Origin of the sequence: Streptomyces mobaraensis (assembly GCF_020099395.1) — a bacterium.
Lineage (GTDB): Bacteria > Actinomycetota > Actinomycetes > Streptomycetales > Streptomycetaceae > Streptomyces.
The window spans coordinates 7,191,887-7,303,906 of the sequence record NZ_CP083590.1 but is presented as its reverse complement, the minus strand read 5'-3'; the positions used below and the strand labels follow the sequence as shown (position 1 = coordinate 7,303,906).

The following is a 112,020-nucleotide window of genomic DNA, read 5'->3' as shown; positions in this document are numbered from 1 at the left end:
TTCCGGGACGGCGTCCCGGCGGCGGACCGCGACGGGGACCTGGTCGCCGCGTACGCCCGCCTGATGGAGCATCCGGACCCGGCCGTGCGCGAGCGGGCCGTACGCGACTGGTGTGCCTGGGAGGACGCGGTCGTCTCCGCGGAACCCGACACCGAACCCGACACCGAACCCAAGGCTGAACCCAACGCTGAACCCGACGCCGAATCCGGCGCCGCCCCCGCGCCCTACACCGGCCGGCCGTCGAGGGCCCGCCGCGGCTTCGTCCGGATCGCCGCCCATTACTTCGCGCACGGCGCCTGGCTGGAGGAGGGCGCCCTGCTGCGGGACGCGGGCCGGCTGGCGGGGATCCCGGGGGTACTGCTGCACGGCCGGTTCGACGTCGCCGGGCCGTTGGGCACCGCCTGGGAACTGGCCAGGGCGTGGCCGGACGCCCGGCTGGTCGTCGTCCCGGACGCGGGCCACCTGGGCAGCGAGACCTTCCGGTCCGAGGCCCGGGCGGCGCTCGACCGGTTCGCCGCCGGGGAGGGGACGGGGAGGTGATCAGAGGTAAGGGCCAGGGCGCGCCCGCGAGTTATGACCGCGCCGCCCAGTGAGCCATCACCGGGACACGGGCAGCTCCCGCGGCCCCCGCACCAACAGTCCCGGCCGGTAGGGCAGAAGCGCCGGGTCGGCGGCGAGCCGCAGCCCCGGCAGCGCCTCGAAGAGCAGTGGCAGGGCGACCGTCGCCTCCAGCCGCGCCAGCCGGGCGCCGAGGCAGAAGTGCGGGCCGTGGCCGAACGCGGCGTGGGCGCCGGCCCGTTCGGGGCCGGGCAGATACCGGCTCGGACGGAAGGCGTCCGGCTCGGGGAAGCGGGCGGGGTCGCGGCCGGCGGCGGCGAGGACGACGAGGACGGAGGCTCCGGCGGGTATGACCGCCCCTCCGCCGAGGTCCACCTCTTCGGTCGTCCGCCGCCAGGTGGTCCCCTCCAGCGGGCTGGCGTGCCGCAGGACCTCCTCGGTCACGGCGTCCCAGTACCGCCCGGCGGTGTCCCGCCGGGCGGCCGCGAGCTCGTCGGGATGGGTGAGCAGCAGCAGGGTGGCGGAGGCGAGGAGGTTCATGGTCGTCTCGTAACCCGCGAACAGCAACAGGAAGGCCATGGCGAGGAGTTCGCGGTCCGCCAGACCACCCTCCCGGGCGTCGTGCACCAGGGAGCTGAAGAGGTCGTCGCCGGGTGTGCGCCGCTTGTCGGCGATGAGTGCGGTGAAGTACGCGTGGAGGGCGGTCCAGGCGTCGTCCACCGCGCCGGGGGCGAGCGCGTCGGCGGGCGATCCGACGCGGTACGTCCATGTGCGCAGGTCGGCGCGGTCGGCCTCGGGGACGCCGAGCACCTCGCCGATGACGAGGACGGGCAGCGGGAAGGCGAACGCGTCGACGAGGTCCGCGGTGCCGTCCCGCTCCAGCCGGGCCGCGAGGTCCCCGGCCAGCCCGGTGGCCAGCCGTGCGATGCGCGGCCGGAGGGCGTCGACGCGGCGCGGGGTGAAAGCGGCGGTGGTCAGTCTGCGGAGCCTGGTGTGGTCGGGGGCGTCGGAGTTGAGCATGTGCCGGGCGAGACATGCCTGGGCGCGGCGCGCGGGCGAGTCGGGCCGGGGACGGCCGGCGGCCTTCGGGGGCACGTTGGAGAAGCGGGGGTCGGCCAGGACGGCCCGGGCCTCCCGGTAGCCGGTGACCAGCCAGGCGTGCGTGCCGTTGGCGAGTTCCACGCGCGCCGCGGGGCCGCGGGCGCGCAGCCGGGCGTAGTACGGATAGGGGTCGCGCGCGAAGGCGGGGTCCGCCGGGTTCAGGAGATCGGCCACCCGCTCATCCTCACCGACGGACGGGCCCGGGCACCGGTGCGGCAAGAGTCAGGGCGGACGAGCCAGCCCTGTGGGATCCCTACAACAAGACGGCCGTTGTCAGACCCTGCTGCCATGCTGTCGTCATGATCCTGCAAGCGTGTCTCAACGGTCCCCGCGCCCGGCGGGAGCACCCGGGTCTGCCCGTCACCCCCGCCGAACTGGCGGAGGCGGCGCGGGAAGCGGTCGCCGCCGGGGCGGTGGATCTCCATGTACATCCGAAGGACGCCACAGGCGCCGACACCCTCGACCCCGCGGCCGTCGCGGACACCGTGTCGCGGGTACGGGCCGCGGTGCCGGGGGTCCCGATCGGGGTCACCACCGGCGCGTGGGCGGTGCCCGACCCGCGGATACGCGCCGAACTGGTGCGCTCGTGGACCATCCTGCCGGACCACGCGTCCGTCAACTGGCACGAAGACGGCGCCGATCTGGTCGCCGCCGCCCTGACCGAGCGCGGCGTCGCCGTCGAGGCGGGCCTGTTCTCCGGCACGGACGCGGTGACCCGCTTCCGCACCTCCCCCTTCGCGGGCGCGGCGCTGCGCATCCTGGCCGAGGTCATGGACACCGGCCCGGACGCCGCCGAGGCGACGGCCGGTGCCCTGCTGGACGAACTCGGCACCAACCTCCCCGCCCCCGTGCTCCTCCACGGCCAGGACGGCGGCGCCTGGCCCGTCCTCCGGCTGGCCCTGCGCCGGGGCCTGTCGGCCCGCGTCGGACTGGAGGACGTCCTCCACCTCCCGGACGGCTCTCCGGCCACCGGGAACGCGGCGCTCGTACGGGCGGCAGCGGCGCTGCGGGTTCCGGCGGCGGGGCGGGGCTCAGGGAGCTCAGGGGTTGGGGAGCCCAAGGGTTAGGGAGCTCAGGGGTTAGGGAGCTCAGGGTTCGGGGGCTCGTGGGAACAGCGGAATGGGAATCACCGGTAGCGGCTAACGCAGGGCCGGTCCGGAGGAAGTCGGCGAGGCGGTCCACGCCTGGACGACGGCCGCGCCTGCGCCGGGGTGGCCGGTCGCGGCGCCGACGGTGAACGGTACGGCGAGCGCGACCCCGGCGGTGGCACCGTCCGCGTAGCGCGGCCGGCCCTCGGGCCGAAGAAGACCGGGCCGAAGAAGACCGGGCCGGAGGAGACCGGACCGCAGAACCCCGGACCAGAGGAGGCGGGACGCACCGGTGCGCCGTCCGGTCATGGAGCTGTGGCCGGGACGGCGGGCGGCGGGGGCCCGGGCGCCGCCGTGGGCAGCCGGACCTCGATCGTCGTGCCGGCGCCGGGCGCACTGTCCGCCGTGAACCGCCCGCCCGCGCTCTCGACCCGTACGTAGTGGCTGGCCAGGCCGATGTGCCCGGCGCGCAGCCGGTCCTGGACGATGCCCGGGTCGAAGCCGACGCCGTTGTCGCGGACGGTCAGCACGGTCTCGTCGCCCTCGGTGGACAGGGTCAGCCACACGTCGTCGGCCCGCGCGTGCTTGACGATGTTGCGGAGGAGTTCCCGGGCGGTGGAGTAGAGCAGGGCCTCGTGGCCGACGCGGCCGGGCAGCCGTACGTCGTAGTGGATGCGGAAGCCGCCGCGCCGTGCGAACCGCTCCCCCGCGGCCTCCAGCGCGGCGCCCAGCCCGGCGGCGGCGAGGATCTGCGGATGGAGGTTGAAGATGATCTCCCGCATCTCGCGGACGGTGCGCCGCACTTCGCCCTGGGCCCGGTCGAGGGCGGCGCGGGCCGCGGGGTCGGTGACGGCTCCCTCGGCCTCCTCCAGGTCGTGGAGGGCGGCGAGCAGCGTCTGCACCGCGCCGTCGTGCAGGGCGTCGGCGACCCGGGACCGTTCGCGGGTCTCGGCGGCGAGCGCGTCGTCGAGCAGCAGCTCGCGCGTGTCGAGGAGTTCGGCCACCCGCCGGCTGCGCCGGGCCAGCAGGACGGCGATGAGCACCGAGGCGCCGACCGTCCACAGCAGGTACGCCTCGTCGACGACGATGTCCCAGGAGTCCGCCGCCGGGTGCGTCAGGGCGTGCGGCAGGGACATCGCGGCGTAGCAGACCACGCAGACGGCGCCGAAGACGGCCGTGACCTTCGGCATCTGCCACAGGACGGTGGCGGTGGACCAGAGGAAGTAGGCGTAGCGGACCGGGGAGTCGGGGCCGCCGGAGACCGCGGCGAGGGCCGTGATCAACGCGAGGTCCACGACGAGGGCGCCGGCGGCGCCGCGCACGTCGGCCACCGGGCGGCGCCGGATCCACAGCATCCGTCCGACGGCCCAGAGCAGGTAGGCGACGAGCAGACCGTCGAACCAGTGCCGGTACGAGACGTCGGGCGGCCGGCGGCCCGCCATGAACAGGGGGACGGTCATGGCGAGCCGGATCCAGGCCACGCGGCGGGAGGCGAGCGCCGTGGTGCCGCCCAGCCGTTCCTCCCGGTGGTGGGTGGTCATCGGGGACCGCCGCCCGGGCGGTTCAGCCGGGAACACCCGGGTGATCCGCCTCCGTCCCGTCCTGTCCGGTGTCGCACGGTTCCGACCCTAGACGGGCTCCCCCGCCCGCGCCCGGCGGCGCCGGGCAGGGGCCGTCAGGACACGATCGGCCGCATGGGGGCGGCGCACGCCAGCAGCGCCGCGAACACGAGTGGTGCCGCCGCCTGGTAGCCGAGCCATATCTCGCCCCCGGCGGTGCCGCCCCGCCAGGCCACCAGCAGGGCGGCGAGCGTCGCCAGTGCCCAGCCGCCGTCGTAGGCGATCATCAGCCGCAGGTAGCCGGGCAGCGGACGGCGGCGTACGTACGCCAGCTCGGCGCCCCCGCCGGCCAGCAGCACGACGCCGGAGGCGACCGGCAGCCAGGACGGCGTGCCGAGGGGGCCGTCGAGCCATGAGGCACCGACGACGAAGGCGGCGCCGAGCACCACCTTGAACACACCGTCACCGACGACCCCTGCCCACATCCGGGTCTCACTCCGCGCCATGAGCGCTCCTCTCGTCGCCTTGCCCGTCCCACGTCAGTTTTCCATAATCTGATTATGAGGATAATGAAGTTATGAGGAAGACGAGAGCCGAGGCCAAGGAACACAACCGCCGCGCCCTGCTGGACGCCACGTTCGAGGCCGTCTCCCGGGACGGGTACCGCGCCCGGCTCGACGAGATCGCCGAGCGGGCCGGCCTGACCACCGGCGCGGTGTACTCGCTGTTCGGCAGCAAGAGCGGCCTGATGACCGCCATGCTCACCGAGCGCCTGGAGCCCCACTACGAGGAGATCGCACGCGCGGTCCCCGACGGCGCGGACCTGCTGGAAGCGGTCGACGCCTTCGCCCGGTACTACCGGCGCGGCTGCGACGCCCCCGACGCGCGGGCGGCCATGGCGCTGCAGATCACCCTGCTGGACATGGCCGTGCACGACCCCGAGCTGGGCGCCCGGTTCGCCGCGACGGTCCGGGAGCAGGAGGGCCGGCTGGTCGCGGTGTTCACCGGGCGGCCGCACCGCGGGAGCGTCGTGACGCCGCGTCAGGCCCGTCGGCTGACCACCGCGCTCCGCGGCCTGTTCATAGGCCTCAGCCAGGGCGTCGTCCTGGGCCTCGCTCCCCACGCCGACGAGCGGTACTTCGCCGACGCGGCCCGCGCGCTGGTGTCGGGCGCGACCCTCGTCGAGGACGAGGACGGAGGCGAGGACGAGGGCACGGCCGGCGGCGACGCCCCCGCGTCCCCGTGACCGCCCGACCGCCCCCACCGGCGCGCGCGACGCGGAGCGTCAACCCCCGCGCGCACGGCGCGCGTTGTGCGGACTGGGGCCCGGACCCCGGCGCGCGCCGCCGCGTCGCCCGACGGGCGGTGCGCCCGGGGGCGGCTCCCGTAGTATTCGACCATGGGCGACGAGCAGACCCCCGACTTCGAGCGGATCAGCATCACGGTCCCCCGCGAGCTGGCCGAGCAGTTGCGCGGTATGAAGGACGCGAACGTCATCGAGTCCGTGTCCGCCTTCGTGACGAGAACGCTGGCCGGCCAGATCGACCGCGACCGCCGGCACCGCGAGACCGAGGAGCGGCTGCGGCAGGACTTCGGCCTGGACGAGGAGTACATCGCCCTGGCCCGACAGTGGGCGGACGACGCGACCGGCCGCCGCACCCGGCTGCCCCTCGACCAGTACATCGCCACCCGCCGGAGCAGCGCCGCGTGACGGCCGACGCGGTGACGGGCGTCGTCCTCGACGCCGGTTTCCTCTCCGACCTGGCCACCGACCGCAGGATCGAGCACGAGGTCCTCACCGACCGGTGGAGCTGGCACGCCGTCTCGGTCAACGTGCCGCAGACGGAGCTCGTCCTCGCCGAGCGCGAGAAGCCCGGCCGCGCCCGGACGGCGCTGGAACTGCTGCTGGCCCGCTGCGGCCCCTCGGTGCTCATCCGGCCGCTGGACCTGACGGCCGTCGAGGCCGCCGGGACGATGATGCGGCGGTACGCGCTCGACGACATCGCCCTCGCGCACACGGCCGCCGTCGCGGTGCCCTCCGGGTGGACGGTCTTCACCACGGCCCCCGAGCGCTACCGGCCGCTCGGCGACGCCGTCGACGTCTTCGGCCTCACCTGACACCGCCGGTCCCGGCCCCCCTGCGGGCGGCCTTCCGCGCCCACGGCCGCGGTCCTACCCTGACGGCCATGACGGCCACCCCGCGCCACCCCGACGTCGAGACCGCCGTCCGCTACCACGCGGCGGTGGGCCGCCGGGCCACCGCCGAGGAACTGGCGCTCTTCTTCCACCCGGACGTCGTCCAGCACGAGTTCCCCAACACCCTGGCCCCCGACGGCGCTGTCCGCGACCTGCTCGGGATCCTGGAGGCGGCGGAGCGGGGCCGCGCGGTGCTGAGCGATCAGGCGTTCGACGTCGTCGAGGCGGTCGCGTCCGGTGGCACGGTCGCCCTGGAAGTCCGCTGGCGCGGCACGCTCGCCGTACCGCTGGGCCCGCTGCCCGCCGGGCACGAGCTGCGGGCACGCCTCGCCGTGTTCCTGGAGTTCCGCGACGGCAGGATCGCCGCGCAGCGCAACTACGACTGCCTCGACCGCCCCGCATAGGACGTAGGAGGGACCGGCGGCGGAGCCATCCGTGCCGCGCCGGGAGGAGACCGATTCCCTTGCGGTGCATCGTATGGCACTCTTGAGTGCATTCCAGTGAACTCAAGGAGACGCATGTCCGCCGCCGACCTCAAGAGCCTGCTCGAGACCGCCGCCGTCGACCGGGCGGTGCACGCGCTGCGGCCCGACTACCGGGCCCTCCTCGTCGCCGCCGAGGGCCTCCGGCCCGGGCCGAGTGACGCCAGGAGCGAGCGGCTGCTGGCGGCGGCCGAGGAGACCGCCCGCCGCCGCTTCGGGACCGCCCCGCCCGAGGAGCACCCGCACCTGGCCGCCTGGCGCGAGGCGTTCCGCGCGTTCGGCGCCAAGCCGCAGCGGATCAGGCCGAGCGCCGAGGCCCTGCTCCGCCGCGTCCCGGCGGGCCTGCCGCGCGTGGACCGGCTCACCGACGTCTACAACGCGGTCTCCGTCGCCCACGTCCTCCCGCTCGGCGGCGAGGACCTCGACCACTACGCCGGCGCGCCCCGGCTGGTCCGGGCCACCGGCGACGAGCCGTTCGAGACCACGGCGGGCGGGGAGCCCGTCGTCGAGCACTGCCCGCCCGGCGAGGTGGTCTGGCGGGACGACGAGGGCGTCACCTGCCGACGCTGGAACTGGCGCCAGTGCACGCGCACCCGGCTCACCGGCACCACCACCCGGGCCCTGTTCGTCCTCGACGCGCTCGGGCCGATGAGCGACGCGGAACTCACCACGGCCGGGGACGCCCTGGCCGAGGCCCTGACGGAGACCAGCCCGGGGGCGGTGCTGGAGTCCCGGCTACTGACCGGCTGAGAGCCGGAATCCCGGGCCGGGAAGGGACGGCCGGGCGCGCGCTGGGGTCGGCCGCGCCCGGCGGGCGCGGTGGCCGGTGTGCCGCGCGGCGGACGCGAGCCGTGGAGGCCAAGGCCGGCCGCGGCCGCAGAGCCGTACACCCCGCGCCCGCGCCCGCTCAGTGCCCCTCGGGCGCCCGCTCCAGGACGAAGACCGGGATCTCCCGGTCGGTCTTCTTCTGGTAGTCCGCGTAGTCGGGGTACGCCGCCACCGCGCGCTCCCACCAGCGGGCCTTCTCCTCGCCGTCGACCTCACGGGCCGTCATGTCCTGCCGCAGCGGGCCGTCCTGGAGCTCCGCCCGGGGGTCGGCCTTGAGGTTGTGGTACCAGACCGGGTGCTTGGGGGCGCCGCCCAGCGAGGCGACGACGGCGTACCGGCCCTCGTGCTCGACCCGCATCACGGGTGTCTTGCGGAGCTTCCCGCTCTTCGCCCCGCGCGTGGTGAGGATGACGACGGGCAGGTCGCGCAGCGTCGTCCCCTCGGTCCCGCCGGAGCTCTCGTACAGCTCCACCTGGTCCCTGACCCACTGCTCGGGGCTCGGTTCGTACTCGCCTTCCAGCGGCATGTCCGCTGCCTTTCTCTCGGTACTTCCGGTTCTTCCGGTTCTCTCGGTTCTTACGGTGCTTCCGTCTCGGTCCGTGCCCTCCGGCCCGTACGGGCTCAGGCATACCCGTGGCGCACGGGAGTTCACGCCCGCCCGCCACCGCCTCGGAACAAGCGCGTGGGACCGGGAAGCATTCCCGGCCCCGCGCCCGCCCGGCCTTCCGCGGCGTCAGACGGACTCGGCGGCGCGGCCCCGGCGGGCCAGGACGGTCAGTCCTCCGGCCGCGGCCGCCACCGCGAGGACCGTCGCGAAGACCGTCGCCCCGGCCGGCAGCCCGACCGCGTCGCTGAGGAAGCCGGCGGCGACCGGCAGGGTGCCCGCCGGCACGTAACCGCCCACGTTCATCGCGGCGTTCGCCTCGGCGAGCCGCCGGGCCGGGACGCCGGCGTTGAGCAGGGAGAGCCCGCCGAGCTGCCCCAGGCCCTGGCCGGCGCCGGCGAGCAGCGCGGCGGCGGCCAGGAGGACGGCCGAGGAGAGGCGCACCGCGCCGACGAGGGCCGCCATGGCGAGGACGGTGCTCACGGCGCCGGCGAGCAGGACGGTTTCGGGGCGCAGCCGGCGGACGGCGAACTGGACGCCGGTGGCGGCGAGGAACATCGCGAAGGCCATGGCGCCGGCGACCACCCGGTTGGTGGTGCCGAGGAGGCCGGAGAGCAGGGACGGGCCGAGGGAGAGGACGAACGAGGTGGCGGTGATGCCGGGGGCGAAGACGGCGATGCCCCGCAGCAGGTCGCCGCCCCGGCCGCGCGGCACGCCCGGCACCCGGATCCAGGAGCCGCCGCTGCCAGCGGCCGGGCGCGGGAGGGGCATCCGCAGGACGACGGCCAGGGCGAGGACGAGGAGGACGGCCTCGACGCCGAAGACGGTGGCGATGGGGGCGGGGAGGGTCTCGGAGAGGACGCCGGCCAGCAGCGGTCCGAGGCCCGCGCCGAGCACCATGGCGGTGGAGGCGAGCAGCGCCGCCTGCCGTGTGCGCGCGGGGCCGGCGACGTCGGAGACGGCCGCCATGCCGGCGGAGACGACCGCGCCGACGGCGATCCCGGTGAGCAGCCGGGCGGCCATCAGGGCCGCGACGGAGGAGGCGGTGGCGAAGATCCCGCAGGCGACGAGGGCGAGGAGCACCGCCGGGACGAGGACGGGCCGCCGGCCGATCCGGTCGGAGAGGACGCCCGAGACGAGGAGCGAGCCGATCAGGCCCGCGATGTAGCAGGCGAAGACGAGGGTCAGGGTGCCGCGGGAGAAGCCGATGTCCCGCTGCCACAGCGCGTAGAGCGGCGTGGCGGCGTTGGACAGAACGAACACGGCCGTCACGGGCCAGGCGGCGAGCCACAGCCACCGGCCGGGGGCGGTGCCCGGGGTGGCGGCCGTCTGGCGGGCGGGTCGTGTGGCCACGGGGGCGAGCCGGATGTCCGTCACCGGAGCTCCTTTTCGGCGGTCGGGGCGCGCCGGGGCAGGCCGGCGCGCCGTCGGCGGCGCCCGGAGGCACCGCTGTACGAGTTATTTCGAACTTAGCACGTAGTACGATCAAACTCGTACAGCAAGCGTCCGGTCGTTCGAGCCCGTGGAAACGAGGAAGCCGATGCCCACCTCCCGCCCCACCCGCGTCTTCACCCTCCCCCCGGAGCCGGCCGGCGCGCCGGCCCCGCTGCCCGAGCCCGACGTGGCGGACCTGCGACTGGAGACCGTCCTCGGCGCGCTGAGCGATCCGCTGCGGCTGCGCGTCGTCCGCAAACTGCTGCTGGAGTCCGAGGCGTTCGACCACCCGTGCGGCTGGTTCGGCCTCGACCGGCCCAAGTCCTCGCTGACCCACCACTTCAAGGCGTTGCGCGAGGCCGGTGTGACCCGGCAGCGCCAGTACGGGCTGGAGCGGCGCAGCCAGGTGCGGGTGGCGGACCTGGAGGCCCGGTTCCCCGGGCTGCTCGCACTGGTGGCCGACTGGACGCCTCCGTCCGGGTGACCCCGGCGGCCGCGCCGGGCCGGTCGTCCGGCCGGGCCGGGTTTCCCGCGCGGGCATCGGGTCACACGCCTGGCGAACGTCACCGGCCGTCCGGAGGGAACCGATGGACCACACACAGGCACCTGTCCTGGAAGCACTCGCCGCCTATCACGAGGCGGGCCGGCTGCCGTTCACCCCGCCCGGCCACAAACAGGCCAGGGGCGCCGATCCGGCCGCCCGCCGGGAGCTGGGCGACGCCGTGTTCCGCGCGGACGTCCTGGCCACCGGCGGCCTGGACGACCGGCGGACCAGCGGGCGGGTCCTGGAGCGGGCGGAAGCCCTGATGGCCGAGGCGGTCCACGCCGAGCACACGTTCTTCACCACCTGCGGCAGCTCGCTGTCGGTCAAGGCGGCGATGCTGGCCGTCGCCAGCCCGCACGAGGAGCTGCTGGTCGGCCGGGACGCGCACAAGTCGGTGGTCGCCGGGCTGATCCTGGCCGGCATCCGCCCGGTGTGGGTCGAACCGCAGTGGGACGCGCAGCGGTACCTCGCCCATCCGCCGTCCGCCGCCGCGTTCGAACGGGCCTTCGCGGCGCATCCGGACGCGCGCGGCGCGCTGGTCACCAGCCCGACCCCGTACGGGTCCTGCGCGGACCTGGAGGGCATCGCCGAGGTCTGCCACCGGCGCGGGCGCCCGCTCATCGTGGACGAGGCGTGGGGCGCCCACCTGCCGTTCCACCCCGACCTGCCGGCGTGGGCCATGGACGCCGGCGCGGACGTGTGCGTGACCAGCATCCACAAGATGGGCAGCGGCCTGGAGCAGGGGTCGGTGTTCCACCTCCAGGGCGACCTCATCGACCCGGCGGCGCTGAAGTCCCGCGCCGACCTGCTGGGCACCACGAGCCCGTCCGTCCTGATCCTGGCCGGGATCGACGGCTGGCGGCGGCAGATGATGCTGCACGGCCGCGAACTGCTCGACCACGCCCTGGAACGGGCGGCGTCGGTGCGCAAGCGGATCGAGCGGATCGACGGGCTGCACGTGAACGACCGGGCCGACTTCACCGGGTCCGGACTGGCGGCGGACCTGGACCCGCTGCCCGTGATCATCGACATGGCGGAGCTCGGCACCACCGGCTACCGGGCGGCGGACTGGCTCCGCGACAAGCACCGCATCGACCTGCACCTCGTCGACCACCGGCGGATCAGCGCCCAGCTCACCCACGCCGACGACGAGGAAACCGTCCGGACCCTGCTCGGCGCGCTGCGCGACCTGTCCGAGCGGGCGTCCGGACTGCGTCCCGCGCCCGCCGTCGCCGTACCGTCGCCGCGCGAACTGCGCATGGAACAGGTCCTGCCGCCCCGCGACGCCTACTTCGGGCCCGTCGAGGACGTCCCCCACGACCGGGCCGAGGGGCGGATCGCCGCCGAGATGCTGACCCCGTATCCGCCGGGCATCCCCGCGGCCCTGCCCGGCGAACGCCTCACCGGGCCCGTGCTGGAGTACCTGCGCACCGGGATCGAGGCGGGGATGAACCTGCCGGACGCGGCCGACCCCGAGCTGCGGACGGTCCGGGTGGCGCGGGAGACGGACGGTTCCTGACCGGCCCCGGCTCAGTCCGGCGATCGGCCCCGCCTCCCGTCCGGCGACCGGCCCCGGCTCCAGGCCGGCCCGCCGCGCGCGAAGGTCCCGGACGACGGGCGTCCGGGACCTCGGTGACGATGCTCGCCGCGGGGCGGGCGGCGGTCCGCCGCCGCCCCTTGATCACTTCTTCAGGGTGCGCCGTACGTCCTCCGCCGTCTCGCGAATGTCTCCCTTGGCCCTCTCGGTGCGGCCCTCGGCCTGCGTCCGCCGGTCGCCGGCCGCGCGTCCGGTGGCCTCCTTCACCCGGCCCTTGACCTGCTCGGCCTTGGCCTTGGCCTTGTGCTTGGCGCTCATCGCGCGCCTTCCTTTCAGAACCGTGACGCCCCCCTCACCGCCGAGTGTCGCGCGCCGTCCCACCCCGCGCACGTCCCGTACGGCCGAACGGATCGGGGCCGGCACCCCGGGTTTCCCCCGGGCCGCTCAGGGCACTCGGGGGTGCATGGTGCACATCGGCTACACAATGATGACCGAGCAGGCCGGGCCACGGGAGCTGGTCGAGCACGTGGTGGGCGCCGAGAAGGCGGGCTTCGACTTCTCCGTCACCTCCGACCACTTCTTCCCCTGGCTCGCCTCCCAGGGCCACGCCCCGAACGCCTGGGCCGTCCTGGGCGCCGCGGCGCAGGCGACCTCGCGGATTCCGCTGATGACGTACGTGACGTGTCCGACGACGCGCTACCACCCGGTCGTCGTGGCCCAGCAGGCGGCGACGGTGCAGCTGCTGTCCGAGGGCCGGTTCCGGCTGGGGCTGGGGTCGGGCGAGAACCTCAACGAACACGTGGTGGGCGGCGGCTGGCCGTCGGCGGACGTCCGGCTGGAGATGCTGGAGGAGGCCACCGGGATCATCCGGGCCCTCTTCGAGGGCCGCACCCTGACCCACCACGGCCCGCACTACGACGTCGAGCACGCCAAACTCTGGGACCTGCCGGAGACCGCCCCGCCGATCGGCATCGCGGTGTCCGGCGAGCGCTCGTGCCGGCTGGCCGGGCACCTGGCCGACCTGGTCATCGCCACCGAGCCGAAGAAGGAGCTGCTGGACGCCTTCGACCGGCACGGCGGCACCGGGAAGCCGCGCGTGGGGCAGCTGCCCGTCTGCTACGACACCGACCGGGACGCGGCGATCGAGCGGGCCCACGACCAGTTCCGCTGGTTCGGCCTCGGCTGGCAGGTCAACTCCGAGCTGCGGGACGACCGCGGGTTCACCGCCGCGACCCAGTTCGTGACCAAGGACGACATCGCGGAGAGCATCGCCTGCGGGTCGAAGGTGGAGGACTTCGTCGAGGCGGTCCGGCCGTACGCCGAGGCGGGGTTCGAGGAAATCGCGCTGGTCCAGATCGGCGGCGGCCACCAGGAGCCCTTCCTGAAGTGGTCGGCCGGCGAACTGCTGCCCGCGCTGCGGGAACTGTGACGGCCCCGGAAGGCACGTCCGTCGTGCGCGGCACCCCGGAGCCCGCCGCCGGAACGGCACGGACGCGCCGGATACGGCGGCTGGTCAGCCCGCCCGGGGTGTACGCGCCGCAGGACGACTCGTTCCTGCTGGCCGAGGCGCTCGAACGGGAGCCGCTGCCCGCCGGCGCGCGGGTACTCGACGTCGGGACCGGCACCGGCGCCCTGGCCATCACGGCGGCCCGCCGGGGGCGCGGCGTCCGGGTGACGGCCGTCGACGCCTCGCTCCGGGCCGTGCTCACGGCCCGGCTGAACGCCCTGCTCGCCGGGTGCCGCGTCGAGGTGCGGCGAGGTGACCTGCTCGCCCCGGTCGCGGACCGGCGCTTCGACCTCGTCCTCGCCAACCCCCCGTACGTCCCCTCCCCCGACGGCACGTTCCCCGGGCGCGGCCCGGCGCGCGCCTGGGAGGCGGGGGGACGACGGACGGGCGGTGCTCGACCAGCTGTGCGCGGAGGCGCCGCCGTCGCTGCGGCCGGCCGGGGTGCTGCTGCTGGTGCAGTCGGCGCTGAGCGGCGAGGACCGGACGCTGGAGCTGCTGCGGCGGGCCGGGATGGAGGCCGAGGTGGCGGACCGCAGGGCCGTGCCGTTCGGGCCGGTGCTGCGCGCCCGCGCGGGCTGGCTGCGGGAGCGCGGGCTGCTGGCGGCGGGGCAGGACAAGGAGGAGCTGGTGGTGATCCGTGGCCGGTACATCCCCTGACGCGGCGCGGCGACCGGCGGAGGAAGCGCGGGAGCGGCCCGGAACCGACGGCCCGGCGCCGAAGCCCGCCCGCCGCGTCTCCCGCGAGCCGAACGGCCCGTTCCTCGTCGAGGGGCCGGTGGAGGTGGTCATGGAGGACGGTTCGGTCGTGCGCTCGGACCGTCCGGTGGTGGCCCTCTGCACCTGCCGGCGCAGCGCGGAGTTCCCGTGGTGCGACACCAGCCACCGCCGCCGTCGCAGGCCCCCGGCGTGACGGGCCCGGCGCCGGGTAACCGTTCCACCCGCGAACCCCGCGGACCTGGGAGGCTCACGATGCACTGTCCGGCCGCGCGCGGCGAACTGTCCGGCGCGCTCCTGGAACTGTTCGGCCGCGACCCGGGCGACGGCCGGGACCCGCTGCCCGGCGCGCCCGCCGTGGCCGCGGCCGACCCCTACGGGGAGGATGTCCAACTGGCCCTCCACCTCTGCTACGAGCTGCACTACCGCGGCCTGCCGGGCGTGTCCGACGCCTGGGAGTGGGACCCGCGCGCGCTGCGGCTGCGGGCCGTGCTGGAGAGCGCCTTCCTGGCCGCGCTGCGGGCCGACGCGCCGATCGGGGAGGGCGTGGACGCCGTGCTGGAGGAGCTGGTCACGGAGCCGCCGGACGGCGAGGCGGACGGCGCCTCGTACTTCCTGCGCGACCACGGCACGCGGGAGCAGCTGCGCGAGTACGCGGTGCACCGCTCGGTCTACCAGCTCAAGGAGGCCGACCCGCACGCCTGGGCCATCCCCCGGCTCACGGGCACGGCCAAGGCCGGCCTGGTGGCGGTGGAGTACGACGAGTTCGGCGCCGGCCGGGCGGACCGGGTGCACGCGAAGCTGTACGCGGACCTGATGCGGGACCTGGGCCTGGACGACACCTACGGCCGCTACGTCGACGCCGTGCCCGCGGCCACCCTGGCGACCGGCAACCTGATGTCGCTCTTCGGCCTGCACCGGGCGCTGCGCGGCTGTCTGGTGGGCCACTTCGCGACGCTGGAGTGCACCTCGCCGCCCGGCTCGCGGCGGTTGGTCCAGGCGATGGAGCGGCTGGGGGCCGGCCCCGCCGCCGTCCGCTTCTACGCCGAGCACGTGTCGGCCGACGCGGTGCACGAGCAGCTGGTGCGGCGCGACGTGGTGGGCGGGCTGCTCCGGGAGGAACCGGCGCTGGCGGCGGACGTGGAGTTCGGCGTCACCGCCACCCAGTGGGTGGAGGGGCGGTTCGAGCGCCGGGTCCTGGAGGCGTGGCGCGCGGGCCGGTCGTCGCTGCGGCGCCCGTTGGACGATGAGGGGGAGCAGGCGGGGGCGGTCGGTGCCGGAGCGGGCCCGGGGCGGCCGGGCGACGCCGCGGGGCTCTGACGGGCCGGCGCCTCCGGAATTCGGGAATCCACTGTTCCCCTCTCTCCTGTTCATGGTCATTCGGACCCGTTTCGGAGGGGCTGTCGTCCGGATTTCACTTTTTTACCTTCCGATGGCCGGACCCGCTGTGTACGGTCGGTGCCGTCCGCCGAGGGGGGCGCCATGGCGTTTCACCCTGTGGTGATCACCCCCTGGGTCCTTTTCCCGGAGAGGTTTGGAACATTGTCCGAATTAGCTGATGAGTCCGGCGGTCCGATACCGGGACACGCGGCGGCGGCGCGGGACTGGCTGCACGACTACGTGTGCCGTCCGGACGCGCGGCTCGCCCGGGAGGGCGCGGTCTGCCCGTTCGTTCCGCCTTCGATGGAGGCCGGCACCCTGCGGTTCGAGGTCTGGCCGGTGACGGCTTCCCCGGCGGGTCTCGACGCGCTGATAGCCCGCATGCTGGAGGTGTTCGACGCCACCCGGTGGGCGCACCGCAACCGCACGCTGCACGCCCTTCTGGTGGTCCTCGACGGCCTTCCCGGCGACGCCGGGAGCCTGGCCGCGCTGGACGCGGCACAGGCCCGCGCGAAACCGGGCATCGTGGAAAAAGGGCTGATGATCAGCCAGTTCCATCCGCTCTGCGACGAGTCCGCCGCCCGGAATCCCGAATTCAAAGCGCTCCGCGCACCGGTGCCGATGCTCGCCCTCCGCCACATGGCTTTGCACGACATCGTATTCCTGAATACCGACGCCAGGTGGTTCTCCGAATACGAGAGCAGGTTCGGCGTCCGTTACGACCGCGGCTCGGTGCAGGACCCTCTTTTCCGGGAGGTGTTCGCCCGGGCCCGGGAGCGGTTCTCCCCGCCCGCGCCGGTTCCCGGGGCCCGCTGATCACTGCCGTCCGACGGGCCTCACTCCCCCGCCCGCCGCCGCACGTCCTCCACCACGTCCCGGTCCAGGGCGGCGCGGACGAGGGCGGCGGCCAGCGCCGGGGTGCGCTCCGGGTCGACCAGGCGGGCCAGGGGTCCGGGCCGGTCCGGGAGGCCGAGCCGGGCGGCGCCCTGGAGGGCCTTGTCGTCGAGGTACGGCAGGAGTTCGGGCCAGACGCCCTGAACCTCGCGGAGGAAGATGCTCGCCCCGGCGGGGCCCAGGCCGGGGATCTCCTGGAGGATCTCCGGGAGGCGGCCGGGGTCGCCGTCGGCGGCGGCGCGCATCCGGCGGACGTCGCCGCCGTACCGGTCGAGCAGCAGTTCGGCGCCGTCGCCGAGCTGGGTCGCGGTGCGCTCGTCGTAGCGGCGGTAGCCGCCCGCGCCGAGCGCGTCGACGCGCCGCTGCCAGGTCGCGCCGGCCATCCGGCGCGGGTCCTTCAGGCCCGCGTCGGCCAGGCTGCGGGCGGTGGCCACGGCGACCGACGCCCGGATGCGGGCGCTGAGCAGGCAGGCCAGGACGAGGAGGCGGTACAGCGGCTGCGGGGTGTCCCGCAGCCGGATGCCCGCCTCCTCGGCGTAGGTGCGGCCGTGCGCGTCGAGCAGGGCCCGTACCGTGCGCCGGTCGTCGGCGGCGTTCACCGTGCCTTGCCCCGCCGTCAGTTGAGCAGGCCGGGGCGGCGCGGGAAGCGGTGCAGGGCGATCGCGGCGGCGAAGGCGTCGGCGACGTCCTCCACGGAGGCGGTGCCATTGCCGGCGAACACACCGTAGGAGGGCGCCGATTCGCCGAGGACGACCTCCTCGGGCAGCCGGGCCGCCGTCAGCAGCCGCGTCCCCTCGCCGAAGACCGCGAGCGGCTTGCCGTGCCGGTACGCCTCCTCGACAAACCGTACGGCCGCGGGGTCGGCGGCCAGCACCGACACCGCCTGGGCCCCGCCGGGCACGAGGACCGCGTCGTAGAGGACGGACGCCATGGTGGGCATCGCCCGGTCCACGTCGAGGACTTCGCCCCCGGCGCCCCGCACCGAGCCGTCGCGGGCCGCCAGCACCTCGACGATCGCCCCCTGCGCGACGAGCCTGCCGCGGGCGGCGGCCACCTGCCCGGCGTCCGTCCCGTCCGCCACCAGCACGGCGACCTTGCGGGTGCGGATGCCCTCGCCCATGAGGTTCTCCTGGCTCAGGGCGGGGGACGCGGCGGTGGAGACGCCCGCGTCGGGCGCCGGCGCGGGCAGGCCCAGGCCGTCGGCCACCAGGGCGGCCAGGTCGCCGTTGACGTGGGCCAGGTTCCCCACCATGCGCTCGCGCACCTCGACGGACATGACCTTGCCCAGCTCGAAGCGGAACGCCTCGACGATGTGCCGCTTCTCCCAGTCGGCCATGCTGTTCCAGAACAGCGCCGCCTGGCTGTAGTGGTCCTGGAAGCTCTCGCTGCGGACCCGGATCTTCTCGCCGTCCACCCGTTCGGCGTAGTGCCGGAAGACGCCCGCGCCGCCGCCCGCGCCCGCGTGCGCCGGGCAGCCGCCGCCGAGGGAGTTGGGGAAGTAGTTGGTGCCGGGGTGGATGACCTGCTGGCCGAAGCCGTCGCGGTGGTTGTGGTGGACGTCGGCGATCGGCCGGTTGACGGGCAGCTGGCTGAAGTTGGGGCCGCCGAGCCGGATCAGCTGGGTGTCCAGGTAGGAGAAGTTCCGGCCCTGGAGCAGCGGGTCGTTGGTGAAATCGATGCCGGGCACGACGTTCGCCGTGTGGAAGGCGACCTGCTCGGTCTCGGCGAAGAAGTTCTGCGGGTTCCGGTTGAGCACCAAGCGCCCGATCGGGCGGACCGGCACCTGCTCCTCCGGGATGATCTTCGTGGCGTCTAGGAGGTCGAAGTCGAAGTCGAACTCGTTCTCCTCCGGAACCAGCTGGACGCCCAGCTCCCACTCCGGGTACTCACCGGCCTCGATGGACTCCCAGAGGTCCCGGCGGTTGAAGTCGGGGTCGCGGCCCGCGATGATCTGCGTCTCGTCCCACACCAGGGAGTGCACGCCCAGCTTGGGCTTCCAGTGGAACTTCACGAACGTGCCCCGCCCGTCCGCCGTGACGAAGCGGAACGTGTGCACGCCGAAGCCCTGCATCATCCGGTAGCTGCGCGGGATGGCCCGGTCCGACATCAGCCACATCAGCATGTGGGTGGACTCGGGCTGGAGCGAGCAGAAGTCCCAGAACGTGTCGTGGGCCGAGGCGCCGGTCGGGATCTCGTTGTGCGGCTCCATCTTCACCGCGTGCACGAAGTCCGGGAACTTGATGGCGTCCTGGATGAAAAAGACCGGCATGTTGTTGCCGACCAGGTCGTAATTGCCCTCGCGGGTGTAGAACTTGGTGGCGAACCCACGGACGTCCCGCACGGTGTCGGCGGACCCGCGCGGCCCCTGGACCGTGGAGAAGCGGACGAAGACGGGCGTCCGGCGGCCGGCCTCGGCGAGGAAGTCGGCGCAGGTGTACTCGCTCAGCGACTGGTACGGCTCGAAGTAGCCGTAGGCGCCGGCGCCCCGGGCGTGCACCACGCGTTCCGGGATGCGCTCGTGGTCGAAGTGGGTGATCTTCTCCCGGTTGTGGAAGTCCTCCAGCAGCGTCGGCCCGCGCCGGCCGGCCCGCAGCGCGTTGTCGGTGTCGTCGACGCGCACGCCCTGGTCGGTGGTGAGCGCGTCGTGCGCGGGAGCGGCGCGGAACCGTTCCAGCTGCTGGTCCTTGGCGTCCTGCGCGGCCGGGTCGATGCCCCGGCCGGACTCGTGAGCGGGCACGCGCGTACGTCCTTCCTGGTCGATGCCTCATCGCGGCGGCCGCCGGCCGGGCCGTCCCGCGTGCCGCGGTTCCCGGCGCCGGCGCGACCGCCCCGGAGGGCCGGCGTCCGTACGGCGCCGATCGCCTCCTCAGGCTCACCCGCCTGCCCCGGGCGGGCAAGCCGAAACGGGCGGGACGGGCGGTGCCGCCGGGCCCGGGTTGCCCCAGGTGGCCCAACCGCCGGGGCTGTGCGACGCTTCTAGCCGAGCCGCATTCGCTACGGCGGGTCACGACCGCGAGCCCCGGGTGAGACCGGGGACACGAGCCCGGGAGAACCGGGCCGGGTGACCGCCCCCGCGCCGGGCCCTCGGAGGCCGGCGAGCAGAAGCAGAACTCCATTCCGCGTCGTCCCCGGGCCCCGGCCGCCGGACGGTCCGGCGCCGCGGCAGCCCTCCCGACGGGACGACGACAGCCGGTCCCTCACCGGCGGGCCGTACCGCACCGAAGGACCGGTGCCCGTACGCGAAGGAGTGTGATCATGGACGAACGACGCTGGACCCGTGCGGTGATCACCGGAGGAGCGGGTTTCGTCGGATCCCACCTGTGCGAACGGCTGCTGGCCGAGGGCACCGAGGTGTGCTGCGTGGACAACCTCGCCACGGGATCGCGCGACAACATCGCCCATCTGGAAGGGGATCCGCGGTTCTCCTTCGTCCGTGCCGACGTCTCCGACCCGGCCGCCCTGGCCGCCGTCCCCGGCCCGGTGGACCTGGTCCTGCACCTCGCCTGCCCGGCCTCGCCCGCCGACTACCTGCGGCTGCCGATTCAGACCATGGAGGTGGGCAGCAACGGCACCCGGGCGGCCCTGGAGCTCGCCCGCCGGAACGCCGCCCGCTTCCTGCTGACCTCCACCTCCGAGGTGTACGGCGATCCGCTCGAACACCCTCAGCGCGAGGACTACTGGGGCAACGTCAACCCGATCGGCCCGCGCAGCGTCTACGACGAGTCCAAGCGCTACGCCGAGGCCCTGGTCGCCGCCTACCGGCGCACCCACGGCACGGACACCGCCATCGTCCGCCTCTTCAACACCTACGGCCCCCGGATGCGGGCCGACGACGGGCGGGCGGTGCCCACCTTCATCCGGCAGGCGCTCGACGGCGAGCCGCTGACGGTGGCCGGCGACGGCGGCCAGACGCGGTCGCTGACGTACATCGACGACACGGTGGACGGCATCCTGGCGCTCGCCGCCCGCGGCCACCCCGGCCCGGTCAACATCGGCGGGACGGACGAGACCACCGTCCTCGAACTGGCCCGCTTCATCGTGGACCTGACCGGCTCCGCCTCGGTGATCGAGTTCGTGGACCGGCCGGTCGACGACCCCGGCAAGCGCCGTCCCGACACCACGCTGGCCCGCCGCCTGCTCGGCTGGTCGCCCCGCGTGGACTGCGCGGAGGGCCTCAAGCGGACCGTGGAGTGGTTCGCGCGGACGGCCCCCGCCGCGTAACCCCCTTTCCCGGTCCCGCGGCGTCCCGGCGTCCGACCCCACCAGAGACGGAGCACGGCATGCGCATCCTCGGTATCAACGCCCTCTTCCACGACCCGGCCGCGGCGCTGGTCGCCGACGGGCGGATCGTCGCCGCCGCCGAGGAGGAGCGGTTCTCCCGGCGCAAGCACGGCAAGCGGCCGGTGCCGTTCGCGGCCTGGGAGCTGCCGGTGCTCTCCGCCCGGTGGTGCCTGGAACACGCCGGTCTGAGCCCCGGCGACCTGGACGCCGTCGCCTACTCCTACGACCCGGCGCTCGCCCTGCCCGCCGCCGAGATGGGGCTCGACGACCCGTGGGACCACCTGCGGCAGACCTACGCCCGCGAGGCGCCGGCCTTCCTCGCCGACGCCCTGCCAGGCCTGGACCCCGCGCGCGTCCGCTTCGTCGCCCACCACGTGGCGCACGCCGCGTCCGCCGGCCTCGCCGCCCCGCACGCCGACAGCGCGGTCCTCGTCCTGGACGGGCGCGGCGAGTGCGCCTCGCACCTGGCCGGCCGCTACACCGGCGGCGACCTGGAGGTGCTCGCCACCCAGCGGCTGCCGCAGTCCCTGGGCCTGGTCTACGAGGAACTCACCGCGCACCTGGGCTTCCTGCGCAGCAGCGACGAGTACAAGGTGATGGCCCTCGCGGCGTACGGGAAGCCGCGCTTCCTGACCGAGGTGCGGAAGTACCTGCACGCCACGGAGGACGGCGGGTTCCGGGCGAGCGCGGTGCCCTGGGCGGCGCTCACCGAGCCGCGCGCCCCCGGCCAGGAGTGGACGCAGGACCACGCCGACCTCGCCGCCAGCACCCAGCAGTGCCTGGAGGAGCTCCTGCTGGACCTGGCGCGCTGGCTGCACGCCCGCACCGGCGCCGAGTCGCTGGCCATGGCCGGCGGCGTCGCCCTCAACTGCGTCGCCAACTCCCGGATCGCCGTGGAGGGTCCGTTCCGCCGGGTGTGGGTGCAGCCCGCCGCCGGCGACGCGGGCACGGCGCTGGGCGCCGCGCTCCAGCTCGCCGCGGACGGCGGCGCCCCCACCGCGCCGATGGACGGCGCCGACCTGGGCCGCGGCTGGTCCGACGAGGAGCTGCGCGGGTGGCTGGAGCGGGCCCGGGTGCCGTACGAGCGGCCGCCGGACATCGCGGCGGCGGTGGCCGAGACGCTGGCCGCGGACGGGATCGTCGCCTGGTTCCAGGGCCGCAGCGAGTACGGGCCCCGGGCGCTCGGCCACCGGTCGCTGATGGCCCACCCCGGCCGGGCCGAGAACCTGGAGCGGCTCAACCACGTCAAGGGGCGCGAGGAGTTCCGGCCGGTCGCGCCGATGGTCCTCGCCGACCGGGCGGCCGAGATCTTCGAAGGGCCGCTGCCCAGCCCGTACATGCTGTTCGTGCACGGCGTGGCCCGGCCGTGGCGGGACCGCATCCCGGCGGTCGTGCACGTGGACGGCACGGCCCGGATCCAGACCGTGGAGCCGCGGCGGGAGCCGCTGGTGGCCCGGATGCTCGCCGAGTTCGAACGCCGCACCGGGCTGCCCGTCGTCGTCAACACCAGCCTGAACACGGCCGGCCGGCCGATGGTCGACGACCCGCGCGACGCGCTGGAGTGCTTCGGCTCCGCGCCCGTGGACCTGCTGGCCATCGGGCCGTACGCGGTCCGGCGCGGCGGGGCGTACGCCGGGGGGAGGGCGTCGGCATGAACGCCTCTCCCGGAACGGTGAGTTCCTTCTCCTACGCGGTGGTGATCCCCACCGTCGGGCGGCCCTGCCTCGCCGACTGCCTCGACGCGCTGGCGTCCTCGGCGGGCCCCGAGCCCCGCGAGGTGGTCGTCGTCGACGACCGCCGGGGCCCGCGGCACGCCCGGCCGCCGCTGCCGCTGGCGGCCCTGGGGACGCTGCGGCCCCGCGCGTCGGTGCTCAGCGCCGGCGGCCGGGGACCGGCCGCGGCCCGCAACACCGGCTGGCGCGCGGTGGACAGCCCCTGGGTCGTCTTCCTCGACGACGACGTCCGGGTGGGGCCCGCGTGGCGCGACGACCTGGCCGGCGACCTGCTGCGGGCGGGTCCGGACGTGGCCGGCGTCCAGGGCGTCATCGAGGTGCCGCTGCCGTCCGGGCGGCGTCCCACCGACTGGGAGCGCAACACCGCCGGACTCGCGGACGCCCGCTGGGCCACGGCCGACATGGCGTACCGCACCGCCGCCCTGGAGGCGGTGGGCGGCTTCGACGAGCGCTTCCCCCGCGCCTTCCGCGAGGACGCCGACCTGGCACTGCGCGTCCTGGCGGCCGGCCGGCGGCTGGAGCGCGGCACCCGGACGACCCTGCACCCGGTACGCCCGGCCGGCCCCTGGGTGTCGGTGCGCACCCAGGTCGGCAACGCCGACGACGCGCTGATGCTGCGGCTGCACGGCTCCGACTGGTGGGAGCGGGCCGGGGCGCCGCGCGGACGGCTGCGCGGACACGCCATGGTGACCGCGGCCGGCACGCTGGCGGCGGCCCTGGCCGTCTCCGGCCATCCGGGCGCGGGCGCGGCGGCGGCCGTCGGCTGGGCGCTGGGCACGGCCGAGTTCGCCTGGGCCCGGATCGCACCGGGTCCGCGGACCGTGCCCGAGGTGGCGGCGATGCTCGCGACCAGCGCGGTCATCCCGCCGCTGGCGGTCTGCCACCGGCTGCGCGGCACCTGGCGGCACCGCGGCGTCCGCCCGGTACGGCCGGCGGCGCGCGGCCCGCTCGTCGTCCCGGTGCCGTTGCGGACCGCCCCGCGCAAGGGGGTGCGGCCATGACCGCCGACCGGCTCCCGGCCGCCGTGCTGTTCGACCGGGACGGCACGCTGGTCCGCGACGTGCCCTACAACGGCGACCCGGCCCGGGTCGTCCCCGCCCCCGGCGCCCGGCAGGCCGTGTCCCTGCTGCGGCGGCTGGGCGTGCCCCTCGGGGTGATCAGCAACCAGTCGGGCGTGGCGCGCGGCCTGTTGACGCCGGCCCAGGTCGACCGGGTGAACGCACGCGTCGAACGGCTCCTCGGCCGGTTCGACGTCTGGGCGGTCTGCCCGCACGGCCCCCACGACGGCTGCCCCTGCCGCAAGCCCGCCCCGGGCCTGGTCCTGACGGCCGCCCGCACGCTGGGCGTCGACCCCGAGGACTGCGTCGTCATCGGCGACATCGGCAGCGACATGGACGCGGCGGTGGCGGCCGGCGCCTCGGGCGTCCTCGTCCCGACGCGGGCGACGCGGCTGGAGGAGGTGGCGCGGGCGGCGTGCTGGGCGCCGGACCTGCCGGCGGCGGTACGGCTCGCGCTCGCGCGCCGCACGGGCGGCGGCACGACTGCCGCCGAAACCCCGGCGGCCTCCCCCGTCTCCCCCGCCACCACCGGCGCCCCGGGCCCCTCCCGCACGGCCTCCGGCAGCGGCATCCCGCCCGGTACGGGGCCCCGAGCCGCGGGCGGCGGTGCCGACGGCACGGGCGGAAGCGGGACCGCCCGCGTCCGAGCCGTACGCAAAGCGCTCCCGGCCACGGTGAACCGTGAACCGCGCGGTGCCGTGAGCGTCCGTGAGCCGTCCGGGTCTCCGCTCCGCCGGGGCCTGCACCCGGCCACGCCGGGCGTAATGGGCGGCGACGCTGACGCCGGAACGCCCGGCGCCGCGCTCCGCCACGGCGACGGGACCGGGCCCGGGCGCGCGCCCGGCGAGGCTCCCGGCGCCTCGGGTCGGCACGGACACCCGTACACCCGTCCGACCACTCTCCGCCCGGAAGCGCCGACCGGTTCACCCGCCACCCCACCGACCGGCAAGAACGCCGACGACCCCGGCCCCCACGGACACCCCGCCGCCCACCCGGAGACCGGCCGCACCACGCCCGCGCCGGGTGGCGGTGACGCGGCCCGCACCGTCGCGCCCCGGCCGGCCGCGGGCGGGCCGGTCGCGGGCGGGCCGGTCGCGGGCGGGCCGGTCGCGGGCGGGTCGGCCGGCTCCGGCGGACCGGCCCAGGATCCCGGCGACGACAGCGTCCGCGCCGTCCGGCGGCCGGGCCTCGGGGCCGGAGCGACGTCGCCGGCCACGGGAGCGGGACGGCCCACCCGTGCAGGCGCCCCGGACCCGGCGGAAGGGGGCCGGCCGTGAAAGCGCTCGTAGCCCGTCTCGACAGTTTCGGGGACGTCCTGCTCGCCGGTCCCGCGGTGCGGGCCGTCGCCGCCGGGGCCGAGCGGACGACGCTGCTGTGCGGGCCGCGCGGCGCGCCCGCCGCGCGGATGCTGCCCGGCGTGGACGAGGTGGTGGTGTGGGACGCGCCGTGGGTGGGGTTCGAGCCGCCGGCGGTGGAGCGGGCGGACGTCGAGGCGTTCGTCGGGCGGATCGCCGCGGACCCGCCGGACGTCGGCCTGATCCTCACCTCGTTCCACCAGAGCCCGCTGCCCCTGGCCCTGCTGCTGCGGCTCGCCGGGGTGGAGCGTCTCGCGGCGGACTCCGTCGACTATCCGGGCGCCCTCCTGGACGTACGGCACCGGCGGGGGCCGCGCCGGCACGAGGCGGCCGCCGCGCTGGACCTCGCCGAGGCGGCCGGCTTCCGGCTGCCGGAGGGGGACGACGGGCGGCTCGCCGTCCGGGAACCGCCGGAACCGCTCCCGGAGTTGCGGGACGGGTCCGGCTACATCGTCGTGCATCCCGGCGCCGCCGTGCCCGCCCGCCGCTGGAGCGGCGACCGGTGCGCGGCGGCGGTCCGGTCGCTGACCCGGGCCGGCTACCGGGTGGTGGTCACCGGCGGCGCCGGGGAACGGGAGCTGACCGCGGCGGTCGCCGGCGGCGTCGCCCTCGACCTGGGCGGGCGGACCGGTCCGGCCGAGCTGGCCGGGGTGCTGGCGCGGGCCGCCGCCGTCGTGGTGGGCAACACCGGCCCGGCGCACCTGGCGGCGGCCGTGGGCACGCCGGTGGTGTGCCTGTTCGCCCCGGTTGTGCCGGCCGAGCGCTGGGCGCCGTACGGGGTGCCGCACGTGCTGCTCGGGGACGAGCGGGCGCCCTGCGCGGGCAGCAGGGCCCGGGAGTGTCCGGTGCCCGGCCACCCGTGCCTGAACGGGGTGTCCCCCGAGGACGTGCTGGCCGCCGTGGAGAAGCTGACCGGGCGCACGCCCGGCCTGGAGCCCCCGCGAGGGACCCATCCGACGGAACGGACGGAGCGAACGCCATGAGGATCCTGCTATGGCACGTGCACGGCTCGTGGACGACGGCGTTCGTCCAGGGCCCGCACACCTACCTGGTGCCGGTGACGCCGGACCACGGCCCGGACGGGCTGGGCCGGGCGGCCACCTTCGACTGGCCGGAGTCGGTCGTCGAGGTGCCCCCGGCGGAGCTCCGGGAAACGGACGTGGACCTGCTGGTCCTGCAACGCCCGCACGAGATCGAGCTGGCCCGGGAGTGGCTGGGCCGCCGGCCGGGCGCCGACGTCCCCACGGTCTACCTGGAGCACAACGCGCCGGGCGGGCCGGTCCCGGACACCCGGCACCCGGCCGCGGACCGCCCGGAGCTGACGGTCGTCCACGTCACGCACTTCAACCGGCTGATGTGGGACTGCGGGACGACGCCCACCGCCGTCATCGAGCACGGCATCGTCGACCCCGGCCCGCTGTGGACGGGCCGGCTGGAGCGGGCCGCCGTGGTCGTCAACGAGCCCCTGCGGCGCGGCCGGACCACCGGCACGGACCTGCTCCCGTACTTCTCCGAGGCCGCCCCGCTGGACGTGTTCGGCATGGGGACGGAGGGGATCGCCGCGGAGCTGGGCGTCCCGGAGGAGCGCTGCCGGGGCCGGGAGCTCGTCCAGAGCGCCCTGCACCACGCCCTGGCCGAGCGCCGGGTGTACCTGCACCCGGTCCGCTGGACGTCGCTGGGCCTGTCGCTGCTGGAGGCGATGCACCTCGGCATGCCGGTGGTGGCACTGGCCACCACCGAGGCGTGCGAGGCGGTGCCGCCGGGCGCGGGGGTGCTGTCCAACCGGTTGGACGTGCTGCACGACGCCGTCCGCGGCTTCGTCGCCGAACCGGAGCTGGCCCGCGAGACGGGCCGCGCGGCCCGGAAGGCGGCCCTGGCCCGGTACGGGCTGCCCCGGTTCCTGGACGACTGGGACCGGTTGATCAAGGAGGTGACGCGATGAGGATCGCCATGGTGTCCGAGCACGCGAGCCCGCTCGCCGCGCTCGGCGGCCCCGACGCGGGGGGCCAGAACGTCTACGTGGCGCGGCTGGCGGACCTGCTCGCCGAGCGCGGCCACGAGGTGACCGTCTACACGCGGCGGGAGGACGCGACATCGCCGGACCGGGTGCCGCTGCCGTCCGGCGCGGTGGTGGAACACGTCCGCGCCGGCCCCGACCGGTACGTGCCCAAGGACCGGCTGCTGGCCCACATGCCGCACTTCGGCGGGCACGTGGCCCGGGCCTGGCGGCACGACCGGCCGGACGTGGTGCACGCCCACTTCTGGATGTCCGGCCTGGTGGCACTGATGGGCACGCACGGGCTCGGGGTGCCCGTCGTCCAGACGTACCACGCGCTGGGCACGGTGAAGCGGCGGCACCAGGGCAAGGCGGACACCAGCCCGCCGGAGCGGCTGGAGGTGGAGCGGACCATCGGCGCGTCCTGCGCGCGGATCCTGGCCACCTGTTCCGACGAGGTGGACGAGCTGGAGCTGATGGGCGTCGCCCGGGACCGCTGCTCGGTGGTGCCGTGCGGCGTGGACACCGAGCACTTCTCGGCCCGCGGCCGGGTCGCGCTGACCCCGGCCCGCCGGGCCCGGCACCGGCTGCTGGTGGTCGGCCGGCTCGTCCCCCGCAAGGGCGTCGACCTGGCCCTGAAGGCACTCCAGCGCATCCCCGACGCCGAGTTGGTGGTGGCCGGCGGGCCGCCCGTCGACGGGCTGCTGAAGGATCCGGAGGCGGTACGGCTGCTGGGCCTGGCCCGCCGGCTGCGGGTCGCCGACCGGCTGGTGCTGCTGGGCTGCGTACCGCACGAGGAGATGCCCGCGCTGATCCGCAGCGCCGACATCGTGCTCTGTACCCCGGTGTACGAGCCGTTCGGCATCGTGCCGCTGGAGGCGATGGCCTGCGGCGTCCCGGTGGTGGCCACGGACGTGGGCGGGCACCGCGACACGGTGGCGCACGGCACGACCGGGCTGCTGGTCCCGCCGGGGAAGCACGTCGAACTGGCCGACGCCGTGACCGGGTTGCTCGCCGATCCCGAGCGGATCGCGGCGTACGGCCGCGAGGGGCGGGCCCGGGCGGTCGCCCGGTACGGCTGGGAGACCGTCGCGGAAGGCGTCGAACGGGTCTACGAACGGGTCGCGGACCGGGTCGCCGAACCGGCCCCCGTCGCCTCGGGATCGGGAGGTGTGCGATGACCGTCACCCGTACCGTACGGCCGCCGGACACCACAGGCGGCGACCACTGCGGCCGGCTGCTGTCGGCCCTGGAGCTGTTCCGCGCGGAGCAGGCGGCCGTCGCCGAGCGCTGGGGCCGGCGGCTGGCCGGGGTGCTGTCCGCTGGCGGCCGGCTGCTGGCCGCCGGCAACGGCGGCAGCGCCGCCCAGGCGCAGCACCTGACCGCCGAGCTGGTCGGCCGCTACCGCGACGACCGGCCGCCGTTCTCGGCCATCGCGCTGCACGCCGACACCTCCAGCTGCACGGCGATCGTCAACGACTACGGCCCGGACGAGCTGTTCGCCCGCCAGGTGCGGGCGCACGCGCGCCCCGGCGACGTGCTGGTCCTGCTGTCGACGAGCGGGGCCAGCCCCAACCTGCTGGCCGCCGCGGCGGCGGGCCGCGCCTCCGCCATGGAGGTGTGGTCGCTGACCGGCCCGGCCCCCAACCCGCTGGCGGAGGCCGGCCACGACCGGCTGTGCGTGGCGGCGGGGACGACGGCGAACGTCCAGGAACTGCACCTGGTGGCGGTGCACCTGCTGTGCGCCGCGTTCGACGCGGCGCTGGCGACGAGCCCGTAGGACACCGCTGCGGAACGACAGTTGGGAGCCCCCATGACGCCCCGGACCCCCCTGCTGGTCGTCGGCGACGCGCTGCTCGACCGCGACCTGGCCGGCACCGCGGACCGGCTCGCGCCGGACGCGCCCGTCCCGGTGCTGGACGACTGCGAGGAGCGGCTGCGGCCGGGCGGCGCCGCGCTGGCCGCCTACCTGGCGGCGCGGGCGGGCCGGCCCGTCACGCTGGTCACGCCCCTGGGCACGGACCCGGCCGCCCGCCAGGTGCGCGAACTCCTCGAACCCTGGCTCCGGTTGGTCCCCCTGCCGGCGGACGGGCCACTGCCGGAGAAGACCCGGGTGATGGCGGGCGGCCGGCCCGTCGTCCGGCTCGACCGGGGGGCCGGCCGCGCGGCCGGCGTCACCGAGCGGGCCCTGGAGGCCGTCGCGGAGGCCCACGCGATCCTCGTCGCCGACTACGCCCGGGGCACGGCCGACGTCCTCCGGGACACGCTCGCCGCCCGGGCGCCGCACACCGCCCTGGTCTGGGACCCGCACCCGCGCGGCCGGCCGCCGGTGCGCGGCGCGCGGCTGGTGACGCCGACCGGCGAGGAGGCCCGCCGGTTCGCCTCGGAAACGGCCGACACCGATGGCGACGCCCTGGGCGCGATCGCCCGCACGGCGGCCGAACTCGTCCGCCGCTGGCACGCGGTGAGCGTCGCGGTCACCCTCGGCGGGCGCGGCGCGCTGCTCTCGCAGGGCGACAGCCCGCTGCTGGTGCCGACCGCCGCCCGGCACAGCGGCGACGCGTGCGGCGCCGGGGACTGCTTCGCCGCGACGGCCGCGGGCCTGCTCGGCGACGGCGCCCTGCCCGCCGAGGCCGTCCAGGAGGCGGTGTCGGCGGCCACCCGCTATGTGGCGGAGGGCGGCCCGCGCGCGGTGTCCGGCGGCCCCAGCCCGGCCCCGCCGTTCGCCGGCGGCACGGACACCGACGCGCTGCGCCTGGCCCGCCGGGTCCGCGCGGCGGGCGGCACGGTCGTGGCGGCGGGCGGCTGCTTCGACCTGCTGCACGCCGGCCACGTCAGCCTGCTCCAGCAGGCCCGGGGCATCGGCGACTGCCTGATCGTCTGCCTCAACTCGGACGCCTCCGTCCACCGCCGCAAGGGCGACGGCCGCCCGATCAACCCCCTGCACGACCGCATCAGGGTCCTCCGCGCCCTCCAGTGCGTCGACGCGGTCGCCGTCTTCGACGAGGACACCCCCGAGGCCCTCCTCTCCGAACTCCGCCCGCACATCTGGGTCAAGGGCGGCGACTACGCCGTCGAACAGCTTCCGGAGGCCCCCCAACTCGCCTCCTGGGGCGGCCAGGCCGTCCTCCTCCCCTACCTGGACGGCCGCTCCAGCACGCTGCTGGCGACACGGGCGGCTTCGTGCGCGGAGCGCGGGGGCCCCCGGCGCCCGGCCAACGGGACGGACCGTCCGCCGGCCGCCGGTGCCGTGCGCGCGGCCACGGCCGGAGGCGCGGCACGGGCGGGGAGCCCTCCGGACGCGTCGGTGGGCGCGGGGCCGGCCACGGACGCGGTGACGGCGGAAGCCCCGGACGCCCGGCGTCCCGACGCGGCTTCGGCCCACGCCGGCCGGGGCGGAACCGCGACCGGGGGCCCGGAACCCGGCACCGGCCGGTCACCGGCAGGAGGCGCACCGAATGGGCGCACCTGTGCGGGACCGGGCACGAGCACGGCGGCGGTAGGGGGCCCGGGTGCCGGCCCGGCCACGGCTCGCGGCCGGCGGCCGGAGAGCGGCGTCGGCGCGGACGCGGCGCGCGGAGCGGGGGGCGGGCACGCTGCCGGAGGCGGCGGGATGTCCGGCCGCGCCGGCGCGGGAGACGGTGCGCGTGCGGCGGGGCGTGCCGGAGACGGCCCGGTCGTCGACCCTCCGGGGGCCCGGCACGGTGCTCGTGGCGGTGCCTCCCGCCGTACGGGACCCGCGCGGAACGAGCGACGGTGAGCGCGAGACCGGCCGGGGGCCACGGCTCGCGGGTGGTACGGCCGTCCGGCGCGGCCGCGCCGCCGGAGCGCCCCCGGCTGCTGGCGCTCCGCGCCCTGGGGCTCGGCGATCTGCTCGCGGGCGTACCCGCGCTGCGGGCGCTGCGCCGGGCGCACCCGGAGCACGAGATCGTGCTCGCCGCGCCGGCGGACCTCGCGCCCGTCGCCGCCGTCACGGGCGCCGTCGACCGGCTGCTCCCGGCGTCCGCGCCCGGACGGGCCGTGCCGGGCGCCCTCGCCTGGACCGGCCGCCCGCCGGAGGTGGCCGTCGACCTGCACGGCAACGGGCCGCCGAGCCACCGGCTGCTCTCCGCGCTGCGGCCGGGGCGGCTGCTGGCGTTCGCCCACCCGGACACCCCCGACATCGACGGGCCGCCCTGGCGGGCGGACGAACACGAGCGCGAGCGCTGGTGCCGACTGCTGCGCTCCTACGGCGTCCCGGCCGACGCCGGCGACCTGGCCCTGCCGCGTCCGGAAGCCCCGTCCCCGGCCCCCGGGGCGGTGGTCGTGCACCCCGGCGCGGCCTCGCCCGCCCGCCGCTGGCCGGCGGAGCGGTGCGCGGCGGTGGTGCGCGCCCTCGTCGCGGCGGGCCGCGACGTGGTGGTCACGGGCGGGCCCGGGGAGGAGGAGCTCGTACGGGAGGTGGCGGTGGCGGGCGCGCGTCCGCTGGCCGGCGGGCTGCCGTTCGCCGCTCTGTCGGCGCTCGTCGCGGGGGCGGAGGCGGTCGTCAGCGGGGACACGGGCATCGCCCATCTGGCCGTGGCCCACGCCACGCCGAGCGTCACCCTCTTCGGTCCCGTCTCCCCCGCGCTCTGGGGTCCGCCGCCGATCCCGCGCCACCGGGCGCTGTGGCACCCGGGCCCGCCGGGCGACCCCCACGGGCGCGCCCCGGACCCGCTGCTGCTGCGGATCGGGGTGGACGAGGTTCTGGAGGCTGTGGGGTCGGCGACGGGCCGGGAGGAAGGGGTACGGCGGATCCGGGGCACACGCCCCGCATGGCCCCCGCCCCCGCCACCCGGCACCCTGAAGACGAAGGCGACAACCACCGGCACACCACGGGGGACGACACGACAGGAAGGCGAACCGCCATGACCGGCAGCAACCCCGATCCGGACCCGGCCCGCACCCCCGGCCTGGAGCCCGGCGGCGGCGTACCGCCGGGCGAGACGCCGCCCGGCGAGGACAGCACGGGCGGCGCGGGCCCCCGCGAGACCTACAACCCGACGCGGGGCTGGGCGAAGGGGCCGCTCGTCGCGATCGGCGCCCTCGTCCTGGTCTTCGTGGTGACGGTGATCGTCTGGGCCGCGCTGGTGTGAGGCGCCCCGGGACGGAGGGGCGCTCGGCGGCCGGTCCCACGCCGGGTGCCGCCCAGCCGGTCCGGTGCCGGGTGCCGCTCAGGCCGCCGTCTGGAAGGCCGGCTCGGCGACCGGCGCCACCGCCGGGCGGACGGCGGGCGCGCCCCGCCGGCGGCGGAACAGCATGCCCGCGCCGATGACGGCCGTGATGACCACACCGCCGATCACGAGCGCGCCGCGCTCGCCCGCGCCCTGCACGAGGAGGCCCAGCAGCGGCGGCCCGGCGAGGCCCCAGGCGGTGCTGACGCTGCGCCAGACGCCGAGGACGCGGCCGCGCATGTGCGGCGGCGGGTCGGTCTGCAGGACGGTCGTGGTGGCCGTGTCGGAGACGGACTCGACGATCGCCATCGGCACCACCATCACCAGCAGCATCATCAGCATCGGGCTCACGCCCGCCGCGATCTGGAGCACCGCGCCCGCCGCGGCGAGCAGCGCGACCAGCCGCACGGTCGGCTTGCGCAGCCGGCCGGCCACCACGGCACCCACGATGCCGCCGACGGCGAGCAGCGCGGAAACCAGCCCGTAGGCGCCGGCGCCGCCGTGCAGCGGCCCGGTGACGAGGGTGGCGAGGGTCAGCTGGTAGTTGCGGCCGAGGACGGCGCTGACGGCGGCGATCACCGCGAGGGCGACCAGCGTGCGCCGGCTGAGGAAGAACGCCAGGCCACCGCGCCCGCCCGACGCCGCCGCGTCGGCCGGAGCGGCGGCCGCCGCGGCGGCGTCCGGGTGCAGCTTGAGGAACGGGATGACCGCGGTCACGAACAGGAACGACGCGCCGTTCAGCGCGTAGGCGCCCGCCGTGCCGATGGTGGCGATGCCGACGGCCGCGAGGGCGGTGCCGGCGAGCCGGCCGACGCTGTGCACGACCGAACCCAGGGCGATGGCCGAGGGCACGTCCTTCTCCGGGACGAGGTCGTTGCCCAGCAGCGAGGTCGCCGGGCCGTCGACGGTGGCGATCAGGCCGGTGACGGCGGCGAGGCCCATCAGGACGGGCACGGTGAGCATGCCGCAGCCCACCAGCACGGCGGTGGTGAAGGCCACGGCGGCCAGCAGCGCCTGGCTGACGGCGGCGGTGACCTTGCGCGGCAGCCGGTCCACGACGGCACCGCCGAGCAGCCCGAACAGCAGACCGGGCGCCGCCTGGACGGACAGCGAGAGGCCGGTCGCGGCGGCGGAGCCGGTCAGCTGGAGGACGAGCAGGTTCTGCACGGTCAGCTGCATCCAGGTGCCGAGGTTCGACACCAGGTTCGCGGCCGACCACCAGCGCATGCTGCGGCTGCGCAGACAGCGCCAGGGCGACCGGTCGCCCTGGCCACCGGCCGGACGGCGGGCGAGCAGGGCGCGGACCGGGCGCACGCGCGGGGCGGCATCGGTCGTGAGGGCGGCGGGCTGGGCTGGCGTGGGGCGCAAGGATCCGTCCGTGGGTAGGCGGGTCGGGCGGGCCGGCACGTTCGGGCCCCACGCGTCCGCGGGCCGCGATGGTCGCGTGCGGATCGTTCGTCCGGGCGTCGAAGACCCCGCCGGTCTTGAACGCGGCGGGGGCCGGGGACGCCGTGGACGGGCTCGCACGGTGGGCGGCGCTCCTGGCGTCCCGAACATCGTCACAAGCGGTTCCCCGCTGGGAGAAGTGTGGGGGGTGTGCGGTGGGTCACCACGGGTGAAGCCGCAGGTGGGGGGCGTGATCGTGGGCCAGTGGGCCCGGTCACAGGGTGGGGTGCCCCGGTCCCTCCCCCAGAGGGGGGACCCCCATTTCACCGTTTCCTGCGGGGTGGCCCTCCGCACCCCCTGAAACCGCGCTCCGCGCGGTTGTCCTCAAACGCCGGACGGGCTGGATATCGCGCCCGGGGGCACGATTCAGCCCGTCCGGCGTTTGAGGGAGCGGCGAAGCCGCGTCAGGGGGTCTGGGGGCGCAGCCCCCAGGAAACGGTGAAATGGGGGTCCCCCCTCTGGGGGAGGGACCGGGGCCCCTCACCCCAGCAGCCGCCCCGCCACCCGCAGATCCGCGACCAGCCCCCCGTACATCTCCGCCCGCCCCGCCTCGTCCGCCCGCAGAACCGTCGACGGATGAATCGTGGCGACGAGCACCCCCTCCCGGCCGTCCCCCGAGGGCAGCTCGAAAGGAAGCGGCACCCCCCGGTCCCGGTTGACCCGGAACCCCGACCCCAGCAACGACTTCCCGGCGGACGCGCCGAGCGCGACGACCACCTCCGGAGCCACCAGCCGCAGCTCCTCCGCGAGCCACGGCTTGCAGGCGCTGATCTCCCGCAGGCTCGGCGCCTTGTGGATGCGCCGCTTGCCGCGGGCCGCGGGCTCGAACTTGAAGTGCTTGACGGCGTTGGTGACGTACGTCTCGCCGGGGTCGAGGCCCGCCTCGGCGAGCGCCCGGTCCAGGACCCCGCCGGCCGGTCCGACGAAGGGATGTCCCTTGCGGTCCTCCTGGTCGCCGGGCTGCTCGCCGACGAGGAGGACGCGGGCCGAGGTGTCACCGGCACCGAAGACGGTCTGCGAGGCGTTCCGGTGGAGCGGGCAGCCGTGGCAGCCGGCCGCCGCGTCCCGCAGGGCGCCGAGGTCCGCGCCGGCGGGCACGAAGGGCGACGCGTCGTAGGCGTCCTCGCCGCCGGCCGGCCCCGCCGCGCCGCGGCTCATGGCCCGGTCCGCTGGTTGTAGCGGCGGGCGGCCCGGTCGTTGAGGACGGTGAGGCGGGCGACCGCGGCGGAGCCGAGCCGGCGGGCGGCCTGCCGGCCGGGGACGTCGTGCGCGGGGCCGGGCCCGCCGCGCGGCAGCAGCCGGGCGCCGAGGGTGAGGGCGCGGGTGGTGGTGGCGGGGGCCATGCCGTGCAGCCGGACGGCGGCCTTGGCGATGGGGGTGAGCACCAGCTCGGGGCGGCGGCGCTCGGCGGCGCGGACGATGGCGCGGGCGGCCCGCTCGGCGTCCATGGACAGCAGCGGCAGCCCGGAGGAGACCGCGAACCAGGCGTACTCGCGGGTGGGTTGGCCGCTGAAGCGGGCGGCCGTGTGCGAGCCGGTGCGCATCAGGCCGGGCAGGACGGTGGTGACGCTGATGCCGTCGGCGGCGAGTTCGGCCCGCAGGCCCTGGGAGAGGCCGGTGAGGGCGAACTTGGCGCCGGCGTAGGGCAGCAGGTGCGGGGCGGCGACCCGGCCGCCGAGGGAGGCGATGGTGACGATGCGCCCGCCGCCGCGTTCGCGCATCTCCGGCAGGGCGGTCAGGACGAGCCGCAGCGGGGCGAAGTACATGGTCTCCATGGCGTCGCGGAAGTCCGTCTCCGTCATCGCGGAGACGGGCCCCACCTGAATGTTGCCGGCGTTGTTGACGAGGATGTCGACGCCGCCGAACGCGGCGGTCGTGGCGTCGACGAGCCGCCGGGCGGCCGAGGGGCCGGTGACGTCGCAGGCGAGGGCGCGGACTTCGGCGCCTTCGGCACGCAGCATGCGTTCGGCCCGGCACAGTTCCTCGCCGTCGCGGGCGCAGATGAGCACCTTGCAGCCGCGGCGGCCGAGTTCGCGGGCGATGAGCAGGCCGAGCCCCCGGGAGGCGCCGGTCACCAGCGCGGCGCGGCCTTCCAGGCGGTCGTGGGACGGATGCGTCATGGAACCCTCCTTGACGGTCGCTTCGACCGTCACTCGCCGACGGCCTGCTGCATCCGGACCCGCGCGAACTGCAGCAGGTCGGAGCCGGTGAGCGCGGTGAGGGCGGCGGCGGCCAGCCGGGTGGGCCGGGGGGCGAAGACCAGCCCGGCCGCGAGCCCGCTGACGATCCACATGCCGGTGCAGAACGGGCAGGTGATCAGCTCGCCGACGACCTTGCGGGCGCCGTGGCCGCGCACCTCCTCCTCGACTTCGCCGGGGCCTCCGGCGCCGCGGAAGCGGGCGAACGGGACCCGCAGCGGGCTGGTCACGGAGTCCTTGGTGATCAGCCGGGACAGCCGGTGGGTGGCGCCCGCGCACAGCAGGACGTCCCACGGTCCGGGCTCGGGCACCCGGCGGCCGGCGAGCCGGGCGGCGCCGGCCAGGGCGGCGATGCCCGCGACGTACACGCCCATGGCTCCGGCGTACGCGCCGACGGGGTGGTCCTCGCCTCCGTAGGCGTCGCGTTCCTCGTCGGCGGCCCGCCGCAGGCGGTTCTCGGCGTCCTCGGGGCTCGGCATGGTGCCTCCTGCTGTGCGCGTCGTCGGTCGGTTCGGGTCCGTGCCGCGCCCCGCCCACCGTGCCACGGGGCGGCGGTGCGCGCACGTCGGCCGGGGACGGCCGTTTCCCGGGCGGTGCCGTGGGTACGCTCCCGGCCTCGTCCCGCCAGGAAGGGTTCTCCCGATGTCCTCGCGCAAACCCCCTCTCCGTCCGGTCGTCTGGCACCCGCCGCGCCGCCCCCGGGGCCCGGTCCCCGGCGCGGCGCGGGCCGGACTGCCCTCGGTGCGGCGGCTGCCGCTGGGCGCCGCCGGCCCGGAGGACGTCCGGTGGGACGCCGCCTCGGGCCGGCTGGTGACGGGGGTGGCGGACGGGCGGATCCTGTCCGTCGACCCGGCGGGCGGCCCGCCCCGGACGCTCGCCACCACCGGCGGCCGTCCGCTGGGCCTGTGGCCGCTCCCCGACGGGCGGCTGCTGGTGTGCGACGCCGCACGCGGGCTGCTGCGCCTCGACCCGGCGTCCGGGCGCACCGAGTCGCTGCTGGGGGCGGACGGCGATCCGCTGTGGGTGTGCAGCAACACGGTCGTCGCGCCGGACGGTGCCGTGTACGTCAGCGACGCCTCCGCCCGCTTTCCGCTGGAGCACTGGATGGGCGACCTGCTGGAGCACTCCGGCACCGGCCGGCTGCTGCGGTACGAGCCCGGGGCCGCGCGGCCCGAAGTGGTGCTGGACGGGCTGCAGTTCGCCAACGGCGTGGCCGTGACCGGCGACGGCTCCTCCGTCGTGGTCGCCGAGTCGGGGGCGTACCGGCTGACGCGCCTGTGGCTGACGGGCCCGCGGGCGGGCCGCCACGAGGTGTTCGCCGACGACCTCCCCGGTTTCCCCGACAACCTCTCCACCGGTCCGGACGGCCTCGTCTGGGTGGCTCTTGCGGGTCCGCGCGAGCCCGTGCTCGACCTGCTGCACCGGTCGCCGCCGGTGCTCCGGCGGGCCGTCTGGGCGCTGCCGTCCGCGCTGCTGCCGGGCCCGCGGCCGGTCGCCCGGCTGCTGGCGCTGGACGCGGCGGGCCGGGTGGTGCGGGACCTGCGGCGGCCGTCGCCCGGCTTCCGCATGGTGACCAGCGTGTGCGCCCACGCCGGGCGGCTGTATCTGGGCAGCCTGGTGGAGTCGGCGGTGGGGGTCGTGGAACTGCCGTGACCCGTCCGGGGTCTCAGCGTCCGAGGGCGCGCTTCAGCTCGTCCTTGTTCATCTGTGACCGTCCTTCGACGTTCTTCTTCTTGGCCTCTTCGTAGAGCTGGTCCCTGGTGGGGCCCTTGGCCCCGGAGTGCGACCGCTGCCCGCCCCGCTTGGAGGACGACATGTCCTGGAGGGAGGTGCGGCTGGCCGTCTTGGACTCGCCGGCGCGGGCGCGCTCCTTGTTGACCGTGCGGCTCGCGATCTCCTTGGCGCGCTTCTCGCTCGCGCCGCGCGACTCCGCGCTGTCCTTGATGTGCTCGTACTGCCGCTCGCGCTTGGGGCTGGATCCTGCGGGCATCGTGCTGCTCCTTCGCTCGCTGCGCTCGTTCCCCCCTGGGCTCGTCTGCCCTCACCGTGACACGCCATGCGGGCCGGCGCCGGGGGAACGGGACCGATCGGGGGCGGGGCGGCGGGCCCGCCGGGCGGCGGGCGTCACTTGCGGGCGCGGTAGCGGAACAGCGCCCAGCAGGGCAGGGCGAACCAGCAGAAGACGAACCACACGACGAGCCCGGCGACCACCCACGGCACCGCCGGGCCGCGCAGGGCGACCCGGAGGATGAGCAGCAGCGCCGAGGCCACGGTGGCGAGCAGGAGCACCAGGCCGACGACGGTGAGCCGGGACACCCACACCACCGTCTCGGGCTTCAGCCGCCGGCCGGTGACGATCCGGTGGAAGGAGACGGGCCCGACCAGGGCGCCGGTGGTGGCGGCCCCGAGCACCACCGTGACGACGTAGATGGTGCGGTCGGTCGGGGCGAGGGCGGTGAAGCGCGGGGTGAAGGCGACGGTCAGCAGGAAGCCGAAGAGGATCTGCACACCGGTCTGGGCGACGCGCACCTCCTGGAGGAGTTCGGTCCAGCGCCGGTCGGCGCGCTCCTCCGGCGTCTCATGGCGCCCCTTGACCTGGTGCCGCGCGGTCTCGTCCGCCCCCTTCCGCGCGCGGTCGTCGCGTTCTCCGGGCGTGGGCATGGGGCGTCCTCCTCTGGCCGGGGCGGGTACCCCCGCGCGCACCCGGCCATGCACGCCCCGGGGCGGCGCCGGGGCCCCCGCCGACGGGAGGACGGGCTCCCGGTCGCCGGAATCCGGGGGCAGACGACCAGGACAAAACGGATCAGGCGGAGGACACTGGAGGTGCACAGGCCGTCCCCATGGCGGGTGGGCGACCGACAGGAGGTGATCACTGTGGTGCCGCTGCTCCTGGTCCTGATCCTCGCGATCATTCTCTTCGGCGCGGGTTTCGCAGTGAAGATTTTGTGGTGGATCGCGCTGGCCGTGCTGGTCATCTGGCTGCTCGGCTTCCTCGTCCGCTCCGGCGGAGGCCGGTGGTACCGCTGGTAGCGCGGGCCCGCGCCCGGCGAACCGCCGGGCGCGGGTCACCGGTCGCGCGTGCTCAGGCCTTCTCCAGACGGGCGAAGGGGCTGCCGTCCAGCCCCGCCAGCAGGTCGGCGGGGTCGCGGTAGACCGCGACCGCACCGGCCTCCTCCAGTTCGGCGCGCGCGATGCCGCCGGACAGCAGGGCGACGCAGTCCACTCCGGCCTTGCGCGCCGCGTGGACGTCCCAGACGGTGTCGCCGAGGAACAGCGCGCGTCCGGGCTCCGTCCCGGCCTGTTCCAGGGCCTGCCGTACGGGGTCGGGGGCGGGCTTGCTCGCCTCGACGTCGTCGGCGCTGGTCGCGGCCAGGATCGCGTCGTCCGCCCCGATCGCCTCCCGCAGCGCGGCCAGTTCGGAGCCCTGGGCGGAGGTGGCGAGGACGACGCGCCAGCCGCGCCCGGCGAGGGTCCGCACCAGCTCCCGGGCGCCCTCGACGACCGGCAGCCGTTCGAACCAGGTGGCGTAGAGGGTCTTGTGCGCGGCGCTGACGCCTTCGTCGGCGTCGCGGTCGCGGTCCTCGCCCAGCAGCCGGTCGAGGAGCCGGCCTGAGCCCATCCCGATGGTGTGGTGGATGTCCATCATCGCGACCCGGTGCCCGGCCTGGCGGAGCGCCTCGAACCAGCAGACGGTGTGCAGGTAGTTGGTGTCGACGAGGGTGCCGTCGACGTCGAGGAGGGCCGCGAGCGGCCGGCCGGTCACGCGGCGGCCCCGGGCTTCAGCAGGGTCTTGACCATGCCGTCCTCCTTGGCCTGGAACATCCGGTAGGCGTTCGGGCCCTCCTCGAGCGGCAGCGTGTGGGTGGCGAACCCCTCGACGCCCAGCGGGTCGGCGTCGTCGAGCAGCGGCAGGATGTCGTCCACCCAGCGGCGGACGTTGGCCTGCCCCATGCGCAGCTGGATCTGCTTGTCGAACATGGTCATCATCGGCATCGGGTCGAGCATCCCGCCGTAGACGCCGGAGAGGGAGACGGTTCCGCCGCGCCGCACCGCCTCGACCGCCGTGTGCAGCGCCGACAGCCGGTCCACGCCCGCGCGTTCCATCAGCTTCCGCGCCCACGTGTCCGGCAGCATGCCGACGAGCTGGTGGGCCGTCTTCCCCGCCGGCGCGCCGTGCGCCTCCATGCCGACGGCGTCGATGACGGCGTCGGTCCCGCGCCCCTGGGTGAGGTCCCGGATGGCGGTGACGACGTCGTCGCCGGGCTCGGTGTGGGCGCGCAGGTCGAGGACGGTCACGCCGCGGGCGGCGGCCCGGGCCAGCCGCTCGGGCACGAGATCGACGCCGATGACCAGGCTCGCGCCGCGGTGCAGGGCGATCCGGGCACACATGTCGCCGATCGGCCCGAGGCCGAGCACGGTGACGGTGCCGCCGGGCGGGATCGCCGCGTACTCGACGGCCTGCCAGGCCGTGGGCAGGACGTCGGAGAGGTAGACGTACCGCTCGTCGGGCGGCCCGTCCGGAACCCTGACCGGCAGCGTGTTGCCGAACGGGACCCGCAGGAACTCGGCCTGCCCGCCGGGCACCTGGCCGTAGAGCTTGCTGTAGCCGAACAGGGCGGCGCCCATGCCGCGCTCGCGCACCTGGGTGGTCTCGCACTGCGACTGCAGGCCCTGGTCGCACATGTGGCAGGCGCCGCAGGAGACGTTGAAGGGCACCACGACCCGGTCGCCGGGCGCGACGGCGGTGACGTCCGGGCCGGTCTCCTCCACGACGCCCATCGCCTCGTGGCCGAGGATGTCGCCCGGGTCCAGGAACGGTCCGAGGACCTCGTACAGATGGAGGTCCGATCCGCAGATGCCGGTGGAGGTGACGCGGACGATGACGTCCGTGGGCTCCTCCAGCCGGGGATCGGGGACCGTCTCCACCCGGACGTCCCGCTTTCCGTGCCAGGTCAGGGCCCGCATGCCGTCTCCCTCGTGCCGCTTCTCGTCGCTCCGCGCCTGTCGCCCCGGCTCCGGGGGGCCGGATTCCGGATCCCGGGTTCCCCGGCGGCGTCCGCCGAAACCGGGGCGCGGACGGGTCGGCCGAACGGACGAACCGCGGACGCGGGCCCGGGTACGTCCGCCGCGCGGGGGAATCCGTTCCTCCATGGCGCACCCTTCCGGCCCCTCCGGCCCGCTCCTGCACGGTGAACCCGAGTCGTACTGGCTGTCCACCGCTCCCGCCTCCCCGGACTCCGCCTACCCCCCGCTCACCGGCACCGGGACCGACGTCGACGTGGCCGTGATCGGCGGCGGCGTCGCCGGGCTCAGCACCGCGTGGGAACTGGCGCGCGCCGGACGGTCCGTGGCCGTCCTGGAGGCGGACCGGATCGCCGCCGGGGTGACGGGCCACACCACCGCCAAGGTCACCGCCCTGCACGGCCTCGTCTACGCCCGGCTGCGGCGCACCCGCGGCCCGGAGGGCGCGCGGCTGTACGCGCGGTCGCAGAGCGAGGCGGTCGAGCGCGTCGCGGAGGTGGCGGCGCTGCTGGGGGCCGACTGCGAGCTGGAACGCCGGCCGGCCTTCACCTACATCACCCGCCCGGAGGGGCGCGGCGAGATCCGCGAGGAGGTCAACGCCGCGGCCCAGGCCGGGCTCGACGCGACGTACGTGGAGCGGACCGGACTGCCCTACCGGGTGGAGGCGGCCGTACGCCTCGACGACCAGCTCCAGTTCCACCCGCGCAAATACCTGCTCGCCCTCGCCCGGGACCTGGTCGCGCACGGCGGCGCCCTCCACGAGCACACCCGGGTCACCGGCCTGGACGAGGGCACGCCCTGCCGGGTGACGACCGCGGACGGCGCCGTGCTCACCGCCCGGGACGTCGTGGTCGCCACCCACTACCCGGTCTTCGACCGGGCCCTGCTCTTCGCCCGGCTCTCACCGCGCCGGGAACTGGTGGTCACCGGCACCCTGCCCGCCGACCAGGACCCGGGCGGGATGTACATCACCTCCGAGGGCGGTACGCGGTCCGTCCGCAGCGCGCCGCACGAGGACGGGCGGCGACTGCTCATCGTCACCGGGGAGAGCTTCAAGCCCGGCACCGCCGACGTCGCCGCCCGCTTCGAGCGGCTGGCCGGCTGGGCCCGCGAACGCTTCCCCGCCCTCGTGTTCGACCGGCACTGGGCGACCCAGGACAACGACTCCACCGACACCGTCCCCCTGGTCGGCGCCTTCCACCCGCGCGCCCACCACACCTGGGTCGCCACCGGTTTCGGCGGCTGGGGCATGAGCGGCGGCGTCATGGCGGGCCGGCTGCTCACCGAACTGATCGACGGCCGGCGCCCGCCATGGGCCGACCTCTACGACCCGCGCCGGCTCTGGACCCAGGTCCGCGAGGCCCCCGCCTTCCTCCGGCACCAGGCCGAGGTCGCCCGCCACTTCGTCGGCGACCGGCTCCGGCCGGGCGGCGCGGACGCCGTCGCCGGCATCGCCCCCGGAACCGGCGAGGTCGTGCGCGTCAACGGCCGGCACTGCGCGGTGTACCGCGACGAGGACGGCACCGCGCACGCGGTGTCCGCCCGCTGTACGCATCTGGGCTGCCTGGTCGCCTTCAACGCGGCGGAGCGGGCGTGGGAATGCCCCTGCCACGGCTCGCGGTTCGCGCCCGACGGGTCGGTGCTTCAGGGGCCGGCGGTGCGGGCGCTGGAGCGGCGGGAGGTCGGGGGGTGAGGTTGCCCCGGTCCCGCCCTTTCGCCGTTTCTTGCGGGGCTCCGCCCCGCACCCCGAAGCGCGCTGCGCGCGCTGTCCTCAAACTCCCCCAGAGGGGGCACCCCCAACGGGCTGATTTCAGCCCGTTGGGGGTGCCCCCTCTGGGGGAGTTTGAGGACGAGCGGCGAAGCCGCGACAAGCGGGGTCTGGGGCGCAGCCCCAGGAAGCGGTGAAGGGGCGGGTCCGGGGCAACCCCACCGTTTGCACCCCCGCGCAACGGTTACCCAGGAGCCGTGCCCCCCGCCCCCACCCCCCGCGTAGGCGTCGTCATCATCACCCGCAACCGGCGGCCCCACCTCCTACGCACCCTCCACCACCTCACCGAACTCCCCGAGCACCCCCCGATCATCGTCGTCGACAACGGTTCCCACGATGGCACCCCCGCCGCCGTGCGCGACCTGCATCCACAGGTCCGTCTCCTGGAGACGGGCCGCAACCTCGGCGCCGTGGGCCGCAACATCGGCGCGGCAGCCCTGGACACGCCCTACATCGCGTTCGCGGACGACGACTCCTGGTGGGAGCCCGGCTCCCTCGCCGCGGCGGCCGAGTTGTTCGACACCCACGCGCGCCTCGCGCTGATCGCCGCCACCATCCGGGTGGGCCCCGAAGGCCGGCCCGATCCCGTCAACCGCGTCCTCGCGGCCTCCCCTCTGGGCCGGGCGCCCGACCTGCCCGGTCCCTCCATCCTCGGTTTCCTCGCCTGCTCGGCCGTCGTACGACGGGAGCCCTTCCTCGAAGCGGGCGGCTTCGACCCGCTGCTGCACTTCGCGGGCGAGGAGAACCTGCTCGCCCTCGAACTGGCCCGGCGGGGCTGGGGGCTGGTCCACTGCCCCGCCCTCGTCGCCCGGCACGTCCCCGACCCGGCGCCGCGTGCCGGCCGGCCGGCACGGGTGCGGCGCAACGAGCTGCTGACGGCCTGGCTGGTCCGCCCCCTGCCGTACGCCCTCTCCCGCACCTGGTCGCTGGCGCGGGACTGCCCCGGCGACCGGGAGGCCCGGCGCGCGCTGGCCGGGGTCCTGCGCCGGCTCCCCGCCGCCCTGGCCCGCCGACGCCCCCTGCCGCCGGCCGTCGAACGCGGCGCGCGGCTCGTCGAGCGCGCTCCCTGTCCGGCGCCGCAAGCCACTGCGACCGGTCCGGCCGCGCCCGCCTGCCGGGGCGGCCCGCCACCGCCGACCGTCACGGCCCGCCGCGCGCACGAGGAGGAACCGTGACCGCTCCCCGCACCACCACCGTCGTCGTCATCACCCGCGCCCGCCGCTACGTCGGCTGAGCCGCCGCTAGCTCCTCTTCCCCTTGGTGGCCGCGTCCGCTATGCGGAGGGTCATCTTCATCTGGGACTGGTCGCGGTGGGTGGGGTTGAAGGAGTACACGAGCCGACGCTGCTGATCGCGGGTGGCGACCATCGCCGAGTTGTAGCCGTACCGCTCCCCGGTCTTGCCCCAGAACGTCACGCCGTTCACCGTGACCGTCTGCAGTCCGGCGCCGTAGCGGGCCGGAGTGCCGTCCACCATGCGCACGTTCCCGGACGGCAGGGTGAACATCTTCTCCAGCTGGGCCGCGGGCAGCAGCCGGCCGGAGAAGAGCGCGGAGAGGAAGCGGTCCAGGTCCCCGGTGGTGGAGATCATCTCCCCCTCGCCCCAGGCTTCCGTCTGGTCGTACACCGTGGCGTCCCGGAGAGTGCCGTCGGACATCGCCAAGTAGCCGTGCACGTGCGGCCCGTGGATCGTGAGGTCCTTGCCGGGCACGGACGTCCGGGTGAGGTGGAGGGGGCGGATGATCCGCTTGCCTATCTCGTCCCCGTAGGCGTGGCCGGTCACCTTCTCGATCACCATGGCGGCCAGCACATAATTGATTCCCCTGTATTCCTGCTTGGTACCCGGGGCGAATTTCATCGTCCCGTGGCTCACCAGTGACACCATCTGCCGCGGCGTCCACCGGTCGTAGCGGTGCTGGAGGACCTTCTCGGGGGTGGAGACGTCGGGGGTGCCCTTCTCCGCCGGCAGGCCGCTGGTGTGGTTCAGCAAGTGGGTGATCGTGATCGGCGGGAAGCCGGCGGGCAGCACACCGGGCAGGTAGCGCTGGACGGGGGCGTCGAGGTCCACCTTGTGCTCCGCGGCCAGTTGCAGCACGACGGTGGCGACGAAGACCTTGGTGATGCTGCCGATCCGGAACGCGTCGTCCTGCCGTACGGGACGCTTCGTCCGGAGGTCCGCGACGCCCGACGTGCCGTACCAGCGCCCGGCCGAGCCGTCGACTCTCACCTGCGCGGCCGTGGCCTGCGGGTCGCCGAGGTTCGCGATGGCCGCGCGGAGGGCCTGGGTGTCCAGCGGCGGCATCGCCTGCCCCCGGGCGGGGGCGGAGGCGGGGGTCGAGGCGGCGCCCGTGTCGGCCACGGCCAGCGCGGCCGGTGCTCCCACGGTCAGGAGCAGCGAACCGGCCAGCGCGGCCCCGGCGAGGGCCCGGCGGCGGCGCCGGGAAGCGGAAGGCGCGGACGCGCCCGGGGAAGAGGAAGTGTGCGTCGAAGAGGAAGTGTGCGTCGGAGAAGAGGAATTCATGTGCCCCATGCTTCTCCGCCGGCACCGCCCCCGGCATCCGGGCCTTCCCCCACATCACCCCTGACGCCACCCTGAGAAAATCCGACGCCCCCTCAGGGTCGCCCCTTCGGAGGCGACGCCGCTCAGTGCACCGAGAACCCTCCGTCCACGAACACCGACTGCCCCGTCACATACGCCGACGCCCGGCTCGCCAGGAAGACCACCGCCCCCGCGAAGTCCTCGGCGACCCCGTTCCGCCCGGTGAGGGTGCGGGCGGCGAGCGCGGCGACCTTCTCCGGGTCGGAGGAGAGGCGTGCGTTGAGCGGGGTCATGACGAAGCCGGGGACGAGGGTGTTGCAGGTGACGCCGTACGGCGACCAGGCCTCGGCCTGGGAGCGGGCGAGGGACTCCAGGGCGCCCTTGGAGACGCCGTACGCGCCGCTCTGCACGAACGCCCGGTGCGCCTGCTGCGAGGTGACGTGGATGATCCGCCCGTATCCGCGCTCGGCCATGCCGGGCCCGAACCGCTGCCCGAGCAGGAAGGGGGCCTCCAGGTTGACGGACAGGGTGGCGTCCCACACGTCGTCCCCCAGCTCGCCCATCGGCGGACGCAGGTTGACGCCCGCGCTGTTGACGAGGATGTCGGGCTCGCCGAACGCCCGGGCGGCCTCCTCGGCGGCGGCGCGGACGCCGTTCCGGGTGCCGAGGTCGGCGCTGACCCGCGCCGCCCGGCCGCCGTGTGCCGCTATCTCGCGGACGGTGTCGTCGAGTTCGGCTTCCCTGCGGGCCACTACGACGACGCTCGCCCCGGCCCGGGCGAGGGCCACCGCCATCGCCCGGCCGATGCCGGAGCTGCCGCCCGTGACGACAGCGACCCGCCCGTGCAGCGAGAACAGGTCGGAGAGGTAGTCGGTTGCGCTCATGGCCGCACCCTAGGGTGCGGCGCAATGGTCACACCACCCTCAACAACCCTACCCGCCTCACCGATATCCCGGAGCCGCCTCCGACTCGGCGTGGGCGACCGCCCGGCGCCGCGCCGGGCTGCGGCCCGCGGGCTGTTCCGGCGCGGGCCGGGCCGGCAGCTTCGGCACCTCGCGGGACTCCGACGCGGTGGGCGTCACCGTCAGCCGCTCGCCGCAGTGCCACACGTCCAGGGCCTCCCCTTCCAGGAGGGTGTACGTGGCCGTGGTGCCCGTGATCTCCACCCGCAGCCTGCGCCCCCTGACCTGGAGGGTGAAGGCGAGCCTGCCGAGCTGTTCGGGCAGCCGGGGCGCGAAGGCGAGCGCGTCGCCGTGGTCGCGCATCCCGCCGAACCCCATGACCAGGGCGAACCAGGTGCCGGCGAGGGAGGCGATGTGTATCCCGTCGCGAGTGTTCCCCTCCAGGTCGGAGAGGTCCATCATGGCCGCCTCGCCCAGGTAGTCGTAGGCGAGCCGCATGTGGCCCACCTCGGCGGCCATGACCGCCTGCCCGCAGGCGGAGAGCGAGGAGTCGCGGACGGTCAGCGCCTCGTAGTAGGCGAAGTTGCGCGCCTTCTGCTCGTCGGTGAAGGCGTCGCCGCGCAGACACATGGCGAGGACGAGGTCCGCCTGTTTGACGACCTGCTTGCGGTAGAGGTCGAAGTAGGGGAAGTGCAGCATCAGCGGGTACTGGTCCTCGCCCGTCCGCGCGAAGTCCCACATCTGGTGGCCGGTGAACCCCGCCGACTGTTCGTGGACCCCCAGTTCCTCGTTGTACGGCAGGGTCATCCGATGGGCCGCGTCGCGCCAGGCGGCGGTCTCCTCGTCGTCGACGCCGAGGGTGCCGGCCGTGTCGGGGTGGCGTTCGGCGGCGTTCGCCGCCGCGCGCAGGTTCTGCTGCGCCATCAGGTTGGTGTACAGGTTGTCGTCGCAGACGGCGCTGTACTCGTCGGGGCCGGTCACCCCGTCGATGTGGAAGTCGCCGTGGTGGTCGTGGTGGCCCAGCGACCGCCAGAGCCGGGCGGTCTCGACGAGCAGCGGCAGCCCGATCTCCCGCTCGAAGTCCTCGTCGTCGGTGGCGGAGACGTACCGCACCACCGCGTCCGCGATGTCGGCGTTGACGTGGAACGCGGCCGTGCCGGCCGGCCAGTAGGCCGAGCACTCGTCGCCGTTGATGGTCCGCCAGGGGAACGCGGCGCCGCGCAGCCCCAGTTGGCGGGCGCGTTCCTGGGCGGCGGGCATGGTGCTGTGGCGCCAGCGCAGCGCCTGTTCGACGGCCTGGGGGGCGGTGTAGGTGAGCGCCGGGAGGACGAAGGACTCGGTGTCCCAGAAGCAGTGGCCGTCGTAGCCGGGTCCGGTGAGGCCCTTGGCGGGCAGGGCGCGGGCCTCGCCGCGGGCGCCCGCCTGGAGGACGTGGAACAGGGCGAACCGGACGGCCTGCTGGATCTCGGCGTCCCCGTCCACCTCGACGTCGGCGCGGGCCCAGAAGTGGTCGAGGTAGGTGCGCTGCTCCTGGAGCAGCCCGCGCCAGCCGGTGCTGGTGGCGCCGGCGAGCGCGGCGTCCACCTGGTCGTGCAGGGCGGAGACGGAGCGGACGGCCGACCAGCCGTGGGAGACGAACTTCTCCACCCGCAGCCGCTGTCCCGAGCCGAGCCGCGCGGCCACGGTGAGCCGGCTGAGGTTCTCGCTGCTCTCCGACGACATCTCGGTCTTCTCGGGCCCGTCGACGACGTGGTCCGCCGAGACGGCGACCTTCAGGTCGCTGCGGGCGGTGCGGTGCAGCAGCCGCAGCCGGGAGCCGTGGGCGGCGGCCTGCTCCGGCACGAGCGGGTCCTTGAGCTGGGACGCCGTCCGCGGGTCGCCGCCGAGGTCAGGCATCTCCTCATTGGCCACCAGCTCCGACTGGACGACGATCCGCACGTCGCCGTCGAGGGGTTCCACCTCGAACGCCACCGCCGCCACCGCGCGCTGGGTGAAGGAGACCAGCCGGGTGGAGCGGACGCGGACGCTCCGGCCGCTGGGCGACGTCCACTCGGCGGTGCGGTGCAGCAGGCCGGTGCGGAAGTCCAGCACCCGTTCGTGCCGGTGCAGCCGGCCGTAGCGGAGGTCGAACGGCTCGTCGTCGACGAGCAGCCGGATCACCTTGCCGTTGGTGACGTTGATGACCGTCTGGCCGGATTCCGGATAGCCGTAGCCGGCCTCGGCGTAGGGCAGCGGGCGGAACTCGAAGACGCCGTTGAGGTAGCTGCCCGGCAGCCCGTGCGGCTCGCCCTCGTCCAGGTTGCCGCGCCAGCCGATGTGGCCGTTGGACAGCGCGAAGACCGACTCGCTCTGCGAGAGCACCCCCAGGTTGAGCTCGGTCTCGCGGAGGCACCAGGGCTCGACGAGAAAGGCCGGATGAGTGATCACGCTGTCTCCCCCAGATGATCCGAAAGAAGGTCCGAAAGGTCGTCCACGACGACGTCCGCGCCGTGTTGGCGCAGCGCGTCGGCCTGGTCCGCCCGGTTGACGCCCACGACGTGGCCGAACTTCCCGGAGCGCCCGGCCTCCATGCCGGCCAGGGCGTCCTCGAAGACCGCGGCCTCGGCCGGGGCCACGCCGAGCGCCTCGGCGGCGGCGAGGAAGGTGTCGGGATGCGGTTTGCCCGGCAGGTGCCGTTCGGTGGCGACCAGGCCGTCGATCCGCACCTCAAACAGGTCCTCGATGCCCGCCGCGACGAGGACGTCGCGGCAGTTGGCGCTGGACGAGACGACGGCCCGGCGCAGCCCGGCCGCCCGGACGGCCTCGACGTACCGCACCGAGCCCGGGTAGGGCTGGACGCCCTCCTTCTTGATCTTCGCCAGGACCAGGGCGTTCTTGCGGTTGCCGAGACCGTGCACGGTCTCCCGGTCCGGCGGGTCGTCGTCGCTCCCCTCGGGGAGGGTGATGTCGCGCGAGGCCAGGAAGGTCCGGACGCCGTCGGCCCTGGGCATGCCGTCGACGTACGCGTCGTAGTCGGCGACCTTGTCGAACGGCCGGAAGTCCGGCCCGTCGCGCTGGGCGAGGAAGGCGTCGAACATCTCCTTCCAGGCCGCAGCGTGGACGGTCGCCGTCCGGGTGAGGACACCGTCCAGGTCGAACAGGCAGGCGCGGACGGTGGCGGGCAGGCCGAGAGCGGTCACGGTGTTTCCCCTTTCCCTGGTCGCGGCACCGCCTGCCCACGGAGGGGGCGAATCACTCGTTCGCCCGCACGGGGCGACGGTCCCGTCGAGGCGGTCTGCCCGGCCGGGGGGCCGTTGACGCCCGGTGCGGCGGGGCCGGTCGCTCGCGCGGGCGTATCCGGGTCCGCGCACGTCCCCACGCCCTGCCGGGCGGACAACCCCACGAGCGCCGGCCCGCGCCCGGCTCCCCGCACAGCGGTACGGCGGCTCCGTTCCCGCCCGGGTCCGCACACGCCCACGAGGCGCCCCGGCCGCCGGCGGTCCGCGCGAGGCTGCCCTCACCAGTGCTCTCCCACACGGCCGTGCGCCATCCGGCCGCACCGCCCGGCACCGGCGGCCCGCCTCTCCCCGCCGCCGCGGCGGATCGGCGAGGCTGGGCGCCGGCGCCGGCCGTCGGCGGGGTGGCGACCCACGGTGCGCATCCGGGCCGCCCGGCCGGGTACGCGGAGCCGGTACCGAGAAGATCCCAGGGAAGACCCCCAGGAAAGGTCCCCAGGGAAGATCCCAGACATCCCCGCGCGCCCTCCCCGAGGGCCGAGCGCGGAGCGAGGAGGCACCATGACCCGGCCGGCACAGCAGCAGGAGGTCCCCGGCGTCGAGAAGGAGCTGCGGCCCCGGGCCGACCACGGCGAGGAGAGCTACCGGGGGTCGGGCCGGCTGAAGGGCAAGGCGGCGGTGGTCACCGGCGGGGACAGCGGCATCGGCAAGGCCGTGGCCATCGCCTACGCCCGGGAGGGCGCCGACGTCCTGATCTCCTACCTGGACGAGCACGAGGACGCCCGGGACACCGCCCGCCGGGTGGAGGAGGCCGGGCGCCGGGCCGTGCTGGTCCCGGGTGACCTCGCCCGGCCGGAGCACTGCCGGGCGGTCATCGCCAAGGCCGTCGAGGAGTTCGGCCGGATCGACGTGCTGGTCTCCAACGCCGCGTTCCAGATGACCCACGGGACGCTGGAGGAGGTCACGGACGAGGAGTGGGACCGCACCCTCGCCACCAACCTGAGCGCCATGTTCCACCTCTGCAAGGCCGCCCTGCCGCACATGGGCCCCGGAGCCTCGATCATCGGCAGCAGCTCGGTGAACTCCGACATGCCCGTGCCGACGCTCCTGCCGTACGACGTCACGAAGGCGGGCGTCGCCAACTTCTGCGCCGCCCTCGCCCAGCTCGTCGGCGAGCGCGGCATCCGCGTCAACAGCGTGGCCCCGGGCCCGATCTGGACGCCGCTGATCCCCTCCACCATGCCGCCCGAGCAGGTGGAGCACTTCGGCGAGCAGACGCCGCTGGGCCGCCCCGGCCAGCCGGCCGAGGTGGCGCCCGTCTACGTCCTGCTCGCCTCCGACGAGGGCAGCTACATCTCCGGCGCCCGCGTCGCGGTGACCGGCGGGAAGCCCATCCTGTGAGCGCGGCGCCCGGCGTCCCCTGGTACCCGCTGGAGCTGACGACGCCCGTGCGGCAGCACGTCTTCGGCGGCCGGGCCATCGCGGACCGGCTGGGCCGCGCCGGGCTGCCCGCGGGCCGGGTCGCGGAGACCTGGGAGGTCAGCGATGTGGACGGGGACATCGCCCGGGTGACCGGCGGACCGCTGACCGGGCGGACGCTGCGCGAGCTGTTCCTCGGGCACCCGGACGAGCTCGCCGGGCCGGGCCGGCGCGGCCCGCACTTCCCGCTCCTCACGAAGTTCATCGACGCCCACGGCGCGCTCCCCGTCCACCTGCACGCCGACGACCGCACCGCCCGGCGGCTGGAGAACCAGCCGAACGGCAAGACGGAGGCGTGGCACATCCTGCACGCCGCCCCGGGCGCCACCGCGTACGCCGGCACCCGGGAGGGCGTCGGCCGGGAGACGCTGCGCCGGGCACTGCTGCGGCAGGACTTCGACGCGGTGCTGCGCCGGATCCCCGTCCGCGCCGGGGAGACGGTGTACGTGCCGGGCGGCACCGTGCACAGCTTCGGGCCGGGCACGCTCGTCTACGAGATCGAGCAGACCTCGGACGTCCAGCAGCACGCCATGCGGCACCGGATGGAGGACGGCTCGCCGCTCTCCGACGACGAGTGGCACGCCAACGTCGAGCGGCTGCTGGAGCAGTGGGATCCCGCGCCGCGGCCCCGGTGCCTGCCCGGCCTGGCCCTGCCGGCCCGGGGCGGGACGCGGACGCTGCTGACGGCGGGGCCGTACTTCGCGCTCGAACGCTGGACGGTTCCCGCCGGGGAGGCGCTGCGGCACTCCTTCACCGGCGCCCTCGTCGTCACCGTCCTCGACGGACCGGCCGAACTGCGCTACCCCGGCGGCACGCTGACCGTGGGCCGGGCCCGGACGGTCCTGCTGCCGGCGGCGCTGGGCGAGGTGGAGCTCGCCGGCCCCTGTTCGGCCCTCGCCGGCCGGGTGCCGGACGATCTCGGCCGGGACGTGCGTGCGCCCCTGCGGGCGGCGGGCCACGCGCCGGAGGCGGTGGCCGCGCTGGTGGCGTCGGGTCCGGATCCCACGGCGGACTGAGGGGCGCCGGACCGGTTCCGTACGCGCGTACGGCACGCGACACGCGGGCAGGAACGTGCCTGCGCGGCGCGGGCCGCGGAACGCGGTGCCATGGCCGGGGGGGACGGGACAGGGAAAGGGGTGGTGCCGATGTCCGTGCCGTTCGCGGGGTCCGGGCCGGTGCGGGTGCTGGAGGTCGAAAGCGCCGCCTACCGGCGGGCGTTCGAGCTCTTCCTGGCAGGGACGGACGAGAAGGAGGACATCGAGGCGCGCCTGGTCGACCTCGTCGAGGGGCTCGGTCGGCGCCGGGTGTTCCTGGACGTCGGCGCCGGCGAGGGGCGGACCACCGCCCGCCTGGCGCCGTACTTCGGGCGGACGGTCGCCGTCGAGCCCAGCGCGGCGATGCGGGAGGCTCTGCGCCGGGCGTGTCCGGGTGCCACCGTGGTGGCGGAGCCCGTCGACCGGGCCGAGCCCGGCGTCCGGGCGGATCTGGTCCTCCTCTCGCACGTGCTGTACTACCTGCCCGGGGAGGAGTGGGCCGGCGCCCTCGACCGGGTCTTCGACTGGACGGCGCCCGGCGGCACGCTTCTCGTCCTGCTGCAGAATCCGGACAACGCGTGCATGCGCATGGTGCGGCACTTCACCGGGGCCCGGTTCGACGTGCGGACCGCCGCCCGGCGGCTGGTGGAGCGGCAGGCCGGGCGGGTAGCCGACTGGTCCGTGGAAACGGTGGACAACGCGTACCGGACGGCCGATCCGCGCGCGGCCCTGGACACCGCCGAGTTCATGATCAATGTGCCCGGACTGGGGGACCTGGACCCGCTTCCCTCCCGGGCCGGTCTCGCCGCCTACGTGCGGGAGCACTTCGCCCGGCCGGACGGCACGTACGTCATCGGCCACGCCCATGACGTCGTGCGGATCCGCCGCGCACCGGACCCGCCCGGCTGAGAACGGTTCCGTTTGGTCGGCGCAACCCCGCCCGACCTGGGTATACGGGCTGCGAACGACTGGCGGAACCCTGGGAAGGGGCGGATGGCGGCATGCGTAGCGTCGGAGTGGAAGAGGAGCTCCTCCTGGTGGATCCGGGCAGCGGGGAACCGCGGGCCGTGGCCGGGACGGTGCTGGCACTGGAGGACCTGGCCCGGGGGGACGATCCGGAGCTGGAGAAGGAGCTTCAGCGGGAGCAGCTGGAGACGGCCACCCGGCCGACGGCGGACATGACGGACCTGGCGGCTGAGGTTCGGCGGCGGCGTGCCACGGCGATCGAGCGGGCGGGGGCCGTCGGCGCCGCGGTGGCGGCCCTGGCCACCTCGCCGCTGCCGGTGGCCCCGTCGCTGAGCGCGGGCCGGCGCTACCGGCAGGTGGCCGAGGAGTTCGGGCTCACGGCACAGGAGCAGCTCACCTGCGGGTGCCATGTGCATGTGAGCGTCGCGTCGGACGAGGAGGGGGTGGCGGTCCTGGACCGGATCCGCCCCTGGCTGGCCCCGCTGCTCGCGCTCAGCGCCAACTCCCCCTTCTGGCAGGGCCACGACAGCGGTTACAGCAGCTACCGGAGCCAGGTGTGGGGCCGCTGGCCGTCGGCCGGGCCGGTGGAGGTGTTCGGCGGCCCGGAGCGGTACCACACCCACGTACGGCAGTTGCTCGACACACGGACGCTGCTCGACAAAGGCATGATCTATTTCGACGCGCGGCTGTCCCGGAACTACCCCACCGTGGAGATCCGGGTGTCCGACGTCTGTCTGGACCCGGACGACACGGTGCTGGTGGCGGCGCTGGCCCGGGGGCTGGTGGACACGGCGGCCCGTGACTGGCGGGCCGGGCGGCCGCCGGAGCCGGTGTCCGTGGGGCTGCTGCGGCTGGCGTCGTGGCGGGCGGCGAAGTCCGGGGTCACGGACGGGCTGGTGCACCCGCTGGAGTGGACCCCGGCCCCGGCGGAGACGGTGGTGCGCGCACTGGTGGACCACGTCCGCGACGCGCTCGCGGACTCCGGCGACCTGGCCCTGGTGGAGGAGTCGGTGGCGCGGCTGTTCGCCCGGGGCGGCGGCGCGGACCTCCAGCGCGCGGCCATGGCCCGTACGGGCGAGCTGCCGGCGGTCGTCAAGGAGGCGGTGGAGCGCACGGCATCCTGAGGGCCAACCCGCCCCGCCGCCCTTTGTTTCATTGCAAGGAAGTGAACCCTTCCTTTCATCACCAGGCCATTCCGGGTTTCGCTCCTACGATCTCCAGCAACCCGCCGGTGATCGTCTTCCGCACCGGCCCTGTATCGGCACCACCCGGAATGAGCCCTCATGAAACACGTACTCCGCCGCGCCGCGGCGACGTCCGCCGCAGCCGCCCTCGCCGCCCTGCTGTCGGCCTGCGGGATGTCCGGCTCGTCCGCCGACGGACAGGTGCGGATCGGGGTGAACGGGTCCGACCCGGAGTGGGACGTCCTCGCCGAGGAGGCCAAGAAGGAGGGCATCGACGTCAAGATCGTCAACTTCGACGACTACCAACTGCCCAACCGCGCCCTGGCGGACGGCGACATCGAGCTCAACGCCTTCCAGCACCTGGCGTTCCTCGGCAAGTTCAACCAGCAGAACGGCACCGACATCGTGCCGCTCGCCTCCACCTCCGTCGCGCCCATGGGCCTGTACTCGCTCAAGCACAAGTCGGTGGACGACATCCCGGACGGCGCCCGGATCGCGATCCCCAACGACCCGTCGAACCAGGGCCGGGCGCTGCTCGTGCTCCGCGAGGCCAAGCTGATCGGTCTCAAGGAGAAGGCCGGCATCTACGGCACTCCGGACGACGTCACCGACAACCCCAGGCACCTCGAACTCACCCCGGTCGACGCCCAGCAGACGCCGCGCGCCCTCAAGGACACCGCGGCCTCCGTCATCAACGCCGGCGTCGCCGAGCAGGCCGGTTACCGCATCGCGCAGGCCGTCTTCCGGGACGACCCGGAGAGCGCCGCCACCCGCCCGTACGTCAACGTCATCGCGGCCCGGGCGAAGGACAAGGACGACGCGACGCTGCGCGAGGTCGTCCGGCTCTACCGGTCGAACAAGGTCCAGGCGGCCGTGCGGAAGTCCGGCAAGGGCGCGCGCTACATGGTGGACATCCCGCCCGCCGCGCTGGAGAAGGAGCTCGACCGCCTCACCAAGCAGGGAAGCTGACGGCCGTGATCGAACTGCGGGACGTCCGCAAGACCTACCCCGGCAAGCACGGCACCGAGTTCACCGCGGTCGACGGGGTGTCCCTGACGGTCGCCGAGGGCACCGTCCTGGGCGTCGTCGGGCACAGCGGCGCCGGGAAGAGCACCCTGCTGCGGCTCGTCAACCACCTCGAAGTCCCCACCGCGGGACGGGTGCTGGTCGGCGGCCGGGACCTCACGGAGCTCGACGAGCGGGGGCGGCGGGCCGTCCGGCGCTCCATCGGGATGGTCTTCCAGCACGTCAACCTGTTCCGTTCGCGCACGGTCCTCGGCAACGTCGCCTACCCGCTGCGGCTGGCCGGCACCCCGCGCGCCGAGGCGCGCCGGCGGGCCCTGGAGGTGCTGCGCTTCGTCGGCCTGGAGGACCGCGCCCGGCACTGGCCGGAGCAGCTGTCGGGCGGCCAGCGGCAGCGCGTCGGCGTCGCCCGGGCCCTGGCCACGTCGCCGAAGGTGCTGCTGTGCGACGAGGCGACCTCGGCCCTGGACCCGCAGACCACCCGGGAGGTGCTGGAACTGCTGCGGCGCGTCAACGCCGAGCTGGGCATCACCATCGTCCTGATCACGCATGAGATGGACGTGGTCCGCTTCCTGTGCGACCAGGTGGCCGTGATGTCGGAGGGCCGGGTGGTGGAGAGCGGCGAGGTGTACGAGGTGTTCGCCCGGCCGCGGCACCCCGTCACCAAGGTGTTCGTCCGCTCCGCGCTCGGGGACCCGCCCGAGGGCGAGGCACTGGAACGGCTGCGCGGCCGGCACGCCGGGCGGCTGGTCACCGTCCCGGTGACGCGGGACGCGCCGGGCGCGGCGCACCTGTCGCGGCTGCTGCGCGAGCACCGGGTGGACTTCACGATCGCCCACGCGGGCGTCGGCGAGGTGCGCGACGCCGCGCTCGGCAGCGTGACGCTCGAACTGCGCGGCGAGGAAGGGGACGTGGACGCGTTCGTGGCGGCGCTGGACGCCGTCCGGACCACGACGGAGGTGGGCGCTCATGCGGGCTGACTGGAGCACGTTCTGGCCCAAGGTGGTCGACGCGACCGGCGAGACGGTCTACATGGTGCTGGTCACCCTGGCGCTGTCGGCGGTGCTCGGCATGGCCGTCGGCCTCACCCTCTACGCCACGCGCAAGGGCGGGGTGCTGCCGAACCGGCTGGTCTTCGCCGTGCTCAGCACGCTGGTGAACGTCGTCCGGCCGGTGCCGTTCGTCATCGCCATCGTCGCGCTCTCCCCCGTGACCCGCGAGGTGGTGGGCACGATGATCGGGACGGACGCGGCGGTCTTCCCGATGGTCGTCGTGGCCACCTTCGGCGTCGCCCGGATCGTCGAGACGAACCTGCTGTCCGTCGAGTCCGGGGTGATCGAGGCCGCCCGGTCGATGGGCGCGGGCCCACTGCGGATCCTCCTCACCGTGCTGGTGCCCGAGGCCCTCGGACCGCTCGTCCTCGGCTTCACGTTCATGCTCGTCGCACTGATCGACTTCTCGGCGGTGGCCGGGACGGTGGGCGGCGGCGGGGTGGGCCATCTGGCCATGTCCTACGGCTATCTGCGGTTCGACACCTCGGTGATGGTCGTGGCGGTGGCGGTGCTGATCGTGCTCGTGCAGATCGCGCAGCTGCTGGGGAACGCGCTGGCCCGCAAGGTGCTCCGGCGCTGATCCCCCGCCGCTTGCGTGGCCGCCGGGCCACGGCCGAGACTGAAGGGAGCGGCAGGCGGGAGGTAGCGCCGGTGACCGTGACCGTGGCCCTGGCCGGGGACACCATGCTGGGACGCGGCGCCGCCGAGCGGCTGGCGGCGGCGCCCGCGCCGGACACCCTGGTCTCCCCCGGAGTGCGGGAGGCCCTGGCCGGGGCCGACCTCTTCGTCCTCAACCTGGAGTGCTGCGTGTCCGCGCGCGGCGAGCCGTGGCCGGCCCCCGGCAAACCCTTCTTCTTCCGGGCGCCGCCGGTGGCCGCGCGGGTCCTCGCCCGCCTCGGCGTGGACTGCGTGAACCTGGCCAACAACCACGCCCTCGACTACGGCGCCGACGCGCTCGCGGACACGCTGGACCTGCTGGGCGAGGCCGGGATCGCGGTGGTCGGTGCCGGTGCCGACGCGGCCGGGGCCCGGGCGGCCGCCCTGCTGGAGGCACGCGGCCTGCGGCTCGCGGTACTCGGCGCCACGGACCACCCGGAGGACTTCGCCGCCGCCCCGGACCGCCCCGGCGTCGCCTGGGCCGACCTCCACCACGGCCTGCCCGGCTGGCTGCACGACGCGGTGGCGGACGCCGCGGGGCAGGCCGACGCGGTGCTCGTCACCCCGCACTGGGGCCCCAACATGACCTCCGCCCCGCCCGGCTACGTCCGCGAGGCCGCCACCCGGCTGCACACGGCGGGCGCCGCGCTCGTCGCCGGCCACTCGGCCCACGTCTTCCACGGCGCCGGCCGGCGGACCCTGTACGACATGGGCGACTTCGTCGACGACTACGCCGTGGACCCCGTCCTCCGCAACGACCTCGGCCTCCTCTTCCTCGTCACCTTCGACGGCACCACCCCGACCCGCCTGGAGGCCGTCCCCCTCCAACTCGGCTACGGTCACACGGAACTCGCCGCGGAACACGCCCGCGCCTGGATCCAACACCGCTTCTCCCGCGCGTCGGCGGACCTGGGCACGGCGGTGGCCGTCGGGAAGGACGGAAGACTGACGACGGACTGGCGGGAGCCAACCAGCCCGTCCGGCGTTTGAGGACTGGGGGCACCCCCTCTGGGGGAGCGCGCAGCGCGCTTGAGGGGGTGCGGGGGGCGCAGCCCCCGCAGGAAACGGTGAGAGGGCGGGGCTGGGGCACCCTCACCCCACCGACGGCGCCGCAGGCACAGACCGGGCCCGCCCGAACCGCTCCTCAAAGCGGCCGAAGGCCGCCTCCTGCTTCCACTCCACCGCCGCCTTCGGACTACCCCCCAGCAGCGCCGCACAGGCCGCCCGAGGCCGCCCCGCCCCCGCCCGGTCCCGGGCACAGGGCGCCGCGGGCACGAAGCCGCCCCGGTCCCGCCACAGGCTCCGCCCGGGCAGGAACCCGTACTCCAGCGACGTCCGCGCAAGATCTTTGAGCGCCCGGTACCCCAGCCGGTGCACGGTGACCGCCCGCTCGTACTCGGTCGTGATGTCGCTCCGCTCCACCCCCGCGTCGTCCGTCGCGAGAGCGACCGGCACCCCATGCTCCCGGTACAGCTCGAAAGGATGCCGACGCCCCGCCACCCCCAGGATCTGGGCATTGCTGACCAGCGGGATCTCCACCAGGACCCGCCGCTCCGCCATCACCGCCAGCAGCTCGCGGGAGGCGTCCTCCCACCCGACGTCCACCCCGTGCCCGATCCGCCGGGCGTGCCCGGTCAGCACGGCCTGGCGGATGTGCGACCGCAGGTCCTCCGGCCCGACCAGCCCGGGCGCCAGCTCGCCGGCGTGCAGGGTGACGGGAACGCGCGGGTACCAGGCGTGCAGCCGGTGCAGCATGCGCATGTGCAGCCCGTAGTCCCGCAGGGCGACGGCGCCGTCCTCGGGTGAGACCAGGTTGACGGAGACGAACCGCCGGTCGGTGCGGGCGAGTTCGAAGCCGAGGAGCAGCTCGGTGAAGACCTGCTCGGGGGTGGCGGAGCGGTCGACCTGGGTGATGAAGCGGATCTCCAGCCCGCAGCCGGGGCGGGGCCGCCGTGTCCCGCAGCGGGAGGCGGCGCGGAATTCGGCGGCGGCCCGGTCCATGGCGGCCCGGGCCCGGGCGGCCAGCCGGCCGAGCCCGTCCCCGGCGAGCAGCCGGCCGCGCAGCCGGCCGAGGTCCGGGTCGAAGCCGGCCCGCGCGGCGAGCGCGGCCACCCCGGCGGTGGCGTGGGTGACCATGGTCTCCAGGTAGAACTGGTGCTGTGCGGCGGCCCGGTCGGCGACCTCGCTCAGCAGCCGGCCCATGTGCCCGATCTCCACCGGCTCGAACTTCTCGAAGGTGGCGAAGAAGTGGTCGTGCCCGGACTCGCGGCCGGGCCGGAAGTCCTGCATGGACCAGGCACGGACGAGGTGCCGGTGGAAGGCCCGGTCGGCGTGGACGTCGGCGGCCGGTCTGCCGCCGGCCGGGCAGGGCGGCGGTACGGCGCGCAGCCGTTCCTTCTCGATGCACAAACCGTCCCGCGCGGCGAGGTCGACGAGCAGCTCGGTGCTGGCGGCGCCGCCGAGGTGGTTGTGCAGGTCGGCGCCTTTGGGCAGGGCGTGGAGGAAGGCGCGGAGGGCCCGCCGGTCGGTGCGGACGGCTTCCATGTAGGCGGCGGTGGCGGCCTCCGCGCCGGTGGGCGCGGGGTTCCGCCGGTCGCGGCCGGGGGTGCCCCAGGCGGGCAGGACGGCGGCGCAGAGGACCGCGGCCAGGGTGCCGCGCAGCAGCGTACGTCGTGGGCTCACGGAACCTCCTGGCGACGGCCGTTGTCCGGGGTGACGACACTGGTCTACCGCCCGGCCACCGCCGTTCACCACGGCAACGCGACATCACACGCACAACGGGCTTGTCCACCCTGCGCAGTTGACGCCCCGGATCCACGGCGTTCCACCCGAACGACGCGCCTCAGGGAAGGGTCACGGCCCGCCATGGAACGGTCCGCTCCGCACAGCGGTCGACTGCGGAGCGTACGCGAATAGCCACGCTCCGCACCCGGACCGGTCGTGGACGGTCACCCGGGCGCCGGCGGCGGCAGAATGGAGGCGGGGACACCCGAGCGAGGAGTGAGCCATGGAGCACACGACCGAGTGGAGGATCCGGCTGGACCTCACCGAGGACGGCGGCACCACGAAGGCCCGCGCGGTCCTCGACACCGGCGCCACCACCGTCACGGGCCAGGGCGTCGCCCGGTGCGCGCCGGGCGACCAGGACGTCCCGGTGATCGGTGACGAGTTCGCCGCGGGCCGTGCCCTGCGCGAGCTCGGGGACCGGCTGATCGGCACGGCGGAGCGGGACGTGGCGACGCGCGGGGCGGGGCCGGAGCCGCGGCGGTCGCCGATGTACGGCTGGGAGCTCTGAGCGGCGGGCAGCCCGGGCGGCCCCCCGGCCACGCCGGTCACCCACCCTCCCGCCGCAGCACGTCCAGGACCACCGCGCCGTCCACCGTCTCCTTGGCGACCAGCAGGTCCGCCAGCCGGTCGAGGGCGGTTCGGTGTTCGCGGAGCAGGCCCAGCGCGCGTTCCTCGGCCTGCCCCAGCAGCCGGGCCACTTCCTGGTCGACGATCCGCTGGGTCTGCTCCGAGTAGGGCCGCCGTTGCAGCTCCTCGGCCGTCTCGCCGAGCAGTTGCTGTCCGGGCGCGGCGTACCCGACGGGCCCCAGCACGCTCGACAGGCCGAACTCCCGGACCATCCGGGTGGCGATGAGGGTGGCGCCCGCCAGGTCGTTGGCGGCGCCGGTCGAGCCCTCGCCGAAGACGACCAGTTCGGCGGCCCGCCCGCCGAGCCGGACGGCGAGCAGGTCGGTGAGGTAGCCCTCGCTGTACAGGTGCCGCTCCGCCTCGGGGAGTTGCTCGGTGACGCCGAGGGACACCCCGGCGGGCAGGATGGTGACCTTGGCGACGGGGTCGGCGTGCTCGCACAGGGCGGCGACGAGGGCGTGGCCGGACTCGTGGACGGCCACCGAGCGGCGTTCCTCCGGGAGCAGGGCGTTGGAGGTCTCGCGGCGGCCGAGGAGCACCCGGTCGCGGGCGGTGTCGAGGTCCTGCGCGGTGAGGACGGCGCGGTCGGCGCGGACGGCGTTGATGGCGGCCTCGTTGACGAGGTTGGCGAGGTCGGCGCCGGAGAAGCCGGGGGTGGCGCGGGCGACGGTGGCGAGGTCGACCCCGGGGTCGAGGGTCTTGCCGCGGGCGTGCACGGCGAGGATGGCCGCCCGTTCGGTCTGGTTGGGCAGCGGCACGGTGACCTGCCGGTCGAAGCGGCCGGGGCGCAGCAGGGCGGGGTCGAGGGCGTCGGGCCGGTTGGTCGCGGCGACGACGACGATGCCGCTGCTCTGGTCGAAGCCGTCCATCTCGGCGAGGAGCTGGTTGAGGGTCTGCTCGCGCTCGTCGTTGCCGCCGAGCCGGGTGCCGCCGCCGCGCCGGCCGCCGACGGCGTCGATCTCGTCGATGAAGATGATCGAGGGTGCCCGTTTCCGCGCCTCCTCGAAGAGGTCCCGGACCCGGGACGCGCCGACACCGACGAACATCTCGACGAACGCGGAGCCGGTCACGGACAGGAACGGCACGTCGGCCTCGCCGGCGACGGCCCGGGCGAGCAGGGTCTTACCGGTGCCGGGCGGCCCGACCATGATCACGCCGCGGGGTCCCTTGGCGCCGGCCCGGGCGTACCGCTCGGGGCTGCGCAGGAAGTCGACGACCTCGCCGATCTCCTGTTTGACGCCTTCGTAGCCGGCGACGTCGGCGAAGCCGGTGGTGGGCCGCTCGGCCTCGATGATCTTCGCGCGGGAACGGCCGATGGCGCTGATGCCGCCGGACAGCGAGCCGGCGGCGCGGCGGGCGCCCCAGAGGAAGAAGGCGCCCAGGAACAGCAGGGGCAGGAAGGCCAGCAGGACGGAGAGCCAGGGGCTGCCCTGGCCGCTGCGGGAGGCGGTGATCTCCACGTGCTGCGCCTGGAGCCGCTGTTCGAGCTGCCCGGCGCCGAGGGCGGTCGGCAGCTGGGTGGTGAACTCGGTGCCGTCCTTGAGCCGGCCGGTCACCGTGCCCTTGTCACCGATGTCGACGCTGCGCACCTGCCCGGCGTCCACCTTGGCGACGAAGTCGCTGTACGACCGCTCGTGCGTCTCGCCGCCGGGCAGGCCGCGCGCGAGCAGGATGACGATCACGAACAGCACCAGCACCAAGGCCAGCACCCAGCGGCCCCAGCCGGGCTTGGGCTGCGGCGGGGGGCGCCGGGGCGGCTCGGGCGGGGGCCCGGGGCGTCCCGGCGGCGCCAGGTGCCGGTGCGGCAGGCGAATGCGTGTGATCACGGACCGCTCTCCCTCGCGGGGCGGCGCGGTGGCGCCGCCCCCGTTGTCCCAGTCGACCCAATCCTCCTGGTCATCCCCTTCGTCCAGGATCGGGGATCAGGGCCCCACCCGGCAGAGCCGAACGGGGTCGCACTGGGCCACTCGGGGCATGCGCCCCTGCTCAGCGGGTACGCGGCCGGACGCCGCGAATGGTCCGCCACGGACGGACCCGCCCCGGGTGCCGCCCGCCCGGCCGGCCCGTACGGTCGAGCCGGGGGACGGTCCGGCGGCAGCGGCCGACGACGGCACGACGCAAAGGAGCTCCCGGTGACCAACCCGGACAGCGCGGATCACGTCAGCGTCCATCTGACCGGCTGCGGCCGGGAGACCGCCGACGCGGTCATCGCCGCCCTGGACGCCGCCTTCCCCACCTCACCCGGCACCGTCATCGCCGAACGGAGCGAGGGCCGGGGGACGGCACCGGGCAAGCCCGTCGTCTGGTGCACGGTGGTCGACACCCGGGCCCGCCGCCCGCGCACCGGCCCCGCTCCCGTACCGCTCGACGCCCCCGTCACCGTCGACCTGTTCGGCGCCGCGCAGCCGGTGCGCCAGGTGCACGACGAGCTGGCCGGGGCCTTCGGGGTGGAGGAGCACGGCACCGTGCCGGGCGAGCACGAGCTGGAGGTCCGCCTCGTCCTGACGCCGGCCACGGGCGGCTGAGCACCGGGGCCCCGGACCCCGTACCGTACGGTCGTATGGCACAGCAGACGGTCCCCGACGCCCACCCCCCGGCCCCTCCCGCCCGGCGCCCCCGCCGGGCCCTGCCCGTTCTCCTCGTGTCGGCGGCCGCCTGCTCCCTCCTCCTGACATCCTGCGGCACCGACCCCGGCCCCCGCGACGACCACCGCCGCCCGGGCACGGCGGGCGACCCGACGCCTGGTGACGACGGCGCGTACGAGGACGAAGACGGCGGGGCCGCCGGGGACGAGGCGTACGACGACGCCGAGGACGACGAGGCGGCGGACCCGGACGGCGACGGCGCGGAGGACGAGGAGGAGGACGACGAGGAGGAGGAGACCTCCGAGTCCGCCTACGACGACGGCTTCGACACCGGCCAGGACGTCCTGGAGGCCGGCGGCAAGGGCTCGGCCGTCCGCGAGGTCGTCTGGGGCGGCTGCGAGAAACGCGCCCACAAGGCCGGCACCGCCTACCCGGACGCCTGGACCCGCGGCTGCCGCGCGGGAGTACAGACCTTCCGCGACCGGTGACCTGACGAACCGGTGCCGCGGGGACGGCTCACCGCGGCGTGATGACCGTCGCCCGCCCCAGCGCCCCCCGTGCCGCCGTCACCCGGACGGTGACGTCACGGCCCCCGATCAGCTCCGCGAGCCGCGCGCGTCCGGGCTGGAGCCGCCCCCGCTCGTAGAGGACGAAGCTGGTGCGGACCCGGGCCGGCGGCCGTGGTCGGGCCCGGTACTGGTCGAAGGTGACGGCGTCGCAGCCGGAGTACCAGCCCGTCTCGGGCTCGTAAGCGGTGACGATCAGACAGGGCCGCCGCCCGTCCGCCAGTTCGCGGGCGACGGGCACCGTGGACGCGTGCTGCGCCATCGGCTTCGGCATCGCGACGCGCGCCACGTACTGGGCGGTGGCCGGCACGGTCACGGCCGCGAGCACGGCGACGGCGGCGAGCAGCGGGCGCGCGTACCGGCCGGCCCGGCCGGCGAGGTGCCGGACGCCCAGCAGGATGAGCAGGACCACCGGCAGGTACACGAACCGCGGTTCGCCGTCCGTGGCCGTGCCGAGGACGACGGGGACGAGGACGGCCGTTAGCCCCAGGAAGGCGTGGCGCCGGTCCTCTCCTCCCGCCCGTCGGCCGCGCAGCCTCCGGACGGCCGCGGCCGCGCAGCAGAGGCCGGCCGTCATCACCACCGCCCCGAGGTCGCCGGCCAGCCGGTACGGGAAGACGGCCAGGTAGTAGACGAGCCCGTCGCCCGGGTAGGAGCGGTTGGCCCGGTCCGTCGCGTCGACGATCAGGCCCAGCGGCGACCCCGTCGTGTGCACGGCGTGGACGAGGTGCGGGACGAGGCCGGCGAGCAGGACGCCGCCGGCGACGGCCAGCCGGCGCCCTTGGGCCAGCCAGGCACGCGGACCGTACGCGAGGACGGCGGCGAGGGCCACGCCGGCCAGGCTCCCCACCACGCCGTAACGGAGGTGGAAGGCGGCCAGCGCGACCCCGGCGGCGGCCGGCAGCGACAACGGTCCCGGAGCCTCCTGTGCGCGGACGAGGAGGACGACGACGAGCAGCAACAGGCCGGTCGCCCCTATGTCGTTGAGGAACTCCGGCACCCGGCGCAGAAACCCCAGTCCACCCAGCATCAGGAGCATCACCAGGACCGCCTGCCGGGGGCCGGTCCAGCGGGCGGCGGCCCACCAGACGACGGTCAGGGTGAACAGCGCCAGGACGAGCGCGACCGCCCGCAGGGCGCCTACGTCGTCGTGGACGGCGAGCGCGAGCCGGCCCAGGGCGGGCAGGCCCGGCGGCCGGTACTCCCCCCAGCCCGCGGCGGGCGTTCCGTCCCGCCAGGAACGGGCCTTGTTCGCGTACACCGCCTCCTCGTGCCCGATCAGGGGTTCGTGGTCCTGGAGGACGGCCCAGACGGCGCCGGCCGCGGCGAGGACGGCGAGGACCCCGGCCCACGCGGGCATCCGCCGCAGGACGTCCGTCCCCCGCAGGACGGCCCCGGGCACCGGGCGTTCCGCCCACGGCCGGGCCACCAGCCAGGCGGGGACGGCGAGGAGCAGGAAGGGCCACGGCTGCCGTCCGGGCACCAGGCCACCGCCCCCGCACGCGAACAGGACCTGCTGCGCGACGGCGGTACCGGTGGCGAGCACCGCGACCACCAGCGCCGGCCGCCGGAGGGCGGGCGGGACGGTCCGCCACCGGGGATGCGGGGCGGAGACGACGGTCGGCGGGGGCACGACGGTCTGCATGACGACCTTCGGTGAGCGGCGGGCGAGGGCACCCGGATGCTCTCCCGGCACCGCTGAAGGGACGCTGAAGAAAGCTGAAGGCTTCTTCAGGCGGCCGCGAGGGGGCCGGGATACTGGCCCGATGCGCTTGTTGGTGATCGAGGACGAGGAACGGCTGGCCGCCTCCCTGCAGAGGGGGCTGTCCGCCGCCGGTTACGCCGTGGACGTGGCCCACGACGGGCTCACCGGGCTGCACTTGGCGCGGGAGCACGCGTACCGGGCGATCGTCCTCGACATCATGCTGCCCGGGCTCAACGGCTACCGGGTGTGCGCCCGGTTGCGGGCGGAGGGCGTCGCCACGCCGGTCCTGATGCTGACGGCGAAGAACGGCGAGTACGACGAGGCCGAGGCCCTCGACACGGGCGCCGACGACTTCCTCGCCAAACCGTTCTCGTACGTGGTGCTGGAGGCGCGGCTGCGCGCCCTGCTGCGGCGGGGCGGCGGCGGCCGGGCGGTCCTCAACGTCGGCGACCTCTGGCTCGATCCGGCGGACCGGTCCTGCCGGCGCGGGGAGACAGCGATCCGGCTGACGGCGAAGGAGTTCGCCGTCCTGGAGTGCCTGATGCGGCGGCCCGGTGAGGTCGTGTCCAAGACGGACGTGGCCGAGCAGGTGTGGTCGGCCGAGTACGACGGCGACCTCAACATCGTCGAGGTGTACGTCAGCGCGCTGCGCCGGAAGGTGGACGCGCCGTTCGACCGCGCGACCATCGGGACGGTACGCGGGGGCGGTTACCGGGTGAGCGCCCGGTGACCGCGGCCCTCGCGCTCGTGCGGCGGGCGGTGGGACGGCCCCGGACGCGTGCCGCGGCGGTGGCCGCGCTGACGGCGGCCGGCGTGCTGCTGCTGTTCGTCGCCCTGCTGCGCCACGCGGACGCCGTCGCCGCGGGGCATGGCGGGTACTCTCCGGCGTACCCGCCGGCGGACCGTGTGGGTCCGGTGATCACCAGGATCCGGGTGTTCGGGATTCCTGCGGGAACGCTTCTGGTCGCCGCCGCGACCTGGGCCGCCGGCGGTCCGCGCCGCGGGCCGCGGCTCCGCGCCGCCGTCGCCGCGGGGGCCCTCACGGCCTGGCAGCTGAACGCGCACACCGGCTGGCTCCGCCACCACAACCACGGTGACCCGCTCGGAACCGGCCGGTACGCCGCCCTGTGGGGACCGTTGTTCGCCGCTCCCGTCATCGCGCTGGTCGTCGCCACCGCGGCCTGGACGGCGGCGGAGCCCTCCTGGCGGTCGTTGTCCGTGCGGGGCCGGCTGGCGCTCGCGGCCGGCGGCGGGGCGGCGCTCGTCCTGCCGTGCGGCCTGTGGTGGGAGTCCCACATGGGGGAGAACGTCGCCGGGTACGAGTCGACCCTCGGCTGGGGCATGTTCGTCTGGCCGCCGGTCGCCGCCGCGCTGCTCGCCGTCGCCGCCTGGGCGACGGCCGGGCGGGCGCTGCGCCCGGTCGAGGCGATCCGCCGGGAGCTGGAGGACATCACGGCCCGTTCCCTGGACCGGCGGGTGCCGGTGCCCGCGTCGGGTGACGAGATCACCCGGTTGGCGCTGACCACCAACGCGATCCTGGACCGGCTGGAGAACGCGGCCGAGCTCCAGCGGCGGTTCGTCGCCGACGCCTCGCACGAACTCCGCAGCCCCCTCACGGCTTTGCGGACCTCCCTCGAAGCCGCCCTGGCCCACCCCGAGGAGGCCGACTGGCCCGCCGCCGTGCGCAGCGCGCTCGACGACGTCGTCCGGTTGCAGCTGCTGAGCGAGGACCTGTTGCTGCTGGCCCGGCTGGACGGGGGCGTGCCGCCCGGCGAGGCGGTCGTCGACCTGGCCGGCCTCGCCCACGATCTTGCCGAGGAGTACCGCCACCGGCGCCGGGAGCGGCCGTTGCGGATCCGCTGTTCCGCCGCGGAGGAACCCGTCACCGTGCGCGGCAGCGCCGTCCAGTTGGAACGGCTGCTCCGCAACCTCCTGGACAACGCCTGCCGTTACGCCGATACCGCCGTCGGGATCACGGTGCGTCCGGACTCCTCCGGGGCCGTCGTCGTCGAGGTCTCCGACGACGGACCCGGCATCCCGGTCCCCGCGCGCGAGCACGTCTTCGAACGCTTCGGCCGCCTGGAGGACGCCCGTACCCGCTCCGCCGGCGGCGCCGGCCTCGGCCTGGCCATCTCCCGTGAGATCGCCCTTCTGCACGGGGGGACGCTGCACTTCGCGGACGCCGAACGGGGGGGCGCGGGCGGTGGGACGGCTGCCCGTGCCGCGGGTGGGGGGCGCGGTCTGACGGGTGGTACGGCCCGTGCGGACGGGCGGAGGGAGCACCGGATAGTTCCGGCCTCGCAGTCGGCCGAACACTCTCTGTCCCACCGGCTTCCGGAGCACCATCCTCTGTCGCGAGGGTTTCCACCGGCACCACCCGAGAGAGGAAGCCAGATGATGACGAAGTCGTCCCGGTCGATGGCGCTGCTGGGCGCCGGTGTCCTGGTGGCGGGCGGTGTTCTCACGGCCGCGTCGGCGTCGGCCGGTACGTCCGCGGCGCCCGTGGCCGAGCCGAGGCTCGCGACCGGGCAGGACGTGCTGAGACAGAACTCGTCCGCGGTGCAGCTCAGCACCAAGGGCGGGGTGGCCACGACGGTGGTGTCGGACTCGGTGCCCGCCGGTTCCTGGGTGCTGTCCGGCAACGCGACGCTGGTGGGCTGGGGGCCCAGCGACTACACCCGGTGCACGCTGTACTCGGGCGATACCCCCGTCGGCGGGGCGTCCACCATGGTCGGCAGCCCCTCCGCCGGGAGCGCCGGCACGGGGGTGTACGTGGCCACGGTCAGCGTCCACGGCGCCTTCTCCAGCGCGGGCCCCGCGACGGTCTCCCTCCGGTGCGGGCACGATCAGGACCGGGCCGCCGGGGCGGCTCCCTACGTGGACCCGCAGGCCACCCTGTGGGCGCACCGGAGCGACGGGCTCAGCAGCCCTCGACGCTGACCGGGCACTCCGGAGGCCGGGCGGGCACCGCCGCCGTGGCGGCTGCCGCCCGCCCGACCCCGGCCGTCGGAGGGCCGTCGGAGCACCCGCCGTCGGAACACCCACCGTCAGAGCACCCGTCGCAGCCACCCGTGCTCGTCCTCCGCGCGGCCGAACTGGATGTCCAGGACGCGCTCGCGGAGGGCCAGGGTCTTCTTGCCGGGGGTGCCGTCGGCGATGGGGAAGGTGTGGGCGTCGCTCTTGAAGCCGGTGACCGGGGTGATGACGGCGGCCGTTCCGGCGGCGAAGACCTCGGTGACGCGGCCGTCGGCGGCGGAGGTGCGGAGTTCGTCGAGGGTGACGGTCCGTTCGACGGGGGTGAGGCCGAGGTCGGGGGCGAGGGTGAGGACGGTGTCGCGGGTGACGCCTTCCAGGATGGTGCCGAGGGACGGGGTGACGAGCTCGTCGTCGGAGGTGATCAGGCAGAGGTTCATGGTGCCGGATTCCTCCAGGGTGCCCCGGCCCGCGCTGTCCAGGTACAGCACCTGGTCGCAGCCGTGGTTCCGGGCCTCCAGCTGGGCGGCCAGGCCGCCGGCGTAGTTGCCGCCGCACTTGGCGGCGCCGGTGCCGCCCGGGGCGGCGCGGGTGTAGCGGCCGCTGATCCAGAGGGTGACGCCGGTGACGCCGGAGGGGAAGTACGGGCCGGCCGGGCTCGCGATCACCGCGTAGCGCGCCTCGGCGGCGGGCCGTACGCCGAGGAACGCCTCGGAGGCGAACATGAAGGGCCGCAGGTAGAGGCTCTCCTCGCCGGTGGGGACGGGGACCCAGGCCGCGTCGGCCCGGACCAGTTCCTCGATGCTCGCGAGGAAGTCCTCCTCGGGCAGTTCGGGCAGGGCCAGCCGCCGGGCGGAGCGGAGGAAGCGGCGGGCGTTGGCCTCCGGGCGGAACAGCCAGACGCTGCCGTCGGAGTGCCGGTACGCCTTCAGCCCCTCGAAGATCTCCTGGGCGTAGTGCAGGACGGCGGCGCTGGGGTGCAGGGTGAACGGGGCGATCGGGCCGATGCCGCGGTCGTGCCAGCCGCCGTCCGCCGTCCAGGTGGCGGTGGCCATGTGGTCCGTGAAGTACCGGCCGAAGCCCGGCGCCGCGAGCCGCGCGGCCCGCTCGGCCTCGGGGACGGGACAGGTGGTCCGGGTCAGGGGGAAGGCGGTGCTCATGGCCGGCTCCTCACGCTGGGCGGTCCCGTCATCGTAAGCGCCCGGGGCGTGCGGCTCACCGGCCGCGGGCGGTGCCGACGTCGGAGACGTCGACGGCGAAGCGGGCGGTCGCCCAGGCCATCGCGTCGCCGAACTGGCCGAGGATGGTCCGGTCGAGGTGGGAGAGCGTGTCGCAGGTCTGGTGGTAGCAGGGGTCGGTGAGTTCGCCCGCGGTGCCGCCGAACAGCCGCTGCCATTCGGGGGTCTTGAGGTGGTTGTAGCCGGCGGAGCCGCCCCCGGCGGGGATGCCGGCGGCCATGAACGGCGCGAAGTCGGACCGGCCGTCGAACTCCAGCGGGACGGTGGGCAGTCCGCGCCGGGCGAAGCGGTCGGTGAAGACCTTCTCGACGGTGTCGGTGCCGGGCGGTACGGCGCCGGTGCCGTGGTAGACCATACGGGCGTAGTTGGGCGAGGCGATGGTCTCGAAGTTGAGGACGAGCGCGGTCTCCCGGCGCTCCCGGTCGCTCAACTGCCCGACGTAGTACCCGGACCCGACCATGCCCTCCTCCTCGGCGCCCCAGAAGGCGAAGCGCACCCGGTTGCGGACCTGGTCACGGTGCGGGGCGAGCCGCAGGGCGGTCTCCAGGACCATGGCCGCGCTGCTGCCGTTGTCGTTGAGGCCGGGGCCCTCGGTGGCGCTGTCCAGGTGCGACCCCAGGACGACCGTGCGGTCGGAGCGTCCGGCTGGGGTGTCGGCGAGGAGGTTGTACGAGTCGGTGGTGACGGCCCGGCCGCGCAGGTCGAGGAAGAGGTCGACGGGTCCGCGGGCGGCGTCGGCGGCGAGCCGCTCGGCCTCGCCGCGCGACAGGTTGGCGGTGGGGACGCGGGCGACGGCGGGCGGGCGGACGGTGGAGCGGATGTTCATGTCCGCCGGCTGCTGGTCGACGTTCACCAGCAGGGCGGCGGCACCGGCCGCGGCGGCCAGTTCGGTCTTGCGGGCCAGGTCGCAGCCGCCGACGCGGGCGAGGACGGCGTGGCCGCGGACGTCCCCGGCGTAGTCGGCGGCGTCGCAGCCGTACGCCTTCTCCGGCAGGACGGCCAGGCGTCCACGCCATCCGCCGTCCGGGGTGGCGGGCGAGAACCGGGCGAGCAGCGGGTGCAGGGTGCGCGGGTCCGGCGCGGTGACCTGGGCGGTCTGGGCCATGGGCACGCTGTCGGGGAAGGAGAAGCGCTGGACGCGGACCTGGTAGCCGGCCTCGGTCAGCCGCCGGGTGACGTACCGCGCCGAGGCGTCGTACCCGGCGGTGCCGGCGGCGCGGACGCCGTCGTGGTCGTCGGCCGCGCGCTGGAACGCCTCCAGGTGGCGCCAGGCCCCGGCGGCGGTGACCTCCGACGCCAGCCGGCCGGCCAGCCGCTCGGCGTCCGCCCGGACCGCGTCCGCCCGCACGGACGGCGCGGGAGTGGCTCCGGGGGCGGGGGCGGCCGTGGCGACCAGGAGCGCGGCGCAGGCCAGCGCGCAGGCCGGCGCCGCCGTCCGGAAGGGCGCCCGGGTCAGGGCCACGCGCCACCGGGCGCGCGCCGGGCGGCCGGCGGCGGGACAGGTGGCGGCCGGTTCGGGGGAGAACGAGGGAGGCGCCCCCTGGAGAGCGCGCCGAGCCGTCCGTCGCATCATCCGTCGCAAGAGCATCTGGAGTCCCCCGAGAACTCGTCCGGCCTGAACCACGTGTGGCGGGGCAGCCTAACGTGCCCGCTGGGGCAGGCAAGAGGCCCGACGGCGGTTTCGGGCCGATGTCCGGCCCGGCCGAACTCCCTCCTTGCGCCCTCCATTTCGCCGATTGACCGCCCCCGAGAGGGCCAAGAGAATCGGAACGCCCTGTCCACCTGGCGCCCGACCGGGCATGACCGGGTCTTTCCGGGAGGGGAAGCAGGGGGGAACGATGAGGAAACCCACGGAGAGAAAAGGGAATTCCGGCCGCCGGGGTGGCGCGTTCCCTACGCTCCGGCGCGTTCGAGGGCGCATGCGACGGGTAGGCGCAGCGAGCATGACAGCACGTGAAACTCAGGGGAAGACTCAAGGAAAGGGACTGCTCGTGACACGCCTCACCGCCACACGCCTCGTGAGCGTCGCCGCCGCCGCGGGGATCGCGCTCGCCGCCGCGTCCGGGACGGCGGGCGCCGCCCAGGACGGGCCGGAGAACGCGTCGGCCACCCCGACGTGCGGCACCTCCGACCTGCGGATCTCGTTCGCCGAGCGGCTGGGCGGCGGGATGAACCACGCGGGCGGCACACTGGAGTTGAAGAACACCACCCAGCGGACGTGCGCGCTGCGCGGGTACCCGGGCCTGGGCCTGGCGGACTCCCAGCGCAAGGATCTGCCGTCGCGCACGGTGTGGGGCAGCACCTGGTACGCGGACGACCCGGGCAACAAGCTCATATACCTGAAGTCCGGTGAGGCCGCCCAGGCCAACGTGGCCTGGACACACTCCGGCACGGCGGCCCGCAAGGGCACGTACCTGCTGGTGACGCCGCCCGCCGCGCGGACGCACCAGGCGATCCCGCTCGACGACCTGGTGGACAACGGCGAGCTGCACGTCACCGCGGTGGCGCACAAGGTGCCGGTCCGCGGCTGACGTCCGGCACGACGGGGGAACCGGCCGTCCCGAGCGGTGCGCGCGCCTTTCGGCGCAAAAGCACCGCACCGCCCGGGACTTTGCCTTTCTCTGATTGCCCCATGACCAAGACTTGACTAACCTCCGGACCGGAAGTGAGGGGCGCCACTCCGCACCGGGCGGACCGGCCCCGAGCGCACACAGCACAAGCACCGGACACAGCACAGAACCCGGGGTACGCCGTTCTCCACGGCGGACACCCGGGTCCTGGTCAGCAACGCGCGGCCGGTCACGAGCTTGGCGGCAGCGGTCGGCCCGCGCATTGCCCAACTCACCCCGGAGGGTACCGTGAACCACCCGAATCGGCTACGCGCCGCGATCGCGGACACCGGCACCACCCCGCTCATCGGCGTCTTCGACATGTTCTCCGCCTCCGTGGCGGCCCGGCACTACGACGGCATGTTCGTCTCCGGCTTCGGCTTCGCCGCGTCCCACTACGGCCTGCCCGACATCGGCTTCATCGCCTGGCCCGACCTCGTCGGCTTCGTCCAGCGGCTGCGCCAGGCGTTCCCCGCGCAGCACCTGCTCGTCGACATCGACGACGGCTACGTCGACCCCGAGACGGCCTGCCACGTGGTGCGCTCGCTGGAGCAGGTCGGCGCGTCCGGCGTGATCCTGGAGGACCAGAAGCGGCCGCGGCGCTGCGGGCACGTGGACGGCAAGCTGATCCTGCCGCTGGAGGAGTACCTGGAGAAGCTCGACATGGTGCTCCAGGCGCGCCGCGACATGGTCGTCGTGGCCCGCACCGACGCCACGGACGAGCCCGAGATCCTGCGCCGGGCCAAGGCGTTGGCGGCGACGGACTGCGATGTGATCCTGGTCGACGGAGTGCGCAGTGTCGACCGGATCCGCCAGGTGCGGGACGTCATCGGCGACAAGCCGCTGCTGTTCAACCAGATCGCGGGCGGCAAGTCGCCCCGGCTGTCGCTGCCCGAGCTGTCGGAGCTGGGCGTGGACGTCGCCATCTACAGCACCCCGTGCCTGTTCGCGGCGCAGACCGCGATGGACGAGGCGCTGAGCGGGCTGAAGCGGGACGACGGGCGGCTGCCCGCGTTCACGCCGGCGTCCGTGGGGGTGGCGGACTGCCTGGCGCTGCTGGAGAGGAACATCTCCCGCCACCACGACCGGGAGTACGACCGGCGTCAGGACCGGGAGCCGGTGGCCGCGGGCTGACGGGGGGGTCGGGGGCGCCGCCGGAAGGGCGGCGCCCCGGGACCGTCAGGCGCGAGTGCTCCGGCTGCCGAACCGGCTGCGGACCACCCGCCGCCTGAGGCGGTGGAGGAGCGGCCAGCGCTCCCGGGACGCCCGGGAGTGCCGGTCCAGCTCCTCCGTCAGCCGCTCGGTGCGCTTCTCGACGTCGAGTTCGTCGAGGATGCGGTCGATCTCGGCGAGCAGCGAGCCGTGCAGCTGCCACTGTCCGGGGTGTTCGCGGACCTTGTCCAGCAGCAGGTGGGCGGCCCGGTCGCGGCTCTCCCGGCCGATGGCCAGGTCCTCGACCAGCCGGGACTCGGCCTCCTCGGCGTTGGCGCTCACCTGGCTGGTGATCAGCACGGCGAAGCTCTCGAGGGCGCGGGCGAGGTGGTGCATGACGTCGGTGAGCGCGGCGGCGACCTCTTCGGGGAAGAGGGGTTCGTCGGTGCGCTCGCGCGCCAGGTCGGTCAGGGAGCGGCACATCACCCGGACCACGACGGCGGAGATCTCCAGCGCGTCCAGCCCGGTGCGCAGCACGATCCGGGAGAGCAGGCCCTCCTTGACCCGGGGGTTGAGCCGGAGGCTGTCCTCGGCCTGCCGGAGGGAGACGTCGACCTCGGCGACGTCGTGGTCCAGCCGGCGCGCCTCGTGCAGCCGGGCGGCGGCCTCCGTGACGGGGGTGGGCCGGCCGACCTCGGAGCCGAGGTGGCGGAGGAGTCCGCTTATCCGGCGCGCCAGGTCCTGGATGGCGTCGCCGGCCGGCTCCACCCAGACGGGCGGTACGAGCAGCACGTTGAAGAGGAGCCCGACGACGGCTCCGATCAGGGTCTCCAGGACCCGGTCCCAGGCGGTCTCCGTCACCCGGGTGACGCCGAGGACGAGCATGGCACTGATCGCCACCTCGGGGACGAACTCCCCCACGTGGACGAAGCGCCCGATGACCAGTGACGCCAGGATGATCAGTCCCAGGCTCCACCAGGTGAGGCCGACCAGGACGCTGAAGCCGATGGCGATCAGGACGCCCGCGACGACGGAGTTCACCCGGCGGATGCCGGTGGTCAGGGTGGAGTACAGGGTCACCTGGACGACGAGCAGGGCGGTCAGCGGCGCGGTGAGCGGCGCCGGTTCCTTGCTGAGCGTCAGCGCCACCGCGTACGCGATGACGGCGGCGGCCGTGGACCGCACCGTCTGCGCGACCGCGGGCTCTCTGCCGCGTCGGACCAGGGTCGTCAGGGGTTCGGGAAGATCACGCACCGTAGACGCTTTCCCGATCACTCGCGCGGCAGACCCCGAGGTGAGGCACGCCACCCGGGTGGTCGCGGGGCCTGCCGCGGCCGCGCGGTGACGGCTCACCGGCGGAAGCGGGGGCCGGCCCTGGGCCGGCCGGGCGACGAACAGGGCCACCACCAGGCAGGCCGGGCGACGGCACGCCGACCGACGGGCAAGCCGGGCGCGCCCGCGCCGGACGGGACGGACCGTCCGGCGGCCCCCGAGACCGGCCACCGGGACCGGCCACCGTCGACGGTCGGCCGACGGGCCGACACCCGCCACCGCCGACGCGCGGGCCCGTTCGGCGGACGGCGTCCGGGCCCGCGGTCCGTGGACGGACGACGGCGGACGACGGCCGTAGGCGGCGGGGCAGTCGGCAACCGCGACCGTAGGCGCCGCCGCCCGCCCCGCCGTGACCTCCCCTCAGCGCACCGCGAGCGGAACCGTCGCCGCCGCCAGGGCCGAGACCGAGATCAGGAGGCCGGCCAGGAAGGCGATCAGGCGGCGCTGGGCGCGCAGCCGGGCGTCGCGGACCGCGTCCTGGACGCGGCGGGCGCGTTCGGCCGTCGCGCAGGCGGTGAGGAACTCCCGCTCCGGGTCGCCGGGCGGGTACGCCGCGTCCGGGCGGCCGGGTGCGGGGGGCGCGGACTCCGCCTCGGCCTCGGCGAGCCGGCGGCCGCGCCAGAGCGCCGCCGGGTCGCGGCCGGACTCCTCCCAGGCGCGGGCCGCCCGGGTGAGCCGCCGGCGGCGGCGCAGCGCGTCCGGGTCCTCGGCCGTCCAGGCGGCGAGCCGGGGCCAGCCGTGGGCGACGGCGTCGTGGGCGAGGACGGCCCGGTCGTGGTCGAGGATGAGCACCCGGGCGGCGGCGAGGCGTTCGAGGACGGCGGCCGTGCCGGGGTCGTCGCCGAGTTCGCGGCGGTCGAGGGCGTGCGGCGCCCCGTCGTCGCCGGTCTCGGTCAGGCGGAGCAGGATGTCGCGGGCGCGCTGCCGCGGGCCGTCGGCGAGTTCGTCCCAGACCGCCTCGGCGCCCCGGGTGACGGCGCCCTCGAACCCGCCGGCGGCGTGGAAGCCGGCGAGGGTGAGCCGGTTGCCGTCGCGGTGCCGCCAGGTGGCGAGGAGGGCGGCGGAGAGCAGGGGGAGGCCGCCGGGCTGCCGGTGGGCGCCCGCGACGAGGACGGCGAGCAGCCGGTCCTCGACCGTGCAGTCGGCCGCGGCGGCCGGTTCGGTGACGACGCGGGTGAGGTCCTCGGGGGCCGGCGGCGGCACGGTCAGCGGCGGGCGGACGAGCAGGGGGTGGCGGGCGTACCGGTCGTGGAGGTCGGTGCGCAGGCCCAGCACCAGCCGGCAGGGTGCGGCGCGCAGCACGTCCAGGAGGCCGGGCAGGTCCGGCGGGCCGGCGGAACGGCCGCGTCCGGCCGGGGCCGGACCCTGTGCCTGGAGCCGTTCCACCTGGTCGACGACGAGGACGGAGTCGGGGTCCGGGAGCCGCGCGAGGCAGCGGGCGAGTTCGGCGACGGGGTCGGGCCCCGGGACGAACGTGCCGACGGCGGGCGGGTCCCCGGCGGTGAGGAGCCGGTGGACGACGCCGGCCTGGAGGAGCGAGGTGGTCCCGGCCCCGGAGGCGCCGGTGACGACGACGAGCCGGTCCCGGCGTAACCGCTCGACCGCCTCCTCCACCAGGCGTTCCCGCCCGAAGAAGCGGTCGCCGTCGGCCGCCGTGTACGCGGCGGGGCCGGCGTAGGGCGGCGGCCGGCGGCGGGCGAGGGCGGAGGCCACGGCGTGCCAGCGGTCCGCCCACTCCCCCACGTCGCCGCCGCAGGCGCGGACGTAGGCGCTGGTGACGGCGAGGGTCGGGAACCTGCGGCCGCCCGCGGCGACCGAGAGGCTGGCCGCCGAGGAGTGGGCGCGGAGGGCGAGTTGACGGTAGGTGGGGCTGCCCGCCCGTTCGCGCAGGGCGCGCAGGTCCGCGGCGAAGCGCAGCAGGGGGCTGTCGCCCGGGTCCAGGGGCCGTTCACGGCGTGCCACTGCCCTGCCTTTCCAGCCGTGCCGCACGGCGCCGGGCTAGGGGTGGGGCGGCGGCGCGAGCGAGCCGAACATAGCGGTGGTCCCTACGGTAACGGCCAGGCAATGGCCAACAACACTATGATTTCCGTCAATTCGACAATGACAGTTCGGTCATGAATGACCAATCCCGATTGTTCGGCGTTGTTCGGAGTTGCTTGTTCGCGGCACGCGAAGCGGTCTCGAACAGCCCGGGTGCGGTAGGCATGGAACCGCGGGGGCGGATCACGACGCCACCGCGCCCTGCTCTCTTCCGCCGGCCCTCGTCGGAGATCCCATGAAGTACTCGCGGTACTGCCGGTCCCTGCTGTCCACCCCCGCCACCGCCGTCCATCGCTACACCGCCGGCCACCGCTCGGGGGCCGACATCTCCATGGTCGATCTGGAGGACTCCGTTCCGCCGGCGCGGAAGGAGGAGGCGCGCAGACGGGCCGAAGGCTTCTTCACCCTGCCCACCGCCGCCGCCACCCGCTGCGCGGTGCGCATCAACACCATCAGCGGGCCGGACGGCCTGCGCGACCTGCTGGCCCTGCGCCAGTACGCGGTCAAACCGCCGCTCGTCCTGATACCCATGGTGGAGTCGCGCCGCGACGTCGAGATCGTGGAGCACGTGCTGGGCCCGGAGTGCCCGGACACCGAGTTCATCGCCGTCGTCGAGACGCCGCGCGGCCTCCAGCACGCGCCCGCCATCGCCGCGTCCTCCCGCAGGCTGCGGGCCCTGGTCTTCGGTTCGGCCGACTACGCGTTCGCCACCGGCGCCCGGCTCACCTGGGACGCCCTGGCCTACGCGCGCGGCGTGCTGGTCAACAGCGCGCGGGCGGCCGGGGTCGAGGTGATGGACGCGCCCTTCTTCGAGGTGCGCGACGACGGCGCGCTGCGCTGCGAGGCGGCCCTCGCCAAGGACATGGGCTTCAGCGGCAAGATCGCCGTGCACCCCCGCCAAGTGCCGTTGATCAACGAGGCGTTCTCGCCGGACGACGACACGCTCGGCCGCGCCCGCCGGATCGTCGCCGCCGGGCGGGAGAACGGCCGGGACATCACCGTGGTCGACGGCGTGATGGTCGGCATCCCGTTCTTCGAGGCGTCGCAGCGGCTGGTCGAGGAGTTCGGCGACGGACTCCCGGGGCCGTCAGGACCCTCCGCGCCACCCCCAAGACCCGCGGCCCCGCTGCACCAGACCCCGGCCGCGCCCCACCCGTACCCCGACGCCCCGCGCGCCACCACCGCCACGCAGGAGAGGGAACAGTGAACGACACCCCGTCAAACCCCCCGAACCTCACGGACATCACCGGACCGCACCGCTACCGCAACAGCGCCACTATGATCCGTACGGCCGACCCGGCGTGGCTGGGTGCCGCGCAGGCCGGGCTGATCGGCGTCGTGGCCGACTCCCCCGACGCGAACAACCGGCTCGTCACCCCGGACGGGCACGAGTTCGTCAACATGTGCTCCTGCTCGTACCTGGGCCTCAACCATCACCCCGCCGTGGTGGAGGGCGCGATCGAGGCGCTCCGGGAGACCGGCGCCACCTCCCTGGTGATGCCGACCACCCGGGTCCGGCACCGGCTGCTGGCCCGGCTGGAGGAGGAGCTCGGCGACCTCTTCGGCTGCCACGCCCTGCCCGGCGCCTCGTGCAGCGCGCTCACCGCCGGCATCCTGCCGCTGATCGCCTCGGGCCATCTGTCCGACGGACAGCCGCGCGTGATGGTCTTCGACCGGTTCTGCCACTTCTGCATGTCGTACATGAAGCCCGTCTGCGGTGACGAGAGCCTCGTCCTCACCTGTGACCACAACGACCTCGACCGGCTGGAGGAGATCTGCCGGACGTATCCGCGGGTCGCCTACGTCGCCGACGGCGCCTACTCCATGGGCGGCGCGGCGGCCCTGGACGGGCTGCGGCGGCTCCAGGAGCGGTACGGCCTCTTCCTCTATCTGGACGACTCGCACTCGCTCTCCATCCTCGGCGAGCACGGCGAGGGTTTCGCCCGCTCGCAGCTGGAGATGAACGAGCTGACCGTCATCACCGCCAGTCTGGGCAAGGCGTTCGGCACCGCCGGCGGCATCGCGATGCTGGGCAGCCGGGAGAAGTTCGAGTTCCTGCACCGGCATGCCGGCCCGGTCGGCTGGTCGCAGAACATCTCCTTCCCGGTCGTCGGGGCCTCCCTCGCCTCGGCCGCCATCCACCGCTCCCCCGAACTCGCGGAACTCCAGCGCAGACTCCAGGAGAACATCGCCTACTTCGACGCCGCCTTCCCCACCGCCTTCGCCGGAAACGGCCTTCCCGTGCGCCGCATCACCGTCGGCGACCCGGAGGCGGCCGTCAAGCTCTCCGCCGACATGTTCCAGCGCGGCTTCTACTGCTCGGCGGTCTTCTTCCCCATCGTCCCCAAGGGCGAGGCGGGCCTGCGCATCATGATCCGCGCCGATCTGTCCCGGGAGAAGCTCGACGAATTCATCGGCCACATCAAGGACCTCTCCCCCACCTCCCCCACGCACTGAGAACGGACGGTACGGATCCATGGCGGACGACGCCCCGCCCAGCGGCTACGAGCGGCTGGGACCGCAGCACTACCGGGAAGTGGTGGGCTTCCTGTACGAGGAGTTCACCGTCGGCGACGTGATCGAGCACCGGCCCGGCCGGACCATCACCGAGATGGACAACGTCCTCATGAGCACGCTGTCGATGAACGACGCCCCCCTGCACATCGACGCCGCGTTCTGCGCGGACACCCCCTGGGGCCGGCCGCTGGTCTCCAGCCTGGTCACCCTGAGCATCGTCGGCGGCATGACGGCCCGCAGCACCAGCGGCAAGGCCCTGGCCAACCTGGGCTGGGACCGCATCCGGCTGCCCAACCCGGTGTTCACCGGCGACACCCTCTACGCCAGCACCGAGATCCTCGGCAAACGGCTCTCCCGCAGCCGCCCCGGCGAGGGCATCGTCTCCTGCCGGACCACCGGCACCAAGTCCACCGGCGAGGTCGTGCTCGTCTTCGAGCGCAGCTTCCTGGTGCCCTGCCGCGACCCCGAGCCCGGCGGTCCGGACGCCGCGGGGCGGGGGAACGGATGACGGCGCTCCTGATCGGCAACAACCGGGCCGCCGAGATGGCCGGCGGCCCGGACGGCAGCACCCCGGACGAGCGGCGGCGGGCGGCCCGGGGCGCCCAGCGGCTGCTGTGGTGGGCCCGGGACGGCGACGTCCTGCTGCTCCCGGAGGCGCCCGACGACGCCTTCGCCGACCACGTCACCGGCCTCACCGGCACCCGCCGCGCCACGCTCACCGTCGTCACCGCCGCCCTCCCGCCCACCGGCACCCTGCCGGACGCGACGGTCGCGGCCGTCCGCGCCGCCCTGGCCGGCCGGACCGTCGACCGGGTGCTGCCGGTATACGCCGACACCGGCGTCACGGACCTCGTCCGGCGGCTGGGCGCCGAACGGGCGCTGCCCGGCTGGGCGTTCCATGCCCAGGGCGGCAGCGCCCTGGTCAACAGCAAGGCCGCCTTCCGCGCGGTGGCGGCGGGCACCGGGACGCCCGTCGCCGCCGGTGCGGTGGCCGGCACCCCGGACGCGGCGGGTGCCGCGGCCGCGGAGCTGCTCGCCGCCGGGCACTCCGCCGTCCTCAAGGTGGCGTTCCACTCGGGCGGCCTCGGCAACGAGGTCCTCACCACCGATCCGGCCGTCCGTCCCCTGGGGGCGCACCGCGCCGTCGTCCTCCCCGGGCCGGACGCCGCCCGGGAGCACACGGCCCGGCACTGGTCCGGGCTGTCGTCCGGCGGGCGGCACCCCGTGGTCGTCGAGCGGTACCACCCCGAGTCCGTTCCCGTGTACGCCGAGTTCGAGATCGGTGACGCCGGGGTCGTGCTGTCGGGCCACGGCGAGATGCTGATGGACCCGATGCTGGACGGCGAGACCGTGCCCGCCGCCCTGCCGCCGGACCTGCTGGACCGGCTGGTCGGGGACGGGCGGCGGCTGTGCGAGGCGTACCACGCCCTCGGCTACCGGGGGACGCTCAGCGCCGACGCGATCGTCACCCCCGCGGGGGAGCTGCTGTTCACCGAGGCCAACGGCCGGCTCACCGGCTCGTCGCACCTGCACTCCGTGCTCGCGGCACGGCTGGTGGGCGAACCCCTGCGGTCCCGGCGGGTGTTCCTGGAGAAGGGCGCCTGGCGGGTCCCCTCCTTCGGCGCGGCCCTCGACGCGCTGGAGCGGGCCGGGCTCGCCTTCGATCCCGCGACGCGCACGGGCGTCGTCCTCGTCGGCGACCGCGTCCCGGTGGACGGCACGGTGGTCCCCTGTGTGATCGCCCCCGACCGGCCCGCCGCCCACGCCGTGCGGCGCTCCCTCCCCGCGCTCGCCGCCGAGCCCGCCTCCGCCCCCGCCTCCTGACGAAAGGCCGCCGCATGTCCCTGAACAGCTACGACAGCTGGTCCCCCTTGCGTGAAGTGGTCGTCGGCTCGGCCGAGAACTACTCCTCCCACGAGCGGGAGCTGTCCTTCGACCTGTTCTTCCACGACGAGATGCCGTACAGCCGCATGTACTACCCGCGCCACCGGGCGCCGGGCGAGGACGCGTCCGGCGAGGACGGCACCGACACCGGGGCCCGGCAGAGCCCCATCAAGCAGCGCTACGTCGAGGAGCTCCAGGAGGACGTCGAGGGGATGGTCGACACCCTCACCTCCCTCGGCGTCACCGTGCACCGGCCCGCGCCGCTCGCCGAGCACATCGAGGTCCGCACGCCCACCTTCCGGGCCGCCGTCATCCCGGCCCTCAACGTCCGCGACAACAGCATCGTCCTCGGCGACGAGGTCATCGAGACGGCCCCGCAGGTGCGCGCCCGCTACTTCGAGACGCAGCTCCTCAAGCCGGTGTTCGCCGACTACTTCCGGCGCGGCGCACGCTGGACGGTCATGCCCCGGCCGCTGATGACCGACGCCTCCTTCGACCTGTCCTACGTCACGGCACACACCGCCCCCGGCGAGCTGATGGAGCCGATCACCGATCCCCGGCCGTCGCCGTACGACGTCGGGCACGAGATGATGATCGACGGCGCGCAGTGCCTGCGGCTGGGCCGGGACGTCTTCGTCAACGTCTCCACCGCCAACCACGCCCTCGGCTGCGACTGGCTGGAGCGCCACCTGGAGGGGCGTTTCCGGGTGCACCGGCTGGACTCGCTGTCCGACAGCCACATCGACAGCACCGTGCTGGCGCTCCGCCCCGGGCTGCTGCTGGTGCGCACCCCGCAGATCGCCGAGCGGCTGCCCAAGCGGCTCCGCTCCTGGGACATGATCTTCCCGCCGGAGCCGGAGGACAACCAGTTCCCCGTCTACGACGATGACGATCTCCTCCTGACCAGCCGCTACATCGACCTCAACGTGCTGTCCGTCGCCCCCGACACCGTCCTCGTCAACTCCGCCTGCCCGGAGCTGATCCGCACGCTGGAGAAGCACCGCTTCACCGTGGTGCCGGTGCGCCACCGCCACCGCCGCCTCTTCGGCGGCGGCCTGCACTGCTTCACCCTCGACACGGTCCGGGAGGGCTCCGCGCCCGAGGACTACCTGGAGGGCTGAGCGGCATGCGGGCTGTGGTGATACGCCGGTTCGGCGGCCCCGAGGTGCTGGAGACGGCGGAGCTCCCGGAGCCGGTCGCCGGTCCGGGCGAGTCCGTCGTCGACGTGGTGCTGGCGGGCGTCAACTACGGGGACCTGGAGGTACGGGCGGGCGTCTACCAGCCGCCGCGGCTGCCGGCGGTCCTCGGCGCGGAGGTCGTCGGGGTCCGGCGGCGGGACGGCCGGCGGGTGGCCGCGCTGCTGCGCGACGGGGGCGGCTACGCGGAGGTGGCCGTCGCCCGGGACGCGTACACCGTGGAACTCCCCGACGGCATCGACGACCGCGCGGGCGCCGCCCTGGTCGAGCAGGGCTGCACGGCGTACGCCGCCCTGGTCACGGCCGGCCGGCTGCGGGCGGGGGAACGGGTGGCGGTCGCCTCCGCCGCCGGCGGGGTCGGCCACCTGGCGGTGCAACTGGCCCGCGCCCTCGGGGCGTCCGTGGTCGCGGGAACGGCCTCGTCGCCGGCCAAGCGGGAGTTCGTCCGCCGGCTCGGCGCGGACCACGCGGCCGGGGATCCCGAGGAGCTGCCGGCGCTGCTCCCGGACGGCGTCGACCTCTACCTGGACTCGCTGGGCGGCCCGCGCGTCGAGGCCGCGCTCGCCGCCCTGGCCCCCTTCGGCCGGCTCGTCTCCATCGGCCACCGCGAGGAACCGGCCGTCGTCGCCGTCGACGCGCTCACCCGGCGCTCGCTCGGTGTGGTGACGCTGTGGATGCGGCAAGTCCTGGAAGCGGACGGCCTGTTCGCGGAGGTGGCCGGCCGGGTCCTCGCGCTCGCGGGCGAGGGCCGGCTCGTCCCGCACATCGACCGGATCGTCCCACTGGACGGCGTCGCCGGCGCGCACGAGGCCGTCGCCGCCCGGGAGACGTCCGGAAAGCTGCTGGTGGACGTCCGGGCGGCGGGGTGTTGACCCGGGGATTGTGCCGGGCGGCGGCGGCTGGATAAGGTCCCGACGGGCCCGCGACAGGGCCGTTGCTGGCACGCGGTGGTAGGTGGGAATGTCTGTGGTCACGGGTAAGATAATTCGCTTCGACGAATTCCGGGGGTATGGGTTCGTCGCCCCGGACACCGGCGGCGAGGATGTGTTCGTCCACGTCAACGACGTCCAGGCGGACAAGCGCCTGATCGTCCCCGGCGCTTTCGTCGAGTTCTCCGTGGAGGAGGGCGAGCGGGGCCTCAAGGCGTCCCACGTCCGCCTGCTGGACCGGGCGTCCGCCCGGCCGGCGGAGGTCCCGGCGGAGGGTTACGTGCCCGGCCCGTCGGGCGACGACGGCGACTGCGACGTGCTGTCCGCCAAGGAGTTCACGGACGAGGTCACCGAACTCCTCCTCGGCGCGGCGCCCACCATGACGGCGGAGCAGATCCTCCTGGTCCGCCAGCGCCTCGTCCGCCTGGCCGTCAACCACGGCTGGGTCGAGGCTTAGCCGTCATCTCCTTGGTGAGACATCAGGCGGTGCGCCGCGCTCCCGGGCGCGGCGCACCGGACGATCGGAAAGGTCGAGCACCATCGGTTCCACGCATTACACCGTCACCGCCTACCCGAAGGACTCCGACTTCCCCGCGGGCGAGACGGAGCTGACGGACGCGGACCCGGCTTTCCTGGCCGGGCTGTTCGGGATCCCGGTCGAGCGGTTCGTGGACGTCTACCCCATGGACGCCGGGCACATGGCGGTGCTGGAGCGGACGGCCGGTCTCGCCTTCGACCCGGCCGTCTACGACTACTTCCTCGAGGTCACGGCCGGCTGACAGCGGACGGGCGGCCGCCCGCTCACCCCCGCGCCGGCGTCCCGAGCGCCCCCACCGGATCGTGCCCGTGGATCCAGGCCAGCCGGTCCGGAAGCGTGCCGAGGCCCGCGTCGCGGGCCGCGGCCTGGGGGCCGTCGGGGAGGTGGAGGCAGGTGGCGTTCTGCCGGGAGCCGGCCTGGATGGCGCGGGTTCTGGGGCGGCGCGTCAGCTCGTAGCGGCGCAGGGCGGCGGGGACGTCGGCCGGCGCCGCGTCGGCGAGCAGGGCGGCGAGGACGGCCGCGTCCTCCAGCGCCTGGTTCGCCCCCTGCCCGTGGTGCGGCAGCATGGGGTGCGCGGCGTCGCCGAGCAGGGTCACCCGGCCGCGCGTCCAGACGCGCCGGGGCTCGCGGTCGTACAGCGCCCAGCGGCCCGGGCGGTCGACGGCGGCCAGCAGGCCGGTGAGGGCCGGGTGCCAGCCGTCGAACGCGGCCAGCAGGTCGGCCGTCCGGCCTTCCGTGACCCAGGACTCGACGGTCCACGCGGGGTCCGGGACGACGGCCAGGAGATTGAGCAGACGGCCGCCCGCGACCGGGTAGACCACCACGTGCCGGCCGGGGCCGACCCACAGCCACAGGACGGGCTCGGCGAGTTCGGGCAGGTCGGGCAGCCGGTCGAGGGGGACGAGGGCGCGGTAGCCGCTGGTGCCGGAGAAGACCGCCTCGTCGGGGCCGAAGACGGCGCCGCGGACGGCGGAGTGGATGCCGTCCGCGCCGACCACCGCGTCCGCCTCGGCCGCCGAGCCGTCGGCGAAGCGGACGACGGCGCCGTCGGGGGTCCGCTCCACGCCGGTGCAGCGGGCGCCGAAGCGCACCGGTATCCCGTCGGCGGCGGCGAGCAGCGCGTCCTGCAGGGCGGAGCGTTCGAGGTGCCAGAAGGGGGCGCCGAACCGCCGCTCGTAACCGTCGCCGACCCCGAGCCCGGCTACCGTCCGGCCCGTGCGCCAGTGCCGGAAGTCGACGCGCAGCGGGGCGACGGACGTCGCCGCGAGCCGCCGGTCGACGCCCAGGGAGCGCAGCACGCGGTGGCCGTTGGCGCCGATGGCGACGCCCGCGCCGGTGACCGTCGGCTCCGGCGCCTGTTCGTGGACGACGGCGTCGAGTCCGCTCCGCCGCAGCGCGACGGCGGTGGCCAGTCCGCCGATGCCCCCGCCGACGACCGCGATGGTGGGCCGTCTTCCGGCCATGGTCCGCTCCCTCCCGCCCGGCGGTCCGGTCCGCGGTCCGCCCGGACGCCGAGCCTACCCACGGGTCGACGGGCCGCGCACGGGTTCGGTTCCGGACGGTCAGCCGGCCCTGAGCGGGAGGTGGCGGGTTTCCGACAGGAGTTGGCACATTATCGGAAGCGGGACGCGCGAGGGAGCCGTCACGATCGGGGGGTGCCGAAGAACCGATCCTTCACCTTCCGCGACCGCCCGATCGCGCTGCTGTCCTCGGGCCACGCCTGCGTGGACGTCTACCAGGGGGCCGTCGCCGCCCTGGTCCCGTTCTTCGTCTCGGAACGGGCCTACACCTACGCCGCCGCCTCGGGCGTCGTCCTGGCCTCCTCGCTGCTGTCGTCGGTGGTGCAGCCGCTGTTCGGGGCGCTCACCGACCGGTGGGCCCTGCCGTGGCTGCTGACGGTGAGCACGCTGGTGGCCGGGGTGGGCGTCGCCCTCAGCGGGCTCGGCGGCTCGTACGCGCTGACCCTGGCCGCCGTCGCCGTGTCCGGGATAGGCGTGGCCGCGTACCATCCCGAATCCGCCCGGGTGGCGCGCCGGGCGAGCCGGGGCAGCCATGTGGCGATGGGCTGGTTCTCCCTCGGCGGCAATCTCGGCTTCGCCGCGGCGCCGCTGCTGGTCTCCGCCGTCGTCGCCACCGGCGGCCTGCGGGCGACGCCGCTGCTGGTGGTCCCGGCCGTCGTGGGCGCGGCCCTGTGCGCGGCGGCGCTGCGCATGGTCCGCGCGCCGGGGGACGCGGCGGGCCCGAAGGCCGCGTCCCGCCCGGCCGGACGGGACGACTGGGCGTCGTTCCGCCGGCTCACCGGGGCCATCATGTGCCGTTCGGTGGTCTTCGTCGGCCTGAGCGCGTTCGTCTCGCTGCACATCCGCCAGCGCACCGGCTGGGGGCAACTGGCCGGTACGGCGGCCCTGTTCGTGCTGTACGCCGGTGGCGCGGCGGGCACGGTGGCGGGCGGGAAGCTGGCCGGGCGGTACGGGCGGACGACGATCGTCCGCTGGTCGTACGCCCTGGCGGTGCCGGCGGTCGCGGGCGTCGTCCTCGTCCCCGGCCCGGCGCTCTACCTGTTCGTGGCCCTGACCTCGGCCGCGCTGTACGTCCCGTTCTCCCTGCACGTCACGCTCGGCCAGGACTACCTGCCGCACCGCGTGGGCACCGCGAGCGGCGTCACCCTCGGCCTGGCGGTCAGCGTCGGCGGCGTCGCGAGCCCGCTGATCGGCGCCCTCGCCGACGTCACGTCGCTGCGCGTCGCGCTCGCGCCGCTGATCGCCCTGCCCGCCGTCGGCTGGCTGCTGCTGCGCCCGCTGCGCGAGCCCGACGCGCCGGGGGCGCCCCGCGTGCCCGGCGCGGCGCCGGCGGCCGATGCCCCGAGCGCGCCCCGGGAGGCGTGAGCCGCGTCGTTGGACGCCGGGCGCCGTGGTGCGCGAGAGTGGTCCGAGACGTAATGATCAAGGAAGGGACAGTGCCGTGGCACAGGAAGTCCGGGGCGTGGTGGCGCCGGGGAAGAACCAGCCGGTGCGGGGCGAGACCATCGTGGTGCCGGACCCGGGGCCCGGCGAGGCCGTCGTGAAGGTGCAGGCGTGCGGTGTCTGCCACACCGACCTGCACTACAAGCAGGGCGGAATCAACGACGACTTCCCGTTCCTGCTGGGCCACGAGGCGGCCGGCGTGGTCGAGGCGGTCGGCGAGGGCGTGACCGAGGTGGCGCCCGGCGACTTCGTCGTCCTCAACTGGCGTGCCGTCTGCGGCCAGTGCCGGGCCTGTCTGCGCGGCCGCCCGCAGTACTGCTTCGCCACGCACAACGCCCGGCAGAAGATGACCCTGACCGACGGCACCGAGCTGTCGCCCGCCCTGGGCATCGGCGCGTTCGCCGAGAAGACGCTGGTCGCCGCCGGCCAGTGCACCAAGGTCGACCCCGAGGTCTCCCCCGCCGTCGCCGGGCTGCTCGGCTGCGGCGTGATGGCGGGCATCGGTGCCGCCATCAACACCGGCGGGGTGGGCCGCGGCGACTCGGTGGCCGTCATCGGCTGCGGCGGCGTCGGCGACGCGGCCATCGCCGGCTCGCGGCTCGCGGGCGCGGCCCGGATCATCGCCGTCGACATCGACGACCGCAAGCTGGAGACGGCCCGCCGGATGGGCGCCACCCACACGGTGAACTCGCGCTCCACCGACCCGGTCGAGGCGATCCGCGAGCTGACCGGCGGCTTCGGCGCCGACGTCGTCATCGAGGCGGTCGGCCGCCCGGAGACGTACGAGCAGGCGTTCTACGCCCGCGACCTGGCCGGCACCGTCGTCCTGGTGGGCGTCCCGACCCCGGACATGCGGATCGACCTGCCGCTGCTCGACGTCTTCGGCCGCGGCGGCGCCCTGAAGTCGTCCTGGTACGGCGACTGCCTGCCGTCCCGCGACTTCCCGATGCTCGTCGACCTGCACCTCCAGGGCCGGCTCGACCTGGCGGCGTTCGTCACCGAGACCATCGGCCTGGACGACGTCGAGGCGGCCTTCGACCGGATGCACCAGGGCGACGTGCTGCGCTCGGTGGTGGTGTTCTGATGCCGGCCCGGATCGACCACCTCGTCACCTCCGGCACGTTCTCCCTCGACGGGGGCGCGTGGGAGGTCGACAACAACGTCTGGATCGTGGGCGACGACCACGAGGCGATCGTCATCGACGCGGCGCACGACGCCGACGCCATCGCCCGGGCGCTCGGCGACCGCCGGCTGCTGGCCGTCGTCTGCACCCACGCCCACGACGACCATGTCAACGCGGCCCCGGCGCTGGCCGAGCGCACCGGCGCGCCGGTCCTGCTGCACCCCGCCGACCGGCCCCTGTGGGACCGCACCCACCCGGACCGCGCGCCGGACGGCGAACTGGCGGACGGGCAGGTGCTGCGGGTGGCCGGCACGGAGCTGACCGTGCTGCACACGCCGGGGCACGCGCCGGGCGCGGTCTGCCTCCACGCCCCGGAGCTGGGCACGGTGTTCACCGGGGACACCCTGTTCCAGGGCGGCCCCGGCGCCACCGGGCGGTCGTTCTCCGACTTCCCGACCATCGTCGCGTCGATCCGCGACCGGCTGCTGACCCTCGACGCCGCGACAGTCGTCCGGACGGGCCACGGCGACGCGACGACGATCGGCGCGGAGGCGCCGCACCTGGAGGAGTGGATCGCCCGCGGCCACTGAGCCACGCGGGCCTTCGGGCGCGCCGGCCGGCCGGTGACCGGACCGGCCGGCGCGCCTAGGATCGACAGCGTCACGGAGCACACCGCACGGCGGGGGGAACCACCATGGACATGACGGACCTGGTCGAGATCACCGAGCCCGGCGAACTGACGGAGCTCCTCGGGGAACCCGTCCCGCGCGTCCGCGACAAGACCCGGACCCGGCTGGGCGAGTTGGACCGGCGATGGCTGGAGCGCTCGCCGTTCTGCCTGGTGGCGACCTCGGACGCGGACGGCACCTGCGACGTCTCCCCCAAGGGCGACCCGGCCGGCGGCCTGGCGCTCGTCCTGGACGACACCACCCTCGCCCTCGCCGAACGCCCCGGCAACCGGCGGGCGGACGGCTTCCACAACATCCTCTCCAACCCCCACGTCGGCCTGGTCTTCCTGGTGCCCGGCCGCGGTGACACGCTGCGCGTCAACGGCCGGGCCCGGCTGGTGCGCGAGGCGCCGTTCCTCGACCGCATGACCGTCAAGGGCCACCGCCCGCTCCTCGCCCTGCTGGTCGAGGTCGAGGAGGTCTTCTACCACTGCTCGAAGGCGTTCCTCCGCTCCGAGCTCTGGAAGCCGGAGACCTGGCGGCCGGACGAGGTGCCGTCCCGGGCGCGCATCGCCAAGATCCTGGAACGGCCCGAGGACTCCATGGAGGAGTTGGAGGCCTACTACGGGCCGCGGTACGCCGAGCACCTCTACGGCTGAGGCGGAGGCCGCGGCGGTCGCGGGACGCGGCACACGACATCGAGCAAACAGATTGTTCACAACGTTCCCTTGACACTCTGTCATGCGCGACGTCATGCTGCCGCTCATGCCCTCGACACACGACGCGCCCGAGACCCCCGACCCCTTCTCTCCCCCGGACCCCGACCGGGCGCGGGCGCTGCGCGTCCACGCCTCGCTGTTCCGGATCGCCGAGCGGCACGCGGACACGGACGCGCGCCGCCGCCGGCAGGCCCACCCCTCGGTCATCGGCCCGCACGAGGCCGTCCGGCTGGTGTCCTTCCTGCTCAGCGGGATCGCGCGGCTGGAGGAGGGCGAACCGGAGGTGGACCGCGCCGACATCACCGCCGCCCTCAGCCTTGTACCGCTGATGCGAGGGGAGATGGACGAGCTGGAGGCCGGGCTCCTCGCGATGGCCCGGGGGCGCGGCATGACCTGGCCCGAGATCGCCTTCGGGCTCGGGCTCGGCACTCCGCAGGCCGCCCGGCAGCGCTACGAACGGCTGGCCGACCGCACGGCGGCGGACGAGCAACAGCCGTAGGACCAAAGGCCGGTGGCCGTCAGCCGACGGACGCGGCGTCCGGCCGCGCGGCCGCGGCCCGCAGCGCCTTCTTGTCGATCTTGCCGGTGGCGTTGCGGGGCAGGGCCGCCACCACCTCCACCGACGTGGGGCACTTGAACCCGGCGAGCCGCTCGCGGCAGAACGCCCTCAGCTCCGCCGGATCGACCGGCATCCCGTCGGCCGCCACCAGGACGGCCCGCACCGCCTCGCCCCACTTCTCGTCGGGCACCCCGACCACGGCCGCCTCGGCGACGGCGGGGTGCTCCGCCAGCACCCGTTCGACCTCGGCGGGGCAGACGTTCTCGCCGCCGGTGATGATCAGGTCCTTGAGCCGGTCCTCGACGAAGACGTAGCCGTCCTCGTCGATCCGGGCCAGGTCCCCGGTGCGCAGCCAGCCGTCGTCGGTGACGGTCTCCGCCGTCGCGGCGGGGTTGCCGAGGTAGCCCTTCATCCGCCCGGGGGACCGGATCCACAGTTCGCCCCGGTGGCCCGGCGGCAGTTCGGCGCGGGTGGCCGGATCGACGACGCGGCCCTCGACGCCCGGCATCGGACGGCCGGCGGAGACGAGGCGGTGGGCCCGGCCGGGGTCGCGGTGGGCCTCGGGGGCCAGGGCCGTGGCGGCGCCGGAGAGTTCGGTCATGCCGTAGAGCTGGAGGAACCGGACCTCGGGAAACAGCGCCAGCGCCCGGCGCAGCACCGGAAGCGGCATGGGCGAGGCGCCGTAGAGGCAGTACCGCAGCCCGGCGAAGGCGGCGACCGCGTCCGGGCCGCCGGACAGGATGCCGGGCAGCAGCGCCGGCACCAGCAGCAGGTGGGTGGCGCCGTCGGCGACGGCGCGGCAGATCGTCTCGGGGCCGGCTTCGCGCAGGACGACGGTGGCGGCCCCGGCGAGCAGTGCGGTGACGGCGTAGCAGACGCCGCCGACGTGGAAGAACGGGAGGACGGCGAGGCTGCGGTCGGCCGGGCCCATGGGGAGGACGGCGAGCAGCGAGGCGCTCTGCTCCAGGATGCTCCGGTGGGTCAGTTCGGCGCCCTTGGGGGTTCCGGTGGTGCCGGAGGTGTAGAGGATGACGCAGGTGTCGTCGGGGTCGAGGTCGTCGCGGGCGGCGAGCGGTGCGGCGCGTTCCAGCAGCGAGGCGTAGGTCTCGGCGTCGTCACCCGGTTCGGCGCCGTCGCCCGGTTCGGCTTCGTCGCCGGTGACGACGAGGCGGGGCGGGGCGTCCAGCGCGCCGAGGGCCGCCCGTACGGTGTCCAGCGCCTCCGCGTCGGCGAACAGGACCGTGGCGCCCGAGTCGGCGATGACGTGGGCGAGTTCGGGCGGGGCGAGGCGCCAGTTGAGGATGGCGGTGGCCGCGCCGGCGCCGGCGGCGGCGAGGACGGTCTCCAAACAGGCGAGGCTGTTCCGGCCGACGACGGCGACCCGGCTCCCCCGGGCGGCGCCGGCGGCGTGGAGGGCGCCGCGCAGCAGGTCGGCGCGGGAGCGGAGGGCGCTCCAGGTGAGGCGGTGGCCGCCACAGACGAGCGCTTCGGCGTCGGGCGTGCGGGCCGCCCAGTGGGCGGGCAACTCGTGCAGCAGGCGCGGGCGTTGTGCGAGCGGTGTGGGCATCCGTTCCCCCCGGTCGGCGCTCCGGGCAGCGTACCCGCGCACCGGTCGGTCCGCTACCGGCGGACCGGAGGCGAGGGCACCGGCGGGCCCAGGGGGGAGCGCGCCGGCGGGCCGGGCCTCGAAGGCCCGGCCCGCCGGCGCGCGGCCCGGTCAGGTGCCGGGCTTGCGGCCGTACACGAAGACGTCGTCGCCCTTGTGCAGCAGGTTCCAGTACGCCTGGGCGTCCTTCATCCGCATGTTGACGCAGCCGTGGGAGCCGGGCGGCGAGTAGACGCTGCCGCCGATGGCGTGGAACGCCTGGCCCCCGTCGAAGAACTGGCTGTACGGCATGCTCACGTCGTACAGCGACGAACGGTGGTTCTTGTCGCGCCAGTAGACCTTCTTGAGGCCGGTGCGCGTGGCGAAGCCCTTTCTGCCCGAGCGTATGTGGACCGGGCCGTACTTGATCTTCTTGCCGTCCTGTATCCAGCTCACCTGGCGGGTGAGGTCGACACAGGCGATGCGGCCCTTGTCCGTCGGGCAGGAGACCTTGGCGGGCGCCTTGGCCGGGGCCTTGGCGGGGGCCGCCTCGGCGGTCCCGCCGGCCGTCACGGCCAGGGGGACGGCCAGTCCGGCGGCGCCCAGGACGACGCCCAGCCGGGTCCGCAGAGGGGTGCGTTTCATTGTCATGAACGGTAAGACCATCGAAATCCCCACTTGGTTGCATACCGCACCCGCCGCTTCGGACGCCGCTTCCGGCGGAATCCGATCTTCCTCAGGATCCCGGTCGACCAGCCGCCCACCTGGGGTTAGGCTCGTCCGGGCGACGGGGCGAACTCCCTTGTGCGCCACGGCTCTTGTCGCGGCACCCGCCTCACGCTCCGTCTGCCCCCGTCGGCCCCGCCGACTCCTCGGACCCGAGAACAGCGGCCCGCCGACCCGTCCCCCGTTCCCCAGCACCAGGACCTCCTTGTGATCCTCCCCCCACCCGCCGCCGGCCCGCCGGCCGTCCGCTCCGCCCGCGTCCGCGCCCGGACCACCGCCCACCGCCCGCCCGCCACCCGGCCGGCCCTGCACGACGGGGTGGGCTGATGGCCAGGGAGACGACGGCCCCCGCCGGCGGCGGTTTCCGCCCGGTCCACCATCCGGCCGGGCTCGACGACGCCCTGCGGATCGCGGTCGAGGAGGTGTGGGCGGGCCGCTGGATGGCCATGCGGGACCTGCTGGAGCGCACCGGCGCCGACTGGGCGCTGCGCACGGCCCGCACCCAGGTCCTCGGCGCGGTGGCCGCCGGTTCGACGATCGTCGAGGCGTGGGCGGCGGAGGAGGGCCACAGCGTGGACGCCCGGGTGATGTGGGCCCGGGTGGTGGTGCAGCGGGCACAGCGCGCGCACCGGCAGCGGCACCCGGAGGCCGTCCACCTGGAGCACCAGGCCCGGGAGGCGTGCCGGCTGGCGGTCGAGGCCGCGCCCGGCGACCCGGTGCCGTGGATCTGCCTGCTGACGCTGGCCTCGCTGGACGAGCGCCAGGAGCGGCCCGAACACCAGCTCCAGCCCTGGGAGATCATGCTGCCGCCGGGCCCGTGGGGGCTGCTCTCCCGGATCTGGGAGCGCGACCAGTGCAACCGCGAGGCGTTCCACCGGATGCTGCAGTTCTTCCAGGCGTGCACGACGGGCGCGGCGGCCTCGGTGTCGGCGGTCGACTTCGCCCGCTGGGTGGCGTCGTGGGCGCCGGCCGGCTCGGCGCTGCTGGCGCTGCCGCTGTTCGCCTACGCCGATCTGCACCGGCGGCAGGCCGCCGACCCGCGGGGCCAGGGCCGGTCGGACGCGCTGCTGCGCTCGCAGTGGTCGGTGGACCCGATCCGTTCCGAGACGCTGCGGGCGTACCGGGGCTGGTTCGCCACCCGGGGCCACGGCGGGCCGGCGCCGCTGTCCGTGGCCGATCTGTCGCACCTGGCCTTCGCGATGTGGTCGGCCCGGCACTACGCGGAGGCGGCGGAGGTGTTCGCGGCCATGGGCGCCCACACCGCCGTCCAGCCGTGGGCGTCGTTCACCGCCGACCCGAGCCGGCCGGACCTGGCGACCGAGGAGTTCCTGCGGGCGCGGCGGCACTGCATGGGCGCGTGACGGGTGGACACGGCCGGCGCGGCCCGGGAGTGACCCGGATCACGGCCGGGCGGCCGGGAGTTGTGCGATGTTGCCCGGATGAGCGCTTCCGCGGATCCGTCCGGACCGGTCACCGTCCGGCTCACCGACTACTCCGTCACCGAGATCTTCGGTGACACCCCCGACCCGTTCGGCGTCGGAGCCGTGGGGATGACCTGGCGGCCCAAGGACGAGCACTTCGGCGTCCGCTGGGACGGCCGCCTGGTGGCCCACGCGGGGCTGGTGGACCTGCCGTTGACGGCCGGCGGCGTCCGGATGGACGTGGCGGGGCTCGGCGGGGTCGCCGTGGCGCCCGGGATGCGGGGCCGCGGCCTCGCACGGCGGGTCGTCTCCGCCGCGATGGACGACGCCCGGTCCCGGGGCTTCTCCTTCGGCCTGCTCTTCTGCCTGCCGGACCGGGTCGGCCTGTACGAGCGGCTCGGCTGGCATCCGGTGGCGGACGAGGTGGAGGTGGAGCAGCCCGACGGCCCGCGCGTCATGCCGCTGCGGACCCTGTGGACCGGGCTGCGGGCGGGGGCCGCATGGCCCCCGGGGCCGGTACGGCTGCACTCGCTGCCGATGTGACGGGGCGTCGGCGTTCAGTGTCCCCCGAAGCGGACGCTGGAGAACGCCGCGTCGCGCCGCTGCCCCGGGGCCACGCGCACGGCCGTGCCCGAGCACTTCTTGCCGCTGTAGATCGTGGCCGGGGAGTCCGTCCCGTTGTGGGCGCCGTGCGCTTCCTGGCTCATGGTGAAACAGCGGTTGTCCGGCGGGTTCTCCACGAAGAACGGCTTGTTCTTGGGACCGAGGAAGCCGAACGGGCCCTTCGCGGCCACCGCCGCGTCCACGGGTCCCGCCATGGCCAGCGCGAGCCCGGCGAGTACGACGACGATCGGACGGAAGAGACGCATCTGCGGTCCTTTTCCCGATGAGGGGCGATGAGCCCGGAATGAGTTCATCGCCCTCAACGACGCCGCCCCCGCGCACGACACGTGCGGTGTCAACTCCCCGCCGGGGGCGGACGCCCGCCCGGGTGCCGTTCACCGCCGCACCCGGTTGCGGACGGCGACCGCGGCGACGCCCAGCAGGACGGGCGCGACCAGCCGGAACGCCCCGTCCGCGCAGGTGCCGGCGAGGGTGAGTTCCGGGGTGCCGGAGCGGAGGCCGACGGCGCTCAGGACCGTCCGTACGGAGGTCTCCAGCCGGCCGCCGGCCGTCCCCCGCTCCGGTTGCGCCCGGGCCGGGGACGCGGCCGGTGCGGGCCGGTGCGGCTCCGGCGGCAGGCCCCACAGGGCCACCGCCGCGACGGTGGCCAGGGTCGCGGCCAGCAGCCACAGCAGGGTGCGGCCGACGCGCAGCGCGTAGCCGGAGACCGCCCAGTAGAGGAGGAGCAGGGTGCGCCGGCCGTCCGTCCGTTCGCCGCTGTGGCGGCGCATCTCCATCTCGCCGTAGTGGAAGTCGCCGGCGCCGGGGTGGTTCCTGCCGTTCTCCAGCGAGGTGCGCAGTTGCCGGTAGGTGGAGGCGAGCGCCGCCGGCGGGCGGACCTCGACGCCCTCCGGGGCGGGCGTCCAGCCGCGGGAGCCGCGGGCCGCGCGCCAGTAGTGCTCCTCGGCCAGGACCTGGCGCGGGGCCCACCGCCGGACGGGCAGGAAGGGCACGCGGAGGCCGGGGGTGCGGGCGAAGACGCAGCATCCCTCCAGGCCGAGCCGGTCGAGGTGGAGCGCGCCGCTGAACAGGCAGGAGGAGAGGTCGAGGTCGTTGAGGGCGAGGTTGCCCGCGTCGGAGCCACTGAGCGAGCGGACGCGGACGCCCGGATCGCCGGACGCGACCACCTCTTCGAACGGCCGGCAGCCGGCCGCCCCGGACAGGAACGGCCGGGGGTGCGCGGTGACGCTCAACGACCGTTCGGCGATGACGTCGACGAGGTCCACCGTGGCGTACCGCAGCCGCAGCGCGGCGCCGGAGGCCCAGGAGGACTTGCGGCAGTCGACGGACCCGGCGGCGGCCTCCAGGGTGGTGGTGCCGAGGAACCGCGTCCAGGAGAGGTCGAGGGTGCCCCGGCAGGCCAGCGGCCCCAGGGCGGGGGCGGTCCGGAAGGTGGCGCCGCGGAAGGTGGCGCCGGCGTGGAAGACGGTCGCGCCGAAGTAGCAGTCGCCGTGGAAGTCGGCCTCACGGAAGCAGACTTCGCCGGCGAGGCGGGCCGCGCTGAAGTGGGCGCTGTCCTGGAACGCGGCCCGGGCGAAGCCGGCGCCCGCCGGGAACCGCGCCCGGCTGAACCCCGCGTCGCGGCGGAAGCACGCCTCCCCGAACCCGGCGTGCCCCGCGAACCGCGCGTCGTGGAACCACGCGTGGTCAAGGAACGACACCTTCCGGAACGACGTCTCGTCGCCGAAGGCGGTGTCGTTGAAGTCCGCGCGGCCGAGGAACGTGGCGCCGTCGAAGCAGGCCCCGTCGGGGAACGCCGCCCCGGTGAAGCGCGCCTCCGCGAGGAAGAGGGCCTCCTCGAACGCCGCGTGACCGACGACGGCGCGGCCGGGACCCTCGTCGTACAGGGCGGCGAGGAGCGCGTCGAGCAGGTCGTCGGTGAAGGCGGTGCCGCGGTGGTCGACGCGGGCGCCGGGGCGCAGCCCGGCGAGGTACACCGCCCGGCCGGGCCCGTCCAGGTGGGCGAGGCAGGCGCGGGGCCCGCCGCCGGGCCGCGGCACCGCGCGCCCGCGGCAGCCGACGGGGTCGTCCGGCCCGGCTCCGCGTCCGCAGCGCGGCCAGACCGGCGGCCGGGGTGCGCGTGTCATGCCGGGCGGGACGCGGCGGCCGGGCGGGCCGGTTCCCGGTGGCGGACCGTGGGCATACACACCCCCACCTTCCGAAACCACCCGAAAACAAAGCTGCTTAAAAGCAAAAAGAGACGTATAAAGACGAATAGCGCCGAAGCGGAACGATCCCACCGACCTAACGTCCCGCCATGACGCACCCTCCTGCCTCTCCCTCCCGTCCGTCCTTCGCCCGCCCCCTGCCGCTCGTCGTGGTCATGGGCGTCTCCGGGGCGGGCAAGACGACGGTCGGCCGGCTGGTCGCGGACCGCCTCGGCGCCCCCTTCGCCGACGCGGACGCCTTCCACCCGGCGTCCAACAAAGCCCTGATGGCGGCCGGCATCCCGCTCGGCGACACCGAACGCGCCCCCTGGCTCGCCGCCATCGCGGACTGGCTGACCGCCCACGCCGCCGGAGGCGGGGTCGTCACCTGCTCCGCGCTCAAACGCCGCTACCGGGACGCCCTGGCCAGGACGGCCCGGCGCGCCCTCTTCGTCCACCTGGACGGCCCGGCGGAGGTCATCGCCGACCGGCTCGCCCACCGCACCGGCCACTTCATGCCGGCCTGCATGCTGGGTTCGCAACTGGCCGACCTGGAACCCCTCGCACCGGACGAACACGGCGTCCGCGTCCCCGTCGGCCACCCCGCGCGGCAGGTCGCCGACCTGGCCCTCGCCCGCCTGCCCTGCCCGCACGGCACCGGGGCCGCCTGTCCGCGCTGACGCCCCGCCACTCTTCTGTACCTACTGGTATGTACACTCAACGCGCAGGAACGTCCCCGGCAAGAGGAGCCCGCCATGCCCCTGGTCCGCATCGACACCCTGGGAGCCGGCCGCGACCGGCTGGACGCGCTCGGGCGCGCCGTCCACGAAGCCCTCCAGGAGACCCTCGGCATCCCGGCCGACGACCACTTCCAGATCCTCACCGATCACGACGGCACCACCGGCACCCTCCGCTACGGCGGTTACCTCGGCGTGGACCGGGACGAGGGCATCGCGTACATCGCGATCACGATGCGCGCGGGCCGCTCCCCCGACCGGAAGCGGGCCCTGTACCGGCGCATCGCCGAACTCGCGCACGCCTACGCCGGCACCGAACCGCGGAACGTCTTCGTCACCGTCACCGAGAACGCGTCGGCCGACTGGTCGCTGGGGCACGGGGAGGCGCAGTACGCCCCCAATCCCGGCCCTGTGGTTGCATGACTCCTTCCGCGCGGCACGCCGGCCGCCAGGGAGGACCGGAGAAGGAGCGGAACCCGTGCTGATCGACACGGTGGCCTGGGTGCGGGTCGAGGACGGACGCGTCCTCTGCGCGAGGCCGAAGGGGAAGGACGTGTTCTATGTGCCCGGCGGGAAGCGGGAGGGCGCGGAGAGCGACCTGGAGACCCTGCTGCGCGAGGTCGAGGAGGAGCTGACGGTCCTCCTCGACCCCGGGACGGTCACCCACGTCGGCACCTACGAGGCGCCGGTACCGGAGCTGCCGGACGGCACGGTGGTCCGGATGAGCTGCTACACGGGCGAGTACGGCGGGACGCTGACGGCCAGTGCGGAGATCGAGGAGGTGGCCTGGTTCTCGTACGCGGACCGCCCGCTCGTCCCGCCGGTCGACCGGCTGCTGTTCGACGACCTCAGGGCGGCGGGCCTGCTGCGCTGACGCGGTACGGGAGCCGCCGCGCCGTCCTAGTCCTCGTCCCCGCCCTCGTCCTCGAAGAAGTCGCCGATCTCGTCGACGACTTCGGCCGCCACCAGCCCGCCGACCACACCGGCCGCGAGGCCCGCCGCACCGGCGGCGACGACGGTGCCCATGCCGGGCCCGGACCGGTGGCCGCCGTCGTGGAGCCGGCCCTCGCGGTGGATCCCGTGGTGCGCCTCCTGGTGCGCCTGCCGGGCGCCGTGGTGCTCGACCAGCCGCCGCACCCAGGACTCGACCTCCGCCGTCCAGTCGCGTCCCGCCGTGTCGTGGCCGATGTGGAAGCGGGTGACGACGTCGTGCCCGCCGGAGAGGAAGCCGCCGCGCTTGTCGGCCTCCAGCACGACCTCCATGCCGTCGGGCGCGGCCAGGAAGGTCACCTCGATCTCGTGGACGGCGTACGCGTACTGCGGGGCCGGGGCGAACTCGATCTCCTGGTAGAAGGGCAGCCGCTGACCGCTGCCACGGATGTGGCCGAGCTCCAGGTCGGCGGAGCGCAGACCGAAGCCGAGCCGGCCGAACGCGTCCAGGACCGCCTCCTGCGCGGGCAGCGGGCGGACGGTCAGCGGGTCGAGGTCGCCCTTGTCCCGCGCGCCCGCGACGGCCAGTTCGGTGCGGACGCCCAGGACCGTGCCCAGCGGCCGCCCGTACAGCTCGGTCACCGGCGTCTCCCACGGCACCGGCACCGCGAACGGGACGTCGCGCTCCTCGCCGGCCGCGAGCCGGAAGCCGCCGGCGACCGTGTGCCGGTCGAAGACGACCGTGCCGTGGTGCTCCTCGTCGCCGCGCTCGGCCTCGACGCTGGCCTCGAACTCCAGCGTGACGTGCTCGACGTCGAAGTCCGCCTTGCCGCCGCGCAGCCGGACGTGACCGGTCAGGGTGCCGCCGGGCGGCACCGGGCCGTCCAGGACCGTGTCGACCGTGGGGCCGCCCACGCCGAGCGAACCGAGCAGCTTCCTGAACACCATCGCGGCGTCCCCTACCTTCTTTTCCCGCTGTGCTTCCGTACCGTGTACGGCACCACCTTGCCCTGTCCGGGCGGCCCCGCGGAAATTCCCCTGATCAGATGACCTTCCCCGGGAAGGGCCCACGTCCCCGCCCGCCGGCCGCTCTACTGGCCGCCGACGACCGCGCCACCCGGGCGCGGCACTCGGAGACGGGGAAGACATTGGGCATCAGGAAGAAGACCGGGACCGTGCTCGCCGCCCTCGCCCTCGGCCTGGTGGCGGCGGCGCCCGCGCAGGCGGGGGTCGACGGGCACTGTGGCAAGTACCTGTGTGTGATGACGGCCCATCACAACCGGTTCGTGCAGGACATCACCGTGGAGACGAAGGACGGCCTGCCCGGCACCCTCCGCGCCTACTGGGGCGACTACCACTCGCCGAAGGTGCACGCCGCCTCCCACCGCTGGACCGTGGGCAAGGAGCAGAAGGGCGCCAAGCTGGTCTGCGGCGGGCTGGAGCGCGACGGCCGGACCATCGAGGACGGCGTCTGCGTCACCATCTGACGGCCGGGCCCCCCGCCGGCTGTGTCCCTGCCGGTCCGCGGCCTGGCCGGGCGCCATAGTGGCTTTCTGACGGACGGTGCCCCCGCCCGTCGAGCGGCCACAGCGCAGGAAGGGTCCCGGCAATGCTCGTGCTTCCCACGGACCGCGGCCACGCCCCCGTCCCGTTCGGCCCGTCGGACAGGTACCAGTACCTGCGGGCCCGGACGGCGGCGGACCCGGCCCGCACCCACGTCGGCATCGCGGCGCGGATGACGGGACCGCCGCCCGGCCGCGAGGAGTTGGAGCGGCTGGTGGCGGACGCGGTCGCGCGGGTGCCGGCGCTCGGGTACCGGGTGGGCGGTACGGGCCGCCGGGCACGGTTCGAGCCGGCGGGCGCGCTGGACGTCTCGCTGCACGTCGAGGAGGTCGAGGTGCCCGCCGGGCAGCCTCTGGGCCGGTGCGCGCTGGACGCGCTCGCCGCGCCCCTGCCGGCGGGCCGGCCGCTGTGGGGCGTCCGGCTGGTCCGGGGCCACCACCCGGACGAGTACCTGCTGGTGTACCGCGCGGCCCACCTCTTCCAGGACGGCCTGGCGATGGCGCAGGCCATGGGCGCCGCCCTGTCCGGCGCCCGGCTGCCCGCGCCCGCGCCGCGGCCCGCGCCCCGGGCGCCGTCGCCGCGGACGGTGCGCTCCTGCGCACGGTTCCTCCCGCACCTGTTCGGGCGCACGGCGCACTGGCTGCCGCCGGGCTCCGCCGTCACCGGCGGGCGGACGCTGCACACCGCCACTCTGGACCGGTCGGCGTTCGACGAGGTCACCCGCCGCACCGGCGCCTCCGCCGCCCAGGTGGCGCTCGCCGCGCTGGCCGGCGCCCTCCGGGCGTGGACGCCCGGACACTGGTGCGGCGCGGGCGGCCGACGGCAGCGTCGGGGCCTGCGCGTCTACCTGCCCGTCAGCCTCCGGCCGCCCGGGGACCGCGCGGCCCTGGGCAGCGCGCTGGGCGTCATGCCGCTCACCCTCCCCTGCGCCGAACCCTCCCCCGCGCGCCGGCTGACGGACGTCGTCCGCGACACCGGACCGATGACGCTGTACCGGTTCCGCGAGCTCTTCGGCTACCTCCTGCGGGCCCCGGGACCGCTGGCCTGGCTCGCCCACCGCGCCGTACACCACTGCTCGCCGCCCCGGCTGGGCGTCACCGTCATCCCGGCGGACGCCCACGACGCCGCCCCGGGCATCGCGGGCCTCATCCCGGTGTCCCCGCCGCTCGGCTCCTCCCCGGGCGGCTGCGTCTTCGTCCTGGAGAAGACCCGGGTGTCCGTGTCGTTCCTGTTCGACGCGGGCGTGCCGGGCACGGAGCGGCTGCCGGGGCTGCTGGGCGTGGCACTGGAGGAGCTACGGGCGGCCGTATAGCCCGTCCGGTGTTCGAGGACCTCGCGGCGAAGCCGCGATGCCGGGGTCCGGGGCAACGCCCCGGAAGAAACGGTGGATGGGGGTGCCCCCTCTGGGGGAGGGACCGGGGCACGCCCAATAGGCCGACGCCAGGCGCGGGATGCCACTCCGCCGGACAGGTCGTCCCCGCGCATGCGACCGGGCGCGTCCCGCGACGGCCGGTGCGGCGCAGCCGATGGTGTGGGCGGAGCACGCGCACCTTCAGGAGGCAAGGATGGCAGGACGAAGCCGCCGCGAGGCCCTGAGCCTCGCGGCCAGGACCGGCCTCGCAGCCCTGGGCGCGGCGACGCTGGGAAGCCGCGCCACCGCGGCGGCGACCCGCACGGACTTCCGCGCCCTGGTGGTCGGTTCGGGCTTCGGCGGAGCGGTCGCGGCGCTGCGCCTCGGGCAGGCGGGGGTGGACACGGTCGTGCTGGAACGCGGCCGGGAGTGGCCGGTCGCCCCGGCCCGCCCGCTGTTCGGATCGGCCAGCGGGGTGACGGACACGATGTTCTGGTTCCGCCGCACCGCCCGCTACCCAGGGCTGCTGCCCGTGCCGGTGCGCCCGGGCCCGGGGATCCTGGAGGTGGCGGAGGAGCCGGGGCTGGACATCTGGTGCGGGGCGGGCGTCGGCGGCGGGTCGCTGGTCTACACGGGGGTGACGGTGGCTCCGCCGCGCCGCTGCTTCGAGCGGCTCTACCCGTCCGGGCTGCGCTACGAGGAGTTCGCCCGCGTCTGGTTCCCCCGGGCGCGGGCGATGCTGGGCGCCTCGCCGATGCCCCGCGACGTCTACGCGTCCGGGCCGTTCCTCCACTCCCGGGTGTGGGACCGGCAGGTGACGCGGGCGGGGTGGCGACCGGAACGCCTCGACTCGACGTTCGACTGGGAGGTGGTGCGCGGGGAGCTGGCGCACCGGGTGCCGCTGTCCGCGACGGCAGGCGAATCGGACTTCGGCTGCGGCAACGGCGCGAAGAAGTCCCTGACGCGCAGCTACCTGCCCGCCGCCCTGGCCACGGGCCACGTCCAGCTGCGCCCGCTGCACGAGGTGCGTTCGGTGGGCCGGCGGCGGGACGGCCGCTTCCGCCTGGAGGTCCGCCGGCTGACGCCCGGCGGGGCGGTGCTGGGCACCGAGGAGTTCACCTGCGACCTGCTGTTCCTGGCCGCCGGGACGCTCAACACCAACCGGCTGCTGGTCGCCGCCCGCGACCGGGGCACCCTGCCCGATCTGCCGGCGGCCGTCGGCGAGGGCTTCGGCGACAACGGCGACCAGGTGACCGTCCGTTCGCAGCCGCTCGTCCAGCACGGGGCGACGCAGGGGTCACCGTGCGCGTCGGGCGTGTTCGTCCCGGACGGCCTCGGGCTGCCGCTGCGCGCGGAGAGCTGGGTGCTGCCCGGGTTCCACGGGCTGCCGGCGGTCGTCACCCTGAGCATGACGGCGGACGGCGACCACCGGGGCGCGTTCCGCTCCGACCCGCGGACCGGCCGGGTGCGGCTGACGGGCTGGGGCGCCGGTTCGGCGGCCGCGGCCCGCGCCGCCGAGGCGTTCAACCGGCGCGTCATCGCCGCCAACCCCGGCACCCTGCCGCTGACCCTGAGCGTCCCGGCCTTCACGGCGCACCCGGTGGGCGGGTGCGCGATCGGCCGGGTGACGGACCCGGAGGGGCGGGTCCGGGGCGTGCCGGGGCTGTACGTCGTCGACGGCTCGCTGCTGCCGGGGACGGTGGGCGGCGCCAACCCGTCGCTGACCGTCACGGCGCTCGCCGAACGCGCGCTGGCGGGGATCGTCGCGCGGGCGGGGTGACGGCCGGGGCGGGCGGGACGCTCACCACGTCCAGCCCGGCGCGTACGGCCGCGCGCGCGAAGACCCCGGCGTCGACGACGGCGGCTCCGCCCGGGTCGTTGTTGAAGTAGGCGTAGACGTCGGCCTGTCGGGGCCAGGTGTCCGCCACCCGTGCGGCCCACGTGGCGAGGGCCTGGCGGCCGTAGCGCGGCCAGGGCCGGGCCCGGCCGCCGTGGAAGCGCAGATAGCCCCAGCCGGCGGTGCGCCACAGCGGCCCGGCGGGCCGGGACCCGGCGTCGGCCCAGCACAGGGCCGCGCCGCGGCGTTCGAGGACGGCCCGTACCTCGCCCGTCCACCAGGAGGGGTGGCGGGGCTCGACGGCCACGCGGACGCCGGACGGGAACTCGGCGAGGGCGGCGTCCAGCGTCGTGAGGTCGGCGCGCAGGGTGGGCGGCAGTTGGAGCAGGACAGGTCCGAGCCGGTCACCCAGGCCCGCCGCGTGCCGCATCAGCCGGGCGACGGGCTCGGCCGGGTCGCGGAGCCGCTTGATGTGGGTGAGGAAACGGCTGGCCTTGACGGCCATCACGAACCCGTCGGGCGTGCGGTCGCGCCAGTCGGCGAAGGTGTCCGGGGAGGGCAGCCGGTAGAAGGCGTTGTTGTTCTCGACGGTGGCGAAGTGGCGGACGTACTCCTCCAGCCACAGCCGCTGGGGCAGTCCGTCCGGGTAGAGGCCGCCGCGCCAGTCGGCGTACTGCCAGCCGGAGGTTCCGACGAGGAGGGGCATGGGGGATGCCTGCCCGGTGCGGGGTGACGGATCACCGCGGGGCGGTCACATCGGCCCGTCCGGCGTTTGAGGACGACCGCACCCCGTACTCACGAGCACCCTCCGACCACCGGCCCGTCCCACTCCGCGAACCCTTCCCCCTGCCGCCACGGCGGCGGCGCCCCGCCGTCGCTCCACGCGGCGAGGGCCCGCGCGTCGAGGCAGAGGATGCCGCTGCGGGCGGCGTACTCGAGCGCGGGTCCGGTGAAGTCGCTGGTGGTGACGAGGGCCGCGATGTGGGCGCCGTGGATGGTGAAGCAGGTCCCGCCGAAGCGTTGCAGATCCTGGGAGCCGACCTTGTGGTCGGGCCCGTACCGCTTGCACTGCACGACGAGGCGCCGCCCGTCGGGCGCGGTGGCGAGGACGTCGGCCCCGAGGTCGCCCGCGCCGCCGACCACATGGACGTCCGTGCAGCCGTCGCGTGCGCACAGTCCGGCGATCGCCTGCTCGAACTCGGCGGCGTCCATGGCGGCGTAGTCCACCGGCGGAACGGCTTCCACCACGAGTCCCGGCCGATCCCCGCGGTCCTCCGCCGGCGCCCTGAACGCACCGCGTGGCCGGTACCGGCCACGCAGGCCCGCCGCCCCGGCGCCCCCGAGCGCGACCAGGGCGACCAGGGCGGTCAGGGCCCCGGCCGGATGGTCGCCGGCGTGGGCGGCGGCGGTCCGCAGCGTCAGGCCGACGCCGCAGACGACGATGGCGAGCAGCGCGAGGGCGAAGGCGGTCCGGCGTCCGGTGCGGCCCCGCCGAGGGACGGAGGGTTCGGGCATCGTCATCGTCGGCGGCTCCCCCCACGTCGGCTTTCAAGATCACCTGACGGGGTGCGCTTGCCCCCTCGCGGGCGTTTCATGAGCCCCTCCCGCTCAGCGATACGGCCCCATCGGCGGAGGCATCGGAAGAACGGGCTCTCCATCCAGTCGACGGTCCACGCGATGTCGACTATGTCCTGCGCTTGGTTGTACGACCGCCTGGATGCCAGGGCCGTAAGGAAGTGATCGGGGTGTTCGCCGGCCGCCGAAGGGACCGATCACCGCCTTGCGTCGGCATCGGACCAGGCCCGTTCGGCCTCCGCACGCAGGTCGGGAACCGCTGGATGGTCTACGCCGTTGACACGCAGGAAGTCGGTGAGCAGCCGCTCGAAAGCCGCTGCCGCCTCCGCGTGCTGCCCAGCCTGTCGGTAGGCGCGGGCCAAACGGTGGCGCGTGTCATGGATGACGGCATGATCAGGGTGCTGGAGGCGCTGGTACGTGTCCAGGTTGGCGAGCAGCGGCTCAATCGCGTCGGCAGGCCGCGCCACGTCAAGGTAGGCCACGGCAAGGTCCCTTCGTACCGCGACCACCACTGAGTGATCTGGCCCGCAAAACGGGACGATCCCGGCAAGCGCTCGTTCGTACCACTCAAGGGCCCGCTGAGGATCTCCCGCCTCATGGTGGGCGACACCCAAGTCCGACATGAAAGCAAAAGTCCGCAGATGATCGGCACCGAAGTAGCGCTCGTGCTCGCCGAGCAATTGCCGACCGAGGGCGAGGGCCTCCGGATAGCGGCGGGCGTCGAGGTAGGCGGTGAACAGCTGCATTGCGCGTTCCCTGCTTTCCTCGCACTCCGGGCCCAAGGATCGTCTACTACCCGCCACGGCCTCCTCCAGCAATGCGACAGCCCGCTCGGTCTGCCCCTCGGCACGGCAGACCTTGGCCAAGTCATGCAGGGTGGTCAGAGTCTCCGTGGCATCCCGGCCCAGCTTGCGCTCGTAGCCGGTCAACGCCCGCTCGTAGTACGAGATGGCCTCGGCATTGCGTGCGGCGGCATGGCAGGCACCAGCCAACTGGGTACAGACCATCAAGGTCTGCACACTTTCCGGACCGAGCGCGGCCTCGTACCCGGCCAGAATGGCCTGCAACTCGCGAACGACGGCCTCGAGCAGATCCTCGGCGTCATCACCCCGGGACCGCAGTGCGGAGGCGGCCATCAAATGGAACATCACCTGGTTGGCACGCAGGCTCAGCACGTCCACATGGTCGGGTCCCTTCCGCCCGGCCGCCTCCGCAACGGATCCTCGAAGACGCTGAAAAAATTCGGCGCTCAGTTCAAGGGCGACACCTTCATCTCCCTCATCGATCACGGAAACCTCCCTCACGCAGTCGTGTTCGCTCGCTCGGACCGATAGGCGGCCGCCGCACGCATAAGGTTGAGTAAGTCACGCAATTCGGGTGAAGGCGCTTCGAGAACGTCCAGCGCTGCCCGATCCCGCTCAGTCAGCGATGCAAGCGGACGGTGCGGCCAGGCTGTCGGGTGCTCCAGGTCGTGAACGGTGATGACGGCTTGGGGGTGACAACCGTCTGATGAGCTGGGATACACGCCTTTACTGTGGACGAGATACCGTCTGTCCGGTGACACCGTGATGTCCTGCAACTCGGTGAGAAAGTCCTTGACGAGCCGGGGCGGGGCCACTGGCACCAAGGTGGAGCTGTCGAGGAAGAAAGGCATGCCCTCCCTCAGAGCCCACCCGCCGACGATTCGCCACCCCGTCAGGGTGAAGAGGTCAATGAGCTCAGGCGCCTGCTCGGCAGAAGCGATCAGATGACACTCGTCGCCGACCGACTGCCAGCGGCACATCCGACCGTCAGCGTCCGTGGTGAGCACCTCGTCGGGGGCCGGCATCACCAGGCCGGTGATCTCGCCCTGGTGGGGTCGGACGACAGCCTGTGCGTAAACAGACCGCATCAAGGTATCCGTGACCACGAACCGATCGCCGTGGGCGAAGGCGACCCGAGTACCGGTCGGGTCGACTGCCAAGCGGTCGCCACGGGAGAGGCCGATCGAGAACAGATCGGCCTCGTACAGCCCGTCGCTGGTACCCACCAGCACAGTGGGAACCAAACGCGATCCGATCAGGAACCCGTCGGCGGTGGCCGCACCCGCCGCGCCGTACAGGGCGGCCCCGGAGGCTATGACCTGTGCCGTCCCGTTGACGTACCGCACCAATTCACCCGGGACGCTGCCGTTGCGTTCCGCATGACGCACTGCCACAACGCCGTCGTCCCCCATGCAGACGACAGCTTCGTGGTACGCCCCGCCCTGGTACACCTGCTGCCTTCGCCCGGTGGTCAGGTCCACCGACGCCATCCGCAGACCGTCTTCGCCATAGGCGGTGCACGTCATCCACGGTCGTCCGAATGCGAAGGCGAGATGGCATGTCGAATCCATGGCCAGTGGAAGCTGTCGAGTCCCGGCCAGGGCGCAGATTTCGGTGAACGCTTCGACCGAACGCCGGTCGACCGAGGCCAGTCGTCGCATCAGCGCCCGCCCGGTCGCGTCCGGGGGTTGCCAGCACCCTCCGGGGAACCGGTGCACCAGCTGTATGGCATCCAGGATGGGAACAGAACAGGTCAACTCCCATAACGCTGGCCACTCCTCGCTTCGGACGAGCCGCTCCGCCGCCTCGCCGATCTCCTGCTCGGTGCCCCAGGGCAGCCTCTCTTCAGGGCCTTCCGAGTGACGCACCAAGTACAGGGCCGTTACCCAACCCGCGGCATAGTGATCACCCTGAGATTCCCCTTGCTCGCGGAGCGCGATCGCTTCCTCTGCGGCAATGCGCGCCTCGACGTGCCGTCCAGCCTCCGCGAGCATCCCTGCCAAAGTGGCCACGGCACTCGTGAGTTCCCGCCGATAGCCGCCGGGGTGCACTCGGGCCAGTTGCCGGTAGAGACGGACAGCCTCCGCCACAAGCTGCGCGGCGTCCGCCAACCGGCCGGTCTCATATTGCAGCTTGCCCACCGTCAGGAGTGCGCGGGCCAAGCTCTGAGGGACTGCGTCGGGTTGCAGCAGCGGGAACAAGCGAGCGAGGACTACCGCTCCCTCGGCCAGCTCCAGGGCCTCTTGCAGGCGGCCGATTCGAGCCAGCAACGCCCCCTGGTCGCTCAACAACCGCGACTGCAAACTCAGATTACACACCCATCCCGACGGATCACGGTGGAACAGGTCATCGTACAGCCGGCGGGCTTCTTGTGTCAGGGCCAACGCCTGGTCGATGTCGTCGGTCGCCCAGAACGTCTGGGCCAGCACATGCAGCAAGTGGGGCAGGAGCGTGGCCGACTGGGGTTCCAGAGCCGCCTTGGGGCGGCAAAGGGCCAATGCCTCCTCCAGCACACGACGGGCGTCAGCATACCGATGGGTGGTCGTTAATTGGACACCCAACTGGTGAAGAGCCACTGTCAGTGCATATTCGTGCTCGGGCATAGTATGAGCCAGCCGACGGAGCAGGACGACGGATTCCTCGGCGGCGTCCTTGCCTTCCTCCCACCGGCCGGCCGCGCCACGCCGTTCGGCGAGTTCGAGGAGCAGCGCGGCCCGAGTCTCCTCGTCACCGACGGCCGCCAGTCGGTCGGCCACCATCCGCTCACCGAGGTCGCCGCCGCCTACGGCGGCTTCGGCCGCTTGACTGCGCCGTACGCACTCGTAGACGGCCGCGAGAACTCCCGGGTCGGCGCCCTCGATCCTGGCCAGCGAGGAAAGCGCCGCACTTCCCCCGGCTATGGCAAGCGAAGGTTCCCGCAAAAGCAGCGGATACAGCACTCGTTCGCCTACGTGCGGCCAGCGTTCGGTGACCGCGGCGAGGAAGGAGACAGCGCGCCCGGTCCAAGGCACGGGCTGACCACGGCGCCTTTCGACAACGGTGTGGGCCGCGGTGACCGACCACGGGTCGGTGGGGTGTCCCGAGACGGGGCTTCCCGGCACGGTGAGCGCGAGGAAGTCCTCAGCCAGCCGATCCGGCAGCAGGGGTTCCAGAACGTCAGCGCTTTCGGACCGCGTGGAGGGGTAGCAGACGGCGTGATCGCTGAGCACTCGGCCCGGTCTCTCGAACATCAGCGCTTCCAGCAGTTCTTCCGCACGCTCACGCCGTAGCGGACCGGCGAGGATCGCGGTGAACACCGCACGGCCCAGTACCTGGTCCGGTGTACGGAAATCCAGGCCGCACGCGCGATTCTCGTACAGTTGCCTCCAGTTCTCCTGCTCCCGGTCAAGCAGGTAGCCGGTGAGGCCGAGCATGTCAGTCGGCGGCGTACGTCCATATGCCCGGGCGTCCACCGCCACCAGGGCGGCCATGTGTACCGCAAGGGTCAGACCGAAGTCCGGGTGGGCCAGATCCACCGAGCACGCGGCGGCACCCGGCGCCCGGTCCGGATAGTGGCGGGCGAAGCAGTCGCGCGCAACACGGAACAGCCGGTCCCGGAATCCATGCTCTCCCAGCAGTGGCGCGAGGAACTGGTCCGAGGTTTCCGCCCCCAGACGCAGCCGGTTCAGCACCCCGCGCAAGGCCGGCCAACCGTGTGCCGACCGAGCCGACAGCAGCACCCGGACCGGTACCGATTGACGCATCAGACTGTTTCGGAAAAGCCAGTTCCAGTGCCCTAGGGGCCACCGGTCGGCGTAGTCCGCGAGCAGAAGCACTCCCCGGTGACCGCGCACGCGCAGATCATGGCTGCCCTCAGTCGGCGGATGGGTGTCGGTTCCGTGTACCGCATGGACCACGAGCCATCCGGATTCCTCGCCATCGGCGGCGAGCCGGGCCGCCAGCCGCGTCTTGCCCTGCCCGCCGGCGCCGTGCAACCAGCGCACCGCCAGCCGGTCCGAGGAATCCCGCCAGGCGATCAGTTGGGCCCATTCGTCTTCTCTGCCGGTGAATTCGACTACCTCAAGCCGGGCGTCCAACATCCGGCTCGGCTGCGCCCGCAGCCAGTCGGAGCCCTGAGCGACAATTTCCGGATGCCGGAGAAGCAGGTAGAGAGGACTACCGTCGCCGAATACATGGATGTCCGCGCCCACAGCACCGTACGCGAAACCACCGACCGCTCGAACCTCCTGGTGCCCCTCACCCGGTATCTGCCGGCCGTCGCCGGCCGAGGTCACGCCTCGTCCCCCGTTCGGAAAGCATCGGACGCGGGATGCTCACCGCCGGATTGGTGATAGACGATATTGCCCCCTTGAACGGCGAACTGAGTGGCACTGCCGTGCGCGATATTCGTCTGCGACCACGGTTGCTGACCACCTGGCAGCCGTGAACCAGTGCGCTCGACCAGCTCGCGCAATTCCTCCATCGACTCCGGATGCTCGACCAGCAGGGCGAGTAACCGACGTCGCCACACCGGCACCAGCTCCCTGCGGACCTCACCGGCCTCCTCGCCATCCACAGCGCCCACCGTGCGGGCGTCCTCGTCCAACAGCGCCACCACACCGGTCTCCCGGTTCGGGGCGTGCCGTCGGAAAAGCCTGGCCACGCCTTCCCGGGTACCCTGCCAGAGTTCGGTGGTCATCGCCGAAACGAGTGTTGTCGCTCCCGCTCCTGCCAGCGCTGCCAATGATTCCGCGATCACCGTTACCCCCACGGCTGTCCACGACGGAGCACGACTGCATCCACGCCCATGATGCCTCGGCGGCAGCCGGATAGTAGCCGCCGAGACATGACCGATCACTGACGGAAAAGGCCCTCTGGCGGCAGGCAGCTCGCAGAGCACGAGGGGCCACCCCGATCTCACAGGCTTCCGGCGCCTGCTCGACGATGCCTCCGGGAGGCCGACGCGGACGGCCGGCAGCACGGAGACACCGGCGCACCGAGGCAGGCCAACCCGACGGGATACCTACTACGTCACCTCTGTCGACCACCGGTCCGGCCCTCCGGATTCCGCTGTCAACCCACTGTCCCGAGGCCCCAGGGAGACTCGAACCCATGCGGGAACAACAGACGACACCGAAATCGCCCTGCGTCTTCTGCGCGATCGTGACGGGTGAGGCGCCCGCCCACCACGTGCTGGCGGATGACGCGGTGGTGGCGTTCCTGGACGCCCGGCCGCTGTTCCCCGGGCACGTACTGGTGGTGCCCCGGCGGCACGTGGTGACCCTGACCGACGTGCCGGAGGCGGACGTGGGGCCGTTCTTCGCGCGGGTGCGGCGGGTCGCCGGGGCGGTGGAGCGCGGGATGGGCGCGGCCGGTTCGTTCGTCGCGGCGAACAACAAGGTGAGCCAGTCGGTGCCGCACTTCCATGTGCACGTCGTGCCGCGCAACCGGAAGGACGGGCTCCGAGGCTTCTTCTGGCCGCGTACGCGGTACGCGTCGGAGGAGGAGGCGGCGGGGGTCGCGGAGCGCGTCCGGGCGGCGCTGGCGGACGGCGGGTGAGCGCCCCGGCCGGGTTGGTGCGCACAGGCGGGGGTCGCATAGTGGAAGGGAGACCCCTTACCCGCCGGGGAGACCCCTTTCCCGCCGGCCGGGCGCGTCCGGCTGCCGGAGGTGGACGATGCGATTCGACGACCGAGTGGACGCGGGCCGGCGGCTGGCCGAGCGGCTGGAGCACCTGCGCGGAGACGATCCCGTCGTGCTGGGCCTCCCGCGCGGCGGTGTGCCGGTGGCCTACCAGGTGGCCCGGGCGCTGCGGGCGCCGCTGGACGTGATCCTGGTGCGCAAGCTGGGTGTTCCCTCGCACCGGGAGCTGGGTTTCGGGGCGCTCGGCGAGGGTGGCGTGCGGGTGGTGCGCGACGACATCATGCGGATGGGGCGGGTGGACGAGGACGACCTGGTGGAGGTCCAGCGGGCCGAGGAGCGCCACCTGCGGGAGCAGGCCGACCGTTTCCGCGGCGGGCGGCCGCGGGTGCCGCTGGAGGGCCGGACGGCGGTGGTGGTGGACGACGGGATCGCCACCGGTTCCACGGCCGTCGCGGCGTGCCGGGTGGCGCGGGCCCTGGGTGCCCGTCGGGTGGTCCTGGCCGTACCCGTGACCTCGCCGGACGCGGTGGAGTCGCTGCGCGGCGAGGCGGACGAGCTGGTGTACCTGTCCGCGCCGGCCGGGTTCTCGGCGGTGGGCGAGTGGTACCGGGACTTCTCGCAGACGGAGGACGAGGAGGTCGTGGCCCTGCTGCGGCACGACACGTCCGCGCCGCCCCACACCGGGGCGCACATCCACGGCCCGGCCCCGGTGAAGCTGCCGGTGGACGACCGTACGGTCACCCTGGACGGCGACCTGACGATGCCGCCGGGCGCGCCGGCGGTCGTCCTGTTCGCGCACGGCAGCGGCAGCAGCCGGCACAGTCCGCGCAACCGTGCCGTGGCCGGGGTGCTGAACCGGGCGGGTCTGGGGACGCTGCTGTTCGACCTGCTGACGCCGGAGGAGGCGGAGGACCGGGCGAAGGTCTTCGACATCGGTCCGCTGGCCGGGCGGCTGGGGCAGGTGACGGAGTGGATGCGCCGTGAGTCCGTCCCGCTGTGCTACTTCGGCGCGAGCACCGGTGCGGCGGCGGCCTTGTGGGCGGCGGCCGAGGAGGGCCGGGAGGGCCCGGCGGCCGTGGTGTCCCGGGGCGGCCGGCCGGACCTGGCCATGGACCGCCTGGAGGCCGTCCGGGCGCCGACGCTGTTCCTGGTGGGCGGCCTGGACCAGGCCGTCCTGGATCTGAACCGGCAGGCGGCGGCGCGGCTGCGCTGCGAGAACCGGCTGGTGGTCGTGGACGGCGCCACCCACCTGTTCGAGGAGCCGGGCGCCCTGGACACGGTGGCCGAGCTGGCGTGCGAGTGGTTCACGGACCACGTCGCGCCGACGCCCTGAGCGCCCTGAGGGCACGCCCCGCCGCACCCGTCCGCCTCCCGCACCCCCGGGCCGCGTCCGGGCAGGGCTCCGCCCCGGTTCCGGGCGTGGAGGGGGCCGGAAGACCGGGGCGGAGCCTGGAGGGGACGTACGGGTCGTCCGCGCTCGTCAGCGGAGACGTGCGCGCTTGCGGCGGCGGAGGCCGACGGCGCCGCCGGCGAGGGCGAGGGCGGCGCCCGATCCGCCGACGATCAGCGGGGTCGAGGACGTCGAGGAGTGCGGGCGGCCGGTGCCGAAGCCGCTGGAGAAGCCCTTGGTGTCGTACTCCGAGCCGGGCTGCTTGTCGGCGTAGCGGGCCTTGACCAGCTTCTGGTAGTCGGCGAGCGACACCGACGACTGGCCGCCCAGCCCCTGCCGGGCCGCGTCGTTCAGCGGCTCGACGGTGGTGAGCTTCAGCTGGTAGTACCCGTGGATCTGCGGCTCGCTGAAGACCGTCGTCGCGAGGTCGGCCTTG

General features: G+C 74.8%; 104 protein-coding genes and 2 pseudogenes (2 of these 106 only partly in view). 67 read left to right on the top strand and 39 right to left on the bottom strand.

Annotated features, from left to right (window positions below; genetic code table 11):
* Positions 1–540, top strand: the 3' portion of a protein-coding gene (locus tag K7I03_RS32150; RefSeq protein ID WP_185945433.1) for an alpha/beta fold hydrolase. It extends 501 nt beyond the left edge of the window; only the last 540 of its 1,041 coding nucleotides appear in the window; its start codon lies off the left edge, out of view; it ends in the stop codon at positions 538–540.
* A gap of 57 nt (positions 541–597) precedes the next feature.
* Here K7I03_RS32150 and K7I03_RS32145 read toward each other — a convergent pair whose 3' ends face one another.
* A complete protein-coding gene (locus K7I03_RS32145; protein WP_185945434.1) occupies positions 598–1,833 on the bottom strand; it encodes a cytochrome P450 family protein in 1,236 nt (411 codons plus the stop codon).
* Between the two features lie 125 nt (positions 1,834–1,958).
* Between K7I03_RS32145 and K7I03_RS32140 the strand changes: the two genes are divergently transcribed.
* Positions 1,959–2,726 (top strand): 3-keto-5-aminohexanoate cleavage protein, encoded by a 768-nt coding sequence (locus tag K7I03_RS32140; RefSeq protein WP_185945435.1) that lies wholly within the window; start codon positions 1,959–1,961, stop codon positions 2,724–2,726.
* Between the two features lie 326 nt (positions 2,727–3,052).
* Here K7I03_RS32140 and K7I03_RS32135 read toward each other — a convergent pair whose 3' ends face one another.
* Positions 3,053–4,288: a sensor histidine kinase gene (locus K7I03_RS32135; protein ID WP_185945436.1), complete on the bottom strand. Its 1,236-nt coding sequence runs from the start codon at positions 4,286–4,288 to the stop codon at positions 3,053–3,055.
* A 134-nt stretch (positions 4,289–4,422) separates the two neighbouring features.
* Positions 4,423–4,812 carry a hypothetical protein gene (locus tag K7I03_RS32130; RefSeq protein ID WP_224347323.1) on the bottom strand — a complete coding sequence of 130 codons (390 nt, stop codon included), beginning with the start codon at positions 4,810–4,812 and terminating at the stop codon, positions 4,423–4,425.
* Positions 4,813–4,883: 71 nt separating this feature from the next.
* On the opposite strand from K7I03_RS32130, the gene K7I03_RS32125 reads away from it, so the two are divergent.
* From K7I03_RS32125 to K7I03_RS32105, 5 genes are all read left to right on the top strand, one after another.
* Entirely contained in the window at positions 4,884–5,552 is a 669-nt protein-coding gene (locus K7I03_RS32125) for a TetR/AcrR family transcriptional regulator (RefSeq protein ID WP_185945437.1), read from the top strand.
* 153 nt (positions 5,553–5,705) lie between these two features.
* Entirely contained in the window at positions 5,706–6,017 is a 312-nt protein-coding gene (locus tag K7I03_RS32120) for a hypothetical protein (protein ID WP_185945438.1), read from the top strand.
* Positions 6,014–6,424 (top strand): PIN domain-containing protein, encoded by a 411-nt coding sequence (locus K7I03_RS32115; RefSeq protein ID WP_185945439.1) that lies wholly within the window; start codon positions 6,014–6,016, stop codon positions 6,422–6,424. The genes K7I03_RS32120 and K7I03_RS32115 overlap by 4 nt, the downstream gene beginning before the upstream one ends.
* Before the next feature lie 68 nt (positions 6,425–6,492).
* Positions 6,493–6,906, top strand: coding sequence for a nuclear transport factor 2 family protein (locus K7I03_RS32110; protein ID WP_185945440.1), 414 nt, complete (start codon positions 6,493–6,495; stop codon positions 6,904–6,906).
* A gap of 114 nt (positions 6,907–7,020) precedes the next feature.
* Positions 7,021–7,734 (top strand): B3/B4 domain-containing protein, encoded by a 714-nt coding sequence (locus K7I03_RS32105; RefSeq protein WP_185945441.1) that lies wholly within the window; start codon positions 7,021–7,023, stop codon positions 7,732–7,734.
* 157 nt (positions 7,735–7,891) lie between these two features.
* Here the strand turns inward: K7I03_RS32105 and K7I03_RS32100 are convergent, their stop codons facing one another.
* Together K7I03_RS32100 and K7I03_RS32095 are read right to left on the bottom strand one after the other, a co-directional pair.
* Complete coding sequence (locus K7I03_RS32100; RefSeq protein ID WP_185945442.1) at positions 7,892–8,338, bottom strand: nitroreductase family deazaflavin-dependent oxidoreductase; 447 nt, start codon at positions 8,336–8,338, stop codon at positions 7,892–7,894.
* A gap of 207 nt (positions 8,339–8,545) precedes the next feature.
* Positions 8,546–9,793, bottom strand: a complete 1,248-nt coding sequence (locus tag K7I03_RS32095; protein WP_398858359.1) for an MFS transporter — start codon at positions 9,791–9,793, stop codon at positions 8,546–8,548.
* 163 nt (positions 9,794–9,956) lie between these two features.
* On the opposite strand from K7I03_RS32095, the gene K7I03_RS32090 reads away from it, so the two are divergent.
* Positions 9,957–10,334, top strand: coding sequence for an ArsR/SmtB family transcription factor (locus tag K7I03_RS32090; RefSeq protein WP_185945443.1), 378 nt, complete (start codon positions 9,957–9,959; stop codon positions 10,332–10,334).
* 103 nt (positions 10,335–10,437) lie between these two features.
* The gene (locus K7I03_RS32085; protein ID WP_185945444.1) at positions 10,438–11,913 is read left to right on the top strand and encodes an aminotransferase class I/II-fold pyridoxal phosphate-dependent enzyme; all 1,476 of its coding nucleotides are present in this window, start codon (positions 10,438–10,440) and stop codon (positions 11,911–11,913) included.
* Between the two features lie 162 nt (positions 11,914–12,075).
* Here K7I03_RS32085 and K7I03_RS32080 read toward each other — a convergent pair whose 3' ends face one another.
* Positions 12,076–12,249 carry a CsbD family protein gene (locus tag K7I03_RS32080; protein WP_185945445.1) on the bottom strand — a complete coding sequence of 58 codons (174 nt, stop codon included), beginning with the start codon at positions 12,247–12,249 and terminating at the stop codon, positions 12,076–12,078.
* A gap of 145 nt (positions 12,250–12,394) precedes the next feature.
* On the opposite strand from K7I03_RS32080, the gene K7I03_RS32075 reads away from it, so the two are divergent.
* The 5 genes and pseudogenes from K7I03_RS32075 (at position 12,395) to K7I03_RS32055 (ending at position 16,348) form a co-directional block, all read left to right on the top strand.
* On the top strand, positions 12,395–13,360 hold the full coding sequence (locus K7I03_RS32075) for an LLM class F420-dependent oxidoreductase (protein ID WP_185945446.1): 966 nt from the start codon (positions 12,395–12,397) through the stop codon (positions 13,358–13,360).
* A gap of 98 nt (positions 13,361–13,458) precedes the next feature.
* Positions 13,459–14,095: pseudogene (locus tag K7I03_RS32070) on the top strand (HemK2/MTQ2 family protein methyltransferase).
* Positions 14,076–14,348, top strand: coding sequence for a CDGSH iron-sulfur domain-containing protein (locus K7I03_RS32065; RefSeq protein ID WP_185945447.1), 273 nt, complete (start codon positions 14,076–14,078; stop codon positions 14,346–14,348). Before K7I03_RS32070 ends, K7I03_RS32065 begins: the two are co-directional and overlap by 20 nt.
* 59 nt (positions 14,349–14,407) lie before the next feature.
* On the top strand, positions 14,408–15,472 hold the full coding sequence (locus tag K7I03_RS32060; protein WP_185945448.1) for an iron-containing redox enzyme family protein: 1,065 nt from the start codon (positions 14,408–14,410) through the stop codon (positions 15,470–15,472).
* Positions 15,473–15,649: 177 nt separating this feature from the next.
* Positions 15,650–16,348 carry a DUF6875 domain-containing protein gene (locus K7I03_RS32055; protein ID WP_185945449.1) on the top strand — a complete coding sequence of 233 codons (699 nt, stop codon included), beginning with the start codon at positions 15,650–15,652 and terminating at the stop codon, positions 16,346–16,348.
* 20 nt (positions 16,349–16,368) lie between these two features.
* On the opposite strand, the gene K7I03_RS32050 is transcribed toward K7I03_RS32055, so the two are convergent.
* Positions 16,369–17,025 (bottom strand): HhH-GDP family DNA glycosylase, encoded by a 657-nt coding sequence (locus K7I03_RS32050; RefSeq protein ID WP_185945450.1) that lies wholly within the window; start codon positions 17,023–17,025, stop codon positions 16,369–16,371.
* A gap of 17 nt (positions 17,026–17,042) precedes the next feature.
* Complete coding sequence (locus K7I03_RS32045) at positions 17,043–19,163, bottom strand: catalase (protein ID WP_185945451.1); 2,121 nt, start codon at positions 19,161–19,163, stop codon at positions 17,043–17,045.
* Positions 19,164–19,681: 518 nt separating this feature from the next.
* On the opposite strand from K7I03_RS32045, the gene K7I03_RS32040 reads away from it, so the two are divergent.
* The 11 genes and pseudogenes from K7I03_RS32040 to K7I03_RS31990 all read left to right on the top strand — a co-directional run bounded on the left by K7I03_RS32040 (position 19,682) and on the right by K7I03_RS31990 (position 31,963).
* The gene (locus K7I03_RS32040) at positions 19,682–20,647 is read left to right on the top strand and encodes a UDP-glucuronic acid decarboxylase family protein (RefSeq protein ID WP_185945452.1); all 966 of its coding nucleotides are present in this window, start codon (positions 19,682–19,684) and stop codon (positions 20,645–20,647) included.
* A gap of 59 nt (positions 20,648–20,706) precedes the next feature.
* Positions 20,707–22,362, top strand: a complete 1,656-nt coding sequence (locus K7I03_RS32035; protein ID WP_185945453.1) for a carbamoyltransferase family protein — start codon at positions 20,707–20,709, stop codon at positions 22,360–22,362.
* Entirely contained in the window at positions 22,359–23,441 is a 1,083-nt protein-coding gene (locus K7I03_RS32030) for a glycosyltransferase family 2 protein (RefSeq protein ID WP_221903543.1), read from the top strand. Before K7I03_RS32035 ends, K7I03_RS32030 begins: the two co-directional genes overlap by 4 nt.
* Positions 23,438–24,775, top strand: a complete 1,338-nt coding sequence (locus K7I03_RS34460) for an HAD-IIIA family hydrolase (protein ID WP_398858353.1) — start codon at positions 23,438–23,440, stop codon at positions 24,773–24,775. The genes K7I03_RS32030 and K7I03_RS34460 overlap by 4 nt, the downstream gene beginning before the upstream one ends.
* Entirely contained in the window at positions 24,772–25,836 is a 1,065-nt protein-coding gene (locus K7I03_RS32020) for a glycosyltransferase family 9 protein (RefSeq protein WP_185945454.1), read from the top strand. The genes K7I03_RS34460 and K7I03_RS32020 overlap by 4 nt, the downstream gene beginning before the upstream one ends.
* Positions 25,833–26,795: a glycosyltransferase gene (locus K7I03_RS32015; protein ID WP_185945455.1), complete on the top strand. Its 963-nt coding sequence runs from the start codon at positions 25,833–25,835 to the stop codon at positions 26,793–26,795. Before K7I03_RS32020 ends, K7I03_RS32015 begins: the two co-directional genes overlap by 4 nt.
* Positions 26,792–28,030: a glycosyltransferase gene (locus tag K7I03_RS32010; protein ID WP_185945456.1), complete on the top strand. Its 1,239-nt coding sequence runs from the start codon at positions 26,792–26,794 to the stop codon at positions 28,028–28,030. The genes K7I03_RS32015 and K7I03_RS32010 overlap by 4 nt, the downstream gene beginning before the upstream one ends.
* The gene (locus K7I03_RS32005; RefSeq protein ID WP_185945457.1) at positions 28,027–28,629 is read left to right on the top strand and encodes a D-sedoheptulose-7-phosphate isomerase; all 603 of its coding nucleotides are present in this window, start codon (positions 28,027–28,029) and stop codon (positions 28,627–28,629) included. Before K7I03_RS32010 ends, K7I03_RS32005 begins: the two co-directional genes overlap by 4 nt.
* A gap of 33 nt (positions 28,630–28,662) precedes the next feature.
* Positions 28,663–30,042, top strand: a pseudogene (gene rfaE2 / locus K7I03_RS32000) (D-glycero-beta-D-manno-heptose 1-phosphate adenylyltransferase); the annotation flags it as partial.
* A gap of 599 nt (positions 30,043–30,641) precedes the next feature.
* On the top strand, positions 30,642–31,739 hold the full coding sequence (locus K7I03_RS31995) for a glycosyltransferase family 9 protein (protein WP_224347751.1): 1,098 nt from the start codon (positions 30,642–30,644) through the stop codon (positions 31,737–31,739).
* A complete protein-coding gene (locus K7I03_RS31990) occupies positions 31,736–31,963 on the top strand; it encodes a DUF6480 family protein (RefSeq protein WP_185945459.1) in 228 nt (75 codons plus the stop codon). The genes K7I03_RS31995 and K7I03_RS31990 overlap by 4 nt, the downstream gene beginning before the upstream one ends.
* Positions 31,964–32,041: 78 nt before the next feature.
* Here the strand turns inward: K7I03_RS31990 and K7I03_RS31985 are convergent, their stop codons facing one another.
* From K7I03_RS31985 to K7I03_RS31970, 4 genes are all read right to left on the bottom strand, one after another.
* Positions 32,042–33,268, bottom strand: coding sequence for an MFS transporter (locus tag K7I03_RS31985; protein WP_398858599.1), 1,227 nt, complete (start codon positions 33,266–33,268; stop codon positions 32,042–32,044).
* A 699-nt stretch (positions 33,269–33,967) separates the two neighbouring features.
* Positions 33,968–34,645, bottom strand: coding sequence for a UdgX family uracil-DNA binding protein (locus tag K7I03_RS31980; RefSeq protein ID WP_185945460.1), 678 nt, complete (start codon positions 34,643–34,645; stop codon positions 33,968–33,970).
* A complete protein-coding gene (locus K7I03_RS31975; RefSeq protein ID WP_185945461.1) occupies positions 34,642–35,607 on the bottom strand; it encodes an SDR family NAD(P)-dependent oxidoreductase in 966 nt (321 codons plus the stop codon). The genes K7I03_RS31980 and K7I03_RS31975 overlap by 4 nt, the downstream gene beginning before the upstream one ends.
* A gap of 29 nt (positions 35,608–35,636) precedes the next feature.
* The gene (locus K7I03_RS31970; protein WP_221903545.1) at positions 35,637–36,164 is read right to left on the bottom strand and encodes a DUF1360 domain-containing protein; all 528 of its coding nucleotides are present in this window, start codon (positions 36,162–36,164) and stop codon (positions 35,637–35,639) included.
* A gap of 163 nt (positions 36,165–36,327) precedes the next feature.
* On the opposite strand from K7I03_RS31970, the gene K7I03_RS31965 reads away from it, so the two are divergent.
* Complete coding sequence (locus tag K7I03_RS31965) at positions 36,328–37,338, top strand: SMP-30/gluconolactonase/LRE family protein (protein WP_224347322.1); 1,011 nt, start codon at positions 36,328–36,330, stop codon at positions 37,336–37,338.
* 13 nt (positions 37,339–37,351) lie between these two features.
* Here K7I03_RS31965 and K7I03_RS31960 read toward each other — a convergent pair whose 3' ends face one another.
* The gene (locus K7I03_RS31960) at positions 37,352–37,675 is read right to left on the bottom strand and encodes a plasmid stabilization protein (RefSeq protein WP_185945462.1); all 324 of its coding nucleotides are present in this window, start codon (positions 37,673–37,675) and stop codon (positions 37,352–37,354) included.
* A 134-nt stretch (positions 37,676–37,809) separates the two neighbouring features.
* Positions 37,810–38,346: a DUF6328 family protein gene (locus K7I03_RS31955; RefSeq protein ID WP_185945463.1), complete on the bottom strand. Its 537-nt coding sequence runs from the start codon at positions 38,344–38,346 to the stop codon at positions 37,810–37,812.
* 213 nt (positions 38,347–38,559) lie between these two features.
* Here K7I03_RS31955 and K7I03_RS31950 point away from each other — a divergent pair, with 213 nt between their 5' ends.
* Positions 38,560–38,715 carry a hypothetical protein gene (locus tag K7I03_RS31950; RefSeq protein ID WP_004955622.1) on the top strand — a complete coding sequence of 52 codons (156 nt, stop codon included), beginning with the start codon at positions 38,560–38,562 and terminating at the stop codon, positions 38,713–38,715.
* Positions 38,716–38,767: 52 nt separating this feature from the next.
* Here the strand turns inward: K7I03_RS31950 and K7I03_RS31945 are convergent, their stop codons facing one another.
* Positions 38,768–39,448, bottom strand: coding sequence for an HAD family hydrolase (locus tag K7I03_RS31945; protein WP_185945464.1), 681 nt, complete (start codon positions 39,446–39,448; stop codon positions 38,768–38,770).
* Entirely contained in the window at positions 39,445–40,650 is a 1,206-nt protein-coding gene (locus K7I03_RS31940) for a zinc-dependent alcohol dehydrogenase (protein ID WP_185945465.1), read from the bottom strand. Before K7I03_RS31940 ends, K7I03_RS31945 begins: the two co-directional genes overlap by 4 nt.
* Positions 40,651–40,834: 184 nt before the next feature.
* Between K7I03_RS31940 and K7I03_RS31935 the strand changes: the two genes are divergently transcribed.
* Positions 40,835–42,400, top strand: a complete 1,566-nt coding sequence (locus tag K7I03_RS31935) for an FAD-dependent oxidoreductase (RefSeq protein ID WP_185945466.1) — start codon at positions 40,835–40,837, stop codon at positions 42,398–42,400.
* Between the two features lie 272 nt (positions 42,401–42,672).
* Positions 42,673–43,650 carry a glycosyltransferase family 2 protein gene (locus K7I03_RS31930; protein WP_224347321.1) on the top strand — a complete coding sequence of 326 codons (978 nt, stop codon included), beginning with the start codon at positions 42,673–42,675 and terminating at the stop codon, positions 43,648–43,650.
* Positions 43,651–43,716: 66 nt separating this feature from the next.
* Here K7I03_RS31930 and K7I03_RS31925 read toward each other — a convergent pair whose 3' ends face one another.
* The 4 genes from K7I03_RS31925 to K7I03_RS31910 form a co-directional block, all read right to left on the bottom strand.
* Positions 43,717–44,994 carry a serine hydrolase domain-containing protein gene (locus K7I03_RS31925; protein ID WP_313772169.1) on the bottom strand — a complete coding sequence of 426 codons (1,278 nt, stop codon included), beginning with the start codon at positions 44,992–44,994 and terminating at the stop codon, positions 43,717–43,719.
* 122 nt (positions 44,995–45,116) lie between these two features.
* A complete protein-coding gene (locus K7I03_RS31920) occupies positions 45,117–45,896 on the bottom strand; it encodes an SDR family NAD(P)-dependent oxidoreductase (RefSeq protein WP_185944725.1) in 780 nt (259 codons plus the stop codon).
* 57 nt (positions 45,897–45,953) lie between these two features.
* The gene (locus K7I03_RS31915; protein WP_185944726.1) at positions 45,954–48,341 is read right to left on the bottom strand and encodes a glycoside hydrolase family 65 protein; all 2,388 of its coding nucleotides are present in this window, start codon (positions 48,339–48,341) and stop codon (positions 45,954–45,956) included.
* A complete protein-coding gene (locus tag K7I03_RS31910) occupies positions 48,338–49,093 on the bottom strand; it encodes an HAD family hydrolase (RefSeq protein ID WP_185944727.1) in 756 nt (251 codons plus the stop codon). The genes K7I03_RS31915 and K7I03_RS31910 overlap by 4 nt, the downstream gene beginning before the upstream one ends.
* 597 nt (positions 49,094–49,690) lie before the next feature.
* Between K7I03_RS31910 and K7I03_RS31905 the strand changes: the two genes are divergently transcribed.
* The 8 genes from K7I03_RS31905 (at position 49,691) to K7I03_RS31870 (ending at position 57,514) form a co-directional block, all read left to right on the top strand.
* Positions 49,691–50,530: an SDR family oxidoreductase gene (locus K7I03_RS31905; RefSeq protein ID WP_185944728.1), complete on the top strand. Its 840-nt coding sequence runs from the start codon at positions 49,691–49,693 to the stop codon at positions 50,528–50,530.
* Positions 50,527–51,624, top strand: coding sequence for a class I mannose-6-phosphate isomerase (locus K7I03_RS31900; RefSeq protein WP_185944729.1), 1,098 nt, complete (start codon positions 50,527–50,529; stop codon positions 51,622–51,624). Before K7I03_RS31905 ends, K7I03_RS31900 begins: the two co-directional genes overlap by 4 nt.
* Positions 51,625–51,753: 129 nt before the next feature.
* Positions 51,754–52,551 (top strand): class I SAM-dependent methyltransferase, encoded by a 798-nt coding sequence (locus tag K7I03_RS31895; protein ID WP_185944730.1) that lies wholly within the window; start codon positions 51,754–51,756, stop codon positions 52,549–52,551.
* Positions 52,552–52,643: 92 nt separating this feature from the next.
* Positions 52,644–53,732: a glutamate--cysteine ligase gene (locus tag K7I03_RS31890; RefSeq protein WP_185944731.1), complete on the top strand. Its 1,089-nt coding sequence runs from the start codon at positions 52,644–52,646 to the stop codon at positions 53,730–53,732.
* 159 nt (positions 53,733–53,891) lie between these two features.
* Complete coding sequence (locus K7I03_RS31885) at positions 53,892–54,761, top strand: MetQ/NlpA family ABC transporter substrate-binding protein (RefSeq protein WP_185944732.1); 870 nt, start codon at positions 53,892–53,894, stop codon at positions 54,759–54,761.
* 5 nt (positions 54,762–54,766) lie between these two features.
* Positions 54,767–55,795, top strand: a complete 1,029-nt coding sequence (locus K7I03_RS31880; RefSeq protein WP_224347320.1) for a methionine ABC transporter ATP-binding protein — start codon at positions 54,767–54,769, stop codon at positions 55,793–55,795.
* A complete protein-coding gene (locus K7I03_RS31875) occupies positions 55,785–56,447 on the top strand; it encodes a methionine ABC transporter permease (RefSeq protein ID WP_185944733.1) in 663 nt (220 codons plus the stop codon). The genes K7I03_RS31880 and K7I03_RS31875 overlap by 11 nt, the downstream gene beginning before the upstream one ends.
* Before the next feature lie 71 nt (positions 56,448–56,518).
* Positions 56,519–57,514 (top strand): CapA family protein, encoded by a 996-nt coding sequence (locus K7I03_RS31870; RefSeq protein WP_185944734.1) that lies wholly within the window; start codon positions 56,519–56,521, stop codon positions 57,512–57,514.
* Between the two features lie 102 nt (positions 57,515–57,616).
* Here the strand turns inward: K7I03_RS31870 and K7I03_RS31865 are convergent, their stop codons facing one another.
* Entirely contained in the window at positions 57,617–59,206 is a 1,590-nt protein-coding gene (locus K7I03_RS31865) for an adenosine deaminase family protein (RefSeq protein ID WP_185944735.1), read from the bottom strand.
* A gap of 325 nt (positions 59,207–59,531) precedes the next feature.
* Between K7I03_RS31865 and K7I03_RS31860 the strand changes: the two genes are divergently transcribed.
* Entirely contained in the window at positions 59,532–59,819 is a 288-nt protein-coding gene (locus K7I03_RS31860) for a DUF1876 domain-containing protein (protein ID WP_185944736.1), read from the top strand.
* Between the two features lie 37 nt (positions 59,820–59,856).
* On the opposite strand, the gene ftsH is transcribed toward K7I03_RS31860, so the two are convergent.
* Positions 59,857–61,764: an ATP-dependent zinc metalloprotease FtsH gene (ftsH, locus tag K7I03_RS31855; RefSeq protein WP_185944737.1), complete on the bottom strand. Its 1,908-nt coding sequence runs from the start codon at positions 61,762–61,764 to the stop codon at positions 59,857–59,859.
* A gap of 306 nt (positions 61,765–62,070) precedes the next feature.
* On the opposite strand from ftsH, the gene K7I03_RS31850 reads away from it, so the two are divergent.
* The gene (locus K7I03_RS31850) at positions 62,071–62,463 is read left to right on the top strand and encodes a hypothetical protein (RefSeq protein ID WP_185944738.1); all 393 of its coding nucleotides are present in this window, start codon (positions 62,071–62,073) and stop codon (positions 62,461–62,463) included.
* Positions 62,464–62,498: 35 nt separating this feature from the next.
* A complete protein-coding gene (locus K7I03_RS31845; RefSeq protein ID WP_185944739.1) occupies positions 62,499–63,011 on the top strand; it encodes a hypothetical protein in 513 nt (170 codons plus the stop codon).
* Positions 63,012–63,039: 28 nt separating this feature from the next.
* On the opposite strand, the gene K7I03_RS31840 is transcribed toward K7I03_RS31845, so the two are convergent.
* A complete protein-coding gene (locus K7I03_RS31840) occupies positions 63,040–64,785 on the bottom strand; it encodes a glycosyltransferase (RefSeq protein WP_185944740.1) in 1,746 nt (581 codons plus the stop codon).
* 70 nt (positions 64,786–64,855) lie between these two features.
* Here K7I03_RS31840 and K7I03_RS31835 point away from each other — a divergent pair, with 70 nt between their 5' ends.
* Positions 64,856–65,524, top strand: coding sequence for a response regulator transcription factor (locus K7I03_RS31835; protein ID WP_185944741.1), 669 nt, complete (start codon positions 64,856–64,858; stop codon positions 65,522–65,524).
* Entirely contained in the window at positions 65,521–67,734 is a 2,214-nt protein-coding gene (locus K7I03_RS31830) for a sensor histidine kinase (protein ID WP_224347319.1), read from the top strand. The genes K7I03_RS31835 and K7I03_RS31830 overlap by 4 nt, the downstream gene beginning before the upstream one ends.
* A 107-nt stretch (positions 67,735–67,841) precedes the next feature.
* Here K7I03_RS31830 and K7I03_RS31825 read toward each other — a convergent pair whose 3' ends face one another.
* Positions 67,842–68,927, bottom strand: coding sequence for a branched-chain amino acid aminotransferase (locus tag K7I03_RS31825; RefSeq protein WP_185944743.1), 1,086 nt, complete (start codon positions 68,925–68,927; stop codon positions 67,842–67,844).
* A 55-nt stretch (positions 68,928–68,982) separates the two neighbouring features.
* Complete coding sequence (locus K7I03_RS31820) at positions 68,983–70,593, bottom strand: M28 family peptidase (protein WP_224347318.1); 1,611 nt, start codon at positions 70,591–70,593, stop codon at positions 68,983–68,985.
* A gap of 403 nt (positions 70,594–70,996) precedes the next feature.
* On the opposite strand from K7I03_RS31820, the gene K7I03_RS31815 reads away from it, so the two are divergent.
* Positions 70,997–71,536, top strand: a complete 540-nt coding sequence (locus K7I03_RS31815) for a DUF4232 domain-containing protein (protein ID WP_224347317.1) — start codon at positions 70,997–70,999, stop codon at positions 71,534–71,536.
* Positions 71,537–71,863: 327 nt separating this feature from the next.
* Positions 71,864–72,748 (top strand): isocitrate lyase/PEP mutase family protein, encoded by an 885-nt coding sequence (locus K7I03_RS31810; RefSeq protein WP_185944745.1) that lies wholly within the window; start codon positions 71,864–71,866, stop codon positions 72,746–72,748.
* A 45-nt stretch (positions 72,749–72,793) separates the two neighbouring features.
* Here K7I03_RS31810 and K7I03_RS31805 read toward each other — a convergent pair whose 3' ends face one another.
* Both K7I03_RS31805 and K7I03_RS33970 read right to left on the bottom strand, forming a co-directional pair.
* A complete protein-coding gene (locus K7I03_RS31805) occupies positions 72,794–74,020 on the bottom strand; it encodes an aromatic acid exporter family protein (RefSeq protein WP_185944746.1) in 1,227 nt (408 codons plus the stop codon).
* Between the two features lie 438 nt (positions 74,021–74,458).
* A complete protein-coding gene (locus K7I03_RS33970; protein WP_185944747.1) occupies positions 74,459–76,060 on the bottom strand; it encodes an nSTAND1 domain-containing NTPase in 1,602 nt (533 codons plus the stop codon).
* 313 nt (positions 76,061–76,373) lie between these two features.
* Here K7I03_RS33970 and K7I03_RS31795 point away from each other — a divergent pair, with 313 nt between their 5' ends.
* The 8 genes from K7I03_RS31795 to K7I03_RS34555 all read left to right on the top strand — a co-directional run bounded on the left by K7I03_RS31795 (position 76,374) and on the right by K7I03_RS34555 (position 83,443).
* Complete coding sequence (locus K7I03_RS31795; protein ID WP_185944748.1) at positions 76,374–77,345, top strand: HpcH/HpaI aldolase/citrate lyase family protein; 972 nt, start codon at positions 76,374–76,376, stop codon at positions 77,343–77,345.
* Entirely contained in the window at positions 77,342–78,595 is a 1,254-nt protein-coding gene (locus K7I03_RS31790; protein ID WP_185944749.1) for an 8-amino-7-oxononanoate synthase family protein, read from the top strand. Before K7I03_RS31795 ends, K7I03_RS31790 begins: the two co-directional genes overlap by 4 nt.
* Before the next feature lie 19 nt (positions 78,596–78,614).
* Positions 78,615–79,163 carry a MaoC family dehydratase gene (locus K7I03_RS31785; protein ID WP_185944750.1) on the top strand — a complete coding sequence of 183 codons (549 nt, stop codon included), beginning with the start codon at positions 78,615–78,617 and terminating at the stop codon, positions 79,161–79,163.
* Positions 79,160–80,479 carry a preATP grasp domain-containing protein gene (locus K7I03_RS31780; RefSeq protein ID WP_185944751.1) on the top strand — a complete coding sequence of 440 codons (1,320 nt, stop codon included), beginning with the start codon at positions 79,160–79,162 and terminating at the stop codon, positions 80,477–80,479. Before K7I03_RS31785 ends, K7I03_RS31780 begins: the two co-directional genes overlap by 4 nt.
* Positions 80,480–80,493: 14 nt before the next feature.
* Entirely contained in the window at positions 80,494–81,660 is a 1,167-nt protein-coding gene (locus K7I03_RS31775) for a glycine amidinotransferase (RefSeq protein ID WP_185944752.1), read from the top strand.
* Positions 81,661–81,665: 5 nt separating this feature from the next.
* Entirely contained in the window at positions 81,666–82,607 is a 942-nt protein-coding gene (locus tag K7I03_RS31770) for a quinone oxidoreductase family protein (protein WP_185944753.1), read from the top strand.
* Between the two features lie 88 nt (positions 82,608–82,695).
* Positions 82,696–83,121 (top strand): cold shock domain-containing protein, encoded by a 426-nt coding sequence (locus tag K7I03_RS31765; RefSeq protein WP_221903387.1) that lies wholly within the window; start codon positions 82,696–82,698, stop codon positions 83,119–83,121.
* Between the two features lie 82 nt (positions 83,122–83,203).
* Entirely contained in the window at positions 83,204–83,443 is a 240-nt protein-coding gene (locus tag K7I03_RS34555; RefSeq protein ID WP_423229708.1) for a DUF7683 domain-containing protein, read from the top strand.
* A 22-nt stretch (positions 83,444–83,465) separates the two neighbouring features.
* Here the strand turns inward: K7I03_RS34555 and K7I03_RS31760 are convergent, their stop codons facing one another.
* Entirely contained in the window at positions 83,466–84,665 is a 1,200-nt protein-coding gene (locus K7I03_RS31760; protein WP_185944755.1) for an FAD-dependent monooxygenase, read from the bottom strand.
* A gap of 192 nt (positions 84,666–84,857) precedes the next feature.
* Here K7I03_RS31760 and K7I03_RS31755 point away from each other — a divergent pair, with 192 nt between their 5' ends.
* The 5 genes from K7I03_RS31755 (at position 84,858) to K7I03_RS31735 (ending at position 89,174) form a co-directional block, all read left to right on the top strand.
* Positions 84,858–86,087 carry an MFS transporter gene (locus K7I03_RS31755; RefSeq protein WP_185944756.1) on the top strand — a complete coding sequence of 410 codons (1,230 nt, stop codon included), beginning with the start codon at positions 84,858–84,860 and terminating at the stop codon, positions 86,085–86,087.
* 76 nt (positions 86,088–86,163) lie between these two features.
* The gene (locus K7I03_RS31750) at positions 86,164–87,249 is read left to right on the top strand and encodes an S-(hydroxymethyl)mycothiol dehydrogenase (protein WP_185944757.1); all 1,086 of its coding nucleotides are present in this window, start codon (positions 86,164–86,166) and stop codon (positions 87,247–87,249) included.
* Complete coding sequence (locus K7I03_RS31745; protein ID WP_185944758.1) at positions 87,249–87,878, top strand: MBL fold metallo-hydrolase; 630 nt, start codon at positions 87,249–87,251, stop codon at positions 87,876–87,878. The genes K7I03_RS31750 and K7I03_RS31745 overlap by 1 nt, the downstream gene beginning before the upstream one ends.
* Positions 87,879–87,982: 104 nt before the next feature.
* Entirely contained in the window at positions 87,983–88,615 is a 633-nt protein-coding gene (locus K7I03_RS31740; protein ID WP_185944759.1) for a pyridoxamine 5'-phosphate oxidase family protein, read from the top strand.
* Between the two features lie 106 nt (positions 88,616–88,721).
* Positions 88,722–89,174 (top strand): DNA-binding protein, encoded by a 453-nt coding sequence (locus K7I03_RS31735; protein WP_185944760.1) that lies wholly within the window; start codon positions 88,722–88,724, stop codon positions 89,172–89,174.
* A gap of 19 nt (positions 89,175–89,193) precedes the next feature.
* On the opposite strand, the gene K7I03_RS31730 is transcribed toward K7I03_RS31735, so the two are convergent.
* Together K7I03_RS31730 and K7I03_RS34455 are read right to left on the bottom strand one after the other, a co-directional pair.
* On the bottom strand, positions 89,194–90,801 hold the full coding sequence (locus tag K7I03_RS31730) for a long-chain-fatty-acid--CoA ligase (protein ID WP_185944761.1): 1,608 nt from the start codon (positions 90,799–90,801) through the stop codon (positions 89,194–89,196).
* A gap of 150 nt (positions 90,802–90,951) precedes the next feature.
* Positions 90,952–91,740 (bottom strand): L,D-transpeptidase, encoded by a 789-nt coding sequence (locus K7I03_RS34455; RefSeq protein ID WP_398858333.1) that lies wholly within the window; start codon positions 91,738–91,740, stop codon positions 90,952–90,954.
* Positions 91,741–91,871: 131 nt separating this feature from the next.
* On the opposite strand from K7I03_RS34455, the gene K7I03_RS31720 reads away from it, so the two are divergent.
* Both K7I03_RS31720 and K7I03_RS31715 read left to right on the top strand, forming a co-directional pair.
* On the top strand, positions 91,872–92,906 hold the full coding sequence (locus tag K7I03_RS31720; protein WP_185944763.1) for a hypothetical protein: 1,035 nt from the start codon (positions 91,872–91,874) through the stop codon (positions 92,904–92,906).
* A 78-nt stretch (positions 92,907–92,984) separates the two neighbouring features.
* The gene (locus K7I03_RS31715) at positions 92,985–93,509 is read left to right on the top strand and encodes a GNAT family N-acetyltransferase (RefSeq protein ID WP_185944764.1); all 525 of its coding nucleotides are present in this window, start codon (positions 92,985–92,987) and stop codon (positions 93,507–93,509) included.
* A 14-nt stretch (positions 93,510–93,523) separates the two neighbouring features.
* On the opposite strand, the gene K7I03_RS31710 is transcribed toward K7I03_RS31715, so the two are convergent.
* Both K7I03_RS31710 and K7I03_RS31705 read right to left on the bottom strand, forming a co-directional pair.
* Positions 93,524–93,835 carry a hypothetical protein gene (locus K7I03_RS31710; RefSeq protein ID WP_185944765.1) on the bottom strand — a complete coding sequence of 104 codons (312 nt, stop codon included), beginning with the start codon at positions 93,833–93,835 and terminating at the stop codon, positions 93,524–93,526.
* Between the two features lie 129 nt (positions 93,836–93,964).
* A complete protein-coding gene (locus K7I03_RS31705) occupies positions 93,965–95,716 on the bottom strand; it encodes a pentapeptide repeat-containing protein (protein WP_185944766.1) in 1,752 nt (583 codons plus the stop codon).
* Positions 95,717–95,886: 170 nt separating this feature from the next.
* Between K7I03_RS31705 and K7I03_RS31700 the strand changes: the two genes are divergently transcribed.
* The 3 genes from K7I03_RS31700 to K7I03_RS31690 all read left to right on the top strand — a co-directional run bounded on the left by K7I03_RS31700 (position 95,887) and on the right by K7I03_RS31690 (position 97,387).
* Positions 95,887–96,456, top strand: coding sequence for a gluconokinase (locus K7I03_RS31700; protein ID WP_185944767.1), 570 nt, complete (start codon positions 95,887–95,889; stop codon positions 96,454–96,456).
* Between the two features lie 75 nt (positions 96,457–96,531).
* A complete protein-coding gene (locus K7I03_RS31695; RefSeq protein WP_185944768.1) occupies positions 96,532–96,936 on the top strand; it encodes a tautomerase family protein in 405 nt (134 codons plus the stop codon).
* Positions 96,937–96,991: 55 nt separating this feature from the next.
* Positions 96,992–97,387, top strand: a complete 396-nt coding sequence (locus K7I03_RS31690; protein WP_185944769.1) for an NUDIX hydrolase — start codon at positions 96,992–96,994, stop codon at positions 97,385–97,387.
* Between the two features lie 26 nt (positions 97,388–97,413).
* Here K7I03_RS31690 and K7I03_RS31685 read toward each other — a convergent pair whose 3' ends face one another.
* Entirely contained in the window at positions 97,414–98,391 is a 978-nt protein-coding gene (locus K7I03_RS31685; RefSeq protein ID WP_185944770.1) for a sporulation protein, read from the bottom strand.
* 98 nt (positions 98,392–98,489) lie between these two features.
* On the opposite strand from K7I03_RS31685, the gene K7I03_RS31680 reads away from it, so the two are divergent.
* The 3 genes from K7I03_RS31680 (at position 98,490) to K7I03_RS31670 (ending at position 102,137) form a co-directional block, all read left to right on the top strand.
* Positions 98,490–98,930, top strand: coding sequence for a hypothetical protein (locus K7I03_RS31680; protein ID WP_224347316.1), 441 nt, complete (start codon positions 98,490–98,492; stop codon positions 98,928–98,930).
* Positions 98,931–99,052: 122 nt separating this feature from the next.
* Positions 99,053–100,318: a wax ester/triacylglycerol synthase domain-containing protein gene (locus K7I03_RS31675; RefSeq protein ID WP_185944771.1), complete on the top strand. Its 1,266-nt coding sequence runs from the start codon at positions 99,053–99,055 to the stop codon at positions 100,316–100,318.
* Between the two features lie 253 nt (positions 100,319–100,571).
* Positions 100,572–102,137: a GMC oxidoreductase gene (locus K7I03_RS31670; protein WP_185944772.1), complete on the top strand. Its 1,566-nt coding sequence runs from the start codon at positions 100,572–100,574 to the stop codon at positions 102,135–102,137.
* On the opposite strand, the gene K7I03_RS31665 is transcribed toward K7I03_RS31670, so the two are convergent.
* The 5 genes from K7I03_RS31665 to K7I03_RS31645 form a co-directional block, all read right to left on the bottom strand.
* Positions 102,085–102,900 carry a DUF72 domain-containing protein gene (locus K7I03_RS31665; RefSeq protein ID WP_185944773.1) on the bottom strand — a complete coding sequence of 272 codons (816 nt, stop codon included), beginning with the start codon at positions 102,898–102,900 and terminating at the stop codon, positions 102,085–102,087. The genes K7I03_RS31670 and K7I03_RS31665 overlap by 53 nt on opposite strands.
* An 89-nt stretch (positions 102,901–102,989) precedes the next feature.
* Positions 102,990–103,715, bottom strand: coding sequence for a restriction endonuclease (locus tag K7I03_RS31660; RefSeq protein WP_185944774.1), 726 nt, complete (start codon positions 103,713–103,715; stop codon positions 102,990–102,992).
* A gap of 251 nt (positions 103,716–103,966) precedes the next feature.
* The gene (locus K7I03_RS31655; protein ID WP_185944775.1) at positions 103,967–105,058 is read right to left on the bottom strand and encodes a tetratricopeptide repeat protein; all 1,092 of its coding nucleotides are present in this window, start codon (positions 105,056–105,058) and stop codon (positions 103,967–103,969) included.
* An 11-nt stretch (positions 105,059–105,069) separates the two neighbouring features.
* Complete coding sequence (locus K7I03_RS31650) at positions 105,070–108,846, bottom strand: tetratricopeptide repeat protein (RefSeq protein WP_224347315.1); 3,777 nt, start codon at positions 108,844–108,846, stop codon at positions 105,070–105,072.
* Positions 108,843–109,250, bottom strand: a complete 408-nt coding sequence (locus tag K7I03_RS31645; RefSeq protein WP_185944777.1) for a hypothetical protein — start codon at positions 109,248–109,250, stop codon at positions 108,843–108,845. Before K7I03_RS31645 ends, K7I03_RS31650 begins: the two co-directional genes overlap by 4 nt.
* A 413-nt stretch (positions 109,251–109,663) precedes the next feature.
* On the opposite strand from K7I03_RS31645, the gene K7I03_RS31640 reads away from it, so the two are divergent.
* Both K7I03_RS31640 and K7I03_RS31635 read left to right on the top strand, forming a co-directional pair.
* Positions 109,664–110,110, top strand: coding sequence for an HIT family protein (locus tag K7I03_RS31640; protein ID WP_185944778.1), 447 nt, complete (start codon positions 109,664–109,666; stop codon positions 110,108–110,110).
* A 118-nt stretch (positions 110,111–110,228) separates the two neighbouring features.
* Positions 110,229–111,527: a phosphoribosyltransferase gene (locus K7I03_RS31635; RefSeq protein ID WP_185944779.1), complete on the top strand. Its 1,299-nt coding sequence runs from the start codon at positions 110,229–110,231 to the stop codon at positions 111,525–111,527.
* 147 nt (positions 111,528–111,674) lie between these two features.
* Here K7I03_RS31635 and K7I03_RS31630 read toward each other — a convergent pair whose 3' ends face one another.
* Positions 111,675–112,020, bottom strand: the final stretch of a protein-coding gene (locus K7I03_RS31630) for a hypothetical protein (protein ID WP_185944780.1). Its footprint extends 512 nt past the window's final position; 346 of the gene's 858 nt are visible here — the last part of the coding sequence; its start codon lies off the right edge, out of view; its stop codon occupies positions 111,675–111,677.

Excerpts from the sequence above, each read along its gene's own strand:
- K7I03_RS31785 (WP_185944750.1), top strand. The coding sequence starts at position 78,615 with ATGGCGGACGACGCCCCGCCCAGCGGCTACGAGCGGCTGGGACCGCAG.
- K7I03_RS31760 (WP_185944755.1), bottom strand. The coding sequence starts at position 84,665 with ATGGCCGGAAGACGGCCCACCATCGCGGTCGTCGGCGGGGGCATCGGC.
- K7I03_RS31925 (WP_313772169.1), bottom strand. The coding sequence starts at position 44,994 with ATGAATTCCTCTTCTCCGACGCACACTTCCTCTTCGACGCACACTTCC.
- K7I03_RS31960 (WP_185945462.1), bottom strand. The coding sequence starts at position 37,675 with ATGCCCGCAGGATCCAGCCCCAAGCGCGAGCGGCAGTACGAGCACATC.
- K7I03_RS32005 (WP_185945457.1), top strand. The coding sequence starts at position 28,027 with ATGACCGTCACCCGTACCGTACGGCCGCCGGACACCACAGGCGGCGAC.
- K7I03_RS31885 (WP_185944732.1), top strand. The coding sequence starts at position 53,892 with ATGAAACACGTACTCCGCCGCGCCGCGGCGACGTCCGCCGCAGCCGCC.
- K7I03_RS31845 (WP_185944739.1), top strand. The coding sequence starts at position 62,499 with ATGGCACAGCAGACGGTCCCCGACGCCCACCCCCCGGCCCCTCCCGCC.
- K7I03_RS31660 (WP_185944774.1), bottom strand. The coding sequence starts at position 103,715 with ATGACGATGCCCGAACCCTCCGTCCCTCGGCGGGGCCGCACCGGACGC.
- K7I03_RS32060 (WP_185945448.1), top strand. The coding sequence starts at position 14,408 with ATGCACTGTCCGGCCGCGCGCGGCGAACTGTCCGGCGCGCTCCTGGAA.
- K7I03_RS31820 (WP_224347318.1), bottom strand. The coding sequence starts at position 70,593 with ATGCTCTTGCGACGGATGATGCGACGGACGGCTCGGCGCGCTCTCCAG.
- K7I03_RS32040 (WP_185945452.1), top strand. The coding sequence starts at position 19,682 with ATGGACGAACGACGCTGGACCCGTGCGGTGATCACCGGAGGAGCGGGT.
- K7I03_RS31700 (WP_185944767.1), top strand. The coding sequence starts at position 95,887 with ATGACGCACCCTCCTGCCTCTCCCTCCCGTCCGTCCTTCGCCCGCCCC.
- K7I03_RS32130 (WP_224347323.1), bottom strand. The coding sequence starts at position 4,812 with ATGGCGCGGAGTGAGACCCGGATGTGGGCAGGGGTCGTCGGTGACGGT.
- K7I03_RS31895 (WP_185944730.1), top strand. The coding sequence starts at position 51,754 with ATGTCCGTGCCGTTCGCGGGGTCCGGGCCGGTGCGGGTGCTGGAGGTC.
- K7I03_RS31685 (WP_185944770.1), bottom strand. The coding sequence starts at position 98,391 with ATGGTGTTCAGGAAGCTGCTCGGTTCGCTCGGCGTGGGCGGCCCCACG.
- K7I03_RS31890 (WP_185944731.1), top strand. The coding sequence starts at position 52,644 with ATGCGTAGCGTCGGAGTGGAAGAGGAGCTCCTCCTGGTGGATCCGGGC.
- K7I03_RS32010 (WP_185945456.1), top strand. The coding sequence starts at position 26,792 with ATGAGGATCGCCATGGTGTCCGAGCACGCGAGCCCGCTCGCCGCGCTC.
- K7I03_RS31835 (WP_185944741.1), top strand. The coding sequence starts at position 64,856 with ATGCGCTTGTTGGTGATCGAGGACGAGGAACGGCTGGCCGCCTCCCTG.
- K7I03_RS32015 (WP_185945455.1), top strand. The coding sequence starts at position 25,833 with ATGAGGATCCTGCTATGGCACGTGCACGGCTCGTGGACGACGGCGTTC.
- K7I03_RS32075 (WP_185945446.1), top strand. The coding sequence starts at position 12,395 with ATGGTGCACATCGGCTACACAATGATGACCGAGCAGGCCGGGCCACGG.
- K7I03_RS31745 (WP_185944758.1), top strand. The coding sequence starts at position 87,249 with ATGCCGGCCCGGATCGACCACCTCGTCACCTCCGGCACGTTCTCCCTC.
- K7I03_RS31875 (WP_185944733.1), top strand. The coding sequence starts at position 55,785 with ATGCGGGCTGACTGGAGCACGTTCTGGCCCAAGGTGGTCGACGCGACC.
- K7I03_RS31640 (WP_185944778.1), top strand. The coding sequence starts at position 109,664 with ATGCGGGAACAACAGACGACACCGAAATCGCCCTGCGTCTTCTGCGCG.
- K7I03_RS31770 (WP_185944753.1), top strand. The coding sequence starts at position 81,666 with ATGCGGGCTGTGGTGATACGCCGGTTCGGCGGCCCCGAGGTGCTGGAG.
- K7I03_RS32035 (WP_185945453.1), top strand. The coding sequence starts at position 20,707 with ATGCGCATCCTCGGTATCAACGCCCTCTTCCACGACCCGGCCGCGGCG.
- K7I03_RS32030 (WP_221903543.1), top strand. The coding sequence starts at position 22,359 with ATGAACGCCTCTCCCGGAACGGTGAGTTCCTTCTCCTACGCGGTGGTG.
- K7I03_RS32125 (WP_185945437.1), top strand. The coding sequence starts at position 4,884 with ATGAGGAAGACGAGAGCCGAGGCCAAGGAACACAACCGCCGCGCCCTG.
- K7I03_RS32085 (WP_185945444.1), top strand. The coding sequence starts at position 10,438 with ATGGACCACACACAGGCACCTGTCCTGGAAGCACTCGCCGCCTATCAC.
- K7I03_RS31905 (WP_185944728.1), top strand. The coding sequence starts at position 49,691 with ATGACCCGGCCGGCACAGCAGCAGGAGGTCCCCGGCGTCGAGAAGGAG.
- K7I03_RS32080 (WP_185945445.1), bottom strand. The coding sequence starts at position 12,249 with ATGAGCGCCAAGCACAAGGCCAAGGCCAAGGCCGAGCAGGTCAAGGGC.
- K7I03_RS31740 (WP_185944759.1), top strand. The coding sequence starts at position 87,983 with ATGGACATGACGGACCTGGTCGAGATCACCGAGCCCGGCGAACTGACG.
- K7I03_RS31775 (WP_185944752.1), top strand. The coding sequence starts at position 80,494 with ATGTCCCTGAACAGCTACGACAGCTGGTCCCCCTTGCGTGAAGTGGTC.
- K7I03_RS31635 (WP_185944779.1), top strand. The coding sequence starts at position 110,229 with ATGCGATTCGACGACCGAGTGGACGCGGGCCGGCGGCTGGCCGAGCGG.
- K7I03_RS32105 (WP_185945441.1), top strand. The coding sequence starts at position 7,021 with ATGTCCGCCGCCGACCTCAAGAGCCTGCTCGAGACCGCCGCCGTCGAC.
- K7I03_RS31720 (WP_185944763.1), top strand. The coding sequence starts at position 91,872 with ATGGCCAGGGAGACGACGGCCCCCGCCGGCGGCGGTTTCCGCCCGGTC.
- K7I03_RS32135 (WP_185945436.1), bottom strand. The coding sequence starts at position 4,288 with ATGACCACCCACCACCGGGAGGAACGGCTGGGCGGCACCACGGCGCTC.
- K7I03_RS31990 (WP_185945459.1), top strand. The coding sequence starts at position 31,736 with ATGACCGGCAGCAACCCCGATCCGGACCCGGCCCGCACCCCCGGCCTG.
- K7I03_RS31675 (WP_185944771.1), top strand. The coding sequence starts at position 99,053 with ATGCTCGTGCTTCCCACGGACCGCGGCCACGCCCCCGTCCCGTTCGGC.
- K7I03_RS31665 (WP_185944773.1), bottom strand. The coding sequence starts at position 102,900 with ATGCCCCTCCTCGTCGGAACCTCCGGCTGGCAGTACGCCGACTGGCGC.
- K7I03_RS31965 (WP_224347322.1), top strand. The coding sequence starts at position 36,328 with ATGTCCTCGCGCAAACCCCCTCTCCGTCCGGTCGTCTGGCACCCGCCG.
- K7I03_RS31860 (WP_185944736.1), top strand. The coding sequence starts at position 59,532 with ATGGAGCACACGACCGAGTGGAGGATCCGGCTGGACCTCACCGAGGAC.
- K7I03_RS32110 (WP_185945440.1), top strand. The coding sequence starts at position 6,493 with ATGACGGCCACCCCGCGCCACCCCGACGTCGAGACCGCCGTCCGCTAC.
- K7I03_RS31780 (WP_185944751.1), top strand. The coding sequence starts at position 79,160 with ATGACGGCGCTCCTGATCGGCAACAACCGGGCCGCCGAGATGGCCGGC.
- K7I03_RS32100 (WP_185945442.1), bottom strand. The coding sequence starts at position 8,338 with ATGCCGCTGGAAGGCGAGTACGAACCGAGCCCCGAGCAGTGGGTCAGG.
- K7I03_RS32090 (WP_185945443.1), top strand. The coding sequence starts at position 9,957 with ATGCCCACCTCCCGCCCCACCCGCGTCTTCACCCTCCCCCCGGAGCCG.
- K7I03_RS31695 (WP_185944768.1), top strand. The coding sequence starts at position 96,532 with ATGCCCCTGGTCCGCATCGACACCCTGGGAGCCGGCCGCGACCGGCTG.
- K7I03_RS31645 (WP_185944777.1), bottom strand. The coding sequence starts at position 109,250 with ATGACCACCGAACTCTGGCAGGGTACCCGGGAAGGCGTGGCCAGGCTT.
- K7I03_RS31680 (WP_224347316.1), top strand. The coding sequence starts at position 98,490 with ATGACCTTCCCCGGGAAGGGCCCACGTCCCCGCCCGCCGGCCGCTCTA.
- K7I03_RS32140 (WP_185945435.1), top strand. The coding sequence starts at position 1,959 with ATGATCCTGCAAGCGTGTCTCAACGGTCCCCGCGCCCGGCGGGAGCAC.
- K7I03_RS31920 (WP_185944725.1), bottom strand. The coding sequence starts at position 45,896 with ATGAGCGCAACCGACTACCTCTCCGACCTGTTCTCGCTGCACGGGCGG.
- K7I03_RS31935 (WP_185945466.1), top strand. The coding sequence starts at position 40,835 with ATGGCGCACCCTTCCGGCCCCTCCGGCCCGCTCCTGCACGGTGAACCC.
- K7I03_RS31825 (WP_185944743.1), bottom strand. The coding sequence starts at position 68,927 with ATGAGCACCGCCTTCCCCCTGACCCGGACCACCTGTCCCGTCCCCGAG.
- K7I03_RS31980 (WP_185945460.1), bottom strand. The coding sequence starts at position 34,645 with ATGAGCCGCGGCGCGGCGGGGCCGGCCGGCGGCGAGGACGCCTACGAC.
- K7I03_RS31985 (WP_398858599.1), bottom strand. The coding sequence starts at position 33,268 with ATGCGCTGGTGGTCGGCCGCGAACCTGGTGTCGAACCTCGGCACCTGG.
- K7I03_RS31715 (WP_185944764.1), top strand. The coding sequence starts at position 92,985 with ATGAGCGCTTCCGCGGATCCGTCCGGACCGGTCACCGTCCGGCTCACC.
- K7I03_RS32120 (WP_185945438.1), top strand. The coding sequence starts at position 5,706 with ATGGGCGACGAGCAGACCCCCGACTTCGAGCGGATCAGCATCACGGTC.
- K7I03_RS31730 (WP_185944761.1), bottom strand. The coding sequence starts at position 90,801 with ATGCCCACACCGCTCGCACAACGCCCGCGCCTGCTGCACGAGTTGCCC.
- K7I03_RS31705 (WP_185944766.1), bottom strand. The coding sequence starts at position 95,716 with ATGACACGCGCACCCCGGCCGCCGGTCTGGCCGCGCTGCGGACGCGGA.
- K7I03_RS31710 (WP_185944765.1), bottom strand. The coding sequence starts at position 93,835 with ATGCGTCTCTTCCGTCCGATCGTCGTCGTACTCGCCGGGCTCGCGCTG.
- K7I03_RS31975 (WP_185945461.1), bottom strand. The coding sequence starts at position 35,607 with ATGACGCATCCGTCCCACGACCGCCTGGAAGGCCGCGCCGCGCTGGTG.
- K7I03_RS31670 (WP_185944772.1), top strand. The coding sequence starts at position 100,572 with ATGGCAGGACGAAGCCGCCGCGAGGCCCTGAGCCTCGCGGCCAGGACC.
- K7I03_RS34460 (WP_398858353.1), top strand. The coding sequence starts at position 23,438 with ATGACCGCCGACCGGCTCCCGGCCGCCGTGCTGTTCGACCGGGACGGC.
- K7I03_RS31955 (WP_185945463.1), bottom strand. The coding sequence starts at position 38,346 with ATGCCCACGCCCGGAGAACGCGACGACCGCGCGCGGAAGGGGGCGGAC.
- K7I03_RS31735 (WP_185944760.1), top strand. The coding sequence starts at position 88,722 with ATGCCCTCGACACACGACGCGCCCGAGACCCCCGACCCCTTCTCTCCC.
- K7I03_RS31970 (WP_221903545.1), bottom strand. The coding sequence starts at position 36,164 with ATGCCGAGCCCCGAGGACGCCGAGAACCGCCTGCGGCGGGCCGCCGAC.
- K7I03_RS31940 (WP_185945465.1), bottom strand. The coding sequence starts at position 40,650 with ATGCGGGCCCTGACCTGGCACGGAAAGCGGGACGTCCGGGTGGAGACG.
- K7I03_RS31795 (WP_185944748.1), top strand. The coding sequence starts at position 76,374 with ATGAAGTACTCGCGGTACTGCCGGTCCCTGCTGTCCACCCCCGCCACC.
- K7I03_RS31765 (WP_221903387.1), top strand. The coding sequence starts at position 82,696 with ATGTCTGTGGTCACGGGTAAGATAATTCGCTTCGACGAATTCCGGGGG.